This is a genomic window from Actinotalea soli (genome assembly GCF_017565425.1).
Lineage (GTDB): Bacteria > Actinomycetota > Actinomycetes > Actinomycetales > Cellulomonadaceae > Actinotalea > Actinotalea soli.
In genome coordinates, this window is the sequence record NZ_JAGEMK010000003.1 from 225557 (window position 1) to 336551 (window position 110995).

Annotated in this window: 113 protein-coding genes and 1 other RNA gene (2 of these 114 cut by a window edge); 61 read left to right on the forward strand and 53 right to left on the reverse strand. The window is 73.4% G+C overall.

Annotated elements, in window-relative coordinates; genetic code table 11:
• The 6 genes from J4G33_RS08015 to ssrA form a co-directional block, all read left to right on the forward strand.
• A protein-coding gene (locus J4G33_RS08015) for a beta-glucoside-specific PTS transporter subunit IIABC (RefSeq protein WP_208055414.1) crosses the window boundary here: on the forward strand, positions 1-86 show its 3' end. It extends 1834 nt beyond the left edge of the window; only the last 86 of its 1920 coding nucleotides appear in the window; its start codon lies off the left edge, out of view; the stop codon is at positions 84-86.
• A 141-nt stretch (positions 87-227) separates the two neighbouring features.
• Positions 228-1121 carry a PRD domain-containing protein gene (locus tag J4G33_RS08020; protein ID WP_208055415.1) on the forward strand — a complete coding sequence of 298 codons (894 nt, stop codon included), beginning with the start codon at positions 228-230 and terminating at the stop codon, positions 1119-1121.
• Positions 1118-1357 carry a PTS transporter subunit EIIB gene (locus tag J4G33_RS17435; RefSeq protein WP_208055416.1) on the forward strand — a complete coding sequence of 80 codons (240 nt, stop codon included), beginning with the start codon at positions 1118-1120 and terminating at the stop codon, positions 1355-1357. The genes J4G33_RS08020 and J4G33_RS17435 overlap by 4 nt, the downstream gene beginning before the upstream one ends.
• A gap of 131 nt (positions 1358-1488) precedes the next feature.
• Positions 1489-2568, forward strand: coding sequence for an extracellular catalytic domain type 1 short-chain-length polyhydroxyalkanoate depolymerase (locus tag J4G33_RS08030; RefSeq protein ID WP_208055417.1), 1080 nt, complete (start codon positions 1489-1491; stop codon positions 2566-2568).
• Positions 2569-2645: 77 nt separating this feature from the next.
• Positions 2646-3071 carry a hypothetical protein gene (locus J4G33_RS08035; RefSeq protein ID WP_208055418.1) on the forward strand — a complete coding sequence of 142 codons (426 nt, stop codon included), beginning with the start codon at positions 2646-2648 and terminating at the stop codon, positions 3069-3071.
• Positions 3072-3219: 148 nt separating this feature from the next.
• Positions 3220-3587: a transfer-messenger RNA gene (gene ssrA / locus J4G33_RS08040) on the forward strand.
• A gap of 123 nt (positions 3588-3710) precedes the next feature.
• Here ssrA and J4G33_RS08045 read toward each other — a convergent pair.
• Both J4G33_RS08045 and J4G33_RS08050 read right to left on the reverse strand, forming a co-directional pair.
• Entirely contained in the window at positions 3711-4361 is a 651-nt protein-coding gene (locus tag J4G33_RS08045; protein ID WP_243758776.1) for an LON peptidase substrate-binding domain-containing protein, read from the reverse strand.
• Between the two features lie 71 nt (positions 4362-4432).
• Positions 4433-6586, reverse strand: a complete 2154-nt coding sequence (locus J4G33_RS08050) for a DEAD/DEAH box helicase (RefSeq protein ID WP_208055419.1) — start codon at positions 6584-6586, stop codon at positions 4433-4435.
• Positions 6587-6850: 264 nt separating this feature from the next.
• Between J4G33_RS08050 and J4G33_RS08055 the strand changes: the two genes are divergently transcribed.
• The 3 genes from J4G33_RS08055 to J4G33_RS08065 are packed head-to-tail and all read left to right on the forward strand — an operon-like array spanning position 6851 to position 10088.
• Entirely contained in the window at positions 6851-7351 is a 501-nt protein-coding gene (locus J4G33_RS08055; RefSeq protein ID WP_208055420.1) for a response regulator, read from the forward strand.
• Positions 7345-8607 carry a HEAT repeat domain-containing protein gene (locus tag J4G33_RS08060; protein WP_208055421.1) on the forward strand — a complete coding sequence of 421 codons (1263 nt, stop codon included), beginning with the start codon at positions 7345-7347 and terminating at the stop codon, positions 8605-8607. The genes J4G33_RS08055 and J4G33_RS08060 overlap by 7 nt, the downstream gene beginning before the upstream one ends.
• A complete protein-coding gene (locus J4G33_RS08065; RefSeq protein ID WP_208055422.1) occupies positions 8607-10088 on the forward strand; it encodes a glycosyltransferase family 2 protein in 1482 nt (493 codons plus the stop codon). The genes J4G33_RS08060 and J4G33_RS08065 overlap by 1 nt, the downstream gene beginning before the upstream one ends.
• A 24-nt stretch (positions 10089-10112) precedes the next feature.
• Here J4G33_RS08065 and J4G33_RS08070 read toward each other — a convergent pair whose 3' ends face one another.
• On the reverse strand, positions 10113-11606 hold the full coding sequence (locus J4G33_RS08070; RefSeq protein ID WP_307793805.1) for a cryptochrome/photolyase family protein: 1494 nt from the start codon (positions 11604-11606) through the stop codon (positions 10113-10115).
• A 77-nt stretch (positions 11607-11683) separates the two neighbouring features.
• Between J4G33_RS08070 and J4G33_RS08075 the strand changes: the two genes are divergently transcribed.
• Positions 11684-12607, forward strand: coding sequence for a pseudouridine synthase (locus J4G33_RS08075; protein WP_208055423.1), 924 nt, complete (start codon positions 11684-11686; stop codon positions 12605-12607).
• 24 nt (positions 12608-12631) lie between these two features.
• On the opposite strand, the gene J4G33_RS08080 is transcribed toward J4G33_RS08075, so the two are convergent.
• Both J4G33_RS08080 and J4G33_RS08085 read right to left on the reverse strand, forming a co-directional pair.
• The gene (locus J4G33_RS08080; RefSeq protein ID WP_307793806.1) at positions 12632-14041 is read right to left on the reverse strand and encodes a DUF2252 domain-containing protein; all 1410 of its coding nucleotides are present in this window, start codon (positions 14039-14041) and stop codon (positions 12632-12634) included.
• 106 nt (positions 14042-14147) lie between these two features.
• Complete coding sequence (locus J4G33_RS08085) at positions 14148-14789, reverse strand: hypothetical protein (RefSeq protein WP_208055424.1); 642 nt, start codon at positions 14787-14789, stop codon at positions 14148-14150.
• Between the two features lie 223 nt (positions 14790-15012).
• Between J4G33_RS08085 and J4G33_RS08090 the strand changes: the two genes are divergently transcribed.
• The 3 genes from J4G33_RS08090 to J4G33_RS08100 are packed head-to-tail and all read left to right on the forward strand — an operon-like array spanning position 15013 to position 16999.
• Positions 15013-15378, forward strand: coding sequence for a GntR family transcriptional regulator (locus J4G33_RS08090; protein ID WP_208055425.1), 366 nt, complete (start codon positions 15013-15015; stop codon positions 15376-15378).
• Positions 15375-16292 carry an ATP-binding cassette domain-containing protein gene (locus tag J4G33_RS08095; protein ID WP_208055426.1) on the forward strand — a complete coding sequence of 306 codons (918 nt, stop codon included), beginning with the start codon at positions 15375-15377 and terminating at the stop codon, positions 16290-16292. The genes J4G33_RS08090 and J4G33_RS08095 overlap by 4 nt, the downstream gene beginning before the upstream one ends.
• On the forward strand, positions 16289-16999 hold the full coding sequence (locus J4G33_RS08100) for a hypothetical protein (protein WP_208055427.1): 711 nt from the start codon (positions 16289-16291) through the stop codon (positions 16997-16999). The genes J4G33_RS08095 and J4G33_RS08100 overlap by 4 nt, the downstream gene beginning before the upstream one ends.
• Positions 17000-17019: 20 nt before the next feature.
• Here J4G33_RS08100 and J4G33_RS08105 read toward each other — a convergent pair whose 3' ends face one another.
• The 3 genes from J4G33_RS08105 to J4G33_RS08115 form a co-directional block, all read right to left on the reverse strand.
• Positions 17020-17748, reverse strand: a complete 729-nt coding sequence (locus tag J4G33_RS08105; protein WP_208055428.1) for a class I SAM-dependent methyltransferase — start codon at positions 17746-17748, stop codon at positions 17020-17022.
• A gap of 67 nt (positions 17749-17815) precedes the next feature.
• A complete protein-coding gene (locus J4G33_RS08110) occupies positions 17816-18148 on the reverse strand; it encodes a YciI family protein (protein WP_208055429.1) in 333 nt (110 codons plus the stop codon).
• Between the two features lie 118 nt (positions 18149-18266).
• Positions 18267-18737, reverse strand: a complete 471-nt coding sequence (locus J4G33_RS08115; RefSeq protein WP_208055430.1) for a YdeI/OmpD-associated family protein — start codon at positions 18735-18737, stop codon at positions 18267-18269.
• Between the two features lie 411 nt (positions 18738-19148).
• Between J4G33_RS08115 and J4G33_RS08120 the strand changes: the two genes are divergently transcribed.
• Entirely contained in the window at positions 19149-19721 is a 573-nt protein-coding gene (locus tag J4G33_RS08120; protein ID WP_208055431.1) for a DUF4241 domain-containing protein, read from the forward strand.
• On the opposite strand, the gene J4G33_RS08125 is transcribed toward J4G33_RS08120, so the two are convergent.
• A complete protein-coding gene (locus tag J4G33_RS08125) occupies positions 19672-20193 on the reverse strand; it encodes a GNAT family N-acetyltransferase (protein WP_307793807.1) in 522 nt (173 codons plus the stop codon). The two genes, J4G33_RS08120 and J4G33_RS08125, sit on opposite strands and share 50 nt — an antisense overlap.
• Positions 20190-20567 (reverse strand): DUF2200 domain-containing protein, encoded by a 378-nt coding sequence (locus J4G33_RS08130; protein ID WP_208055432.1) that lies wholly within the window; start codon positions 20565-20567, stop codon positions 20190-20192. The genes J4G33_RS08125 and J4G33_RS08130 overlap by 4 nt, the downstream gene beginning before the upstream one ends.
• 186 nt (positions 20568-20753) lie before the next feature.
• On the opposite strand from J4G33_RS08130, the gene J4G33_RS17755 reads away from it, so the two are divergent.
• The 3 genes from J4G33_RS17755 to J4G33_RS08145 all read left to right on the forward strand — a co-directional run bounded on the left by J4G33_RS17755 (position 20754) and on the right by J4G33_RS08145 (position 24262).
• Complete coding sequence (locus J4G33_RS17755) at positions 20754-22745, forward strand: sensor histidine kinase (protein ID WP_208055433.1); 1992 nt, start codon at positions 20754-20756, stop codon at positions 22743-22745.
• On the forward strand, positions 22742-23425 hold the full coding sequence (locus tag J4G33_RS17760) for a response regulator transcription factor (RefSeq protein WP_208055434.1): 684 nt from the start codon (positions 22742-22744) through the stop codon (positions 23423-23425). The genes J4G33_RS17755 and J4G33_RS17760 overlap by 4 nt, the downstream gene beginning before the upstream one ends.
• Positions 23426-23548: 123 nt before the next feature.
• On the forward strand, positions 23549-24262 hold the full coding sequence (locus J4G33_RS08145) for a hypothetical protein (protein ID WP_208055435.1): 714 nt from the start codon (positions 23549-23551) through the stop codon (positions 24260-24262).
• A 68-nt stretch (positions 24263-24330) separates the two neighbouring features.
• Here J4G33_RS08145 and J4G33_RS08150 read toward each other — a convergent pair whose 3' ends face one another.
• The 3 genes from J4G33_RS08150 to J4G33_RS08160 form a co-directional block, all read right to left on the reverse strand.
• On the reverse strand, positions 24331-26862 hold the full coding sequence (locus J4G33_RS08150) for a family 43 glycosylhydrolase (protein WP_208055436.1): 2532 nt from the start codon (positions 26860-26862) through the stop codon (positions 24331-24333).
• A gap of 164 nt (positions 26863-27026) precedes the next feature.
• Complete coding sequence (locus J4G33_RS08155; protein ID WP_208055437.1) at positions 27027-27437, reverse strand: VOC family protein; 411 nt, start codon at positions 27435-27437, stop codon at positions 27027-27029.
• 5 nt (positions 27438-27442) lie between these two features.
• Positions 27443-27892, reverse strand: a complete 450-nt coding sequence (locus J4G33_RS08160; RefSeq protein WP_208055438.1) for a helix-turn-helix transcriptional regulator — start codon at positions 27890-27892, stop codon at positions 27443-27445.
• Positions 27893-28039: 147 nt separating this feature from the next.
• On the opposite strand from J4G33_RS08160, the gene J4G33_RS08165 reads away from it, so the two are divergent.
• The 3 genes from J4G33_RS08165 (at position 28040) to J4G33_RS08175 (ending at position 31953) form a co-directional block, all read left to right on the forward strand.
• On the forward strand, positions 28040-28495 hold the full coding sequence (locus tag J4G33_RS08165; RefSeq protein ID WP_208055439.1) for a DUF1801 domain-containing protein: 456 nt from the start codon (positions 28040-28042) through the stop codon (positions 28493-28495).
• A gap of 100 nt (positions 28496-28595) precedes the next feature.
• A complete protein-coding gene (locus J4G33_RS08170; RefSeq protein WP_208055440.1) occupies positions 28596-31433 on the forward strand; it encodes a cation-translocating P-type ATPase in 2838 nt (945 codons plus the stop codon).
• A 31-nt stretch (positions 31434-31464) separates the two neighbouring features.
• Positions 31465-31953 carry a serine hydrolase gene (locus tag J4G33_RS08175; protein WP_243758778.1) on the forward strand — a complete coding sequence of 163 codons (489 nt, stop codon included), beginning with the start codon at positions 31465-31467 and terminating at the stop codon, positions 31951-31953.
• Positions 31954-31973: 20 nt separating this feature from the next.
• Here the strand turns inward: J4G33_RS08175 and J4G33_RS08180 are convergent, their stop codons facing one another.
• On the reverse strand, positions 31974-32381 hold the full coding sequence (locus J4G33_RS08180) for a nitroreductase family deazaflavin-dependent oxidoreductase (RefSeq protein ID WP_208055441.1): 408 nt from the start codon (positions 32379-32381) through the stop codon (positions 31974-31976).
• A gap of 124 nt (positions 32382-32505) precedes the next feature.
• Here J4G33_RS08180 and J4G33_RS08185 point away from each other — a divergent pair, with 124 nt between their 5' ends.
• Together J4G33_RS08185 and J4G33_RS08190 are read left to right on the forward strand one after the other, a co-directional pair.
• Positions 32506-33126 carry a ClpP family protease gene (locus tag J4G33_RS08185; protein ID WP_208055442.1) on the forward strand — a complete coding sequence of 207 codons (621 nt, stop codon included), beginning with the start codon at positions 32506-32508 and terminating at the stop codon, positions 33124-33126.
• The gene (locus tag J4G33_RS08190) at positions 33123-33743 is read left to right on the forward strand and encodes a ClpP family protease (RefSeq protein WP_208055443.1); all 621 of its coding nucleotides are present in this window, start codon (positions 33123-33125) and stop codon (positions 33741-33743) included. Before J4G33_RS08185 ends, J4G33_RS08190 begins: the two co-directional genes overlap by 4 nt.
• Before the next feature lie 3 nt (positions 33744-33746).
• Here J4G33_RS08190 and J4G33_RS08195 read toward each other — a convergent pair whose 3' ends face one another.
• On the reverse strand, positions 33747-34055 hold the full coding sequence (locus J4G33_RS08195; protein WP_208055444.1) for a helix-turn-helix domain-containing protein: 309 nt from the start codon (positions 34053-34055) through the stop codon (positions 33747-33749).
• A gap of 164 nt (positions 34056-34219) precedes the next feature.
• On the opposite strand from J4G33_RS08195, the gene J4G33_RS08200 reads away from it, so the two are divergent.
• From J4G33_RS08200 to yicI, 5 genes are all read left to right on the forward strand, one after another.
• The gene (locus tag J4G33_RS08200; RefSeq protein WP_208055445.1) at positions 34220-35233 is read left to right on the forward strand and encodes a LacI family DNA-binding transcriptional regulator; all 1014 of its coding nucleotides are present in this window, start codon (positions 34220-34222) and stop codon (positions 35231-35233) included.
• A 132-nt stretch (positions 35234-35365) separates the two neighbouring features.
• Positions 35366-36673 carry an ABC transporter substrate-binding protein gene (locus J4G33_RS08205; RefSeq protein WP_208055446.1) on the forward strand — a complete coding sequence of 436 codons (1308 nt, stop codon included), beginning with the start codon at positions 35366-35368 and terminating at the stop codon, positions 36671-36673.
• 89 nt (positions 36674-36762) lie between these two features.
• Entirely contained in the window at positions 36763-37719 is a 957-nt protein-coding gene (locus J4G33_RS08210) for a carbohydrate ABC transporter permease (protein WP_208055447.1), read from the forward strand.
• Positions 37719-38639: a carbohydrate ABC transporter permease gene (locus tag J4G33_RS08215; RefSeq protein ID WP_208055448.1), complete on the forward strand. Its 921-nt coding sequence runs from the start codon at positions 37719-37721 to the stop codon at positions 38637-38639. The genes J4G33_RS08210 and J4G33_RS08215 overlap by 1 nt, the downstream gene beginning before the upstream one ends.
• The gene (yicI, locus tag J4G33_RS08220) at positions 38636-40987 is read left to right on the forward strand and encodes an alpha-xylosidase (RefSeq protein ID WP_208055449.1); all 2352 of its coding nucleotides are present in this window, start codon (positions 38636-38638) and stop codon (positions 40985-40987) included. Before J4G33_RS08215 ends, yicI begins: the two co-directional genes overlap by 4 nt.
• Before the next feature lie 12 nt (positions 40988-40999).
• On the opposite strand, the gene J4G33_RS08225 is transcribed toward yicI, so the two are convergent.
• Both J4G33_RS08225 and J4G33_RS08230 read right to left on the reverse strand, forming a co-directional pair.
• Positions 41000-42346 carry a DUF2254 domain-containing protein gene (locus tag J4G33_RS08225; protein ID WP_208055450.1) on the reverse strand — a complete coding sequence of 449 codons (1347 nt, stop codon included), beginning with the start codon at positions 42344-42346 and terminating at the stop codon, positions 41000-41002.
• A 69-nt stretch (positions 42347-42415) separates the two neighbouring features.
• Positions 42416-43843: a glycoside hydrolase family 1 protein gene (locus J4G33_RS08230; RefSeq protein WP_208055451.1), complete on the reverse strand. Its 1428-nt coding sequence runs from the start codon at positions 43841-43843 to the stop codon at positions 42416-42418.
• Between the two features lie 299 nt (positions 43844-44142).
• On the opposite strand from J4G33_RS08230, the gene J4G33_RS08235 reads away from it, so the two are divergent.
• Complete coding sequence (locus J4G33_RS08235) at positions 44143-44724, forward strand: CueP family metal-binding protein (protein ID WP_208055452.1); 582 nt, start codon at positions 44143-44145, stop codon at positions 44722-44724.
• A 27-nt stretch (positions 44725-44751) separates the two neighbouring features.
• On the opposite strand, the gene J4G33_RS08240 is transcribed toward J4G33_RS08235, so the two are convergent.
• Positions 44752-45486 carry an ABC transporter permease gene (locus J4G33_RS08240; protein WP_208055453.1) on the reverse strand — a complete coding sequence of 245 codons (735 nt, stop codon included), beginning with the start codon at positions 45484-45486 and terminating at the stop codon, positions 44752-44754.
• A complete protein-coding gene (locus J4G33_RS08245; protein WP_208055454.1) occupies positions 45483-46445 on the reverse strand; it encodes an ABC transporter ATP-binding protein in 963 nt (320 codons plus the stop codon). The genes J4G33_RS08240 and J4G33_RS08245 overlap by 4 nt, the downstream gene beginning before the upstream one ends.
• 123 nt (positions 46446-46568) lie before the next feature.
• Here J4G33_RS08245 and J4G33_RS08250 point away from each other — a divergent pair, with 123 nt between their 5' ends.
• Positions 46569-47399 (forward strand): TetR/AcrR family transcriptional regulator, encoded by an 831-nt coding sequence (locus J4G33_RS08250; RefSeq protein ID WP_208055455.1) that lies wholly within the window; start codon positions 46569-46571, stop codon positions 47397-47399.
• 30 nt (positions 47400-47429) lie between these two features.
• Here J4G33_RS08250 and J4G33_RS08255 read toward each other — a convergent pair whose 3' ends face one another.
• Positions 47430-48140 carry a maleylpyruvate isomerase family mycothiol-dependent enzyme gene (locus J4G33_RS08255; protein ID WP_208055456.1) on the reverse strand — a complete coding sequence of 237 codons (711 nt, stop codon included), beginning with the start codon at positions 48138-48140 and terminating at the stop codon, positions 47430-47432.
• A gap of 99 nt (positions 48141-48239) precedes the next feature.
• Between J4G33_RS08255 and J4G33_RS08260 the strand changes: the two genes are divergently transcribed.
• The 7 genes from J4G33_RS08260 to cofC all read left to right on the forward strand — a co-directional run bounded on the left by J4G33_RS08260 (position 48240) and on the right by cofC (position 55161).
• Positions 48240-49259: a siderophore-interacting protein gene (locus J4G33_RS08260; protein ID WP_208055457.1), complete on the forward strand. Its 1020-nt coding sequence runs from the start codon at positions 48240-48242 to the stop codon at positions 49257-49259.
• The gene (locus tag J4G33_RS08265; protein WP_307793808.1) at positions 49256-50326 is read left to right on the forward strand and encodes a FecCD family ABC transporter permease; all 1071 of its coding nucleotides are present in this window, start codon (positions 49256-49258) and stop codon (positions 50324-50326) included. The genes J4G33_RS08260 and J4G33_RS08265 overlap by 4 nt, the downstream gene beginning before the upstream one ends.
• Complete coding sequence (locus tag J4G33_RS08270) at positions 50323-51399, forward strand: FecCD family ABC transporter permease (RefSeq protein ID WP_208055458.1); 1077 nt, start codon at positions 50323-50325, stop codon at positions 51397-51399. The genes J4G33_RS08265 and J4G33_RS08270 overlap by 4 nt, the downstream gene beginning before the upstream one ends.
• Positions 51396-52241 carry an ABC transporter ATP-binding protein gene (locus tag J4G33_RS08275; protein ID WP_208055459.1) on the forward strand — a complete coding sequence of 282 codons (846 nt, stop codon included), beginning with the start codon at positions 51396-51398 and terminating at the stop codon, positions 52239-52241. The genes J4G33_RS08270 and J4G33_RS08275 overlap by 4 nt, the downstream gene beginning before the upstream one ends.
• A 119-nt stretch (positions 52242-52360) precedes the next feature.
• Positions 52361-53398, forward strand: a complete 1038-nt coding sequence (locus tag J4G33_RS08280; RefSeq protein ID WP_208055460.1) for an ABC transporter substrate-binding protein — start codon at positions 52361-52363, stop codon at positions 53396-53398.
• 66 nt (positions 53399-53464) lie between these two features.
• Positions 53465-54442: a 2-phospho-L-lactate transferase gene (gene cofD, locus J4G33_RS08285; protein ID WP_208055637.1), complete on the forward strand. Its 978-nt coding sequence runs from the start codon at positions 53465-53467 to the stop codon at positions 54440-54442.
• Entirely contained in the window at positions 54439-55161 is a 723-nt protein-coding gene (gene cofC / locus J4G33_RS08290; protein WP_208055461.1) for a 2-phospho-L-lactate guanylyltransferase, read from the forward strand. Before cofD ends, cofC begins: the two co-directional genes overlap by 4 nt.
• On the opposite strand, the gene J4G33_RS08295 is transcribed toward cofC, so the two are convergent.
• On the reverse strand, positions 55113-55760 hold the full coding sequence (locus J4G33_RS08295) for a nitroreductase family protein (RefSeq protein ID WP_208055462.1): 648 nt from the start codon (positions 55758-55760) through the stop codon (positions 55113-55115). The genes cofC and J4G33_RS08295 overlap by 49 nt on opposite strands.
• A 117-nt stretch (positions 55761-55877) precedes the next feature.
• Between J4G33_RS08295 and J4G33_RS08300 the strand changes: the two genes are divergently transcribed.
• Genes J4G33_RS08300 through J4G33_RS08315 form a run of 4 tightly spaced genes read left to right on the forward strand, consistent with a single transcriptional unit; the run spans position 55878 to position 59604 of the window.
• Positions 55878-56720 carry a hypothetical protein gene (locus tag J4G33_RS08300; protein WP_208055463.1) on the forward strand — a complete coding sequence of 281 codons (843 nt, stop codon included), beginning with the start codon at positions 55878-55880 and terminating at the stop codon, positions 56718-56720.
• Complete coding sequence (gene menC, locus J4G33_RS08305) at positions 56717-57865, forward strand: o-succinylbenzoate synthase (RefSeq protein WP_208055464.1); 1149 nt, start codon at positions 56717-56719, stop codon at positions 57863-57865. The genes J4G33_RS08300 and menC overlap by 4 nt, the downstream gene beginning before the upstream one ends.
• Positions 57862-59001 (forward strand): M20 family metallopeptidase, encoded by a 1140-nt coding sequence (locus J4G33_RS08310; RefSeq protein ID WP_208055465.1) that lies wholly within the window; start codon positions 57862-57864, stop codon positions 58999-59001. The genes menC and J4G33_RS08310 overlap by 4 nt, the downstream gene beginning before the upstream one ends.
• A 9-nt stretch (positions 59002-59010) precedes the next feature.
• Positions 59011-59604 carry a GNAT family N-acetyltransferase gene (locus J4G33_RS08315; protein ID WP_208055466.1) on the forward strand — a complete coding sequence of 198 codons (594 nt, stop codon included), beginning with the start codon at positions 59011-59013 and terminating at the stop codon, positions 59602-59604.
• A 38-nt stretch (positions 59605-59642) separates the two neighbouring features.
• On the opposite strand, the gene J4G33_RS08320 is transcribed toward J4G33_RS08315, so the two are convergent.
• From J4G33_RS08320 to rpmB, 7 genes are read right to left on the reverse strand one after another with little or no spacing between them, the layout of a single operon-like run.
• Entirely contained in the window at positions 59643-59924 is a 282-nt protein-coding gene (locus J4G33_RS08320) for an HU family DNA-binding protein (RefSeq protein ID WP_208055467.1), read from the reverse strand.
• A 14-nt stretch (positions 59925-59938) separates the two neighbouring features.
• Complete coding sequence (gene rpmF / locus J4G33_RS08325) at positions 59939-60109, reverse strand: 50S ribosomal protein L32 (RefSeq protein ID WP_208055468.1); 171 nt, start codon at positions 60107-60109, stop codon at positions 59939-59941.
• A complete protein-coding gene (gene ykgO / locus J4G33_RS08330) occupies positions 60109-60231 on the reverse strand; it encodes a type B 50S ribosomal protein L36 (RefSeq protein ID WP_208055469.1) in 123 nt (40 codons plus the stop codon). Before ykgO ends, rpmF begins: the two co-directional genes overlap by 1 nt.
• Entirely contained in the window at positions 60228-60518 is a 291-nt protein-coding gene (locus J4G33_RS08335; protein WP_208055470.1) for a type B 50S ribosomal protein L31, read from the reverse strand. The genes ykgO and J4G33_RS08335 overlap by 4 nt, the downstream gene beginning before the upstream one ends.
• Before the next feature lie 12 nt (positions 60519-60530).
• Complete coding sequence (rpsN, locus tag J4G33_RS08340; RefSeq protein ID WP_208055471.1) at positions 60531-60836, reverse strand: 30S ribosomal protein S14; 306 nt, start codon at positions 60834-60836, stop codon at positions 60531-60533.
• 1 nt (position 60837) lies between these two features.
• Positions 60838-61008 (reverse strand): 50S ribosomal protein L33, encoded by a 171-nt coding sequence (gene rpmG / locus J4G33_RS08345; RefSeq protein ID WP_208055472.1) that lies wholly within the window; start codon positions 61006-61008, stop codon positions 60838-60840.
• Positions 61008-61244 carry a 50S ribosomal protein L28 gene (rpmB, locus tag J4G33_RS08350; RefSeq protein ID WP_208055473.1) on the reverse strand — a complete coding sequence of 79 codons (237 nt, stop codon included), beginning with the start codon at positions 61242-61244 and terminating at the stop codon, positions 61008-61010. Before rpmB ends, rpmG begins: the two co-directional genes overlap by 1 nt.
• 150 nt (positions 61245-61394) lie before the next feature.
• Between rpmB and J4G33_RS08355 the strand changes: the two genes are divergently transcribed.
• From J4G33_RS08355 to J4G33_RS08365, 3 genes are all read left to right on the forward strand, one after another.
• Entirely contained in the window at positions 61395-62498 is a 1104-nt protein-coding gene (locus tag J4G33_RS08355) for a CobW family GTP-binding protein (RefSeq protein ID WP_208055474.1), read from the forward strand.
• A gap of 44 nt (positions 62499-62542) precedes the next feature.
• Positions 62543-62845, forward strand: a complete 303-nt coding sequence (locus J4G33_RS08360) for a DUF1905 domain-containing protein (protein ID WP_208055475.1) — start codon at positions 62543-62545, stop codon at positions 62843-62845.
• A 97-nt stretch (positions 62846-62942) separates the two neighbouring features.
• Positions 62943-64178, forward strand: a complete 1236-nt coding sequence (locus J4G33_RS08365) for a M20 metallopeptidase family protein (protein ID WP_307793809.1) — start codon at positions 62943-62945, stop codon at positions 64176-64178.
• Between the two features lie 67 nt (positions 64179-64245).
• Here the strand turns inward: J4G33_RS08365 and J4G33_RS08370 are convergent, their stop codons facing one another.
• From J4G33_RS08370 to J4G33_RS08390, 5 genes are read right to left on the reverse strand one after another with little or no spacing between them, the layout of a single operon-like run.
• Positions 64246-65412 carry an MFS transporter gene (locus J4G33_RS08370; protein WP_307793810.1) on the reverse strand — a complete coding sequence of 389 codons (1167 nt, stop codon included), beginning with the start codon at positions 65410-65412 and terminating at the stop codon, positions 64246-64248.
• 51 nt (positions 65413-65463) lie between these two features.
• Positions 65464-65820: a hypothetical protein gene (locus J4G33_RS08375; RefSeq protein ID WP_307793811.1), complete on the reverse strand. Its 357-nt coding sequence runs from the start codon at positions 65818-65820 to the stop codon at positions 65464-65466.
• Between the two features lie 34 nt (positions 65821-65854).
• Positions 65855-66844, reverse strand: coding sequence for a YihY/virulence factor BrkB family protein (locus J4G33_RS08380; RefSeq protein ID WP_208055476.1), 990 nt, complete (start codon positions 66842-66844; stop codon positions 65855-65857).
• Positions 66841-67380, reverse strand: coding sequence for a GNAT family N-acetyltransferase (locus J4G33_RS08385; protein WP_208055477.1), 540 nt, complete (start codon positions 67378-67380; stop codon positions 66841-66843). Before J4G33_RS08385 ends, J4G33_RS08380 begins: the two co-directional genes overlap by 4 nt.
• 38 nt (positions 67381-67418) lie before the next feature.
• Positions 67419-68702: an NYN domain-containing protein gene (locus J4G33_RS08390; RefSeq protein ID WP_208055478.1), complete on the reverse strand. Its 1284-nt coding sequence runs from the start codon at positions 68700-68702 to the stop codon at positions 67419-67421.
• A 145-nt stretch (positions 68703-68847) separates the two neighbouring features.
• On the opposite strand from J4G33_RS08390, the gene J4G33_RS08395 reads away from it, so the two are divergent.
• The 6 genes from J4G33_RS08395 to J4G33_RS17450 all read left to right on the forward strand — a co-directional run bounded on the left by J4G33_RS08395 (position 68848) and on the right by J4G33_RS17450 (position 74219).
• Positions 68848-69276, forward strand: coding sequence for a pyridoxamine 5'-phosphate oxidase family protein (locus tag J4G33_RS08395; protein WP_208055479.1), 429 nt, complete (start codon positions 68848-68850; stop codon positions 69274-69276).
• 15 nt (positions 69277-69291) lie between these two features.
• Positions 69292-70521: an NAD(P)/FAD-dependent oxidoreductase gene (locus J4G33_RS08400; RefSeq protein ID WP_208055480.1), complete on the forward strand. Its 1230-nt coding sequence runs from the start codon at positions 69292-69294 to the stop codon at positions 70519-70521.
• Positions 70522-70605: 84 nt separating this feature from the next.
• Entirely contained in the window at positions 70606-72222 is a 1617-nt protein-coding gene (locus J4G33_RS08405) for a tetratricopeptide repeat-containing diguanylate cyclase (protein WP_208055481.1), read from the forward strand.
• Positions 72223-72233: 11 nt separating this feature from the next.
• Complete coding sequence (locus J4G33_RS08410; protein WP_208055482.1) at positions 72234-72809, forward strand: RNA polymerase sigma factor; 576 nt, start codon at positions 72234-72236, stop codon at positions 72807-72809.
• A gap of 23 nt (positions 72810-72832) precedes the next feature.
• The gene (locus J4G33_RS08415) at positions 72833-73948 is read left to right on the forward strand and encodes a hypothetical protein (protein WP_208055483.1); all 1116 of its coding nucleotides are present in this window, start codon (positions 72833-72835) and stop codon (positions 73946-73948) included.
• A 142-nt stretch (positions 73949-74090) separates the two neighbouring features.
• A complete protein-coding gene (locus tag J4G33_RS17450) occupies positions 74091-74219 on the forward strand; it encodes a hypothetical protein (protein WP_256436086.1) in 129 nt (42 codons plus the stop codon).
• 97 nt (positions 74220-74316) lie between these two features.
• Here the strand turns inward: J4G33_RS17450 and hrpB are convergent, their stop codons facing one another.
• From hrpB to J4G33_RS08440, 5 genes are all read right to left on the reverse strand, one after another.
• Positions 74317-76866: an ATP-dependent helicase HrpB gene (gene hrpB, locus J4G33_RS08420; RefSeq protein ID WP_208055484.1), complete on the reverse strand. Its 2550-nt coding sequence runs from the start codon at positions 76864-76866 to the stop codon at positions 74317-74319.
• Positions 76867-77232: 366 nt separating this feature from the next.
• Positions 77233-77616 (reverse strand): hypothetical protein, encoded by a 384-nt coding sequence (locus J4G33_RS08425; RefSeq protein ID WP_208055485.1) that lies wholly within the window; start codon positions 77614-77616, stop codon positions 77233-77235.
• Positions 77617-77671: 55 nt separating this feature from the next.
• Positions 77672-78502, reverse strand: a complete 831-nt coding sequence (locus tag J4G33_RS08430; protein WP_208055486.1) for an ABC transporter permease — start codon at positions 78500-78502, stop codon at positions 77672-77674.
• Positions 78489-79430: an ABC transporter ATP-binding protein gene (locus J4G33_RS08435; protein ID WP_208055487.1), complete on the reverse strand. Its 942-nt coding sequence runs from the start codon at positions 79428-79430 to the stop codon at positions 78489-78491. The genes J4G33_RS08430 and J4G33_RS08435 overlap by 14 nt, the downstream gene beginning before the upstream one ends.
• The gene (locus J4G33_RS08440; RefSeq protein ID WP_208055488.1) at positions 79427-80734 is read right to left on the reverse strand and encodes a hypothetical protein; all 1308 of its coding nucleotides are present in this window, start codon (positions 80732-80734) and stop codon (positions 79427-79429) included. Before J4G33_RS08440 ends, J4G33_RS08435 begins: the two co-directional genes overlap by 4 nt.
• A gap of 104 nt (positions 80735-80838) precedes the next feature.
• Here J4G33_RS08440 and J4G33_RS08445 point away from each other — a divergent pair, with 104 nt between their 5' ends.
• Positions 80839-81492 carry a response regulator transcription factor gene (locus J4G33_RS08445; RefSeq protein WP_208055489.1) on the forward strand — a complete coding sequence of 218 codons (654 nt, stop codon included), beginning with the start codon at positions 80839-80841 and terminating at the stop codon, positions 81490-81492.
• 3 nt (positions 81493-81495) lie between these two features.
• Entirely contained in the window at positions 81496-82911 is a 1416-nt protein-coding gene (locus tag J4G33_RS08450; protein ID WP_208055490.1) for an ATP-binding protein, read from the forward strand.
• On the opposite strand, the gene J4G33_RS08455 is transcribed toward J4G33_RS08450, so the two are convergent.
• Positions 82863-83300 (reverse strand): VOC family protein, encoded by a 438-nt coding sequence (locus tag J4G33_RS08455; RefSeq protein ID WP_208055491.1) that lies wholly within the window; start codon positions 83298-83300, stop codon positions 82863-82865. The genes J4G33_RS08450 and J4G33_RS08455 overlap by 49 nt on opposite strands.
• A 47-nt stretch (positions 83301-83347) precedes the next feature.
• Positions 83348-84058: a head GIN domain-containing protein gene (locus tag J4G33_RS08460; RefSeq protein ID WP_208055492.1), complete on the reverse strand. Its 711-nt coding sequence runs from the start codon at positions 84056-84058 to the stop codon at positions 83348-83350.
• 267 nt (positions 84059-84325) lie between these two features.
• Between J4G33_RS08460 and J4G33_RS08465 the strand changes: the two genes are divergently transcribed.
• The 6 genes from J4G33_RS08465 (at position 84326) to J4G33_RS08490 (ending at position 90804) form a co-directional block, all read left to right on the forward strand.
• Complete coding sequence (locus J4G33_RS08465) at positions 84326-84955, forward strand: TetR/AcrR family transcriptional regulator (protein ID WP_208055493.1); 630 nt, start codon at positions 84326-84328, stop codon at positions 84953-84955.
• Entirely contained in the window at positions 84952-86559 is a 1608-nt protein-coding gene (locus tag J4G33_RS08470) for an MDR family MFS transporter (RefSeq protein ID WP_208055494.1), read from the forward strand. Before J4G33_RS08465 ends, J4G33_RS08470 begins: the two co-directional genes overlap by 4 nt.
• 39 nt (positions 86560-86598) lie before the next feature.
• Entirely contained in the window at positions 86599-87639 is a 1041-nt protein-coding gene (locus tag J4G33_RS17610; RefSeq protein WP_307793812.1) for a methyl-accepting chemotaxis protein, read from the forward strand.
• Between the two features lie 40 nt (positions 87640-87679).
• Positions 87680-88573, forward strand: coding sequence for a pentapeptide repeat-containing protein (locus tag J4G33_RS08480; RefSeq protein ID WP_307793813.1), 894 nt, complete (start codon positions 87680-87682; stop codon positions 88571-88573).
• A 91-nt stretch (positions 88574-88664) separates the two neighbouring features.
• Positions 88665-89867 (forward strand): acyltransferase family protein, encoded by a 1203-nt coding sequence (locus J4G33_RS08485; protein ID WP_208055495.1) that lies wholly within the window; start codon positions 88665-88667, stop codon positions 89865-89867.
• Between the two features lie 100 nt (positions 89868-89967).
• Entirely contained in the window at positions 89968-90804 is an 837-nt protein-coding gene (locus J4G33_RS08490) for a PP2C family protein-serine/threonine phosphatase (protein ID WP_208055496.1), read from the forward strand.
• Here the strand turns inward: J4G33_RS08490 and J4G33_RS08495 are convergent.
• Genes J4G33_RS08495 through J4G33_RS08505 form a run of 3 tightly spaced genes read right to left on the reverse strand, consistent with a single transcriptional unit; the run spans position 90795 to position 93792 of the window.
• Positions 90795-91802: an ArsA family ATPase gene (locus J4G33_RS08495; RefSeq protein ID WP_208055497.1), complete on the reverse strand. Its 1008-nt coding sequence runs from the start codon at positions 91800-91802 to the stop codon at positions 90795-90797. The two genes, J4G33_RS08490 and J4G33_RS08495, sit on opposite strands and share 10 nt — an antisense overlap.
• Entirely contained in the window at positions 91793-92029 is a 237-nt protein-coding gene (locus J4G33_RS08500) for a cory-CC-star protein (protein ID WP_307793814.1), read from the reverse strand. The genes J4G33_RS08495 and J4G33_RS08500 overlap by 10 nt, the downstream gene beginning before the upstream one ends.
• A 32-nt stretch (positions 92030-92061) precedes the next feature.
• Positions 92062-93792, reverse strand: coding sequence for a carbon starvation CstA family protein (locus J4G33_RS08505; RefSeq protein ID WP_208055499.1), 1731 nt, complete (start codon positions 93790-93792; stop codon positions 92062-92064).
• Between the two features lie 258 nt (positions 93793-94050).
• Between J4G33_RS08505 and J4G33_RS08510 the strand changes: the two genes are divergently transcribed.
• Positions 94051-94320 (forward strand): acylphosphatase, encoded by a 270-nt coding sequence (locus tag J4G33_RS08510; protein WP_307793815.1) that lies wholly within the window; start codon positions 94051-94053, stop codon positions 94318-94320.
• Positions 94321-94518: 198 nt separating this feature from the next.
• Here the strand turns inward: J4G33_RS08510 and J4G33_RS08515 are convergent, their stop codons facing one another.
• The 5 genes from J4G33_RS08515 to J4G33_RS08535 form a co-directional block, all read right to left on the reverse strand.
• A complete protein-coding gene (locus J4G33_RS08515; protein ID WP_208055500.1) occupies positions 94519-94941 on the reverse strand; it encodes a QcrA and Rieske domain-containing protein in 423 nt (140 codons plus the stop codon).
• Positions 94938-95636: a 5'-methylthioadenosine/S-adenosylhomocysteine nucleosidase gene (mtnN, locus tag J4G33_RS08520; protein WP_208055501.1), complete on the reverse strand. Its 699-nt coding sequence runs from the start codon at positions 95634-95636 to the stop codon at positions 94938-94940. Before mtnN ends, J4G33_RS08515 begins: the two co-directional genes overlap by 4 nt.
• On the reverse strand, positions 95633-96085 hold the full coding sequence (locus J4G33_RS08525; protein ID WP_208055643.1) for an S-ribosylhomocysteine lyase: 453 nt from the start codon (positions 96083-96085) through the stop codon (positions 95633-95635). Before J4G33_RS08525 ends, mtnN begins: the two co-directional genes overlap by 4 nt.
• Before the next feature lie 118 nt (positions 96086-96203).
• Positions 96204-97844 carry an LLM class flavin-dependent oxidoreductase gene (locus J4G33_RS17765; protein ID WP_208055502.1) on the reverse strand — a complete coding sequence of 547 codons (1641 nt, stop codon included), beginning with the start codon at positions 97842-97844 and terminating at the stop codon, positions 96204-96206.
• 83 nt (positions 97845-97927) lie between these two features.
• Entirely contained in the window at positions 97928-100396 is a 2469-nt protein-coding gene (locus tag J4G33_RS08535) for a SpoIIE family protein phosphatase (protein WP_208055503.1), read from the reverse strand.
• 88 nt (positions 100397-100484) lie between these two features.
• Here J4G33_RS08535 and J4G33_RS08540 point away from each other — a divergent pair, with 88 nt between their 5' ends.
• Complete coding sequence (locus tag J4G33_RS08540; RefSeq protein ID WP_208055504.1) at positions 100485-102395, forward strand: penicillin-binding transpeptidase domain-containing protein; 1911 nt, start codon at positions 100485-100487, stop codon at positions 102393-102395.
• A 52-nt stretch (positions 102396-102447) separates the two neighbouring features.
• Here J4G33_RS08540 and malQ read toward each other — a convergent pair whose 3' ends face one another.
• Together malQ and J4G33_RS08550 are read right to left on the reverse strand one after the other, a co-directional pair.
• The gene (gene malQ / locus J4G33_RS08545; protein ID WP_208055505.1) at positions 102448-104274 is read right to left on the reverse strand and encodes a 4-alpha-glucanotransferase; all 1827 of its coding nucleotides are present in this window, start codon (positions 104272-104274) and stop codon (positions 102448-102450) included.
• A 214-nt stretch (positions 104275-104488) separates the two neighbouring features.
• On the reverse strand, positions 104489-104872 hold the full coding sequence (locus J4G33_RS08550; RefSeq protein WP_307793816.1) for an RNA-binding S4 domain-containing protein: 384 nt from the start codon (positions 104870-104872) through the stop codon (positions 104489-104491).
• Between the two features lie 30 nt (positions 104873-104902).
• Between J4G33_RS08550 and J4G33_RS08555 the strand changes: the two genes are divergently transcribed.
• Positions 104903-106138 (forward strand): amidohydrolase, encoded by a 1236-nt coding sequence (locus J4G33_RS08555; RefSeq protein ID WP_208055506.1) that lies wholly within the window; start codon positions 104903-104905, stop codon positions 106136-106138.
• A gap of 73 nt (positions 106139-106211) precedes the next feature.
• On the opposite strand, the gene pgi is transcribed toward J4G33_RS08555, so the two are convergent.
• A complete protein-coding gene (gene pgi, locus J4G33_RS08560) occupies positions 106212-107903 on the reverse strand; it encodes a glucose-6-phosphate isomerase (protein ID WP_307793817.1) in 1692 nt (563 codons plus the stop codon).
• A 116-nt stretch (positions 107904-108019) separates the two neighbouring features.
• Between pgi and J4G33_RS08565 the strand changes: the two genes are divergently transcribed.
• Positions 108020-108856: a DUF72 domain-containing protein gene (locus J4G33_RS08565; protein ID WP_208055507.1), complete on the forward strand. Its 837-nt coding sequence runs from the start codon at positions 108020-108022 to the stop codon at positions 108854-108856.
• A 92-nt stretch (positions 108857-108948) separates the two neighbouring features.
• Here the strand turns inward: J4G33_RS08565 and J4G33_RS08570 are convergent, their stop codons facing one another.
• A complete protein-coding gene (locus tag J4G33_RS08570; RefSeq protein WP_208055508.1) occupies positions 108949-110199 on the reverse strand; it encodes a pyridoxal phosphate-dependent aminotransferase in 1251 nt (416 codons plus the stop codon).
• A 29-nt stretch (positions 110200-110228) separates the two neighbouring features.
• Positions 110229-110995, reverse strand: partial view of a multidrug effflux MFS transporter gene (locus J4G33_RS08575; protein ID WP_208055509.1) — the 3' portion only. It continues 511 nt past the right edge of the window; 767 of the gene's 1278 nt are visible here — the last part of the coding sequence; its start codon lies beyond the right edge, outside the window; it ends in the stop codon at positions 110229-110231.

The following is a 110995-nucleotide window of genomic DNA, read 5'->3' on the forward strand; positions in this document are numbered from 1 at the left end:
CCAACACCAGCGAGGTGCCGAGCGTCGTCGTCACGGATCCCGGTGCGGTGCAGCTCGGGTCCACGGTGCTGACCGTGGTGCAGTGATCCCGCTGCCCTGACCCTGGGCTGGGGGCGCGCGTCGTCTCCGGCTCCTGATCCCCTCCTGGGCCTGTCGGCTCCCCCGGCCGGTGGGCCCAGGAGGATCATGGTCCCTGTCGTTCACGCGAGCTGCGAAGGAGGAGGCGCGTGCAGGTCAGCAAGGTCTTCAACAACAACGTCGTGCTCGGTGTGGACGAGCGAGGTGCGGAGCACGTGCTCATGGGCCGCGGGCTGGGTTTCCAGGCCCACGCCGGTGACGCGGTCGACACCGAGCGGGTCGAGCGCACCTTCGTGGCCACCGGCACGCAGACCGCCGAGCGCATCGCCGCCTTCGTCGAGGAGATCCCCCTCCCAGACATCGAGGTGACCGAGGAGATCGTCCGGGCGGGCCGCGAGGCGCTGGGCGACCACGTGACCGAGCACGTGCTGGTGCCGCTGGCCGATCACATCAGCTTCGCCCTGCGACGGGCCGAGGACGGCTCGCAGATCGAGTACCCCCTGCAGTGGGAGGTCCCCTACCTGTACCCGGCCGAGGTCGCGTTCAGCCGGGTGGCCCTGGGGATCATCGAGGAGCGACGGGGCGTGCGCCTGCCCGACCTCGAGGCCATCCCCCTGGCCCTGCACTTCGTCAACGCGCAGTTCGGGGCACCGGACATGAGCACGACCGTCCGCATGACCGAGGTGCTGACCGAGACCCTGGCGATCATCCGCGCCGAGTACGGCATCGAGATCGACGAGCAGTCCCTCGACGTCGCGCGGTTCGTCACGCACCTGCGCCACCTCTTCCTCCGCGAGCAGCAGGGCGGCCCGCCGAGCCCCGTCACCGGGGACGACCTGCACGACGCGGTCCGCGCCGCCCGCCCTCGCGCCTACGCCTGCGCGACCCGCATCGGCGCCCTGCTCACCGAGCGCTTCGGCTGGGACGTGACCGAGGACGAGCGCCTGTACCTCGCTCTGCACGTGTCCCGCCTCACCGCGGGCGGGGCCGCGGCGGGCTCAGGCTCGCCGAGCGACTACTCCACCGCGGGAGGCACCGCGTGAGCTCACTCGCCGAGCAGATCCTCCGGCTGGCGGGCGGGCCCGCCAACGTCCGCGACCTGACCCACTGCTACTCCCGCCTGCGCCTGACCCTGCACGAGGACGCCGCGGCCGACGAGACGGGCCTGCGCGAGCTGGCCGAGGTCGTCGTCGTCGTGCGGCAGGGCGGGCAGCTCCAGCTCGCCCTGCGGCGAGACCTGGTCGCGACCCACGACGAGATGGCGGCCCTGCTCACCTGAGCGCCCGTCCCGCCTGAGCCCACCCTCTCTGCCCCCTCTCCAGCCCGACCCACCCACAGCAGGACGCAGCACAGCGTCGGCCGCCCGGCCGTGCCGCTGCGATGCCCCCTGCCCAGATGAAGGAGCACCGCATGTCGATGTCGCCATGGCAGACCACCACCCCCACCGCAGGGACGACGGCGTCCGGCCCTGCCCCGTCACCGCGACGGGCGACCGGAGCGGCCCTCGGCGTCCTTGCGCTGACGGCCCTGGGCGCCTGCAGCGCGAGCGAGGAGCCCACCACCTCCCCCGAGGGGGACGCGACCGAGACCGTGGCCTGCGAGGCCCCGGCTCCGGGCCGCAGCACCCTGGACCTGGTGGTCGACGGCGTCGAGCGCACCGCTGAGGTCTACGTCCCCGAGGCGCACGACGGCGAGACGCTCGCCCCCGCGGTCCTGGCGCTGCACGGCTCCAACAACACCCCCGAGATGCTGCTGCAGATCAGCCTGCTCGAGGAGACCGCCGAGGCCGAGGGCTTCGTGCTCGTCGTACCGCAGGGCTCGGTGCCCGGTGGGGACGAGGGCACGTGGGCGTGGAACGTGCCCGGCGTGACCGACGCCCCGGCCGGCACCCCGGACGACGGTGCCTTCGTCGCCGAGCTGGTCGACACCGTGGCTGCTGACCTGTGCGTCGACACCCAGCAGGTCTACGCCACGGGGTACTCCGGGGGCGGGCGCATGATCTCGGCCGTCGCGTGCGAGGACCCCGGGCTGCTCGCCGCGATCGCCCCCGTGGTCGGGCTGCGGGCCGGGGTGCCGGTCGAGGCCGCCGACAGCGAGACCGGCCTCGAGCCGGACGCCGCCACGTGCGACCCGGCCAGCGGCACCCCGGTGATCGCCTTCACGGGCACCGAGGACCCGATCAACCCGGCCGAGGGCGGCGGCGCGCCCTACTGGGGGTACAGCGCGCAGCAGGCCACCGACCGGTGGGCCGAGATCAACGGCTGCGAGGCCGAGCCCACCACGGAGACCAGCGGAGCGATCACGACCGCGACGTACACGAGCTGCAGCGAGGGCAACGAGCTCGTCGAGCACGTGATGGAGGGGGTGGGTCACGTCTGGCCAGGCGGCGACCAAGGCCTGCACGCCGAGTACGTCTCCGTGCTCGGCACCCCCACGGACGAGATCTCCGCGAACGCGCTGATGTGGGAGTTCTTCACCGCTGACCGCTGACGCCGGGGACGACGCGCGCCCGGTGCGGCTCCGACGTAGGTTCGTCGGAGCCGCACCGTCACGACCCGAGGAGAACCATGAGCCTTCGCCTTGCCCACCTGCCCGGCCGCCTCGCCGCCGGGGCGCTGATCCTGGACTCCGGCCTGAACAAGCGCAACGCCGACGCGGAGACCGCCGCGGGGCTGCACGGCATGGCCGCGGGGACGTACCCCGAGGTCGCGGACATGGACCCGCAGGAGTTCGTCAAGAACCTGTCCCGCGCCGAGATCGCCCTCGGCACCGCGCTGCTGCTGCCCTTCGTCCCGACGAGCGTGGTGGCCGTGGCCCTGGGGGCGTTCTCCGGCGGGCTGCTGCGGATGTACCTCAAGACCCCGGGCCTGACCAAGGAGGGCTCGGTGCGCCCGACCTCCGACGGCCTGGCCATCGCCAAGGACGTGTGGCTCGCGGGCATCGCCGGCAGCCTGCTGCTCGACGTGCTGACACCGCGGCGGCGCAAGCACTGAGGGTGGTCGCGCAGGCCACAGCGTCGTCGGGGACCTCTGGCGGGCTCCCTCGCCGGAATACCGGCGACGCCGCGGCCGTTGTCGCGTAGAGTTGGACTGCTCGACCCCGCGGCTCCGGCTGCTGGAGCGAGTGCTTGACAACTGCACAGGGGGTGATCGGTTTCGACGATGGTTGTCGATCCAGGAGAAGCGAGTCGAGGATGCAAGGTTATCTCGTAAACGCTCCTTGCAAACCAATAGGTGCCGATTCCAAGCGCACCGACTTCGCACTCGCCGCCTGAGCGAGTCCTGAAGTCCGTCAGCCTGAGGTAGCTCTCGACTCAGTGTCTGGCGTCATCTAGAGAGCCACTGCTCGCAGCCTGCGTCACAGGGGCTGCGGGGACTTGCACTGTGACTGAGCCCGTCAGCACCTCGTCTGCGTGAGTGCTGGGGCCGAGAAAAGCACAGCAGACTGCACTCGGAGAAGCCCTGGTTCACTGCCGTCGGACGCGGGTTCGATTCCCGCCACCTCCACCCCTGTGATCTGCGCCCCGGCGCAGATCGTGTTCGCGAGAAGGTAGTCATCCGCTGACGCGGAGGGCTACCTTCTCGCGGTGCTCGACGACGTCGGCGTCCCGCCCGCTGCGCCCCTCGACCGGCCTACGGAGCGTCGTCGTCCTGCTCGTCATCCGCCCAGCTGGCGGTGAAGCGGGCATCCGCTGCCTGCGTCTCCTCGACCAGCGTGGCCAGCAGCTCCGCGGCGGTCGTCGACCGGAGCATGGCGAACTGGTCCAGCGAGCCGAGGGGGGCGATGCCGGCGACCTGCCAGATGCGATGGGAGGGGTCGGGCGACAGCTCGACGTCGGGCGCCCACGGCAGCTCGACGAACTCGCTCGCTCTGGTCAGGGTCGCGCGCACCAGACCCTCAGCCGAGGCGAGGGCGGGCACGGTCGCTGCGTCCACCGCGAGGGGCTCGAGCTCGCGCACCTCGGCCCGCGGGAACGGCTCGTCCTCCAGCCAGCGGACCACCTCGAAACGTGCGGCTCCGGTCGCGAGCAGCTCGAGCGTCCCCTCGCTGATCTCGACCCGCGCGATCCGGGCGACGGTGCCGACACCGAACCGGACGTCTCCCCCGCCGACCTCGGAGCCGCGCTCGATGAGCACCACGCCGAACTCGCGCTCGGGATCGCCGAGCACCGCGGAGAGCATCGCGACGTAGCGCGGCTCGAAGACCCGCAGCGGCAGCGGCATGCCGGGGAACAGCACGGAGCCCAGCGGGAACATCGGCAGCTCACGCGTCTCACCGGGCATGACAGCCATCGTGCCGTGACCAGATCAGCCCTGCGCGACGAAACGCTGGGCCGTGCGTGCCCAGCGGTCCCTCAGACCACACCCTCAGCGGCGAGCGCGTCGGTGAGCATGCCGACGAGGGCGTCGAGCTGCACGTCGGTCGATGAGGTCTCGTCCTCGCCGGCTCCGTCCAGCGCCCGGGCCGCCAGCCCCGACTTGCTGTCGATCAGCGTGGCGATCTTGGCGTCGATGGTCTGCGCGGCGATCACCCGCCAGGCGGTGACGGGCTCGGCCTGGCCGATCCGGTGGATGCGGTCGATGGCCTGGGTCTGCTCGGCGTAAGTCCAGGACAGCTCGGCGAGCACCAGGTTGGAGGCCACCTGCAGGTTGAGGCCCACGCCCGCGGCCGTCAGCGAGCACACGGCGATCGAGACCTCGGGGTCCTCCGTGAACGCGGCGATGTTCTTCTCGCGGACCTTGGGCGTCTGGTCGCCGCGGATCGAGGCGTAGCGGATGCCGCGGTCGGCGAAGGTCTGCTCGGCCTGGTCCATCACGTCGACGTGCTTGGCGAAGAACACCACCTTGCCGACGTTGCGGGCCAGCTGCGCGGCGTAGTCGGCGGCCAGCCCGGCCTTGGCCTGGCCGATGCGTCGGACCATCGTGAAGACGTTCTCGCCCTTGGCCTTCGAGCTCGAGTCCTTGAGCTCTGCAGCTGCCACCCGGCGGGCGAGCGCGTGGTCGATCCCGTCGACGACGACGTCGCTCGTGCGCGCCTCGAGGGCAGCCCGGTAGCGCTGCACCAGCCTCCGGGCGAGCACCTCCTCGGCTGCGCGGATCGAACGACCGACCGCACCGTCGAGCTCGACCGGCAGGTCCGCCACCCGGCGGGCCGGGATGTCGGCGACGACGTCGGCCTTGCGGCGCCGCACGATGCCCATGTCGATCACGCTGGACCGCGCGGCGGCGTAGAAGCCAGGGTCGGCCGGGGTGAGCCCGCTGTCCTCGAGGGCAGCCATCAGCGGGCCGAGGGGGGTCTTGTCGTCGATCCAGCCGAGGAGCTGCCAGATCGCCCGGAAGTCCTCGATGTCGTTGATCAGCGGGGTGCCGGTGAGCGCCATGAGGAGCGGCCGACCGGCACGGGCCCGGATCCGCTCGGCGAGCGCCAGCACGTGCTGGGAGCGCTGGGAGCGCTTGTTCTTGATGAAGTGGGCCTCGTCGACGACCATGCCGCGGAAGCCGAGGTCGGCGAGCCAGCCGACGTGCCGGTCGAGGAGCTCGTAGTTGACGATCACGACGTCCGCGAACCCGTCGATGTCGTCGCCGTCGCCGTGGACGACCGTGGCGCGGCGCTGCGGGGTCCACAGCCCGACCTCGTGCGCCCAGTTCGTCTTGACCACGTTCGGCACCACGACGAGCAGCGGGAAGGCGTCGGCCGCCTGGGCGGCGAGCAGGGCCTGGGCGGTCTTGCCGAGGCCGGGCTCGTCGGCGAGCAGGAAGGTGCGATGACCGCGGGCAGCGGCCGCGACGACCCGGGCCTGGTGCGGCATCAGCTCCCGGCCCAGGGCGGCGGGCACCGAGCTGGCCTCGGGCAGCGGCATGCAGGCAGGGGCGCCGGTGGCGGCGTGCTCGAAGGACCGGAACAGCGGCTCGAGGAGCTCCCACCCCGCCAGTCGGCGGGGCCGCGTCGCGGTGCGCTCGGCCGCGGCCTCGTGGTCCGGGGCGAGGAAAGGGTTCGCGAGCTGGCGGGAGATGACCGAGCGGGGGACCACCTGCTTCTCGGCGCCGGGCACCGGGGCGGCCTGCGGGGCCGGCTCGGTGGGCGCAGGCTCCTCGGGCGGCTCGAGACCCCCGGCACGCATCACGGTGGCCTTGTAGGCGCGAGCCGTGTCGGAGACCCGGGCGTCCTCGGCGAGGAGCTCGAGCAACGAGGTGTCCCGGGCGGCGGTCTTGGCCAGCATCGTCGCCACGCCGTCGAGCCGCTTGAGCTGCTTGGTGCGCTGGGCCTCGGTCTGACCCGCGTCGGCCTTGACGCGGGTGCGCTCCTCGCGCACCAGCAGGGCCACGACCTGGAACTTGGTCCGCACCGCCGGGCGCGTGGGAGGCCGCTGCACCGCGCTGTCGACCTCACCGGCCAGCTCGGCGAGCACCGGGAGGATCCCCTTCTCGGTGGGACGCGCAGAGCGGCGCCGCGAGCCGCCGGGCTGGGTGCGCGCGCGACCGGACCCACGCTGACCTGGTCGTGCCACATGTCCTCCTCGTCGATGTCCACGCCGCGACGGCGGTCGGACATGGCAGCGCGGCCACGGGGCCGGCCGGGCGGCGGAACCGCGCCTGCGCGGCAAGCGATCCGGACGGCGGCAGGTCCTGCCCCGTCGGCGTTCTCCTCAGAAGCGTCGGCCGCGGTCGATGGGAACATCATGACGCATCCACAGCCGGCTGACGTCACCGACGCCCAGCGTGCCGCCCCGGAACCGGTCCGCCACGCACCTCGCCGATAGGACGACCCGCTGATGCCCCCGCCCAGCACGACCCGTCCCGGGCACGAGCCAGGCGGTCCGTGGGCTCCCGCGCCGGGCATCCGCGACGTCGACCTCGGCCTGACCCACGGCGCGGACGTGGTGGTCTGCGACCGCGACGACGTCTCCGGTCTGCTCACGGCAGAGGTGCTGCGCGGCGCCGGGCACCGCGTGCACGTGCGTGACCTGGCCGACGTGCTGGCCGACCCCGCCGCGGCCCCGATCCTGCTGCTGGGCGACCCGACCGCCGCCGGGCCGGCCGAGGAGACCCTGGCCGGCGTGCGCCGCCACGCCCAGGGCACGCACCCCACGATCATGGTCATCACCCCGACGGCGGACCCCGCGGTGGGCGCCGAGCTCCTGGACGCCGGCGCCGACCACGTCCTGCCGCGGCCGTGGAGCCCGCGCCTGCTCCGCGCCGTCGTCGCTGCACAGCTCCGCCGCCACCACCTCACGTGCGGCGCGACCGCAGGGCTGGGGGCTGTCACGTGCTGACCGTGACCCTGGTCGTGCTGGGCTGCCTGGCCGCCGTCCTCGTCGCCCTGGTCGTGCTCACCACCGCGGGCCGGGCCCTGCGCGAGCGTGCGTCACGCCGGGTCGCCGACCGGCGGACCCATCTGCGTTCCCAGACCGTGGTCGCCCTGGGCCTGCGCCGAGGAGACGCCGGTGCTGCCACGGACGCCCTGCGTGCCACGGCTCGCGGACGCCACCGCCAGGAGGTGCTCGACATCGTCACCTCCGTCGCCACCACCTTGGGGGCGGAGCACCGCGAGAGAGTCACGGTCCTGTCGACAGCCCTGGACCTGATCGACCACCTCCTGACCGGTCTGCACCACGCCGAGCCGGCCCGACGGGTCGCAGCCGTCGAGATCATCGGCCTGCTGGGTGGGGCGGACCACACCCCGTCGCTGCACCAGGCGATGCGTGACACGGACCACCGGGTGCGGATCGCGGCCGCCCGCGCCTACCTGGCGACGGCCCCGGACACCGCGCCCAGCGCGATCGTCCGGATGCTGACCCACGAGGAGCCGCACGTGGCCGGTGAGCTCGCCGAGCTGCTCCGCACGCACCCCAGCCCCCAGGTCGGTCAGGCGGTGACCCAGGCGTGGGCCCGGGGCGCGCGGTCACCGCTGCTGGTCTCGCTGGTCACCCACACCGTCAACCCCTCCACCGCCCTGGGCCTGCTCGTGGATGCGACCCGCTCCCCCGACGCCGCCCTGCGTCGTGCCGGGGTGAGCGCCCTCGCCGGGATCCCCACCGAGCTGACCCTGACCGCTCTGGCAGACCGGACGGGCGACCCCGACCAGGGTGTGCGGGCCCTGGCCGCGACGGCCCTGGGCGTCATGGCTGGGCCCACCACCATCCCTCTGCTGATCGCTGCCCTGGACGACCCGGCCTGGGCCGTGCGTCACCGGGCCGCGGCCGCCCTGGCCTCCGTCCCCGACGGAGCCGTCGTCCTCACCAGCCTGCTGGGTCAGGCGACGCCGTTCGTGACCACGGCCATCACCACCGCCCTTCAGGAGCACGTGGTCACCGGTGGGCTGCTCAGCGCCCTGGTCGACCCGGTCCACGCCGAGCGGGCCCGCCGAGCGGTCCGTGTGCTGGCCGCCCGCCCGGAGATGATCACGGTCCTGCACGCGGCAGCAGCCCGGCATCCGGACGCCGCGGTGCGCGCCGCCCTGGGCGGCCTGGTGGCCACCGTCCCCACGCCCAGGGGTCCGCAGGTCGCCGACATGGTCGGTGCGCGGTGATGCCGTGGGCCGGGTGGGTCCAGCCCCCGACGTGGGTCTACGAGGCGATCAGCACCTGGTTCGTCATCGGCGCGGTCTACACCATCGCGTTGCAGCTGACGATGGCGGCCCTCGCGGTGGGGGCGAACCTGCACCTGCGCGACCATCGCGGCACGCTGCGTCCCGGTCAGCTGCACCACCTCACCGCGACGAACCGCCCCCCAGGGGTCTCGATCGTGGTGCCGGCCCACAACGAGGGTCCGGTCATCGTGCCGACCGTCCGTGCGCTGCTGGCCTCGGACTACCGCGACCTGGAGATCGTCGTGGTGGACGACGGGTCCACCGACGACACCCTGGCCCACCTCGTCGAGGCGTTTCACCTGGCGCCCGTCGCTCCCCCACCGCCGGGACTCGCCGGGCTGACCACCGCCACGGTCCGTGGGCACTACCTGCCGCTGGGTGACGTGCGTCTGCGGGTCATCAGCAAGGACGCCGGGGGCTGCAAGGCCGATGCCGTCAACGCCGGCATCAACGCCGCGACCCGCCCGCTGCTGCTGGTGGTGGACGGCGACGGACTCCTCGACCGCCGGGCGATCAGCCTGGCCGTCGCCGCGTTCACCGAGGGCGGCCGGGACGTGGTGGCTGCCGGCGGCACGATCCTTCCCATCAACGACTGCGCGGTCGAAGGCACCACCGTCACCGACGCCAGGGTTCCGCGCAGCTTCCTCGCCGCGTGCCAGCTGCTCGAGTACCTGCGCGCCTTCGTCATCGGCCGCACGGGACTGGCCCGCGCCGGGGCCGTCACGCTGGTCTCCGGGGCCTTCGGGCTGTTCCGCACCGGGACCGTCCGGGCCGTGGGCGGCTACACCGTCGGCCACCTGGGTGAGGACCTCGACATCACCCTGCGCCTGCTGCGCCACCACCGGCTCGCCCACCCGGGCTCGAGCCCACGGGTGGTGCAGGTCCCCGAAGCGATCCTGTGGACCGAGGTGCCCGCGACGTGGGCGGTGCTGGCACGGCAGCGGGTGCGCTGGCACCGGGGCCTCGTCCAGGCGCTGCAGGAGCACGCCGACCTGGTCGGGCGGCCCCGGTGGGGTGCCATCGGCATGGTCGGGATGCCCCAGCTGGTGCTCTTCGAGCTCTTCGCCCCGCTGATCCAGGGAGCTGGGATGCTCACGATGATCCTGGTGGTCGCCCTGGGGGTGTTCGACCCGGTCCTGGGCGCTGCGCTGGTCGCCGCCGTCATGACCGCGGGCCTGGTCGCGACCGTCACGGCGATCTGGTCCGAGGAACGCAACCTGCGCCAGTACCTCTCGACCCGGGACCTGCTGCGTCTGCTGGTCGTCGCGGTCGCCGAGCAGGTGGTCTACCTGCCGGTCACCGTCCTGTGGCGCCTGAAGGCCACGTTCATGCGGGGACCGTCGGTGTGGGGCGAGATGACCCGCTCCGGGTTCGGGCCGGCCGCGGCACCGGTCACGGCACCCGCCCCAGCGGCACCGTGACCCTGCTCCGCCGCTCGCACCTGCCTAGGGCGGCGACGCGCCCCTCAGCTCCTCCTGCTCGACGAGGGCCTCGCGGTCGCGCAGTCGCCCCAGACCGGCGAGGGGTTGGGCCATCCGCCGGTTCGGGGCCAGCCGCTCCCGGTTGCGGTCCAGGAACCACCAGTAGCCCGCGCTGAAGGGGCAGGCGTCCTCCCCGACGCGGACGTCAGGCCGGTAGCGGCACCCGCCGCAGTAGTCCGACATGCGCTTGATGTACGCCCCGCCCGAGGCGTAGGGCTTGGTGGCCATGAAGCCGCCGTCGGCGTGCTGGCTCATGCCGACGACGTTGGGCTGCATGACCCACTCGTAGCCGTCGACGAAGCACTCGTGGAACCAGTCGGTGAGCTCGGCGGGGTCGTAGCCCCGCTGCAGCGCCCAGTTTCCGAGCACCATCAGACGCGGGATGTGATGCACCCACGCGGTGTCCCGCACCTGCCCGAGCACCTCGCGGAGGCAACGGGCCTCGACGGCGTCGGCGTCGAGCTCGCGGAACCACGTGGGCAGCGGGGCGCGGGCCGCGAGGGCGTTGGACTGCTTGTAGGTCGGGCCGGTGTGCCAGTAGACGTGCCACACGTAGTCCCGCCAGCCCATGACCTGGCGCACGTACCCCTCCACGCTGGCGAGGGGCGCGTGGCCGGACCGGTAGGCGTCCTCCGCGCGCTCGACGACCTCACGCGGGTCGAGCAGGCCGAGGTTCATCGCTGCCGAGAGCATCGAGTGGGACATCCACGGGTCCGCAGCGAGCATGGCGTCCTCGTGGCGACCGAAGGTCGGCAGCCGGTGGTCGACGAACCGGTCGAGGGCCGCCACGGCCTCGTCGCGGGTGACGGCGAAGCGGCGAGGCCCGTCCCTCCCGACGAAGGTGACGTCGCCGTCGGCCTCCCAGCGATCGAGGTCTTGGCGGACCTCGGCGTCGATCTCGTCCTCCTGCGGCAGCCACGGCTCGGGGACGTCGAGGGTGGGGGTGCGCGGCGGGGGCTCGCGGTTCTCGTGGTCGAAGTTCCACCGCCCACCCGCAGGGTCGTCGCCGTCCATCAGCACGCCGTGGACGCGTCGCGCGGTCCGGTAGAAGTTCTCCATGAGCAGCCCGCCTCGCTGCGCCGTCGCCCAGCGCTCGAAGTCCGGCCGCGCGGTGACGAAGCCGCGGTGCGGCAGCACCTCGAGCCCGGGCCGGCGCTCGACGAGGCCGAGGGCAGCGCGTGAGGTCGGGGCGCAGACGTCAAGAGGCTCACCGACCTGGGCGAGCGCCTCGCCGTAGGTGTCCGCACGCAGGAGGACGGCCTGGTCTCCCAGCTCGGCCGCGCGGTGACGCAGGGCGGAGAGCACCAGGTGCGCCTTCTGCCGGTGGAACCGCCGTCGACGGAAGACCGCACGGGACTCCACGAGCAGCACGGGCTGGTCCGGGTGGTCGAGGAAGTGCGGCCCGAGCTGGTCGGCGAAGAGCCACCGGCGGCGCAGGTCGGTCGGCGAGGACGTCACGCGACCATCCTCGGTGGTCGGCGACGGCGGCGCGCGACCTGGGCCGCCGCCGCCGGGCGGGTTTGTAGCATCGACCCGTGCCTCCCCGCTCACCGCTCCCGGCACGCCACGGCCTCGCCGCTGCGCGGCTGTGCACCCCGCCCCGCGATCGCGAGCGCCCGGACCCGTGGCCGACGATGGGCGCGTGGCTGGCGCACCGGCTCCCGCAGCACGTCGACGTTCCTGGGATGCTCGCCCAGGGGCGCTTCGTCGACGAGGACGGGCGCGCGGTCCTCGAGGAGGATCCGTACGCGCCGCAACGGTTCGTGTGGTTCCACCGTGACCTGCGCGAGGAGCCGGAGGTGCCGGGTCGCATCCACGTGGTGCACCGGGACGAGCGCCTCGTCGTCGTGGACAAGCCCCCGTTCCTCGCGACGATCCCGCGGGGCGAGCACGTGCGGCAGAGCGTCGTCGTCCGGCTGCGCGCGGAGCTGGACCTGCCCGAGCTCTCGCCGCTGCACCGCCTGGACCGGATCACCTCCGGTCTGCTGATGCTCGCGACCGAGGCGCGGTGGCGGGGTCCGTACCAGACGGCCTTCGAGCGACGCGCCGTCGACAAGACCTACCGGGCGCTCGCTCCGCTGCGGGCCGATCTGGAGCTGCCGATGGTCGTGCGGAACCACATCCGCAAGGAGCGCGGGAGCTGGTGCGCCGAGGTGGTGCCGGACGAGCCCGTCAACGCCGAGACCCTCGTCGAGCTCGAGAGCGAGGTGGACGGCCTCGGGGTCTACCGCCTGACCCCCCGCACGGGCCGCACCCACCAGCTGCGCCTGCACCTGCACGGGCTCGGCATCCCGATCGTCGACGACCCGCTGTACCCGGCGGTGCGGGACGTCCCGGTCGACGACTTCCGCCACCCCCTGCAGCTCCTCGCGGCTGAGGTCGCCTTCACCGACCCGGTCGACGGGCAGCCCAGGCGGTTCCGCAGCGGGCGGTCGTTGCCGCTGGTCGCCCAGGACTGACGTGGCCGCCCAGGACCGACCCGGTCATGCGACCGGCATCGCACCGCGCTTCACGGCACGGACCAGCTGGGCGTGGTCGGCCTCCGTCTGGTCGGCGTAGGCACGGGCGAACCTGACCATGGCGCGGTCGAGCTTGCGGGACCCACCCACGTACCCGGCGATCATCGACGCGCCGCTCGTGCGGGCGTGGCCCTTGCCCAGCAGGTGGCCGACGATCCCGGCGTAGTCCGCCAGGGCTGCGGCGTCGATCCCGTCGAGGGGGACGGTGCCCTTCATGTTGCGGAACTGCCGCACGTAGTACTGACGGCCGTCGGCGGTGGCCCACCCCAGGAGCGGGTCGCTCACGGTCTGCAGGGCCTGCTGGTACTCCACGACCCGCTGCCCCTGGTGGGCGTGCCAGGCGCTGTCGCCGTGGACGAACGGGGCGAGCACGGACCGGCGCGCCTGCTTGAGCTGGAGGAAGAGCACGTCGTCGGGGTCGCTGCCCTCGAGCAGCGCGACGTAGGCCCGCAGCCCGACGCTGCCGACACCCACCACCTTGTGGGCGATGTCGACGAGGGTGTAGCCGCCCACCAGCCGCCGCCAGTGCGGGGCGAGGGTCTCGAGGTAGCCGTCCAGGGCTGCCGCCAGGTGCTCGCGCTCCGGCTCGCGGACCTCGGTGATCAGGGGCGGCTCCTGCACGATCCGCCGCTGGCCCTGGTGCTCGTGGGTGAAGCGCGGGAGCGCGCGGTCGCTCGTCCGGCTCCGTGCCCTCCGGGCAGCCCGCTTGATCTCGGCGCGGAGGGTCTTGTCCGAGGCGGTCTCGTGCAGCCGCTTGACGTCGAGGCGGTTGTACGAGCGCATCAGCAGCGGCTGCTCAGCCAAGAAGTCGACCTCCGCCCGGTAGGCCGCGACGCAGGACATCACGGCGTCGGCGCAGTGGTCCTCGCTCGCGGAGTTCTGCCGACCGGCCACCCAGATGCTCGCGACGAGCCGCCGCAGGTCCCACTCCCAGGCGCCGGGATGGGCCTCGTCGAAGTCGTTCAGGTCGATGACCAGCTCACCCTCGGGCGAGGCGTAGAAGCCGAAGTTGCCCAGGTGCGCGTCCCCGCAGATCACCGGGGTGATCCCGGTGGCCGGCAGCCCCGCGACGTCCTCGGCCATCACGATCGCCGCGCCCCGCAGGAAGCCGTACGGCGAGGTGATCATCCGGGCCACCCGGATGGGGACGAGGTCCTCGCGCCGCCCCCGGTGCGACTGCTGGATGAGCGCGATCGGGTCCGTCCGACCGTCCGGGGCCTTCCACTCCCCCAGCGCTCGGCGGGTGACCTGCTGGCGCAGCCCCTTGCCGATGGCGAACCGCTCCTCGCGCGAGGTCGGTCGCTGGCGCAGCGAACCGAAGGGTTCGCTCTTCGCCTTGGTCAGCACGGTGTGCCGTCCCGGGCCCGTGGGCACACCTCTCACCTCCGCCGGTCGCAGGCTCTCGTTGTACCAGACGGCGGGTCGCGAGGGACTCGAGCACGGGCCCCGGGAGGGCGCTGGGCAGCTCGCGGAGGCCTCGTCAGCTGTGCGGCATCCACCCCACGAGCACGAACGCCCAGGCGAGGCACAGCCACGCGCCGTAGGCGGCCATCCCGAGGACGAAGCTCACGGTGCCGAGGGCGAGCCTCTGCGGGAACCCTGGTCGAGAACCAACCTTGAGCAAGGTGCGGGCACGAGCCGAGAAGATCTCTGGTCTCTCATCGGCAGCCCGCTCGACGATGCCGCGCAGGGGCGACGTGAGGCGAGGGCTGACCCCGAGAGCCACGACCACCCAGCGGAACCGCCCGTAGCGCAGGCAGACGACGTCAGGGGCGATCGGGCCACCCCCGACGAGCGTGAGCGCTCCGACGCGCATGAGCCGGTCGAGCTCGAGACGGCGCCGGCCGAGCACCGTGGGGACCACGAGCACCCCGGACGGCTCGACCGTGCATCCCCCCGCTGGCCCGACCGGCAGCAGGAGACACGGCGTCACGGCACCGATCGAGAGAGACAGCACGAAGAACGTGATGGACAGCGGGTGCGCCGGGAGGCCGTCCTCGCTGGGCGCGTCGATCCAGAGCGGTCGCGTGAGGTACGCGGTCAGCCACAGGAGGGGAATCGCCGCGAGGAACGCACGGCCTAGGACGGCGAGCCCAGGGGTCGACTCCTGTTCAGCGCGCACGGCTGGGGGCCTGGCGCCGGTGGCCCTCGCGCAAGGAGCGGTGCAGGCCCCCGAGGGTTCGAGCGTCGCCGGTCGGTGCTCGTCGCTCTGTGGACCCCATGCACACTCATCGGCACGTCCTCGGGCTTGCCCAAGCCTGACGTGCCGCTGGTTCCAGGACGGCTCGTGCGCTGACCCGGAGGTCCATAGGTCCATTAGTCCACTAATGGGGTACGGTGGCTCCATGTTCACGGAGGACGCACCGATCTTCCAGCAGCTCGCTGCCCGGATCGCCGACGACATCCTTGCCGGGGTCCACCCCGAGGAGTCGCCCGTGCCGTCGGCGACCGACCTCGCGGTGTTCCACCAGATCAACCCCGCGACCGCGAGCAAGGGCGTCAACGTCCTGGTCGACCTCGGGGCGCTCTACAAGAAGCGCGGCATCGGGGTCTTCGTGGCCACCGGCGCCCGCGAGCTGCTCCGCACCAACCGGCGCGCCGAGTTCCGTCGGGAGTACGTCGCGCCCCTCGTGCGGGAGGCCCGCGCGCTGGACATCGACCGTGCCACCCTCCGCCAGATGATCGACGACGAGGAATCGAGCCAACAGTGACGAACGCCATCGACATGCAGGCGGTGACCCGGAGGTTCGGGGAGTCCACCGCCCTCGACGCCGTGGACGTGACCGTCCCCGAGGGCTCGATCTGCGGCCTGCTCGGACGCAACGGTGCCGGCAAGACGACGATGATGTCGATCATCGCCGGCCAGGACCGCCCCTCCTCCGGACGGGTCGAGGTGCTGGGCCAGGAACCCTTCGAGAACGAGTCGGTCCTGGCGATGCTCAGCTTCGTCCGCGACAACCAGCGGTACCCCGACGACTACCGGCTGCACCACGTGCTGCGGATCGCTCCCGACTTCGCGCCGCACTGGAGCGAGGAGGTCGCCGCCGAGCTCGTCGACGGCTTCCGCATCCCGGCCAGGACGCCCATCAAGAAGTTCTCGCGCGGGCAGCTCTCGTCGGTGGCGATCGTCCTGGGACTGGCGTCCCGCGCCCCGGTCACGCTGCTCGACGAGCCCTACCTCGGCCTCGACGTCACGGCGCGAGCGCTGTTCCACGACATGCTCCTGCGCGACTACGCCGCGCACCCCCGCACCATCGTGCTCTCCACCCACCTGGTGCAGGAGTCCGAGGCGCTGTTCGACCGGGTCGTGATCCTCGACGGCGGGACGGTCCGCGTCAGCAGCGAGGCCGAGGACGTCCGCGACCTCGCCTTCACCCTCAGCGGGGCCACCGACGTGGTCCAGGGCCTCACGGCCCGTTCGACGGTGCTGAGCACCCACACGGTTGCCGGGCTGATGTCCGCGACGGTCTGGGGAGCCCTCGACGACGAGTCCCGCACCACGGCCCGTGACCTCGGGGCCCGCGTCGCACCGGCCTCCCTGCACGAGCTCGTAGCGGCCATCGGAGAACACAGGCCCGAGCCGGCCGACCTGGCCCTCCACGAGAAGAAGGGTGTGCGCGCATGAGCGCCGTCATCTCCACCGTCAAGCTGCACATGAACAGGCGCGAGACGACGTTCCTCGTGCCCCTCTACATCACCGGGATGGTGGCCGTCTTCTCGGTCCTGATCTCGTTGGTGTTCTGGCGGTCAGGCAGCCAGCCGGGCTCCGCCGAGTGGATCCAGGGATCCCAGAGCAACCCGGGCATCGTGTACGCGCTGCTCAGCTTCCTCGTGTACCTGGGAGTGTCCTCGGTCGCGACGACCTTCCCCTTCGCACTGACCCTCGGTGCGACCCGGCGCTCGTTCACCGTCGGGACGCTCCTCTGGGCGGCGATCACCTCCGCGTACGTCGCTGCGATCCTCGCTGTGCTGAGCGTGGTCGAGCGCGCGACCGACCACTGGTTCGTCGGGTTCTACGTCTTCGACGTCTACGTGCTCGGCGCGGGCGACATCGGTCGGCTTCTCCCCATCGTCTTCCTCGGGGTGCTGACCGCCCTGACGGTGGGCGGCGTCTTCGCCTCGGCCTGGGTGCGCTTCGGTGCACGCGGTCCGCAGCTCATCGCTGCCGGCGTCGTGATCGTGATCGCGGCCGCCTTGATCGTCGTGGTCCCCGCCGCGGCAGAGATCGCCGAGGCCTTCCAGCTCTGGTGGCTGGCCGTCGCCGCGCTGGCGGCGATCGCCCTGTCCTCCACCGGGACCTGGCTGCTGCTGCGCCCTGCCGTGGTGCGGTGACCCGGGTGCTCCAAGGACCCCTAGGCCCGGCCCGCGAGGTAGAGCCACGCCCGGCCCGGCGCACGCGCGAGGTCGCGCACGTCCATGAGGTCGAACCCGCAGTGCTGCAGCGACTCCTCGATGGCCGCGCGCGAGCGGAACCGGAGCGTCGAGGTGGACTCGAACCGGGCGCCGTCGGCGTGGAAGATCGTCGGAGACTCGAAGGTGACGAGCTCGCCGTCGACCTGGGTGACCTCGACCCAGTCCTCGACAGGACCGTGCCCCGGGACGTCCACGACCTGGTGGGTGGCCTGCTTGGTCCACCCCTCCCACGCCCGCGCCTCGGGCCGTCGAGCCTCGAAGACGAGGGCGCCGCCGGGGCGTAGCGCCCGACGGGTCGCGTCGAGCGCGGCGTGCCACTCGTCATCGTCGAGGAAGACCTGGGCCACGTTCGCCGTCATCGTGGCCGTCTCGACCTGGAGGCCAGGAAGGTCGTCCACGGTGCCGACGAGCCACCGCACCGCGTCGGCGCCGGCCTTGGACCGGGCCACCTGCACCGAGGCCGCGGCCGGGTCGAGCGCGGTGACCTCGAGCCCCCGCGAGGCCAGTCGCAGGGCGAACGTCCCGGTGCCGCACCCCACGTCCAGGACGCTGCGCGCTCCCAGCTCCTCGACCACGATGGTCTCGTAGGCATCGAGGTCACTGCGGTCAGGGTCGAGCGGGTCGTAGACGGCGGCGAGCCGCGGTTCCGCGAAGATCGGGTCAGGCATCCCGGCAGGGTAGGTGGCTGGGCAGGCTGCGTCGCGCGCATTCTCCTGCGCCGCTCGGCACCCGATGTCAGTCGCCCAGGAACGCCCGCAGCTCGACCTTGCGGTTGCAGTGCTTCGACCCCTCGGCAGCGAGCTCGAGCGCCATGTTCGGGTCCGGGGCGTCGATGATCCAGAAGCCGCTCACGTACTCCTTCGACTCGTGGGCGGGACCGTCGGTGAGCAGGGCCTCGCCCACACCCCGGTGGTCGATCGTGACGGCCGCGCCGGGCGCGGAGAGACCGCCGGCGAAGACCCAGTGCCCCTCGGCCTTGAGGCGGTCGTTGAAGGCGTCGATCGACGCCATCTCGTCCGCTGTCGCGGAGCCCGTCCGGTCGTCGATCACCGAGATCAGGAACTTCATGACGAGTCCTTCCGCGCAGCTGCCGACCGACGTCGCCGGATGCCCCGCACGAACGCACGCCGGCACTCGACCCTGAAGGCCAGTGTGCCCGGCCGCGTGGCCGGGCGCCCGCTCGCCGTCACCCGGCGGCCAGGGCGGCCAGCACCTTCTCCACCCTGCGGTCGCGGGTGTCGTCCGTCTTGGCTCCGTCGACCGAGAGCGCGTGCGCCCGCTGCTTGCTGTACGACAGCTGTGCCCACGCCTCCGCAGCGTCAGGATGCGACCGCAGCGCCTCCGCGAGCGCGGCCGGCACCTCCACCGTGCGAGGCGCATCGTCGACCGTGAGGGCCACCTCGATCTCGTCCCCTGCCCCGCGTCCCGTGGCCCTGCGGGTCTCGGCGTTGAAGGTCACCAGGTACCGCCCACCCATCGAGGCGATCGTCGTGCGGTAGGTGTAGCTGTCGTCGATCGTCACGACCACCGGGACGCGCCTGCCGCGACCGAAGCCCAGCACGACCTCGTCGGGGACGACGATGCCGACGTTGTTGCCACCGCTCGCCCACAAGGTGGTGCGGAACGTGGCCTTGCCGGTGTCGTCGACGCTGCTCATGTCGTCTCCTCGGTACGGGTCCGATGCAGTACTGACCGGCGGTCGCGTGGAGAGTCATCGGCCTGGCGCGCCCGTCTGCGGGAGGTGCGCTGCCATGCTGTGCGCATGGCTCGCAGCACCATCCGGGGCATCGCTCCCGTTGCCCTGCTGACCTGCCTCTCGCTGGTCGCGTGTGGGACCGCCACGCCTCCCCCGACTCCCTCGACCACCGACACGACCGAACCCGCACCGCGAGGCGCCGCCCCGGCGCCCACGCCACCGACTCCGACCGGAACCGCCCCCACCTTCAGCCCGTGCGGACGCGAGGAAGCCGACGCCTCCCGCACGAACCTCAGGCCCAGCGCTCTCGACGGCGCCGACCGCGATGTCGCCGGATCGTGGAGCGAGCACATCCCCGACGGCCATCTGGCGGTGGAGGCTGCCACCGCCCTTGACATCGAGGACGGCGTTCTCGGTGCCGGTGCGGGCTACTACGCAGCGATCGGCTCGCCGGAGGTCACCGCTCGTGTCGCCGAGGAGACGGTGCGGGACGCTCCGGTGAGCCTCTCGGTGCTCGACAGCCCCACCTCGGGCCGACGCGTGGCCTTCGTCGAGATCCGCCTCTCCCCGAAGAGCCCGGTCTCCTGGACGCGCGAACCCGACCTGGGCATCGCGACCGACGGGGGCGACGGAGGCTTCCTGACGCAGAGCGCCGTACCCGACGCCGCCCCGGACGACACCGAGGTCGTCGAGGCGTTCATCGCAGCCTTCTTCCCGGATCCCGACGACGTCTCGACGTGGCACGAGTGCCTCGAACGGTCGAGTGGCGACCGCGTCGACGGCGTGCTGTTCAGCACAGGCTGGGGCGACGGGTACTACCCGACCTACCTGGGCGAGGACGCCGCAGGGGACGTCGTCAGCGTGGTCAGCTTCGGCGGCGTCGTGCCGTGGAACCTCAGCGGCCTCCCCGGGGCTCCTCCGCCTGCGGACGAGGTCGGTCCGTGATCCGGCCCACCGGCCGCGACCGCCAGACGACCGCCAGCCCGGGCACCCCGGTCGGGCTCGGCTCGACGCGGTCGACCGCGAACCCCTCACGCTCGTAGAACCGGGCAGCTCCCTGGTTGGCCGCGAAGTGCTCGATGGACAACCGCCCGACACCGGGAGGCAGCTGCCGCTCGAGAGCCTCGATGAGCCTCGGTCCGAGCCCGGTCCCGCGGTGCCCGGGGTGGACGTAGAGCTTGTAGACGACGTGGTCCGGGCCGCGTTGCCCGACGCCCACGACCTGCCCGGCATCCTCGGCCACGACCACCCGACCGTCGGTCGTCGCGGCGCTGACGTGGTCGCTCCCCCACCACCGCTCCACCTGGGCCTGCGCGGCGGCACGGCCGATCAGGGGCTCGTAGTGCGGCGGGACGTGCTCTCGGCCGAAGGCGCAGATCGCCGCGACGTCCTCGCGCGAGGCATCCCGGACGATCACGATGCGACTGCCGCGTCGGCACCCCCGCCGCGCAGGATCGACGTCATCTTCTTGCCGCGAGCGACCTCGTCGACCAGCTTGTCCATGTACCGGATCTGCTGCATCAGCGGGTCCTCGATCTCCTCGACACGGATACCGCAGATCACCCCGGTGATGAGGGAGACGTCGGGGTTCATCGCCGGCGCCTCGGCGAAGAAGGTCTCGAGGTCGACCTCGGTCTCGATGACCCGCTCGAGGCCGGCGGCGTCGTACCCGGTGAGCCACGAGATGACCGTGTCGACGTCCTGCCTGGTGCGGCCCTTGCGCTCGACCTTGGCGAGGTAGAGCGGGTAGATGCTCGCAAAGCTCGTGCCGAAGATCCGGTGCCGCGCCATGACCTGCCTCCTGTCTCGTCGAGCCGCGGAGCTCGCAGGGCCCTTCCGACGAGGCTAGCGCGCACCTCCGCCGGGCCTGCCCGAAGACCAGGTGCCCCTGCCCCTGCCGTTCGGGCCGCCCCACGCGCCATGATGACGAGCGGAGACCCGGCCCGGCAGCACAGGCGGTGGGAGATGGTCACGGAGGTGCGCAGCACTGCGCGCTGGCAGCGCCTGCCCCTCGCAGCAGGGGGCCTGGTCGTGCTCGTGGGGCTCGCGTCCTTCGTCCTGGCCGCGGTCAACCTCGGGGATCCACCTCCCGCGTTCGAGGTCCACCCGGAGTTCTTCCTCCCGGACGCAGGCCTGGCTCTCGTCTACGGGCCGGCCGGCGCCCTCATCGCCTCGCGGAGCCGGCACGTGGCGGGATGGGCGCTCCTCGTCGTCGGCCTCGGGTTCGGGGTGACGGCCCTCGGGATCCAGTACGCCGTCCTCGGAGCCAACCGTCCCGGGGTGCCGTGGTGGGAGGTGGGGATCCAGCTCGTCGTGACCGGGTGGATCGTCGGTGCCCTGACCGCCCTGCTCGTCCTGCCGTGGCTGCTGGGGAGCGGCCCGATCGTTGGGCTGCGTCGCGTCGGGATCCTCGTCGGCGTCGCGCTGGTGGCCCTGGCGGGGGTGACGCGCTTCCTGAGCCAGGTCGAGGGTGGCCCACCCAACCCGGTGTCCGGCGGCACCCCGGTGGCAGAGGTGGCCGCAGCCGTGGACGGGGCGACCATCCCGGTCTACTCCCTGGTCGGCCTCGGCGCCGCCGTCCACCTGCTCCTCCGCGCCCGCGCCGAGCCGCGCGAGCGTCGGCGCCTCACCTGGGCGGTGGTCAGTGTCGCGCTGCTCGCCGTCTCCTACCTGGCCCTCGAGCTCGGGTTCTTCCTCGACGGCCCGCCGCTCGGCGTCGCCGCCCCCGTCGTCGTCGCCGCCCACGTGATGCTGCTCGCCGCGGTCTTCGCCCTCGTCGCGCAACCGTCCTGGGGTGCGGACCTCGCCGTCTCCCGCACGGTCGTCGGGGCACTCCTCACGACGGCGGTGCTCGCGAGCTACGTGCTGATCGTGTGGGCCCTCAGTCACCGGCTGCCGTGGAGCCAGGAGTCGGCCGGGGTGGTCGCGGTCGCGCTGCTCGCCCTCGCGGTCGTGCCGCTGCGCAGCTGGATCCAGCGGCACGTCGACCGGCTGGTCTTCGGCTCCGGGGCGGAGGTGACCGTGCTGCTGGACCGGCTCGGGGCGCAGATCGGTGCCGCGAGCGACGAACGGTCCGTCCTGGAGGGGCTCGCCGACGGTCTGCGGGCCGGTCTGCGGCTACGGGGCGTGGAGGTCGAGTCCTGCGTCGCCCACGGCCCGCGCGTCCTCTCCGGGCGGCTCGGGCCGTCCCCGGTCGCGATCACCCTGCGCAGCCGGGACCGGACCGTCGGTGCCCTACGGCTCAGCGCCCCCGCCGGCGAGCGCCTGGACCCGCGCACGGTCCGGCTCCTCGAGCAGATCTCGGGCCTGGTCGCGATGGCGGTCGACCTCGCCACGGTCAACCTCGACCTCGAGACCGCGCGCACCCGGATCCTCGACGTCCGCCAGGAGGAGCGCCGGCTGCTGCGCCGCGAGCTGCACGACGGGCTGGGCCCCTCCCTCTCCGGCGTGGCGCTGGCCCTCGCCGCGATCGACCGGACCTCGACCCTCGAGCCCGAGGACGCCGCCCTGCTCGAGCGGTTGCGGCAGGAGCTGTCCCGGCGGGCTGCCGACGTGCGCGAGATGGCGCGAGCCCTGCTTCCACCGGCCCTCGAGGACGGCCGGCTCGGCGAGGCGCTCCAGGTCCTGGCGCGACGGTTCTCCGACGGAGGGTTCACGGTGCTGGTCGACGCGGAGGCCGCCGACGAGATCGACAGCGGCCGGCAGGTCGCGATCTACCACATCGCCACCGAGGGCGTGCTGAACTCCTACCGCCATGCCGGTGCGCGGCAGTGCCGGATCGCCCTGCGCCACGAGGGAGACGGACGGGGGGTGCGGCTCACGGTGCAGGACGACGGCACCGGCCTGGGGAACGCCGCCGCCCCGGGGATCGGTCTGAGCTCGATGCGTGAGCGCGCCGCAGAGCTGGGCGGGACCTTCGTCATCGACAGCACCGGTGACGGCGCTCGGCTCACGGTGGTCCTCCCGTGAGCGCCGGGGCGCCGGTCCGGGTCGTGGTGGTCGACGACCACCCCGTCTTCCGCATCGGGATGACTGCCCTGCTGCGCTCGTTGCCTGGGGTCGACGTCGTCGGCGAGGCAGGCTCCGCCGCGGGCGCGCACGAGGTCCTCACCCGCACCAGGCCCGACGTCGTCGTCATGGACCTGGACCTGGGCGACGGGTCGGGGGTCGAGGTCACCCGCGAGATCCTGCGGGTCGCGCCCGAGATCGGGGTGCTGGTCATGACGATGCTGGGAGACGACGACTCGGTGTTCGCGGCGATCCGTGCCGGGGCCCGCGGCTACCTGCTCAAGGGAGCCTCCCCGTCCGAGGTCGAGCGGGCGGTGCGGGCCGTCGGCAACGGCGAGGCCCTCCTCGGGCAGCAGGTGGTGCAGCGCGCCCTGGGCTACCTCTCCGGCTCTCGGACCCGGGGGCGGGTGCCCTTCCCCGAGCTGACCGACCGCGAGCGCGAGGTCACCGAGATGGTCGCCCGCGGCTACGACAACGCGACGATCGCCCGGCGCCTGGTGCTCAGCACCAAGACGGTCCGCAACTACGTCTACGGGGTCCAGGCCAAGCTGGACGTGGGAGACCGCGCACGGCTGATCGTGCGGGCACGGCAGGAGGGCCTGGGGGTCGACGAGTCGCCCGCGGAGGCGGCGGACCGCTGAGCGGCCCGAGGACGGCGCCCAGGGTCTCGGTGCTCGTCACCCTGCCGTCCGGGCCGCTGGGCCGCGCAGGGTCGTGGGCGACCGGCCGCATCCCGTGGCCGCACGACCAGAGACGAGAGACCCATGCCCGCCAGGACCGACGAGCTCACCGACGACGCACCCGCAACCTCGCGACGAGGGCGCCGCTTCACGGCGTGGCCGCTGTGGGCCACGGTGGCCGGCGCTCTGGGGCTGTTCACCCTGTTCAGCGAGACGCGGGCGGATTCCCACGGCAGCGACTTCGCCTACCCGATCACCGCCGAGGACGTCGCCTCCCTCAGCCACTCGACCTTCCGCCTCGCCGGGATCACCGGATACCTGACCGTGCTCGCCCTCCTGGTCTTCGCGGCCCTGTGGCGTCAGCGGGTCGAGCGGCGCTACCCCGGGTCCCTGGGGGCCGCCCTCGTGACCGTGGGCGTCGTCGCGACCAGCGGCCTGGTCGCCCTCACCTCGGGGTGGCGCGGCGCGCTGGGCAACTACCTGCCGGGCGGGCTCGAGGAGGGCTCCTACGACCCCCACGGCCTGCTGGGCTACTACATGATGAACGACTTCAGCCCGTACATCGCGTGGGTCCCGCTGCTCGCCGCGGCCTTCGGCCTGGCGTGGATGGGACTGCGCGAGGGGCTGGTGTCCCGAGGGCTCGGCGTCCTGGCCGGGCTGCTGGCGGTCGCGCTGCTCACCGCGACCTTCCTCACCGGGGTGCCCGGTCTGCCTGGCATGAGCATCATCGGCCTGGTCGTCGGCGGCATCTGGCTCGCGGTCGGCCGCAACGCCGTCATCCGGGGGTCGGCGGGCTGACGCCTCCCCACGACCTGGCGGTGCTGGGCCGAGGACCGGGCGCGGGACAGCCGCGCCCGGTCCCTCCGTCAGCCGCAGGTGGCTGCCGCGTAGGGAGCGGTGAGCGTCTGCCCACCGGCTTCACCGGACGCGGGGGCCACCACGATCGACACGCTCCCCGCCGGGACCGACGGCGACCTGCTCGAGAACGCCTGGGAGACGCGTGACCCGGGTGCCAGGCTGTCCACCGTCCTGGACCCGTGGTCCGAGGTCACCGTGAGGCGGACCGCCACGTCGTCGGCGTTGGTCTCGGTCGCGGTCACCACCACCGTGCCCGCCACGCATCGGGTCGAGGCGACCGCTGTCACGGCGAGCGCGCCGTCCGGTGCCTCGACGTGCCGCGCGAGCCACTGCTGCGGCGGGGCGAGGTTGGCGATCGGACGGATGGCGCGCACGGCTCCGACGACGTCGGTGCCGATCACTCCGCTCTGGTTCTCGATCTCGAGCGCGAGGTTGGCAGCCGGCGAGGAGAAGCGCACGAAGCCGTGGCCGGTGTCCTCGACGAACCATCGCTGCAGCTCGTCGGAAGGGTCGCACGCAACGAGGACGGTCGGCGTGCCCGGGGCGCCCGAGCCGTCGGCGAGAGTGACGCATCGCTCGGGCGACGTGCCGGCCGCGACCAGGCGGAACGCTGCCTCGGGGGCGGCGTCCAGGCGCCACACCTGTGCGACGACGTCGTCCGCGCAGGCCTCCTGGACCACGTCGACCTCGCCACCGGTGAGGCACTGCGTCCCCGGGACCGGGTTCTGGAGCTGGTCCTCGTTGGAGACGGGCACCACGGCCGTCGCCTCGTTCCCCGACGGGGAGGAGTCCACGACCGCCTGCCCGCCGTCCTCGTCGAAGCGGTACCAGGCGACGTCACCGCCACCGACCGCGCTCCCCCCGCCCGGTTCGGCCGTGAGTGCAGCCATCTCGGAGGCGGAGAGGGCCCGGCTGAAGATGTTCACGTCGTCGACCGAGGCGTTCAGGAGTGGATCGGCGCTGAACTGCGACCGGCCGATCCAGTTGTTGACGGTGGCGCCGAGGTCAGCCGGACGCAAGGTGTAGCTCGTGTTCTGCCGCACCGCTCGGCCGTCGACCCACAGGGTGCCGGTCGTGCCGGTCGCCGAGACCGCGACGTGGGTCCACGCCGTGCCCACCGAGACGCTGTTGCCTGAGCCTGGGACCGTGTGACCACGCCCGTCGGCGAGCCGGATCTCCGATCGCAGGCCCGTCGGCGTCGCTGCGGCAGCCGGTGTGAGGAACATGAAGTTCTCGGTGCTGTCGCCGAAGTCGAAGAGCCGAGCCCAGTCGTTGCCCTGGGTGCTGCCGCGCTTGACCCACATCGAGATCGTGAAGTCACCGTCCAGGTCGCTGACGATCCCGTCGGGCATGTCGACGTACCCGACCGGGCTCCCGCCGTTGAGCTGGAGCGCGGTGCCGAACCCGGGGGGCCCGGCGACGCGCGGGACCTCGGGCATGGTGAAGCTCGTCGCCTCGGTGACGAGCTGGACGTGGTCGCCGTCGGCCAGGTCGTAGGCACCACCGTCTCCGTCCGAGAAGAACGGCCACCCGTCGCGCCACTCCATGGGACGGATCCCGAGGGTGTTGTTCGGCAGGTACGCGTGGTAGACGAGGTAGGTGACGTCGTCCTCGGTGAACACGTCGGCCCCACCGGGCGCGCGGTAGAGCCCGGCTGGCGTGACCCCCGGTGCCGACTGCCTCGTGTCGAGGATCACGCTTCCGCCGCCCTCGTCCAGCCGGACCCCGGCCTGGTCCACGTAGGGTCCGGTGATCTCCGTGGACCGCCCGACGGCGACCTTGTACGTCGAGCTCGCCCCCGAGCAGCACTTGTCCCAGCTCAGCACCAGGTAGTAGTAGCCGTCGCGGTAGAAGATCGCAGGACCCTCGACGGGGTTGTCGTCCGCCTGACGCGACGCGATCAGCGTCGGCTCGCCGACGACGCTGGTGAGGTCCTCCCCGAGCTGCTGGATGGCGATGCCGTCCCAGAAGGAGCCCCACACGATCCACCACGTCCCGTCGGTGTGCTCGATGACGACCGGGTCGATCGCGTTGACGTCGAGGGGCTGAGGTCCGGTGGCGAGGCTGCCGGAGGTGATGACCGGCCGACCGAGGTCGACATAGCTGCTCGGCACCGCGGGAGTCTTGGTCGTCTTGAGACCGATCGCCGAGTCCGAGGAGCCGAAGCTCGACTGGGAGTAGTAGTAGTAGAACGTGTCGCCGATCTTCTGCAGGTGCGGGGCCCACAGCGTCGTCGAGTTCGGGACGCTGGTCGTCCACGGGGCGCGCGTCACGCTGCCCACGGTCGTCCACGGACCGTTCATGGTGGGCGCCGTGCGGATCGAGTTGTGCGAGGCGGCGACGACGTAGAGTCCCGCGGCCTCGTCGTAGGTCATCGTCGGGTCGTGCACGGAGACGTTCCCCGTGAGCGGCAGCTGCCCCACCGGCGCGGGCTCCGGCGGGTCGTCCCCGGCCTGAGCCGGCATGGCGCTCAGGGAGAGCCCGAGACCCAGCGCCATCAGGGCGGCCAGCCCCGAGGCGCGCAGACGAGAGGTGCGCATCGCAGTTCTCCTGTGTTCGACGTCGTTGTCGTTCCGGGGTCGGAGCGCTGTTCTCCGCCTCGTCTACATCGTTGTACGAATGCCCAAGGCTCGTGTGCACGAGGACCAACGGTGTGAGGCGATGTTAGGGCTAACAACCCGGGTCGTCAACGGTCGACGAGCCCTCAGACCTGCTGGTTCACCCGGATCAGGTTGCCGGCCGGGTCGCGGACCGCGCAGTCGCGCACGCCGTAGTCCTGGTCGGCAGGCTCCTGGACCACGTCGGCCCCGCCGGCCACGAGCCTCTCGAAGAGTCCGTCGAGGTCGTCGCTCGCGAGGGTGATCGCGCCGTACACCCCCTTGGCGATCAGCTCGCCGATCGTGCGGCGCTCGTCTTCGGTGATCCCCGGGTCGACGGCAGGCGGGTGCAGCACGATCGAGGTCTCCGGGCGCCCAGGCGGACTGACGGTGATCCAGCGCATCTCCTCGTACCCGACGTCCTGGCGGACCTCGAACCCGAGGGTGTCACGGTAGAAGCCGAGGGCGGCCTCGGCGTCGGTGTGCGGGAGGAAGACGTAGTGAATGGTGATGTCCATGCTCGTCACGCTAGGGGCGCCACGACCGGCACGGCTTCTCGATTCCTGACCGGTCTCGTGACCTGCCGAGCCAGGCAGGGCGGGATCCCCGCAGCGGCCTGCGAATGGTCCCGACGGTAGGCGCTCGGAGGGACACCGACGAGCTCGGTGAACCTCGAGCTGAAGGTCCCCAGGGAGGAGAACCCCACCGCGAAGCAGACCTCGGTGACGCTCAGGTCCCCGCGACGCAGCAAGGTCATGGCCCGCTCGATGCGCCGGGTCATGAGGTAGGCGTACGGCGTCTCGCCGTAGACGCGTCGAAACTCCCGGCTCAGGTGCCCGGCCGACATGTGGACCCCACGGGCCAGGGCCTCGAGGTTGAGGGGCTGGGCGAACTCACGGTCCATCCGGTCCCGCACCCGCCGCATGACGACGATGTCACGCACGCGCCGGTCCTCGGCCCGGTCCACCTCCATGCCCTCATGCTTCCACCTCGATCGCCACCAGGGCCAGGGCCGGGAGCGAGGGCAGGATCGATCAGGATCGGAGAAGCACGGGACAGGCCCTCGCGGCTAGCGTCCCCAGCACAGCCCACCGACCCGACCACCAGGAGAGTGCCAAGGATGAGCGCCAAGCCCAGCGAGACGACGGCCCCGACCTTCTCCGAGGAGGAGCGCGCCGCCATGAAGGAGCGCGCCGCCGAGCTGAAGAAGGAGGCCAGCGGCGGGCGCCGCACCAAGGCCGCAGCCGACGAGCTCGACGTCCTGTCGAAGATCGAGACGATGGCCGCCCCGGACCGCGCGGTGGCCGAGCGCATCCACGCCATCGTCACGACCCATGCCCCCGACCTGGCCCCCAAGCTCTGGTACGGGCAGCCGGCCTATGCCAGGAAGGGCAAGGTCGTCTGCTTCTTCCGCAGCGGGGACGCCGACAAGGAGCGCTACTCGACCTTCGGTTTCACCGCCGAGGCCGCCCTCGACGACGCGAGCGGGCTGTGGCCGACCTCCTACGCCGTGACCGAGCTGACCGCCGCGGCCGAGACCAGCATCATCGCGCTCGTGGACAGGGTCGCGGGCTGAGCACGCCGAGCCGCAGGATCGGTGCCAGTCTAGTGCTGCGCCACCCGTCGGTCGACGCTGGGCTGACGCCCACCCGGCACGGACGCAGCGGAGGACCTCGATGCCACCCAGCCCACCCACGACGGACGAGGGCACCCCGGCAGCCCCGTCCTCCGACGCACCGGTCTGGCACACTTTGGCCCCCGACGAGGTCGCGCACCGGCTCGACGTCGACCCACGCCACGGCCTGGACGAGGGGACGGTCGGCGAGCGCCTGGCCGAGCACGGCCGCAACGAGCTGACCCAGGCCGCCGGCGTGCCGACCTGGCGCAAGGTCCTCAAGCTCCTCACCGAGCCGATGACCGTCGTCCTCGTCCTCGCGGCCGTGGTGAGCGCCGTGGTGACCCGCGAGATCGAGACACCGATCGTCATCCTCGTGGTGGTGACGTTCAACGCGGTGCTCAACCTCGTCCAGGAGCGCCGGGCCGAGGACAGCCTCCAGGCGCTCGAGGACATGACCGTGACCCGGGCGCGGGTCCGGCGCGGCGGGCGGGTCACCGAGGTGGACGCCCCCGACCTCGTGCCCGGGGACGTGGTGCTGCTCGAGGCCGGTGACGTGGTCCCCGCCGACGGCCGCGTCGTCCAGGCAGCCGGGCTCGAGGTGCAGGAGGCCGCGCTCACCGGCGAGTCCGCGCCCGTCACCAAGGAGGCAGACGCCCACCCGCCGGCGGACGCGACCCTCGGAGACCGCGTCGACATGGCGTACATGAGCACCGCCGTCACCCGCGGTCGGGGCGTGCTGGTGGTCACCGCGACCGGCATGAAGACCGAGATCGGCCGCGTCGCAGGGCTGCTCGACGCGGCCGGTCAGGAGCAGACGCCCCTGCAGCGGCAGATCGCCCAGCTCGCCATGTTCCTCAGCGTCGTCGCGGGCGTGGTGGTCGCGATCGTCTTCGGGCTCGGCCTGATCGCCGGCACCCCGGTGGGCGACCTCTTCCTCACCGCCGTCGCCCTGGCCGTCGCGACCATCCCCGAGGGGCTCACCGCCGTCGTCGCCTTCACCCTCGCCATGGGCGCTGCCCGCCTCGCCCGCCAAGGCGCGATCATCAAGAGCCTCTCCTCGGTCGAGACCCTCGGCTCGACCGCGCACATCGCGACCGACAAGACCGGCACCCTCACCCTCAACCAGATGACCGCCCGCGAGCTCTTCGCCGAGCAGCGCCTGTTCCGGATCAGCGGCGAGGGCTACAGCACAGACGGAGACCTCGAGGCCACCGGCGACGGACCCGCCCCCGACGTGAGGGCGGCCCTGCTGAGCATGGCCTTGGCCAGCGAGGCCGTGGTGAGCGACGGCGAGCTCGTCGGCGACCCCACCGAGGGTGCGCTGGTGGTCCTGGCCGAGAAGGGCGGGCTCGACGTCGACGCGGTGCGCCGCCACTGGCCGCGGGCCGCAGAGATCCCCTTCGACTCCGACCGCAAGTACATGGCGACCTTCCACCACTGGGCCGCCTCCCCCCTCGACGACGGCGAGTCACCCGACGGGCAGGACGACGCCGCCCGTGCCTGGGTGCGGGGCCTCGCCCCGCAGGACACCGACGGCACCCGCGTGTTCGTCAAGGGCGGGCCGGACATCGTGCTGGCCCGGTGCACCCTGCTCGACACCCCCGAGGGCGTGATCGACCTCGACGACGCCCAGCGTGACCGCCTGCAGCGCCTCAACGAGGAGATCGGGTCGCGCGGGCTGCGCGTCCTGGCCGTCGCCCACCGGGACCTCTCCCCCACGGAGATCGACCTCGAGGCGGTCGGCGAGGCCGCACCCGACGAGCTCGGCGAGCACGTGCGCGGCCTGACCCTGCTCGCCTTCGTCGGGATCGTCGACCCGCCCCGCCCCGAGGTGAGGCAGGCCATCGAGACCGCCCACCAGGCCGGGATCGTCGTGCACATGGTCACCGGGGACCACGTCGGCACGGCCTCCGCGATCGCCGAGGACCTCGGTCTGCACGGCGAGTCCGTCTCGGGGTCCGAGCTCGACGGCATGGACGACGAGACCCTCGCCCGGCAGGCCGGCGGCTACGCGGTCCTGGCCCGGGTGAGCCCCGAGCACAAGATCCGCATGGTCGACGCGCTGCAGGCCGACGGGTCGGTCGTCGCGATGACCGGTGACGGGGTCAACGACGCCCCGGCCCTCAAGCAGGCGGACATCGGGATCGCCATGGGCATCACCGGGACCGAGGTGTCCAAGGGTGCGGCCTCGATGATCCTCACCGACGACAACTTCGCGACCATCGTCTCGGCCGTCCGCGAGGGCCGCGGCATCTACGACAACGTCGTGAAGTTCGTGCGGTTCCAGATCGCGACCTCGTGGGGGTTCGTGATCATCTTCCTCACGGCCGGGATCGCGGGGATCGCCGGCGGCGCCCCGTTCACGGCTCTGCAGGTGCTGTGGGTCAACATCATCATGGACGGCCCGCCGGCCATGGCCCTGGGCCTGGACCGGCCCGAGCCCGACGTCATGGACCGGCCCCCACGGCGTACCGGAGAGCCGATCCTGACCCGGCCCCGCGTCGCGCGGATCATCCTCTCGGCCGTGGTCATGGGGGTCGGCACCCTGGCCGTCCTCGTCCTGGCCCCCGGGCCCGCCCCCAGCCACGGTGTGGCCACCACCGCGGGAACCATGGCCTTCACCACCTTCGTGCTGTTCCAGCTGCTCAACCTGCTCAACGTCCGCAGCCGCGAGCGCACCGTGTTCCACCGCCGCACCCTGACCAACCGCACCCTGTGGATCGCGCTGCTCACCGTTCTCGTGCTGCAGGTCGCCGTGGTGCAGCTGCCCCTCCTGCAGGGCTTCTTCAGCACCACGGCCCTCACCGCGACGCAGTGGGCCGTCGCGGCGGGAGTGGCCTCCTCGGTGCTGGGGGTCGAGGAGGCACGCAAGGCCGTCAGCCGCCGACGGCGATGAGTTCGCCCCCGCGGCCGGGTCTGCCGAAGGCATGGACACTACCGTCGACCCGACCGCCTTCATCGACCTCGTAGACGAGCAGGTGCGCAGCGGGTGGCTGCCCGGGGCAGTCCTCGGGCTGCGGCACGCCGGACGTACGCACCTCCACGCCGTCGGGTCACGGGACCTGGGTGGGCCGGAGGCCATGGCCGTGGACACCACGTTCCGGATCTCCTCGCTCACCAAACCGTTGGCCGCCACCCTCACGCTGGCCCTCGTCGCTGACGGGACCCTGGGTGCCGCCCCCTTCCTCGAGCCGGGGTGCTCCTGGGGACTGGGCGTGGGGGTCGACCTCGAGGCCGGAACGGGCGGCCGGGCACCGGGGCGGTGGGGCTGGATCGGGGGGACGGGCAGCGCGGCGTACGTCGACCCGACCCGTGATCTCGTCGTGGTGCTCCTCACGGGGCGGGGTCTCGCCGGACCCCACGACCGCTCCGCCGCCGTCCTCGAGGCCGCGGCTGCCGCGGTGCGCCCGCGATGACCGCCAGCGAGCGGTAGCCGTCAGCGAGCGGTAGCCGCGGCCCGCGCTGACCTGACCGGCAGCTCGACGAAGTCCCGGCACCGGACCGGCCATCGCAGCGCGACCCGCACCGGTCGCGGGACGCGCGCCAGGCCCGCGCTCGTGCCGAGGTCCGACGGGGGGCCGAGGGTCAGGATCTCCCCACGCATGAGCATCCGCCCACCTCCTGCGGCCCGCAGGTTGGCCAACCACTCGACGTCGGGTCCGTAGGTCAGGGCGATCGTCACCGTGCCGCCCGCGCGGAAGGCGAGGAGAGGGGTGTGGCGGACCGTCCCCGAGCGACGCCCGACGTGCTCGAGGTCGACCAACGGGCCGTGGCCGGTGATCCGCAGCATCAGGGGGTTGAGCGCACGGCGGTTGATCCGGGTGATGCGCTGGGCGATCGGCACGAGGGCCTCCGGCGACTCGGGTAGGACCAGTGTGCCGCGGCCCGAGGACCTGCGCTGCCCTGGGCTGATCCGCTGGCGGCAGCGCCACCGGTCCCCCGCGACGACGGCGGCTCAGGATCGAGGCATGACCCAGCCACCGACCCCCCGCCCCCTGGACGACGAGCTCGCCGCCCGTCTCCTGCACCAACGCACCATCGTGCTGGGCACAGCCCTGGACGAGGCCTCGGGCAACCGGTTGTGCGCGCAGCTCCTGCTGCTCTCGGCCGAGGACCCGCGCCGCGACATCAACCTGTGGATCAACTCCCCTGGCGGCTCCGTGCCGGCGATGCTCGCGATCCACGACGTCATGCGCCTGATCCCGAACGACGTCGCGACCCTCGCGATGGGGTGGGCCGCGAGCGCCGGCCAGTTCCTGCTCTCGGCCGGCACCCCGGGCAAGCGCTACGCCCTGACCCACTCCAGGGTGCTGCTGCACCAGGGCTCCTCAGGCATCGGGGGCACCGCGGCGGACATCGAGCTGCAGGCCGAGGACCTGCGCCACACCCGCGACACCGTGATCGGGCTCGTCGCGCAGCACACCGGGCAGCCGGTCGCGACGGTGCTCGCGGACTCGGCCCGGGACCGGTGGTTCACGGCCGAGGAGGCCCGGGAGTACGGGTTCGTCGACCACGTCCTCACCGAGCTCGGATCGGTCGCCCCGACGGGCACGGCCGGGCGCGCCCAGGCAGGAGGGTTCGCAGCATGAGCCAGTACACGATCCCCTCCGTGGTGGAGCGCCGCGCAGGTGGGGGCGAGCGGGTGGTCGACGTGTTCAGCCGCCTGCTCTCCGAGCGCATCGTCTACCTGGGCACAGAGATCGACGACGGCGTCGCGAACGTGCTCGTCGCGCAGCTGCTGCACCTGGAGTCGGAGAACCCCGACGCCCCCATCTCGCTCTACATCAACTCCCCCGGCGGCTCGGCCTCGGCGGCCCTGGCCGTCTACGACGCGATGCAGTACGTGCGACCGCCCGTCGCGACCACCTGCGTGGGGCAGGCCGCCTCCCCCGCGGCCCTGCTGCTTGCGGGCGGCGAACCCGGCCAGCGGGCGATCCTCTCCCACGGGCGCGTCGTGCTGCACCAGCCCTCGGCCGAGGGGCGCGGGACCCTCCCCGACCTCATCGTGGCGGCCGACGAGGTCGCCCGCCTGCGCGCCGAGCTCGAGGAGGTGCTGTCCCGGCACACGGGCAAGGGGGCGCTCACCATTCGCCAGGACACCGACCGCGACCTGGTGCTGACCGCCGAGCAGGCCGTCTCCTACGGGGTGGCCGACCTGGTGGTGCGGGGCCGCGCCCCCCGCCCGGGCACCGCCCTCGGGGGCTGAGCCTCAGGCGGCCAGCAGCACGGGCCCGCGATCGCCGGCCGAGCGGCCCAGCTCCCGAGCGATCCCCCCGGCCAGGTCCACCAAGGTCATGCCCAGGGCCCGCGTGACGGCCCCGAGCACCTCCGAGGAGGCCTCTTTGCGCCCGCGCTCGACCTCCGAGAGGTACTGGGCCGAGACCTGGGCCGCCGCGGCGACGTCGACCAGGCGCAGGCCGGCGTCCAGTCGTGCCTCGCGGAGCCGCCCTCCGATCGCGCGGCGCCAGGCGTCGTGCTCGCGGCGTCGAGGGGCCAAGGAGGTGACGGTGGCGCTCATGGGGCGACGCTAGCCCGCGGCCCCCCGGCTCGTCCGGTCGATCTGCTGTCGGCAGAACGGCCGCCCTCCGACGGGCCGGGTTCGTGCCCTTGCGCGTCGGCGTGGGCCGGGCGTAGTGTCCACGCCGAACCGCATCGAAGCGCTTCTACGACATCGGAGTCCGCATGGCCGCCACGATCAACGACGTCGCCCGCGTCGCCGGGGTGTCCATCAGCACGGTCTCCTACGCCCTGAGCGGCAAGCGGCCCATCGGCGAGAAGACCCGTCAGCGCATCGAGTCCGCGATCCTCGAGCTGCAGTACCAGCCCAACGCGGGGGCACGCGCCCTGGCCGGCCGGCGCACCTACATCCTCGCGGTCACCGAGCCGCTCAGGCCTGACACCTACACGCCTGCGCACATGGCCTTCGTCCTCGCGGCGGCCACGGCAGCACGGGCCTACGACTACGACGTGCTGCTCCTCACCCAGGACGAGGCCACGGGCGGCCTGCACCGGGTCACGTCCAGCCGCCTGGTCGACGGCGTGATCGTCCTGGACGTCCTCGCCGAGGACGAGCGGGCCGAGCTCGTGCGCTCCCTGGACGTGCCAGCAGCCCTGGTCGGGATCCCCGCCGACACCGACGGGCTCGTGTGCGTCGACCTCGACTTCGAGGCCGCGGCCCGGCTCGCCGTGGACCGCCTGGCCGACGGTGGGCACCGCGTCGTCGGCCTGCTGGGCCACCCGCCGTCGGTCTACGCGCGCGGGTCGAACTTCCCGCTGCGCTTCCGCGAGGCCTTCGTCACCCATGCCGCCGAGCGTGACCTCGAGGTCCGGCTGGGTGCGCCTGAGCGCACCATCGCGGGCGTCCGCGAGGCCGTCGCGGAGATCCTCGGACCGGACCGCGACCTCACCGGCCTGGTGATGCACTGCGAGGACACGATCCAGATGCGCACCCTGGACGTGCTCTGCGCAGCAGGCCTGCGCGTCCCGCAGGACGTCTCGGTGATCTCGGCGGCGTCGACCTTCGACACCTCGACCTTCGCCCCGCCGCTCGACGTGATCCCGCTGATCCCCGCGGAGAGCTGCTCGCGGGCCGTCGAGCTCACCATCGCTCAGATCACCGGGACGGTCGAACCCCGCGTCGAGCTGATCCCCCCGACCTACGTCGACCGCGGCTCGACCGCGCCGCGGCGTCCGTAGCCAGCACCCGCACCGAACCAGGACGAGAGGACCGACGCGCGACCGTCGTCGAAGCGCTTCGACGACACTGCCCAGCCAGACCAGCAGGTAGCCCGACCGCGATCCCGCGGCCTACGAGGAGGTAGGAGAACCATGAAGTCCAGGAAGGTCACGATCGGCGCCGCAGCCACTGCTGCGGCAGCACTCGTCCTCGTCGGCTGCGGCGGCTCGGACGGCGAGAGCAGCGCCACCGGCTCGGGCGGCGACGTCCTGCGCGTGTGGCACTACGAGAACCCCACCAGCGCGATGGGCGTGGCCTGGGAGGAGGCCATGGCCGTCTTCGAGGAGGAGACCGGCGCCACCGTCGAGTTCGAGGAGCGCAGCTTCGAGCAGATCCGCACCACCGCGAGCCAGGTGCTGAACTCCGACCAGGCCCCTGACGTCCTCGAGTACAACAAGGGCAACGCCACGGCAGGCCTGCTCGCGAGCCAGGGCCTGCTGATGCCCCTGGACGACGCCGTCGCCGAGTACGGCTGGGACGAGCAGCTCGCCCCGGCCCTGCAGACGACGGCCCGGTACGACGAGCGCGGCATCATGGGCTCGGGCAGCTGGTACGGGGTGCCCACCTACGGCGAGTTCGTGCAGGTCTACTACAACGTCGACATGTTCGAGGAGGCCGGCGTCGAGGTCCCCACCACCCTCGAGGAGTTCGAGGCGGTGCTCGCCACCTTCACCGAGCAGGGCGTCACCCCCATGGCCCAGGCCGCCGGGGAGTACCCGACGGGCCAGCTCTGGTACCAGCTCGCCCTGACGAAGGCCGACCGTGACTGGGTCGACGCCTACCAGCTCTACACCGACGAGGTGGACTGGCAGGGCGAGGAGATCACCTACGCGACCGAGACGGTCAAGGAGTGGGTCGACGCCGGCTACATCTCGACCGACGCGACCGGCCTCACCGCTGAGGACGCCGGCACGGGGTTCATCAACGGCACCTACCCGATCTTCTTCTCGGGCAGCTGGTGGCAGGGCCGCTTCACCGACGAGATCACCGACTACGAGTGGAGCGCGTTCCTGTTCCCCGGGGCCGAGATGTCCCCCGGGTCGGCCGGGAACATGTGGGTGATCCCCGAGCGCTCGCAGAACGCCGAGCTCGCCCAGGAGTTCATCGACATCACGATGCGCCCCGAGATCCAGGCCCTCATGGGGAACAGCGGCGGCGTCCCCGTCGACGCCGACCCGGCGGACATCACCGACGAGCGCAGCGCCGAGCTCATCGAGAACTTCAACACCCTCAACGACCGCGACGGCATCGCCTTCTACCCGGACTGGCCCACGCCGACCTTCTACGACGAGCTCAACGCCGCCCTGCAGGAGCTCATCAACAGCTCCCTCGAGCCCGGTGCGGTGCAGGACCAGCTCCAGCAGCAGTACGAGGCCGGCGTCGCCGACATCACCGGCTGAGCACGGCCTGCTGAACCGAGCACGGTCGGGTGCCGCTCCGCGCGGGCGGCACCCGACCCCGGTCCTTCCCCTACCCAAGGAGTGGCGTCATGGCGAGCACCCTCGCCCCCACCGCGCCCCGACGGCGTGCGCCGTCGGCCCTCATCCCCAAGACGAGCCGGCGCAGCTACTGGATCTACCTGGTGCCCGGGCTGGCCCTGCTCACGATGGTGATCATCGTGCCGCTGGTCTGGAACGTGTACCTGACCTTCACCTCCTACCGAGGGATCCGGCCGCCCGAGTGGATCGGCCTGGAGAACTGGGCACGGCTCTTCGCCGACGAGACGTTCTGGACCTCGTTCCGGAACTCGATCGCGATGATCGGCGCCATGGTGGTGCTGCCCACCCTGGTGGGTCTGGTGCTCGCCGCCCTGCTCTTCGACCTGGTCGGCAAGAAGTTCGGCGGCAAGATGGCCAGCTTCCTCCGCGCGACGTACTACCTGCCGCAGATCCTGCCCTCGGTCATCGCGGCCATCGTGATCGGCTGGATCCTGCGCCCGCAGAACGGGGCGCTCAACTCGATCCTCGACGGGGTCGGGCTCGGCGCCCTCCAGAACAACTGGCTGGGCGACCCGGACACGGCGCTGCTCAGCATCATGGCGGTGCTGGTGTGGATCCAGATCGGCTACCCCGTGGTCATCTTCATGGCGGCCCTGCAACGCGTGGACCCCGCGCTCTACGAGGCGGCCGAGCTCGACGGCGCCAACTGGTACCAGCGCTTCCAGGCCATCACGGTCGGGATGATCCGCCCGGAGATCTTCGTGGTGGTCCTCACCTGCACCATCGCAGCGCTCAAGGTCTTCGGCCCGGTGTACGCGCTGACGGGCGGCGGGCCCGGGACCTCGACCATCGTCCCGGCCTACTACGCCTACAGCCAGTTCTTCCAGGCCCAGCAGGTGGGCTACGGCGCCACCATCGCCACCGCCCTGACCGCGGTGATCGCCGTCGTCGCCGTCATCTTCATCCTGGTGCAGACGCGCCTCGAGCGACGAGAGGAGGTCGGCTGATGGCCACCGAGCCGATCGTCACCGGCCACGGGGCGAGCACCCCCGACCAGGACCAGGGAACACCCGCGCGCCGCCCGCCGAGCGCCAACCGCACGCACCGGTCCGCAGGCGACTGGGCGGTCCTGGGCGTCGCGGTCCTCATCGGGCTGTTCATTGCCTTCCCGTTCTTCCTCATCGTCATCAACTCGTTCAAGTCGCCCGCGGAGTACAGCACCGGCGGTCCGCTGGCCCTGCCGACGGGCCTCTACACCGACGGCCTGGTCGCCTTCTGGGAACGCGTGAACTTCCCCGAGAAGGTGTGGAACAGCGTGTTCATCTCAGGCATGGTGGCCGTCCTGGCGGTGCTCATCTCGATGTTCAACGCCTTCGCGCTGGGCATCGGTCGCGTCAAGGGGCGGCTGTGGATCGTGGTGCTGATCCTGCTCGCGAACATGCTCCCGCAGGAGGTGCTCCTGTACCCGCTCTACTTCATGTTCCGCGAGGTGGGCCTGTACGACAACGTCTGGGCCGTCATCATCATCTTCACGGTCATCCAGAGCGCCTTCGGCACCTACCTGCTCGCCTCGGTGTACAGCACCTTCCCCAAGGAGCTGCTCGAGGCCGCCTCGATCGACGGTGCCGGGCGGTGGCGGATCCTGTGGCGGGTCGTCTACCCGATCTCGCGGCCCACCCTCTCGGTGCTGCTCATCTTCTTCTTCATCTGGACGTGGAACGAGTTCCTCATCCCGCTGACCTTCCTGGTCTCCAACGCCAACCAGACGGTGCCCGTGGCCATCACGGCGCTGCAGGGCGACCGGATCATGGACGTCACCACGACCAGCGGCTCGGCCCTGCTCGGGCTCATCCCCACCCTCATCTTCTTCCTCATCTTCCAGCGCACCCTCACCCGGGGCATCACGGCAGGAGCGGTCAAGTCATGAAGTTCACCGACGGGTTCTGGCACACGCGTCCCGGCGTCGACGCCCAGTACGCGACGCAGGCCTACGACATCGACGCCCGCCACGACCGAGACGGCGACCAGCTCGTGGTCCACGCCCCCACCCGCGTGATCCAGCGCCGGGGCGACACCCTCAACCGGGCCTTGCTCACCGTGACCCTCTCGAGCCCGCTCGACGGCGTGGTCCGGGTGCGGATCGAGCACCACCGCGGCACCAGGCACGACGACGGGTTCGACCTGGTGGGCGCCGAGGCCGGGCACGGCACGGCCCAGGCCGACGCCCAGGGCGGGGTGCTGCGCACGGGCCCCCTCACGGCGCGGATCAGCGCGGGTGCACCGTGGAACCTCACCTTCGAGGACGCCGAGCGCGTGCTGACCCGCTCGGGGCACAAGTCCGTGGGCTACATGACCCTGGACCCGGACGCCCCGGTGCCGAGCGAGCCCGCGGGCATCGCGGGCGTCACCAGCACCGGCCTGGCGGCAGCACGCACCTACGTGCACAACCAGCTGTCCCTGGGTGTCGGCGAGCTGGTCTACGGGCTGGGCGAGCGGTTCGGTCCCTTCGTCAAGAACGGGCAGACGGTCGACGTCTGGAACGCCGACGGGGGCACCTCCTCCGAGCTCGCCTACAAGAACGTGCCGTTCTACCTGACCAACCGCGGGTACGGGGTCCTGGTCAACCACCCGGAGCACGTCTCCTTCGAGGTCGGCAGCGAGGTGGTCGAGCAGGTCCAGTTCTCGGTGCCCGGCGAGGCCCTCGAGTACCTGGTGATCTACGGCCCCACCCCCGAGCAGGTCCTCGAGCGCTACACGCGCCTGGTGGGCCGGCCGGCACGGGTGCCCGCGTGGTCCTACGGGCTCTGGCTCTCGACGAGCTTCACCACCGACTACGACGAGGCCACGGTCAACCAGTTCATCGACGGCATGGTCGAGCGGGACCTGCCGTTCAGCGTCTTCCACTTCGACTGCTTCTGGATGCGTGAGTTCGACTGGACGAGCTTCGTGTGGGACCCCCGCACCTTCCCCGACCCCGAGGGGATGCTCGACCGGCTGCACGCGCGGGGCCTGCGGACGAGCGCGTGGATCAACCCGTACATCGCGCAGCGCTCCGCCGTCTTCGACGAGGCGGCGGAGGCCGGTTACCTGGTCCGGCGGGCCGACGGCAGCATCTGGCAGTGGGACCTGTGGCAGGCCGGGATGGGGCTGGTCGACTTCACCAACCCGGAGGCGCGCACGTGGTTCCAGGGCAAGATCCGCAACCTGCTCGACCAGGGCGTCGACGCGATCAAGACCGACTTCGGCGAGCGGGTGCCGGTGGACGTCCTCTGGCACGACGGCTCCGACCCGTACCGGATGCACAACTGGTACGCCCAGCTGTACAACCAGGCGGTCTTCGAGGTGCTCGAGGAGGTGCGTGGCGAGGGTGAGGCCGTGCTGTTCGCCCGGTCGGCCACCACCGGGGGCCAGCGCATGCCCGTGCACTGGGGCGGAGACAGCTCCTCGACCTTCGAGTCGATGGCCGAGTCCTTGCGCGGCGGGCTCTCGATGTCGATGAGCGGCTTCGGGTTCTGGAGCCACGACATCGGCGGCTTCGAGGGCGACCCGGACCCGACCGTCTTCACGCGCTGGGTGGCCTTCGGGCTGCTCTCCTCCCACTCGCGGCTGCACGGCTCGCAGAGCTACCGGGTGCCGTGGCTCTTCGACCGCGGGGACGAGGCCCCCGGCACCAGCGCCGTGGAGGTCACCCGTCGGTTCGCCCACCTCAAGATGGAGCTCATGCCGTACCTCTACCAGGCCGGGCTCACGGCCCATGAGGTGGGTCTGCCGGTGATGCGACCCATGCAGCTGGCCTTCCCGGACGACCCCGCCGTCGCCCACCTGGACCGCCAGTACATGCTCGGCCCAGACCTTCTGGTCGCCCCGGTCCTCTCGATGACCGGTGAGGTCGAGTACTACCTGCCCGCCGGCCGCTGGACCAACCTCCTGACCGGGGAGGCGACGGACGGCGGTACCTGGCGGCGTGAGAACCACGAGCTCGACTCGCTCCCGCTGTGGGTCCGCGAGGGTGCCGTGCTGGTCACCTCCCCCGGGGCCGACCGCCCCGACCGGGACCACGCCGACGGCGCGCTGGTCACCGTCTACCCCGGGACCACCGACGCTGAGGCGGCCGTCACCGACCCCCTGACCGGGGCCGTCACGCGGTTCACCGTGCTCCGCACGCAGGAGGGGGTGACGGTGACGGCCGAGCCGACGGCCGCACGCTTCACCGCCCGCGTCGCGGGTCGACCGCCGGTCGAGGCCGAGGGGGGTACCGCCGTCCTGCGCAGCTGACTCCCGAGGCGGTCACCCGGGGGCGACGGCGGCCCGCACGTTCCGTGCGTGCTCGCCGAACCCCCGGGTGTCCTGCTCGTGGTGGCCCGCAGCGGCGAACGCGTCCTCGAGCAGCCCGAGCTGGCGTACGAGGTCGACCCGCAGCTCCGGGTCGCGCGACCGGACGCCCACCCTCTCGACGAGCTCGAGGGTGTGGTGCATGACCGACGGCGCACCGGCGGCGTACCAGCGCATGCTGTCGAGCACCCCGCGCACCAGGCCCGTCGTGCCGGGAGCAGGGGCGTGCACACGGAGGGTGCCGTCCTGGTCGAACCGCTGGGCGGAGGGCTGCTGACGAGCAGCGAGCATCGCCAGCCCTGCCGAGAGGTCGTCCAGGGCGTTGATCGCCGTGTACGGGTCGTTGGTGCCCGGGGAGAGGGCCCGCACCGCCATCTCGGTGAGCTGCTGGACGGCGAACTCGACGTCCTGGTGAGGGGTGCGCTCGTCGGTCACCACGATCGTGGCCTGCGCGGCGCGGACGAGCCGCTCGTCCACTGCGCCGACGGGGTGGAGCCTGGCGATCGTCGTGTCGGGCAGCACGTACCGCCCCGGCCGCACCTCGAGCCGCACGACGAGGTCATGACGTACCGCGAGGCGGAGCAGCTTCTCCTCGGCGACGGACTGCACGTAGCCCGGTCGGCCGGCTGGCACGGGTGTCCCCCCGGTCGGGACCGGAAGGGCCTGCGCCGTCGCGTCCCGCGCCGGCGTCAGGGTGGCGTCGTCGCGGTCGTGGCCCACCTCGGAGGGGTAGAGCCGCTCGACCGTGTCGCACAGCTCCTCACGGACCCCGCGCGCCAGGGTCGCGACCTGCACCGAGTCGCTGATGTGGTGGATGAAGTAGACGAGGACCGCGACGTTGGCGACCGCGAGCAGCACCGCGGCGTTGACGGCGAGGTGCGGGACGAAGACGTCGGCCTCCTGCTCACCGGTGTCGCCCAGCACCCGGATCGACCGCAGCACGAGGAGGCTGTAGAGGAAGGTCGCGACGAACACGCCGAGCACCGTCTGGTTCCCGCGATCGGCCATGAAGTTGCGGACCAGACGCGGCCCGTAGCTCGAGGAGGTCAGGGCCAGGACCGCCATCGTGATCGAGAAGGTCGTGCCTGCCACGGCGAGGCTCGACGTCGCGATCGCGCCGAGCAGATCGCGGCTGCCACTCTCCCCCACGCTGTACAGCAGGTCGCCGAGCGGCCCCCGGACGCGCGCGTCCCCACGGCGCTCGTCGAGGGTGGTCAACCCCTCGGCCAGTCCTGCGGCGAGGACGCACAGCAGCGCGGGGATGAACCAGAACCGCTCGCTGACACGCCGGAGGCCGCTCACAGGCCTGACCATGCCAGGGCGGGGGGGGGGGGGGGGGGGGGGGGGGGCCCCCCCCCCCCGCCGCAGCACTCAGGCGCGCCGCAGGCTCGCACCGTCGGTCGCGATGACCTCGGCGTACCAGTCGAAGGACTTCTTCTTGTACCGCTCGAGGGTGCCCGCACCCTCGTCGTCGCGGTCGACGTAGATGAAGCCGTACCGCTTGCTCAGCTGCGCGGTGCTCGCGCTGACCAGGTCGATGCAGCCCCACGTCGTGTAGCCCATGACGTCGACGCCGTCGGCGATGGCCTCCCCCACCTGGACCAGGTGGTCGTTGAGGTAGGCGATCCGGTAGTCGTCGACCACGGTCCTGACGCCGTCGACCTCGACCAGCTCGTCCTTGGCGCCCAGGCCGTTCTCGACGATGAACAGCGGCTTCTGCCACCGGTCCCAGAACTGGTTGAGCACCACGCGCAGGCCCACGGGGTCGATCTGCCACCCCCACTCCGAGGCCTGCAGGTGCGGGTTGGGCACACCGCCGAAGATGTTGCCCTGGCCGACCACGCGCTTGGCGGGGTCCGCGGTCTCGCAGATGCTGACGTAGTAGCTGAAGGAGACGAAGTCCACCGTGTGCTCCTTGAGGAGCGCACGGTCCTCGTCGGTGATCTGCAGCTCGACCCCGGCCTCGCGCAGGCGGCGCAGGTAGTACCCGGGGTACTCGCCGCGCACGTGGATGTCGCCGAAGGCCAGGTTCGTGCGGTCCGTGGTGAGCGCAGCCATGACGTCGTCGGGGTCCGGGCTCAGGGGGTAGGCGGGCATCGCGAGGATCATGCAGCCGACCTGAGCCTGCGGGGCCACCTCGCGGGCGACCTTGGTCGCCAGGGCGCTGGCCACCAGCTCGTGGTGCACCGCCTGGTAGAGGTCCGAGGCGGAGAGCTGGTCCTTCGGGGTGCTGATCCCGCCGGACATGAACGGGGCGTGCAGCACCGAGTTGATCTCGTTGAAGGTGAGCCAGTACGTCACGCGGTGCCCGTAGCGGGAGAACAGCACCCGGGCGTAGCGCTCGTAGAAGCCGATGAGGTCCCGGTTGACCCAGCCGTCGTACTGCTCGGCCAGGTGCAGCGGGGTCTCGTAGTGGGAGATCGTCACGAGGGGCTCGATGCCGTGCTTCTCGCACTCGTCGAGCACACGGTCGTAGAAGGCGAGGCCCTCCTCGTTGGGCTCGGCCTCGTCACCCCGGGGGAAGATGCGGCTCCACGCGATCGAGAACCGGAAGGTGCGGAACCCCATCTCGGCGAACAGCGCGATGTCCTGCGCGTAGCGGTGGTAGAAGTCGATCGCCACCTGCTTGAGGTTGTCGGCGGTGGGCCCCTCGGCACGGGGGGTCATGATGCCCTGGGGCATCACGTCCTGGATCGACAGCCCCTTGCCGCCCTCGGCGTAGGCGCCCTCGATCTGGTTGGCGGCGGTGGCCCCGCCCCACAGGAAGCCCTCGGGGAACGGGGCGACGGTGCTGCTCATGGCTGCTCTCTCCTCTGGACGGCCGTGCCGCGCCAGACAAGCAAAAAGACCCAGGCCGCCCGACCGCCGCGAGGCACGCGACGAGGTCGCAGCCCGCTGGGTCTGGGAGCCTGGGTCTCGCCCGCGGCGACGCGGTCACGATCCCGGTGCTCGGAACCAGGACGCCCGGACGACGTCCCTGATCGCACGATAGCAGCGCGACCAGACCCCACCCTCTCGGTGGCGCGTCGAGGGCGTGGGGGCGCCCGCGGGACGATCGGCCCACGCACCCGGGCGCCCCGTCGGGTGAGGATGGCCTGATGATGCGCCGCCCCGTCCTCGCCGCCGCAGCCCTGGCCCTCGTCCTGGCCGGCTGCTCCTCGGCCGCCCCCGAGACCACGCCGGCCCCGGAGACGGACGCCGCGGGCCAGGCCCTCCTCGAACGGCACGGCCTGGAGGGCATGGACACCCGCGAGGTGATCGACCACCTGGACCGCCTCGGCGGCGAGGACCGCCCGAGCACGCTGATGGCCTCGGTCCGTGCCGACGAGCTCCTCCTCACCGAGGGCGAGGAGGAGCTCAGCCTCGAGATGCCCGCCGAGGAGCTGTACGTGGCGGTGGCCCCCTACGTCGACCAGACCCACGACTGCGCCTTCCACAGCCTGACCACGTGCCAGGGCGAGCTGGCCGAGCGGGAGGTCGAGGTGACCATCCTCGACGACTCCGGCGCGGTGCTGGTCGAGGAGACCACCACCACCTACGCGAACGGGTTCGTCGGGTACTGGCTGCCGCGCGACGTCGAGGGGACGATCGAGATGACCGTCGACGGGCAGCGCGGCGAGGTCCCCTTCACCACCGCCGACGACGGGCTGACCTGCCTCACCACGCTCCAGATGACCTGAGGCTCCCGGCCCACCGCGCCCCGGGGCTCAGGCGCGTCGCCGCAGCGCCATGGCGGCGGCCCCTGTCGCGACCAGGCACCACACCACGAGCACCAGCAGGGACCGCCCCGAGATCGTGAAGGCGTCCTGGGCGAGCCCGGCCCGGACCAGCTGGGCCATCGGCTCGATCGGTGCCCACTCGTGCACCTGCTGCAGCCAGGTGGGCATCCGCTCGGCCGGGTAGCTGACCGGGGAGAAGAGCAGGACGACGAACACGAGCATCTGCGTGACGAGGCTGGCCAGCGGCGGGGGCAGCACCGAGGCCAGGGCGTACCCGACCGCGGCCGCGGTCATCGACACCAGCAGGGTCGCCGGCACCAGCCACGGCGCGATCGAGAGCTCGATGTCGAAGCGGGCGGCCCCGACCAGCACACCGAGCACCATCCCCGGCAGCGCCAGCACGGTCCACACCAGGAGGTCCGAGGCGAGGAACAGGCCGCGCGGGACGGGCAGGGTGCGCATCCAGTCCAGGCTGCCCTCGGTCTTGGACTGGGCCAGGAGCTGGGGGGTCATGACCAGACCCACGGTGATGAGCGTGATCGTCGGGGCGCCGGTCGCGAGGTAGAGCGCCACCTCGGGCGGCGGGTCACCGACCAGGAGGCCGTAGCCCACCACCGTGGCGACGGCGATGAACACCTGCACGACGACGAGCAGGGGCAGGAAGGTGGACTGGCGCCGGAACTGCCACTGGGCCAGGAGCAGGGTCTGCCGGACGGCGGTCATGCGGCCACCTCCTCGGCCGGTGCGTCGCGTCGCTCGTCCTCGACGAGCTCGACGTACACGTCCTCGAGCGAGGCCGGGACCAACGAGTAGCGCTCGATCGCGCCCTGGTGGACCTGCCGCTGGGCCCAGCGCACGACCTCGGCGGCGTCCTCCGCCGGGACGCTCCCCGACTCGCGCAACCTGCTGCTGCCCCGGGCGACGACGCCGTCGGGCCAGGTCACCGTCGCCCCAGGCAGCAGGTCGAGCTCGACCGTGAGGGTCCCCTGCCGGGAGGCCGTCAGCCCCGCGGGGGTGCCCGCGGCCAGGACCACGCCGTGGTCGAGGACGGCGAGACGGTCGACCACGCGCTCGGCCTCCCGCACGTTGTGGGTGACCAGCAGCACCCCGGCGCCCTCGTCGGCCAGTCGTCGGATCTGCTGCCACAGCAGACGACGGCGGACGGGGTCGACGTCGTTGGTGGGCTCGTCGAGGACGACGAGGCGGCCGGGCTGGACCACCGTCATCGCGAAGGCCGTCAGGCGCGCGATCCCGCCCGAGACCTTCTCCGCCCGCGTGTCCGCCCAGGGACCGAGGTCGAGGGCCTCGATGAGCTCGCCCGCCCTGGTCCGCACGGCCGAGCGCTCACCGCCGCGGAGACGTCCGACCAGCTCGATGGCCAGGCGCGGGGTGAGCCCGGTGATCGGCACGTTGGCCTGGGCCTGGATCGAGGCCCTGGCCCGGGCCTGCCCCGGACGGGCCACGGCGTCGATCCCGTCCAGGACGATCGTGCCCTCGTCAGGCAGGACCAGCCCGACGACCTGGTTGACGAGGGTCGTCTTGCCGGCCCCGTTGTGCCCCAGGAGGCCGACCACCTGACCGGCCCGCACGTCGAGGTCGATCCCGTCGTTCGCCTGCACGCCCCGGCGGCCGCGGTAGCGCTTGCGCAACCCCCGGACCGTGAGCACCTCGTCCTGACCCATCGTCCCCTCCTCCACTGTCATACCGTTCGGTATGTTCACGAAGGTAGCAGAGACCGTCCGGCAGATACCAGGCCGTTCAGAGGTGAGATACCAACCGGTACAGCACCGGGTTAGGGTGGGGGCATGGCACGCGAGCGCGAGGACGAGGACACCCCCCACGAGGACTCGATCGGGGCCGCGACCCGCGCCCTGGCGGAGGCGACCGCAGCTCTCACCCGCCTGATCGGCAAGCAGGTCTCGAGCGCCGTCCCCGAGGTCAGCGAGACCGTCGCCGCCAGCCTGCGCGAGGCCTCGCGCGGCCTGGCCGACGCCTCCGAGAAGGTCGAGCGCAGCGCCGGCGGCCGTCGGACGCAGGGGCGACGTCAGGACAAGGTCGACCGCACCCGCGCCGAGCTGCTCGCCGCCGCCGCGAGGGTCTTCGCCGCCCACGGGTACGAGGGGGCCTCCGTCGGAGACATCGCCGCCGAGGCCGGGTTCACCAAGGGCGCCCTGTACGCACACTTTGGGTCCAAGAGCGAGGTGTTCCTGGCCCTCGCCCGCGAGTCGCTCCTGGTCGGGCACGAGGCGAAGGACGAGGACCACGAGATCCCCGGCGTCACGGCCGAGGGGATCGACCAGGACGCGGTCGCAGGGTGGCTGCGGGACGCCCAGCAGAACCCCCACCTGCTGCTCATGCTCGAGTTCGTCGGCTACGGCATCCGCCACCCCGAGGCCCGGGCCGAGCTCGGCGCCGTGCAGGAGCAGGGCCTGCAGCACTTCGCCGAGCAGGTCGCCGCGCTGCGAGCCGCTCGACGCGGGGTCACCGCCGACGAGCCGACCGTGGAGGACCGTGACACCGCCCTCGCCGTCGTCTCGGTCGCCAACATGGCCGCGCTGCTGGGACTGCTGACCGACTCGCCGCACACCTCCCCCGAGGCCGGCGCCCGGGCGATCGCGCGGATCCTCGAGAGCTGACGACCACCCCGCTCGTGCGCCCGCGCCCTCTCAGGGCGTGATCCGGGAGCCCACCACCTCGGCCAGCACACCGGCATCACCCTCGACGACCACCCGCGGGTCGTCGACGGGGAGCCGCTTCCACAGGAGCAGGGCGAGGGCCTCGGCCGGACCACGTACCCGCACCTCCGGACCGGCGGGCCCGGGATCACCGAGCACCCACCGACCTGCGGCGCCGTCGGCCTCGAGCCGCACCGCGACCCGCAGCGGCAGCATGCGCCCGAGGCGCACCTGCCGGGGCTGCAGGACCGTGACCACCTCGTCCACGGCGTCGGCCCACACGGCGGTCGGGGCATCGGTCGCGAGACCTCCCGCGGTCCGCACGTCCCACAGGTGCACCAGTGTCTCGAGGGCCTGGCGCCGGAACCAGAAGCTCGCGGGCCCCGGACCGTCCAGCGTCGACCCCACGGCCTCAGGCCCGAGCCTGGTCAGGGTCTCGTGCAGCTCCCGGGCGTGCAGCGCGTAGAACGGAGCCAGCTCGAAGGGCCCCCTGCCCAGCGGGACCTCACGGGTCCGCGCCGCCTGGGCCGCCGCCCAGTGATGCACCCGGGCGAGATGCACCACGACGTGCCGGACCCGCCACCGGCCGCACCACGGCACGCGCGCCTCGGGGTCGACCTCCTCGATCGACCCGAGGAACGCGCTCTGCAGCCGGGCGAGCAGCGCGAGGTGGTCGAGCTGTGCCCTGGGGAGCGCGGTCATGGGGCCCATCGTGGACCGCCTGCCCGCCCCGGACCAGCCCCTGTTCTCTGGAATCGATCCACAGTGTTCACGGCGCGAGGACCCGGCTAAGGTAAGGCAATGCTTACCCGGACAGAGGCCGCGCGCACCGAGGCTGCGGCCGCCACCCCCGAGTACCCGAGCTACCGGCCCTACGCGGCCACCGTGCGGCGGGTGCTGAGGCTGAGCCCGCACTTCCTCCGGGTGACCTTCGCGAGCGAGGACTTCGCCGTGTTCGGCACCGCGGGCCTCGACCAGCGCGTCAAGCTCGTGCTGCCCTTCCCCGACGGCTCGCTGTGCGACGTGGGAGCCCTGGACGAGCAGGCGATCCTCGAAGGCACCTGGTACACGCAGTGGCGCGCCCTCCCCGAGGAGCAGCGCAACCCGTTCCGCACCTACACCGTCCGCTCGATCCGCCCCTCCCGCGGCGAGCTCGACGTCGACATGGTCCTCCACGAGCCCTCGGCAGGACACCCGGAGGGCCCGGCCTCGGCCTGGCTCCGCCGCGCCCAGGTCGGGGACGAGGTCGTCGTCGTCGGACCGGACTCGCGGGCCGCCGACCCGACGGTGGGGCTCGACTGGCGCCCTGGCCAGGCCCGGCACCTGCTCCTCGCCGGGGACGAGACCGCGGCCCCCGCGATCTGCTCGATCGTGGAGTCCCTCCCCGAGGGCGTGACCGCGCAGGCCTTCATCGAGGTGCCCACCGGCTCGGACATCCTCAACGTCTACCCGCGCGGTCGGTCGCAGGTCTCCTGGCTCGCGAGGGACGCCGGCTGCGAGACGGCCGAGGGCTTCGAGGCCACGGCCCCGCACGGGCTGCTGCTCCACCAGGCCGTCGCGACGTGGCTGCCACGGCACACCGCCGAGTACGCGAGCGTCGTCCGCTCGACCCCGGACGAGCTCGACGACGTCGACGTCGACACCCAGCTGCTGTGGGACTCGCCCGTCGACCCGACCACCGGTGACTTCTACGCGTGGATCGCGGGTGAGGCCCAGACGGTCAAGACCCTGCGCCGGCACCTCGTCCGCGAGGTGGGTGTGGCACGGACCAACGTCGCCTTCATGGGGTACTGGCGCGCCGGACGTCCCGAAGGCCAGTGAACGCCGCACCCACCCTCGACCTCGAGCCCCGCCCACCCCGGACCAGGAGCCGACGGCCCCCGCGTCGGCGGGCCCTGCTCGGGGCTCTGCTCCTGCTGCTGCTCCTGCTCGCCGCCGTGGCCGTGAGCCTTGCCGTGGGGGCCCGCACCATCAGCCCCGGGGCCGTGCTCGCGGCGCTCCTCGACCCCGCGGGGGGCTCGAGCCCGGACACCGCGACCGTCGTCGTCCACGAGCTGCGCATCCCGCGCACCGTCATCGGTCTCCTTGCCGGCCTGGCCCTCGGCATGGCCGGGGTCGTGATGCAGGGCGTCACGCGCAACCCGGTGGCCGACCCGGGGCTGCTGGGCGTCAACGCCGGGGCCGCCTTCGCGGTCGTGCTCGGGATCAGCCTGGTCGGGATCACCGCTCCCCTGGGCCTCGCCGCCTTCGCCCTGCTGGGCTCCCTCGCCGCCGCGGTCCTCATCGGGACGATCGCGAGCTCGGCCCGGGCCGGGTCCTCCCCCGCCGTCCTCGTCGTCGCCGGGGCGGCCGTCACCGCCGGGCTCACCTCGCTGACCACCCTGGTCCTGCTGGGCGACCCCGCGGCCCTGGACCGGTACCGGTTCTGGACCGTCGGCTCCCTCACCGGCCGCGACGTGGAGATGGCCACGACCCTCGCCCCGCTGCTCGTCCTCGGGGTGCTCACCGCCCTGGGCCTCTCCCGCGCCCTCGACGCCCTGGCCCTCGGGGACGACGTGGCGCGCGGCCTGGGCTTCAGGCTCCTGCCGACCCGTGGTGCGGCCATGGCCGCCATCGTGCTGCTCTGCGCGACGGCGACCGCCCTGGCCGGGCCGCTCGTCTTCGTCGGGCTCCTCGGCGCCCACGGGGCCCGGGCCGTGGTCGGCGGGGCGCACCTGCGCCTCCTGCCCGTGGCCGGGGTGCTCGGCGCGACCCTCGTGCTGCTGGCCGACACCCTCGGTCGCGTCGTCGCGCCGCCCGGCGAGCTCGAGGCCGGCATCGTGATCGCCGCCGTGGGCGCCCCGCTGCTCATCGCGCTGATCCGCTCCCGTCGGGCGGCCGGGCTGTGACCGCCACCGCGCCGACCCTGCCGACCCCCGCCCCCCAGGACCCGACCCCCCGGGTGCGCGAGGAGCTCGTCGCGCTGCGGCGTCGCATCGCCAGGCGCGCGACCCTCGTTGCCCTCGTCCTGGTCCTGGTGCTGCTGGGCCTCAGCCTGACGGCCCTCACGGTGGGCTCGGCCACGGTCGGCCCTCTCGAGGTGATCGGGGCCCTCACGGGGGCCGAGGGGACGACGAGCTTCGTCGTGCTCGGTCTGCGGCTGCCCCGCCTCGCGCTGGGCCTGGTGGTGGGGGCGGCCCTCGGCCTGGCCGGGGCCCTGCTGCAGGCCGTCGTGCGCAACCCCCTGGCGAGCCCCGACATCGTCGGCCTGACGGGCGGGGCCAGCGCGGCCGCGGTGCTCGCCATCGCCGCCGGGGCGACCGGGGCCGCGGTCGACTCCGCCGCCCTGCTCGGCGCGCTCGTCGCCGCGACGCTGGTCTTCGTGCTCAGCGGCCGCGGTGTGACGGGCACCCGGTTCGTCGTGATCGGGGTGGCCGTCGCCTTCCTCGCCAACGGGTTCCTGGGCTATGCCCTGACGCGCGCGAGCCTGACCGGGGCACGCAGCGCCTTCTTCTGGCTGGTGGGCAGCGTCGGGTCCGCCCCCTGGGGCGACGTCCTGCGCGTCGGCGCCACGCTGACCGTCGTGGCCCTCGTGCTGCTCCTCGCACGACGGCGGCTCTCCGCCCTGGCCCTCGACGACGACACCGCGCGAGCCCTCGGTGCGCACCCTGTCGCGACCCGGGTCGTGGCCATCCTGCTCTCGAGCGTCCTCGCCGCGGTCGCGGTCGCGGTCGCCGGTCCCATCGCCTTCGTGGCCTTCGTCTCCGGCCCGATCGCGCGCCGGCTGCGCGGCAGCGGACCCGCCCTGGCGACGGCCACCCTGGTGGGTGCGACCGTCGTGGTGGCCGCGGACCTCGTCGGTCAGCACCTCGTGCCCGGGACCCTCCAGCCCCCCGTGGGACTGATCACCGGTGCCCTGGGTGCCCCCTTCCTCATCTGGCTGCTCGTCCGTGGCGAGCGACGCAAGGAGTCCCCCGCATGAGCCCCGAGCCCTCCGCCCCGACGCCAGGCCCCGTGCTCGAGGCCCACGGGCTGAGCCTGGGCTACGGCCGCGCGCCCATCGTCCACGAGGTCGACCTCCGCGTGCGGCCCGGGGCGCTCACCGTCCTGGTGGGGGCCAACGCGAGCGGGAAGTCGACCCTGGTCCGCGGCCTCGCGCGACTGCTGAACCCGCAGGCCGGCTCGGTCACCCTCGACGGCGAGAACCTCAGCCGGCTGCCGAGCCGTGAGGTCGCCCGCACCATCGGCGTGCTGCCGCAGACCCCCGTCGCCCCCGACGGGATCCGCGTCGGCGACCTCGTCGCGCACGGGCGCTACCCGCACCAGTCCTTCTTCCGCGGCCACCGCAGCGACGACGACGAGGTCGTCGCTGCTGCCCTCGAGGCCACGGATGCCGGATCCCTGGTCGACCGTCGCGTCGACGAGCTCAGCGGAGGGCAGCGGCAACGGGTGTGGATCGCGATGGCCCTGGCCCAGCAGCCCGAGATCCTGCTCCTCGACGAGCCCACCAGCGCCCTCGACGTCGCGCACCAGGTCGAGGTGCTCGAGGTGCTGCGCGGCGAGGTCTCCCGTGGCCGGACGGTCGTCCTGGTGATCCATGACCTGACCCTGGCCGCCCGGTACGCCGACGACCTCGTCGTCATGGCCGGTGGACGCATCGTCGCGCGCGGGGAGCCTGTGACGACCCTGACCGAGGAGGTCGTCGAGCATGCCTTCGGTGTGCGCGCCCGCCTGCTCGAGGACCCGGACACCGGCCGTCCCGTGGTCCTCCCCCGGTCGTCCCGTCAGCCGACCGACGCCCGTGGCGCGCAGAGTAGAACTTAGGCTAGCCTCACCTTGGCACGCCGCACCGTCGCGGTCTCGACCGCGCACCAGCGCCTCGCGGCCCTCCGCCGGCGCCACCACCCGGGCGTGCCCGAACACCTCATCCCCAGGAGCATCACGTGACCTCTGCCCGTCGCCGCACGACCGTCGGCGTCTTCGCCCTCGCCTCAGTCCTCGCCCTCGCGGCGTGCTCGGGCTCCGCCGACGAGGTCGAGGAGACCCCCTCGGACGACGGCGCCGCCGAGACCGACGGGGCCTTCCCCGTCACCATCGACCACGCCTTCGGCGAGACGGTCATCCCCGAGCAGCCCGAGCGCGTCGTCGCGTGGGGCTGGGGTGCGGCCGACGCCGCGATCGCGCTGGGCGTGACGCCCGTGGCGATCCCGTTCCAGGCCTACGGCGGCGACGACGAGGGCGTCCTGCCCTGGATCCGCGAGGCGGTCGAGGCCGAGGGTGAGGAGATCCCCGTGGTCCTGCCGGACACCGGTGAGGACATCCCGTTCGAGGAGATCGTCGAGGCCGCGCCGGACGTGATCCTGGCGCACTACTCCGGGATCACCGAGGAGCAGTACGCGACCCTGAGCGACATCGCCCCCGTCGTGGCCTACCCGGGCGACCCGTGGTCCACCCCCTGGCGCGAGGTCGTGACCATCGCCGGGACGGCCCTCGGCCTGGACGCCGAGGCCCAGGAGGTCCTCGACGGCATCGACGCCGAGATCGCCACGGCCCGCGAGGAGCACCCCGAGTTCGAGGGCCTGTCCCTCGCCGCCGTGTGGGACACCGCAGGCACCTTCTACGTCTACGCCGACGAGGACCCGCGCGTGGAGTTCATGCTCGACATGGGCTTCGTCAACGCCGAGGCCGTGGACACCCTCGACACCGACGAGTCCCCGTTCTACTTCACGCTGAGCTACGAGCGCCTCGACGAGCTCGAGAGCGACGTGCTCGTGGTCTACGCCACGACCGAGGAGGAGCTCGCGAGCTTCGTCGACGCCCCGCACGCGCAGGTGATGCCGCAGGTCGAGCAGGACGCCGTCGCACCCCTCGTCGGTGCGGAGTTCATCGCCTCGGTCTCCCCGCCCACCGCCCTCTCGCTGCCCTGGGGCCTGGACGAGGTCGTCGAGGAGCTCGCCGTGGCCGCAGCGAACGCGGGCTGAGCAGGGCCACGGCCGCCCGGCGGTCCTGACCGGTCCCGGCCCTCGGTAAGGTCTCCCTTCGTGACCATGCGCCCCGTGACCACGGGCCCCGAGGGCCCCGACCGGTCCGCCGCCAGCCCGGTGGTGACCCTCCTCGCCGGTGGTGTCGGCGGGGCGAAGCTCGCCCACGGCTTCGCCCCGCTGACCCCCGACCTCACGGTGGTGGTCAACACCGCCGACGACGTCGAGCTGCACGGGCTGGCGATCAGCCCCGACCTCGACACCGTGATGTACACCCTCGCGGGGATCGCGAACACGCAGGCCGGCTGGGGGCTGGCCGACGAGACCTACGCGACCCTCGAGGCCCTCGGGCGTCTCGGCGAGGACACCTGGTTCACCCTCGGCGACCGGGACCTCGCGACCCACATCGCACGCACCGCCCGGCTGCGCGCGGGGGCCCGGCTCAGCGACATCACCCGCGCTCTGAGCAGCTCCCTAGGCGTCGGGCCGGCCCTGCTGCCGATGACCGACGAGCGGGTGGCCACCCTCGTCGACACCGCCGCCGGACGGCTCGCCTTCCAGGACTACTTCGTCGCCCGCGGCCACCGTGACGAGGTGCTCGGCATCGTGCTCGAGGGCATCGAGCACGCGCGCCCCGCCCCGGGCGTGATCCCCGCGCTGAGCGACGCCGACCTCGTCGTCCTCGCCCCCTCGAACCCCTTCGTCAGCATCGGGCCGATCCTCGCGGTGCCCGGCATCCGCACGGCCCTGGCCCAGACCCGGGCTCGGCGGATCGGCGTCAGCCCTGTGGTGGGCGGCCGGGCCATCAAGGGACCGGCCGCGGCCATGCTCGCGAGCCTGGGTCACGAGGTCTCCCCGCTCGGCGTGGCCCGGCTCTACACCGACGTGCTCGACGTGCTGTGCATCGACCACGCGGACCGTGCCCTGGCCCCGGCGATCGAGGACCTCGGCCTCGAGGTCCTCGTGACCGACGCCGTCATGCACGACGAGGCCGACCGGCCCCGGTTCGCCCAGGAGCTGCTCGTCGCCGCCGACCTCGCATGACCGTCCGAGCCACCGAGAGCGCGGCCACCGAGGCCCTCGAGGCCACCGGCACGGCCGACCAGGTCGTCACGGCCCTCGTGCCCCTCCGGGGCGGGCCGGCGGGCAAGTCCCGGCTCGGTGTCGCCCTCGGTCCGGACCACCGCGGACGGCTCGTCGCTCATCTGGCGCGCCACGTGGTCGACACCCTCGGAGCCACCCCCGGGGTCGGTCGGGTGGTGGTCGTCACGCCCGACCCGGAGGCGGCAGCCCGCGACCTCGAGGGGACCGCGACCACTGTCGAGGTGGTCAGGCAGCCGACCACGGTGCACGGGCTCAACCCCGCCCTCGACCACGCGAGGGGCACGCTCGCCGGGCCCTCGCGGCTCCTCGTCGTCCACGCCGACCTGCCGGGCCTGACCGTCGAGGACGTCCGAGCCCTGCTGGGCCTCAGCTCCCCCGTGGTCGTGGCCACCGACCGGGCCGGGCTGGGCACCAACGCCCTGCTCCTGGCCGGGGCCGGCCGCGCGCTCGAGCTGGGCTTCGGGGCCGGCAGCCGACGGCGCCACGAGGCGGCGGCCGCGCGGCGAGGTCTCGAGGCCACCGTGGTGCGGCGCCCCGGCACAGGGGCCGATCTCGACACCCCGGCCGACTGGGCAGCGCTGCCCCTCGCCGTCCGCGACCAGGTCGAGGCTCAGGTCCCCGGGACCCGGTCCGCTCTCGAGGGTCCCGCCCCCCACTGACCGCGGTGGACGACCTCGGCCACGGGTCGGCGCGGTCGACGTCGCGGCGACCCGCCGGCCTGCTCGTCACGGGCCGGGTGGCCCAGGGTCACCGCTCCTACGGGGACGTGCGTGCCGGGGACGGCGAACTCCCGACGGAAGGCATCGACCTGCTCCGCGGGGATCCCGAAGAAGCAGGCCCCCAGCCCCGCGTCGACGGCCGACTGGAGGATCAGGAGCGCCGCCATGCCGGTGTCGACGTGCCAGTAGGGCACCGGCCAGGCCCGACCGGACTTGTCCGGCTCGGCATAGCGCTGCCGGTAGGCCGACTCGTCGGACAACGGGACCACCACCACCGGAGCCGCACTCATGCCGCGCAGCCACCGGCTGGGCGACCTCGCCGGCGGGGCCGGGTCGGCCGGGCGGGGAGTGGTCGCCCGCCAGAAGCGTGCGACGTCCTCCGGGGTGTCCAGGACGAGGAACCCCCACCCCTGGCTGAACCCGGCGCTCGGGGCGCGCAGGGCGTTGGCCACCACGCGGTCGAGCACCACCGGGTCGACCGGCTCCGGCGCGTAGGACCGGACCATGCGCCGACGACGGACGACCTCCTGGAACTCCATGGGGTGATCCTGCCGTGCCCCGAGGTCCGGTGCCTCGATCCTCCCGAGCCGACCTGGGTACGGCCCCGGCACGGGTCCCGCGACGTCCTGGTGTGCGGACACCGGCATGATGGCCTCGTGCCCGAGCCCAGCCACCGCGTCGCCGAGGAGGCTCGTGCGCTGGCGGACCAGCGGTGCCGCGCCGCAGGGATCGCCGTCCGACCGCTCGACTCCGCGCGCGAGGTCGGGCTCGCGGTCGAGGTGCTCCGCGGCATCTGGGGGACCCCCGACGCCCTCGCGGCCCCCGCGATGCGAGCCCTCGAGCACGCCGGGAGCTACGTCATGGGCGTCTACTCGACCGCTGACGGCGAGCTGATCGGCGCGAGCGCCGCCTTCTTCGCCGAGCCGGACGCCCGGCGCCTGCACTCCCACGCGACCGGGGTGCGCGCGGGGCGCCGGGGGGCCGGCGTGGGCACGGCCCTCAAGCTGGACCAGCGCGCCTGGGCCCTCGAGCGGGGCCTGCGGTCGATCAGCTGGACCTTCGACCCCCTCGTCGCCCGCAACGCGCACCTCAACCTGGCCCGGCTCGGTGCACGGGTCACGGAGTACCTCGCGGACTTCTACGGGTCCATGGGGGACGAGATCAACCGGGGGGACGCGACCGACCGGCTGCACGTCGAGTGGGAGGTCGCACGACCCTGGCCGCCCGCCCCGCCCCCGGTCGAGGCGCGCGACGCCCCGGTCGCCCTCGCCTCCTCCACGGACGGGCGGCCGACGCCGACCGAGGTGGCCGAGGACGCCCCGTGGGTACGGATCGCGGTGCCTGGCGACGTCGAGTCGATGCGGGCGAGCGACCCGGACCTGGCAGGGTGGTGGCGCACCGCGGTGCGGGACGCACTGCAGGCACGGCTCGAGACCGGCCACGAGATCCTCGGCTTCGCGGCCGCCTCGGGCCACTACCTGCTGGGAGGCCCCCGATGACGTCCGTGACACCCCGTGGCTTCGAGACCCGCGTGCTGCGCATCCCGCTCGTGGCCCCCTTCGAGACGTCGTTCGGCCGGCAGGACGAGCGTGAGGTCATCCTCGTCCGGGCCGTGACGGCCGGGGCGGAGGGCTGGGGCGAGTGCGTGACCATGCCGATGCCGCTGTACTCCTCGGAGCACACCGAGGGGGCCTGGGACGTGCTGCACCGCTTCCTGTACCCCGCCCTCCTCGGCGTCGGGCCGGTCAACCCGCGGCACGTCGCGGCCCGGGTCGAGCACATCGTCGGGCACCGGATGACGAAGGCCGCGGTCGAGCTCGCCCTGCTCGACGCCTCGCTGCGCGAACGGGACGAGTCCTTGGCCGGCTACCTGGGCGCCGACCGCACCCACGTGCCCTCCGGGGTCTCCGTCGGGATCATGCCGAGCCTCGACGACCTGCTCGCGACGGTGCAGGACTACCTCGACCAGGGTTACGCGCGGATCAAGATCAAGATCCGCCCGGGCTGGGACGTCGAGCCCACCCGGCTGCTGCGCCGCACCTTCGGCGACGACCTGCTGCTCCAGGTCGACGCCAACGCCGCCTACACGCTCTCCGACGCGCGGCTGCTGCGCCAGCTCGACGACCTGGGCCTGCTGCTCATCGAGCAGCCCCTCGCCGAGGACGACCTGGTCCAGCACGCGACCCTCGCCACCCAGCTGCAGACGCCGATCTGCCTCGACGAGTCGATCGTCTCGGCCAAGGTCGCCGCGGACGCGATCACCCTCGGGGCGACCCAGGTGATCAACGTCAAGGCGGGCCGGGTCGGGGGGTACCTCGAGGCGGTCCGGATCCACGACGTCGCGCGCGCCCACGGGGTGCCCGTGTGGTGCGGCGGGATGCTCGAGACCGGCATCGGACGAGCAGCCAACGCGGCCCTCGCCGCGCTGCCGGGGTTCACGCTGCCGGGGGACATCTCGGCCTCCGACCGCTTCTACGCCCAGGACGTCACGGACCCGTTCGTGCTGGACGAGGGCAGGATCGCCGTGCCGACAGGGCCCGGCCTGGGGGTCGACGTGAACCCCGAGCGGCTCGAGGCCGTGACGGTCCGGCGCTCCTGGACCCCGGCAGCCGGTCACGAGGCCGACCCCGTGCCCACCGCGTGACCAGCCCCTACCTCGCCGCGGCCCAGCGCAGGTTCGACGAGCTCCTCGCCGAGGTCCTGCGCCTCGTCGACCACGAGTCCCCGTCCCACGAGCCAGCGGCGGTGGCCCGGTCGGCAGAGCTCGTGGCCGAGGTGGGCACACGGCTCCTCGGCCGCGCCCCGGCGACCCTGAACCGGGAGGGCGGCCACCATCTGCTGTGGCGCCTCGGCTCCGGGCCACGCCGGGTGCTGCTGCTCGGTCATCACGACACGGTCTGGCCGCTGGGCACCCTCGAGCGGCTCCCCACCTCGGTGACCGACGGCGTGCTGCGCGGACCGGGCTGCCTGGACATGAAGACGGGGGTGGTCCAGGCGCTGATGGCCTGCGGGCTCGTCGGCGTCGCGCTCGGGCCCCAGGCCCTGGACGGGGTGACCATCCTCGTCACGAGCGACGAGGAGACCGGTTCAGCCACCTCCCGCGCGGTGATCGAGGCCGAGGCCCAGGGCTGCGCCGCGGTCCTGGTGCTCGAGGCCGCGGGTCCCGGCGGCGCGCTCAAGACGGCCCGCAAGGGCGTCTCGCTCTACCGGGTGGAGGTCACCGGCCTCGCGGCCCACGCCGGGCTCGAGCCCGAGAAGGGGGTCAACGCCGGGGTCGAGCTCGCCCGGCAGATCCCCCGGATCGCGGCCCTCAGCGACCACGCCCTGGGCACCACCGTGACCCCGACCAGCGGGAGCATCGGCACGGCGACCAACACCGTCCCCGCGCACGCCCGCGTGGCGGTGGACGTGCGCGCGGTGACCGCGGTCGAGCAGCAGCGCGTCCACCGTGAGATCCGGGCCCTCGGGCCGCGGACCCCCGGGGCCCGGGTCACCGTGACAGGCGGGATCAACCGCCCGCCCATGGAGGAGGCGACCTCGCGGGAGCTGCTCGCGACGGCCCAGCGGGTGGCCCGCGAGCTGGGGGCCCGTCCGGTCGCGGGTGTCGCGGTCGGTGGCGCCTCGGACGGCAACATCACCGCCGGGCTGGGGATCCCGACCCTCGACGGGCTCGGCGCGGTCGGCGACGGCGCGCACGCCGACCACGAGCACGTCGACCTGTCCTACGTGGCCGAGCGCACTGCGCTCCTCGCGGGCCTGATCGAGAACCTGACCGGCTAGCGTCGGGGCATGGCCATCGTCGTGCGCTCGGCCGTGGGGCGCTTCGAGGACTTCAGCACGGTCGTCGGCACGCGCAGCCCCGGTGCCAAGGGCTGCTGGTGCATGAGCTACCGCGACTCCCGCGTCCCTGCCCTCGAGCGACCCGACCACATGCGCGAGGAGTGCAGCGCCGACCCGGGCCCCGGGGTCCTCGCCTACGTGGACGAGGAGGTCGCCGGCTGGTGCTCGGTGGCCCCTCGGTCGACGTACCGGCGCCTGACGAGGTCGCGCACCATCCCGTACCTCGACGAGCGTGACGCGTGGAGCGTGGTGTGCTTCGTGGTCCGTCCCCCGTTCCGGCGGCGGGGGCTCATGCACGACCTCCTCGCCGGCGCCGTCGACCACGCCGCCTCGCACGGGGCCGAGGTCGTCGAGGGCTACCCGGCCGAGACCGGGGGCACCCGGATCGACCAGATCTCGGGGTACGTGGGCACCGTCGAGCTGTTCGAGGCCGCCGGCTTCCACCGTGCCTCGCCGACCACCGCCCACTCCGGCCACCGGCCGCGCTGGCTCATGCGCCGGGAGCTGCAGGAGCCGCGCCCGCCTGCTCGTGCGCCCAGGTGAACGGACCTGCGGGCAGGCGGGCGGTCGGCGCGGCCTGATCAGCCCTTGGCGGCGTCCTTGAGGGCCTGGCCCGCCGTGACCCGGGCGACGTACCCGGCCGGGATCTCGAGGGGCTCGCCGGTGCGCGGGTTGCGTCCGGTCCGGGCGGCACGCTCGGCACGCTCGACGCCGAGCAGCCCGGTGATGCGCACGGCCTCCCCGGCCTTGAGGGCGTCGACGAGCACGGCCTGGAGGCTCGCGAGCGCGGCGTCGGCCTGCGCCTTGCTGAGTCCGCTGCGCTCGGCGATCTGGGCGACGACGTCGGTACGGGTGAGGCTCACGGGTGCTCCTGGGGTCATGGGTCGATCTGGACGAGCCCACGCCGGACGGCGCGGACGAGACGACGGGGCACGTTCACGGTGCGTCCGTCGACGGTCACGGGGACGAGCTCGACGGGTGTCGCCGTCCACTGAGCGCGCCGCGATCGAGTGCGGCTGCGCGACATCTTGCGCTTGGGGACGGCCATCAGCCCTGCCTGCCCTTCCACCGGGGGTTCTTCTTGTTGATCACGAAGGTGCGTCCACGACGTCGGACGACGATCGAGCCGTCCTTCTTCTTCAGCGAGGCCAGCGAGGCCCGGACCTTCACGACGCACCCTCGGTGTCGACGGTGGGCGCGGAGGCCGAGGACGCGTCGGTGCCGTACCGGCGACGGAACTTCTCGACGCGACCCGCGGTGTCGAGGACGCGGGTCCGACCGGTGTAGAACGGGTGGCTCGCGCTCGAGACGTCGACGTCGATCACCGGGTACGTCGCTCCGTCGGACCACTCGACCGTCTGGGTCGAGGTGCGGGTGGACCGCGTGAGGATCGAGAAGTCGGCCGTGACGTCGCGGAAGACGACGGGTCGGTACTCGGGGTGGATGTCCTTCTTCATGGCGTGACTCTCCTACCAGCTGGACTTGGTGACACCGGGCAGCTCGCCACGGTGGGCCATCTGACGCATCCGGATCCGGGAGAGCCCGAACACTCCGACGTAGCCACGGGGGCGACCGTCGGCGACGTCCCGGTTGCGGACACGGGTGGGGCTCGCGTCCCTGGGCAGGGCGTGCAGGGCCCGCATGGCCTCGGCGCGCTCGGTGGCTGTGCGGTGCGGGTCGACCGAGGCGGCCTTGAGCTCGCGTCGTCTCTCGGCGTAGCGGGCCACGACCTCCTTGCGGTGCTCGTTGCGGGCGATCTTGCTCTTCTTGGCCATCTCAGCGCTCCTCGCGGAAGTCGACGTGACGCCGGACCACCCAGTCGAACTTGCGCAGCACGAGGCGCTCGGGGGTGGTGCGGCGGTTCTTGGTGGTCACGTAGGAGGCCCCGGTCCCGGCGGTCGACCGGATCGTGATGATGGGGCGGAGGTCCTGTCGCCTGGCCGCCATCAGACCTTCTCCCCGCGCGCCAGGATCTCGGCCACGACGGCGTCGATGCCTCGTCGGTCGATGGTGCGGATGCCTCGCACGCTGACGTTCAGCCGCACGTGCCGCCCGAGGGATGGCACCCAGTAGCGCTTGCGCTGGATGTTGGGGTCGAACCGGCGCTTGGTCCGCACGTGGGAGTGCGAGATCGAGTGGCCGAAGCCGGGCGAGGTGCCGAGCACCTGGCAGACGGCTGCCATGGAGACCTCCTGGGCCGCGGGGGTGGGCCGCGGGCGGTCGTGGTTGACGGGACGACTCGCAATCTAGAGACTGAGAATCATTCTCGTCAAACGGGTACAGTGCCGTTCTCTGCTGTCCTGCCCCGCCCCCGACCCCTCCGAGGGAGAACCATGGCCCCGCGTCTGCCGCTCACCGTCCTGGCGACCATCGACCCCGTGCTCCGTGACTCCGCCGTCATGGGCCTGGTCACCGACACCCCCGCGACCGTGGTCCTGCGCCACGACATCCTCGAGGACGCGATGGGCGACGGCGTGATCCGCCGGGTGGTGATCGACGGGAGCGGGGTGGTCGAGGACGAGCGCGTCCCCCTCGAGCACGCCTGCCTGAGCTGCGCGGTGCGCGAGGACGCCGTGCCGACCCTGCGTCGTCTCGCGTCGGACGGCCGCTGGGACGCCCTGGCCCTGGCCCTGCCGGTCTCGGCCGAGTCCCTGCCGGTCACCCGCGCGCTGAGCGGGGCCACCAGCCGCGGCGGTGAGCTCCCGGGGGTCCGCCTGGCGTCGGTGCTCGCCGTGGTCGACGTCGAGACCGTCGTGGAGGACCTGCTCGGCGACGACCTCCTCGAGGAGCGTGACCTCGCCCTGACCGGTGACGACCGTCGCTCGGTCGGCGAGGCCCTGGCCGCCCAGCTCGCCCACGCCGACCTCGTCCTGACCACCGGGGACGTGGACCTGCACCCCCAGGGATCAGACCTCGTCGACCACACGCGGGCCCGAGACGGCCTGCGGCAGGACGGGCTGCACGACCTCGACGTCCGTGGCCTGCTGAGCACCCGGCACAGCAGCCGACGCGGCGAGGCACGTCTCGACCCCGTCCAGGCTGCTCCCAGCCGCAGCACCTCGGCCAGCGGGGTCTGGACCATCGAGCTGGAGGACGACCGCCCCGTCCACCCCGAACGGTTCGTCGACCACGTCGCCGCCCTCGGGTCGGGACGGCTGCGCTCGCGTGGGGTCTTCTGGGTGGCGGACCGCCCCGAGGCGGCCTGCGCCTGGGACGGTGCCGGCGGCCAGCTCAGCATCGGCACCCTGGGGCCGTGGGGACGCGGCCGCCCGGTGACCCGCCTGGTCGTGACCGGGACGGGGGACGAGGCACCTCGCCTGCGAGCGGCCTTCGAACGGGTGCTGCTCACCCCCGAGGAGATGCGGCGCGGACCCGAGGCCTGGGCTGCGCGCCACGACGCCCTCGAGCCCTGGCTCGGGGCTCGCGAGTCGCTCTGAGCCCGAGGCGCCGCGATGTCGGCGGCGTGGTGCACAGTGGCCGCATGGAGCACAGCTTCGAGGCACCGCTGTGGTTGTGGCAGGCGGGCCGGGGCGAAGGGTGGGCCTTCGTCAGCCTGCCTCCCGAGGTCGCTGACGAGGTGCTCGACGTCGCCGCCCCCGTCGCGCGCGGGTTCGGCTCGGTCCGGGTGCAGGTGCGCCTCGGGGCGACCGTGTGGCGGACCTCGCTGTTCCCGAGCAGCACCGAGGCCACGTACGTCCTGCCGGTCAAGAAGGCCGTCCGGTCGGCCGAGGGCCTGGCGGTCGGGGACTCGGTGCAGGTGAGCATCACGCTCGTCGACCTCTGAGGCCCGGGGCCGGCTCGGGGTGATCCCGACCCCTCGCAGCAGATAGCGTCCAGGGGACGATTCGCGCCCGGGTGCCGGGCAGTCCCGAGGAGCTCCTGTGACCGAGTCCACCAGTCAGCCGTCCAGCGCCGTGACCTCGACCGCCCTGCTCACCGAGGCCCAGGCCCTCGGGCCTGACCTCGCCGCCCTGCGCCACGACCTGCACCGCATCCCGGAGATCGGGCTCGACCTGCCGCTCACCCAGGCCCGCGTCCTCGACGCCCTCGAGGGGCTCGACCTCGAGGTCACCACCGGCACCGCCCTCAGCTCGGTGACCGCCGTGCTGCGTGGTGCGCACCCGGGGCCCGCCGTGCTCCTGCGCGGGGACATGGACGCCCTCCCCGTGACCGAGGAGTCGGGCGAGCCCTTCACCAGCGAGCACCACGGCGTGATGCACGCCTGCGGCCACGACCTCCACGTGGCCGGCCTCGTCGGGGCGGCCCGGCTGCTCGCGGCGCGGCGCGACGAGATCGCCGGCTCGGTGGTCTTCATGTTCCAGCCGGGTGAGGAGGGGGTCCACGGAGCCCGGTCCATGATCGAGGAGGGGGTCCTCGACGCTGCCGGCGAGCGCGTGGTCGCCGCCTACGGGGTGCACGTGGTCTCGGCGATGGTGCCCCTCGGCCTCGTGACGGGGCGGCCCGGGACCGCGATGGCGGCCGCCGACCAGATGTACGTGACGATCCACGGCCGCGGCGGCCACGGGTCGATGCCCCACCTCGCCGCCGACCCGGTCACGGTCGCCGCCGAGATCGTCCTGGCCATGCAGACGGCCGTGACCCGGCAGCTCGACGCCCATGACCCCGTGGTCGTCTCGGTCGGACGGATCCAGGCGGGCACCACCGACAACGTGATCCCGGCGACGGCTGAGCTCGCCGCGACGATCCGGACGTTCTCCCACGAGCACCACACCGCGGTGCCCGGGGTCCTCACCCGGCTGGTCGAGCACGTGGCTGCGGCCCACGGGCTCACGGCCGAGGTCGAGTACGTGCGGGGCTACCCGGTCACCGTGAACGACGCCGACGAGGTCGACCGTGCGGCCCGGGTCGCCGCCGCGATGCTCGGGCCCGAGCACTACGAGACCGCCCCCCGGCCCGTCTCCGGGGCCGAGGACTTCTCCTACGTGCTGCAGGAGGTGCCGGGGGCGTTCCTCTTCCTCGGGGCGACGCCGCCCGACGCGGACCCTGCGACCGCGCCGTACAACCACTCCGCGCGGGCCCGGTACGACGACAGCGCCCTGCCCGTCGCCGCAGCCCTGCTCGCCAGCCTCGCCCTCGACCGCCTCGAGCAGGGCTGACGGCAGGGCTGACGGCAGGGCTGACGGCAGGGCTCGGCCGCCCCGGGTGCTCGCGCCGAGAGGGCGGTCACCCCCGGACTCGCCGGCCGCCGTGGACCTGGCGGTACAGGAGGCCACCACCCACCACCACGACGGCGAGCACGCCGTACATGAGGCCGTAGCCCCCCGCGGTCACCAGCAGGCCCAGGAGCACCGGCCCCACGCCGGTGCCGAGGTCCAGCAGCAGGAAGTACGTCCCCACGGCCCGCCCCACCCGCACCGGCGGGCTGGCCGTGACCGCGATCGCCTGGCCGGCGGACATGAAGGTGCCGAACCCGGCCCCGGCCAGGGCGCCGGCCAGCAGGAGCATCGGGGCGTTCGCGGTGACGGTGAGCACCACCATCGCGGCCGCGAAGCAGGCGATCGCCGGGTACATCACGACGTCGTCCCCACGCGAGTCCTGGAGGCGGCCCGCGACGAGCCGTGCGGCGAGCACGACCACGGCGTAGACCAGGAAGAAGGCCGCCGCGGCCCCGCCCAGGTCGATGCTCTGCGCGAAGGAGGTGACGAAGGTCAGGATCCCCGAGAAGGCCGCCCCCAGGACGAGGGCCACCGAGGCGATCGGCAGGGCCGCCGGCTCGATCAGCCCGCCGAGCAGCGACCGCCGGGGCCCGGCTGCTCGGACCAACCGCTCCTGGGGGGCGCGCAGCGCGAGGGCGGCGAGCATCGCCAGCACCGAGGCGACGGCCGAGGCCGCGAAGAGGGCGGTGTAGCCCGGGCCGTCCACCAGGACGATCGCCAGCAGGGGCCCGAGGGCGGTCGCCAGCGTCGCGCTCATGCCGAAGTAGCCCGTCCCCTCGGCCCGCCGCGAGGGCGGGATGAGGGACTGCACCGTCGCCGACACCGCGGTGTGCGCCGCCCCGAAGGCCGCGCCGTGGACGAAGCGCACCACGAGCAGGAGGGTGAGGGTGCTCGCGGCGGGGTAGCTCAGCGAGGCGAGGACGAAGAGCACGAGCCCGGCGAGGAGCACCCGACGTCGGCCCAGCACGTCGGCGGCCGCGCCGGCCCAGGCCCGCGAGGCCAGCGCTCCGACGATGTACATCGACGAGGCCAGCCCCGCCTCGGCGTCCGCGGCGGCGAAGCGCTCGACGGCGTAGAGCGCCATCGTGGTCATCAGCAGGTAGAAGACCATCGAGAGGAAGAAGCCGACCGCCAGGGCCAGCACGAAGCTCCGCGACCACAGGCGCGCCGTCACGAGGCGGACCCGGCAGCTCCCCCGTCGGCGTGCTCAGGCCTGTCGGCGTGCTCAGGGGGCCACACCACGGCGAACCTCTCGAAGACCACCTCGAGGTCCTCGTGCCACTGCTCGCCCTGGGCCGCGCGGACCCGTCGCCAGAAGCGCCGGTGCTCGACGAGCCACGAGTCGCGGCAACGGCTCCCCCGCCTCGACGAACTCCACGACCAGCGAGGCGGTCGCGCGCCTGGGACCGTGCAGCACGAGCCCGAGCAGCTCGTCCGCCAGGCCCGCCGAGTCGCCGACGTGGTCGATGACCGGCTCCTCGGCCGGCAGCCCGGGCTGAGCGGCGCGGTACTCGTCCCACAGGCGGCGAGCCGCCGCCTCGTCGTGCCGGGCCACAGGCCTGCTGCGGAGGTCGGAGGTCACCGGAGGATCCTGCCAGAGGTCTGCCGGCAGCCCGTCAGGTGGCGGGCAGCGCCGGTTCGTCGCGCTGGGCCTGGAGCTCGGCGTTGACCACCCCGCCGACGAGGATCACGATCGCGCTGAGCCACAGCCACAGGATGCCGGCCAGGGCAGCACCGATGACCTGTGCGGCGACCCGGACGGCGGCGTCGGCCTGCCCGACGTCCGGGGCCCCGGGGCCCGCGACGTCGAGGTAGACCTGGAAGGCGACCGCCACACCCACGAGCCCGAGCATCCCGACGACGGCCCCCGGCAGGCAGCGTCGCCACGTGGTCACCACGTTCGGTCCCCAGCGGTACAGGAGGGTCAGGAAGGCGATGCAGACCAGACCGATCGCCGGCCAGCGCAGCACGGCCCACACGCCCGTGAAGACGTCCCCCCAGCCGAACCACTCTGCGAGCCGCTGGCCACCACCCAGCAGCGGTCCGACGACGAGCATGCCGAGGAGGGAGACGAGGGTCACCACCGCTCCGAGGGACATGCCCAGGCCCAGGCCCCACTGGCCGAGCAGCCCGCGGCGCTCCGGCACCCGGTAGGCGTCGTCCAGGGCACGGATCGCCGCGCGGAACATGCGGCTCGCGAGCCACAGGGCCACCACGATGCTGGTCACCGCCACACCGGTGCGCTCCTCGCGCAGCAGGCTGCGGACCAGCGGCGCGAGCACGTCGGTGGTGACCTGCTGGTCGAAGACTCGCGCGAGGCCGTCCACCAGCCCGTCCTCGATCTCGGTCACCTGCTCGTCACCGAGCACCCGCTCGAGGAAGCCGAGGGCCGCGCCGAGGGCCGTGAGCAGGGGCAGCAGCGAGATGATCGCGTAGTACGTCATCTCGGCCGCGAGTCCGGTCACCCTGACCTCGATCGAGCGACGCACCCCGCGGACGGCGACCAGGGCCAGGTTGTCCCGGCGGACCGTCACGGGGTGGCGCACGGCGAGGGCCTCGAGACGGTCGAGCACCCCCGAGCCCCGGGGCCCGGCCCGGAGCTTCACGCGGGCCCGTCCTCGGGCGCGACCGTGCTCAGCACCCGCTCGAACCACGCGACGTCGCGCCACCCGCCGTGCTTCCACCCGACCTCGTGGAAGGTGCCGACCTGCCGGAAGCCCAGGGCTCGGTGCAGGGCGACGCTCGCCGCGTTGGGCTGGGTCGCCCCCGCCACGGCGAGGTGGAAGCCCGACGCGGTCAGTCGTTCGAGCAGGGCCCCGTAGAGCGCGCGGCCCCGGCCCACCCCCCTCAGGTCACGGTCGAGGTAGACGCTGACCTCGCAGCTGAGCCGGTACGCGGGGCGCCCACGGAAGGCGGTGCCGTAGGCGTACCCCTGCACCGCGCCCTCCGCCTCGAGCACGAGCCAGGCATGCTCTGCCTGGGCCGCCGCGATCCGCGCCGTCATCTGCTCGACCGTGGGGGCCTCCGTCTCGAAGGTCACCGTGGTCCCCGTGACGTAGGGCGCGTAGATCCGGGCGCAGGCCTCGCCGTCGGCCGGTGACGCGTCCCGCACCGACCACGAAGCGCTCGCGTCTCCAGGCATGGGGCGACCCTACTGACCGGACCTGCTGACCGACCGGCTCAGCGCTTGAGCAGACCGCCGCCGACCCACGCCCGGATCGCGGCGACGTCCTCGGGCCGCAGCTCCATGCGCGCCCCGCGGCACAGCCCGACGACGTTGTCCGCCCAGGTCTCGGCGACCTTCGCCACGGCGGGTCGCGCCGCGAGGTCGAGCCCCGCGTACAGCACCCCCGAGATGACCGTGTTGACCGAGGCGCGGCCGATCGGCTCCCCCGCGGCCTGGCAGGCGTCCCGGACCCGGCGTGCCGTCTCGGGCCGGTCGAAGGGGGTCTGCTTGACGTCGTCGGCCAGGGCCGTGAGGAGCACGCGGTAGCGCTCGGGCGGCAGGTTGGGGATGTCGGTCACCTCGACGACCTGGCGCTGCAGCGGCGGCAGGTCCACGCCGGCAGCGGTGGGCAGGTCGGCCTCGCTGAACCGCTTGGGGTCCCACACGAACCCCGAGGACGCACCGAGCTCGGGCACCTCGCGGGCGAGCCACGGGAAGAACCCTCCGGCCCCGTCCCATCCCGAGGCGGCCAGGGCCGGGTCGGCCTTCTGCGCGGTCTGGGCGACGTGACCGCCGTTGAGCGGGCGGTCCGCCACGCGCACCGCCCGCAGGACGGCGCGCCGCGCGGGACCGTTGGTGGGGGTCGGGGCCGCAGCCGGGGCCTTGGCCCTGGTCTGGGCACCCGACCGCCCCGTTCCTGAGGAGCCCTTCGCCGGGGCGACCGGCTCCGGGGCGGGGGCCTCGATCTCGGTCGGGTCGGGCTGCTGGAGGAGCTCGGCGAGCTCGTCAGCCGTCACCACCTGGTCCGCCACGGCCCGGTAGGCGCTCGCCGCCGGACCCGCCGTGATGATGGTGACCCGGCGGTCCTCGGCCCGGCAGCGCAGGGCCAGGGGCGTGAAGTCGGCGTCGGCCGAGAGGATCACGAACTCGTCGTAGCGGGTCTGGGCGCTCAGGGCGTCCACCGCGTCCAGGACCAGGTTGATGTCGGCGCTGCTCTTGCCCTGCTGGGTCAGCGAGGGGCAGTCCACCACGCTGAAGCCCGCCCGCGTGAAGTTGGGTCGGAACTGCGAGAACGCCGAGGGGTTGAGGTAGCACGAGCGCACCAGGAAGCGTCGGGAGAACTCCCCGTCCGCGTCGCTGCCCGTCTCGAGGGCCGCGAGCCAGTGCGCGGGGGAGCTCGCGAAGGCCTCGGCCGCCTGCGGGTCGAGGCGCTGCAGCCCGATGTAGACGTTGTCGAAGTCGACGAACAGCGCGCAGCGCAGCCGTCGGCTGGTCTCGGTCGTGTCGATGGTGGTCACGGGCCCATCCTCCTCGCTGGGGCGGGGTCGTCCAGCCCGGGACGCGCCGCACGGGCCCGTCGTCCTGCGAGCGGCCGCGGACCGAGGTCCCACGCGCCCGGGCCGATCCTTGGTTACCTTCGGATGAACACCAGGAGGTGTCCTGATGAGCACTGACGAGGACGTCGTCGTCCCCCTCTCCGCCGAGGAGGCGTGGGACCTGCTGGGCCGGGCCGGGTTCGGGCGCCTGGCGTTCCACCTCGCGGGCGAGGTGCACATCGCCCCGGTCAACCACGTGCTGGACGGCAGTCGCATCGTGTTCAGCACCCGCGCGGGGAGCAAGCTCCTGGGCGTCGAGATGAATCATGACGTGGCCTTCGAGGTCGACGAGGTCGACCAGACCCACGCGCGCAGCGTGGTGGTGCGGGGGGTCGCCCACCACCTGCGGGACCGTGAGGCGGCCGCTGCCGAGGGGCTCGGCCTGCGGTCCTGGGTGCCGACCGAGAAGGACGAGTACGTCGCGATCGACGTGACCGAGATCTCCGGGCGGGCCTTCCGCCTCGAGCGTGGCCCCGGGGAGGGCGGCGTCCCCTGACCTAGGCTCGGGCCCATGGACTGCGAGGTGCTGGTCGTGGGGGCGGGCATGGCGGGCCTCGAGTGCGCCCGGACCCTGGCTCGGGCCGGGGTCGACGTCCGCGTGGTCGAGGCCGGGGACGCACCGGGCGGACGGGTCCGCAGCGACCGGGTCGACGGCTTCACGGTCGACCGGGGCTTCCAGCTCCTCAACCCTGCCTACCCGGCCGTCCGCGACCGGGTCGACCTCGCGGACCTCGACCTGAGGACCTTCCTGCCGGGGGTGCTGGTCCGCGACGACGCCGGCCTGCGGCTGCTCGCCGACCCGCGGCGGGCCCCCGGCCTGCTGCCCCGCACCCTGACGAGCGGCGTCCTGCGGCCGGCCGAGCTGGTTGCCCTGGCCCGCTGGGCCGCGCCAGCGATCGGTCCCGTCCGAGCCCTCCTCGCCCGGCCCGACGTCGCGCTCGCCGACTCCCTCGACGCCGCGAGGGCCCGTGGCCAGCTGCGTCACGGGGTCCTCGAGCCGTTCCTCGCCGGGGTGCTCGCCGAGGCGGACGGTACGACGTCGACGCGCCTGACCCGGCTGCTCGTCCGCGCCTTCCTGATGGGGACGCCGGGGGTGCCCGCGGCGGGCATGGGTGCCCTGCCGGCCCAGCTCGCCCGTGACCTCCCTGACCTCCGCCTCGGGACCGCCGTCGAGAGCCTCGGGCGGGTGCCGCACGGACGTCGCGCCCAGACCACGGCCGGCCCCGTGACGGCTCGGGCCGTCGTCGTCGCGACCGACCCGCCGACCGCCGAGCGTCTGACGGGCCTGCCTGCACCACCCATGAAGGGCCTGGTCACCCACTGGTATGCGACCGAGGAGGCGCCCGCGGTCGAGGCCGCGGTCGTCGTGGACTCCCGCCGACGTGGGCCCGTCGTCAACGCCGCGGTGATGAGCCTGGTCGCGCCGGAGTATGCCCCGCCGGGGCAGCACCTGGTCGAGGCCACCTGCCTGCTGGCCCCCGCAGCCCCGGACGAGCGCGCGGTGCGCGAGCACGCGGCCGAGATGCTCGGGGTCGACGGCTCGCGGTGGCGCGAGGTGGCACGGCACGTCATCCCGGGGGCGCTCCCCGCCCAGCCCCCGCCGCTCGTGGTGCGCCGCGAGGTGGCCCTGGGCGACGGCCTCTACGTGTGCGGGGACCACCGCGACACCGCCTCGCTCCAGGGAGCCATGGTCTCGGGGCGTCGCACCGCCCTCGAGGTGCGACGCTCGCTCGGCCGGTAGGGACGTCGTGCCTGGCCCCCGCCCGCGGCTGTGGGCTGCGTCACGACTGCTCAGCCCGGTGCTGAGGCGGCCGATGGGAAGGCGATGACCACCTCTCCCGCCCCGGGATGCCCCGCGACCACGACGTCGACCGACGACGTCCGGAGCGCGGCCGAGCTCGACCGTGTCCTCGCGCAGATCGAGGAGACCCGCGGCGTGCTGGTCGAGGGGTCCCTCGACGAGGTGGCCCAGATCGAGCGGCGGGCCGAGGATCTCGGCGACGTCGAGCTGCAGTGGCGGGCCCGGCTCGTCCGGGCCGACATCCTCGAGCGTCAGGGACAGCTCGACGAGGCAGCCAAGCTCCTGTGGCAGGCCAACGAGTTCGCCCTCAGCCACGGCCGCCGGCGCCTCCTGGCTCGCAGCCACTTCCTCCTCGCGCGCACCCACCGCGACCTGGGTGACATGCCCTCGTACCTCGAGCACACGGTCGACGCCGTCGAGAACCTCGCCGACGAGGACCCTGCGGCCCTGCGCGCTCTCTACGTCACCCGGCTCGCCGACGCCCTCGCGGAGTCCGGCTCCCTCGACGCCGCTCGGGTGCGCTACCGGCAAGCCGAGGACATCGCGGTGGACGCCGGGGACTCGACCCGCCGGGTGCTGACCCTCAACAACCTGGCCTACGTCGAGTACCTCAACGGCGAGCCCGAACGAGCCCAGGTCGCGATGGACCGGCTGCGCCGGATCTGCACCGAGGAGGGCATACCGCTCGACGCGCACACCCTGGACACGATCGCCTGCATCGAGCTGGCGCTGGGCCGCCATGCCGACGCCAAGCACTCGGCCCGCGCCTCGATCGAGGTGCACCGCTCGGTCGACGTCCCCGAGGTCAGCGGCCTGCCGGAGCTCCTGCTGACCTTGGCGGTCGCCCAGCGTCATCTCGGCGAGCACGCCGCCGCCCAGGAGAGCCTCGACGAGGCCCGGAGCCTGTGCGAGCAGCACGGACTCGCCTCGGCCCGCGTGCAGGTGGACGAGCAGCAGGCCGAGCTGTTCGCCGCGACCGGACGGTTCGAGGAGGCCTTCGAGGCGCACAAGGCCTTCCACCGGGCCGAGCGTGCCCTCATGTCGCAGCAGCGGGAGGCTCAGGCACGGGTGCGTCAGGCCATGTTCGAGACGAGCGAGGCCAGGCAGCAGGCGGACCAGTTCCGCGACCAGGCCCGGCGTGACCCGCTCACCGGCCTGTACAACCGCCGCTACGTCAACGAGTCCCTCCCGAGCCTGCTCGCTGGCGGTACCGGCGAGGACGTCCCGATCGTCGCGGCCCTGCTCGACCTGGACCACTTCAAGCGCGTCAACGACACCCGCTCGCACCAGACCGGGGACGAGGTCCTCGAGGTCGTGGCCCGGATCTTCTCGGCGACCGTCACCGAGCTGGTCTCGAGCAGCGCCTCGACCAACGCCTTCGCAGCGCGGATGGGCGGCGAGGAGTTCCTGGTGGTGCTGACCGGCCTGCCTCCCCGTGACGCGCAGGTCCACCTCGAGCGCCTGCGGCGCCGGGTCGCGGAGCACGACTGGGAGCCCTTGACCGGGGACCTGCCCGTCACGGTCAGCATCGGTGTCGCCGTCGCCGGGCGTGACACGCAGTCGACCTTGCTGCGCCGCGCCGACGACGCCCTCTACGAGGCCAAGCGCGCCGGTCGCAACACCGTGCGCCGGGCCGACTGAGACCGCCCGTCATGATCGGCACCGGCGACGCCGGAAGGCCACCCACGTCGGGCGACGACGTCATCTCCCGCGCGCAGGCCGGCTCGCCCGAGGCGTTCACGCAGATCTACCAGGAGCTCGCCGGTCCCGTCGCCGCCTACGTGCGCAGCAAGGGGGTGCCGGACCCGGCCGACGTGACGAGCGAGGTCTTCCTGGCGGTGTTCACCGGCATCCAGCGCTTCTCGGGGACCGAGGTGCAGCTGCGCTCCTGGGTGTTCACGATCGCCCACCGGCGCGTGATCGACACCTGGCGACGGCAGGGGCGCGGCGCGGGACTCTCCCCCTACGAGCCCGAGGAGGACACCCGGACCACGCCGAGCGCGGAGGACGGGGCCCTGGGGAACCTGGGCGAGGAGCGCGTGCACGCCCTCCTCGCGACCCTGACCGACGAGCAGCGCGAGGTCATGACGCTGCGCATCGTCGCCGACCTCACGGTCGAGCAGGTCGCCGAGGTCGTCGGGAGACGCACCGGCGCCGTCAAGGCCCTGCAGCGTCGGGCCCTGGCCAGCCTGCGCCGGGCCCTCGAGGCGGAGGGCGTACCCCTGTGAGCCCCCGCAACGATGACCGTGGTGTGAGCAGAGCAGACCTGGACCGCCTCCTGCGCGGCGAACCCGTGCCGGAGGAGCCTGCGCTCACCGCGTTCGTCCTGGCCCTCAAGGCCACGGCGAGCACCCCACCGCCGCCGCCGAGCGCGGCCCTCGAGCAGGTGCTGCGCGCAGGACTGCCGGTGCGCCTGGGCGAGCACGTCCCCATGGGCGAGCACGTCCCCATGGGCGAGCACGTCCCCATGGGCGAGCACGTCCCCATGGGCGAGCACGTCCCCATGGGCGAGCACGTCCCCCTGAGCGAGCGGCTCACGGTGGCGACGCGTACCCGGGCGCGCCGGGCGGTCCAGGCTGCCGCCGGGATCGGTCTGGCCGCGAAGATCACGCTCGGTGCCGGGGTGGCCATGGCCTCCGTGACCGGTGCCGCGACGATCGACGCAGTGCCCGACGCGATCCAGGCACCGGCCCGCAGCGCGGTCTCGGGTGTCGTGGAGCTGGTGACCGGCACGCCGCTCGATCCGCTGCCCGGGGACGCGGAGGACGCCTCGACCCCGGGCACCGGGGGCACCGGAGGCACCGACCAGTCGACGCCGGCGCCGACCTCCGGCAGTGACAACGGCCGCGCGACGCGTTCGCAGGAGACCACGGCCCCGGAACACGACGAGCCCACGCAGGACCAGACCACCGAGCGAGGCACCCAGGGCGGCAACGCCCCCGCCGCGCCTCCCGGGGCGACCACGTCCGAGGAGGCGAAGGCCGGCGAGGGCCAGCCCGCGACCCGCGGTCGGTCCGAGGAGGCCAAGCCGCCTCAGGCCAAGGACCCGGGGAAGCCCGCAGCACCTGGCGGCCCGGCCCCCGGCACACCCGCGACGCCCGGCAAGCCCGCCCCTGGCACCCCCGCGACGCCCGGCAAGCCCGCCCCTGGCACCCCCGCCACGCCCGGCAAGCCCGCCCCCGGCACCCCCGCCACGCCCGGCAAGCCCGCCCCCGGCACCCCCGCCACACCCGACAAGCCCGCCCCCGGCACCCCCGCCACGCCGAGCAAGCCTGCGTCCCCGGGCACCGCCGGCCCCTCGAACGGCACGGACGGGCCGGCCGAGCAGGGAGCCTCCCAGGGCAAGGGTCCCGGCAACCGACCCTGAGGGCTCCGCGACCGCGCGAGAAACTCGTCGATCGCAGCCCGTACCCCTGGGCCGGCCCACCGCGATGACCTCAGTGAGAGCGGCACCCACGCCGTGGACGACCGGACCGCGCCGCTGGCGCGGCGCAGACCGAGGAGGACAGATGAGCGTCAGCATCCTCACGGCGGTCCTGGCCGGGATCGCCGGTCTCGACTCCCCCAGCTCGTCCACCGAGGGCCGGACCGTGACCCACGGGTCCGGCAGCGTGACCGATCCGCAGCGGAGCCGCTGAGCCCCCGAGGCCCAGCCCCGCCACACACTCCCCGGCCGGCGTCGACCCCCTGCACGCCGGCCGGGGGCCACGGTCCCCCGGCCGGCCGGGGAACTTCTCATCGGCGCACACCTCGGCGGGGCGGCTCGGTGGCCGGGTCCTCGGGCCAGGCGTGCTTGGGGTACCGGCCCCGCAGCTCGGCCCGGACCTGCGGGTAGCCCGTCCGCCAGAAGGACTCCAGGTCGGCCGTCACGGCTGCGGGCCGCCCGGCGGGTGAGAGCAGGTGGAGCAGCAACGGCACCCGCCCGCCCGCGAGGGCCGGTGCGCGGCCCCACCCGAAGACCTCCTGGACGCGCACGGCCAGGACCGGCTGCTCGGCGTCGTAGTCGACACGGACCATGGACCCGCTGGGCACCTCGACCCGCTCGGGGGCGAGCTCGTCGAGGCGGGCGGCCTCGGGCCAGGGCAGCAGCCGTCGCAGGGCGGCCAGGACGTCGATCCGCCCCAGGTCCCGAACCCCGCGCACCCTGGCCAGCTCGGGGCCCAGCCACCGGTCGAGCCCCTCGAGCAGGGCCTCGTCGCTCACCTCGGGCCACGGGGCACCCAGGACGCGGTGGCAGAAGGCCACCCGGGAGCGCAGGGCCCGGGACCCCGCGCTCCAGGGCAGCAGGGAGAGCCCCTCGCGCGCGAGCCCGTCCCGCACCGCACCGCTCACCAGGGCAGGGTCGGGGTCCTGCCACCGCTCGGAGCTGAGCTCGATGGCGCCGAGCCAGTGCGATCGTCGCGCGACGACCTGACCGTCGACCCACGCGACCCCGTGCTCCTCACGCAGCAGGCTCGGTGCGGCCCCGACGGCCAGGTCGAGGTCGAGCGGGGCCGCGGCGCGCACCGTCGCGTCCGAGCGGCCGGGCGGCCGGTCGGCCTCGGCGACCGCGAGCCACGGGACGCCGCTCAGGGCACCGTGCTCGCCGCGCAGCACGGCCCCCGTGCCCGAGGTCATGAGGTAGGTGGTCCCGCCCGGACGCCGTCGCGCGATCCGGTCGGGGTGGGCCAGGGCGACGACCAGCCCGACGGCGAGGTCGTCCGGGAGGTCCGTCCCCGCCCCGCGCCTCGCAGCCGACCCGTCCTGGGCGGGTCCGTCCTGGGCTGCCCTGTCCCGGGCGGCCTGCTCCAGCCGACGGACCTGCGCAGCCCAGGAGGCGCTCTCGGCCGAGCCTCGTCGCAGGGCACGCAGCGCCGCGACCAGGTCGCCCCCGGGGGCGCGCAGGTCCTCGGCCAGCAGGCCGACGATCTCGGCCGCCCGCCGCACCCCGAGGTGCGGGACGGCGTCGAGGAGGGCGCGGGCCAGGCGCGGATCCACCCCGACCCGCGCGATCGCCCTGCCCCGCGCGGTGACCCCGCCGTCGTCGGCCACCGCGCCGAGCTCGCCCAGGGTGCGCTGCGCGACGGCGAGCGCAGCCGGCGGCGGTGGGTCGAGCAGTGCGAGGTCGGACCCGTCCGGGCTCCCCCAGCAGGCGAGCTCGAGGGCGAAGGCGGTGAGGTCTGCCGTCGCGATCTCGGGGTCGGGGTGCGCGGCCAGTCGCGCGTGGTCCACCTCGGACCAGCAGCGGTAGACCGCTCCGGGCCCCTCGCGTCCTGCCCGGCCCGCCCGCTGGGTCGCCCCGGCCCGGCTCACGCTCACCGTGGCGAGGCCGGCCAGGCCACGGCGGTGGTCGGTGCGGGGCACGCGAGCCAGTCCGGCATCGACCACCACCCGCACCCCGGGCACGGTGAGAGAGGACTCCGCGACCGCCGTCGAGACCACCACACGCCGTCGTGGGCCGAGGACCAGGGCGAGGTCCTGCTCGCGGTGGCTGAGCCTCCCGTGCAGGGGGCGCACGTCGGCCTCGACCCCGCCCAGCCGTCGGCCGACCCCGGTCACCTCCCCCGCGCCGGGGAGGAAGACCAGGACATCCCCCTCCTGCTCGGCGAGGGCCCGACGCACCGTGGACGCCACGTGGTCGAGGAAGCCCGGGGTGACGCCCCGGTCGTCGAGCCGGCCGATCTGGCGGGGCGGCGGGGCCCAGACCTCCGCGACCGGGTGCAGGGCGCCGGGGACCCCGACCACCGGGACGGTGACGCCCGGGACGGCGCCGGCGAGAAGGGCAGCGGTGCGCTCGGCCTCGATGGTCGCCGACATCGCGACCAGGACGAGGTCCTCGCGCAGGTGGGCCCGCACGTCGACCGCCAGGGCGAGGGTGAGGTCGGCATCCAGGTGACGTTCGTGCACCTCGTCGAGCACCACCGCTCCCACTCCGGGGAGCTCCGCGTCGCGCTGGAGCCGGCGCAGGAGCACGCCCGTGGTGACCATCTCGACACGGGTGCTCGCGCTGGTCCTGCTCTCGCCCCGCACCGTGCAGCCCACCGTGCGCCCCACGGGCTCGCCCAGCAGGTGGGCCAGGCGCGCCGCCGCGGCGCGGGCAGCCAGACGGCGTGGCTGGGTCACCACGACCCGCCCCTGGACCACGGCCGCGACGGTGGGCGGCACCAGGGTCGTCTTGCCCGTGCCGGGCGGGGCGTGCACCACGACCGTCCCCGAGGCACCGAGGGCGTCGCGCAGCGCGGCCAACCCGCCGACCACGGGGAGGTCGGGCGGGTCCGCGAGCAGCCGGGAGATCGGGTCGGGCACCCCCGCAGTCTGCCGGGTGCGGGCGCGGCAGCCCGCGCCGCCGCCCGGGAGGCGCCCCGACGACAACCCGGGGACGGCCCCGGCCCATCACCCCTAACCTCGCAGGGTGACCTCGTCGACGACGCTGCCCGGCCCGCAGACAGCCGTCCTGGAGGACCGGGACCCACGCTGCCGCGAGCTCGAGGAGCGCGGGTGGGTCCAGGTCGCCGAGTCCTGGGGAGCCCGCCTGGACCTGGACGAGCCCCCCGACCTCACGCGGCAGCAGGCCGCCGTCGAGGCGGCACGGGCCGCAGGTCTGACCCTGCGTGAGCTCGACCCGGCCGACACCGCGGCCCTGTGCGCCCTCGAGGCCTCGACCAGCGCGGACTACCCGGCCGGCCCCGCGACGCCCCGTCCCGACTGGAGCCCTGAGGCGGTCGAGGCGCTCTGGGCCGCGGGAGGCCGGGCCTTCGGCGTCTTCGACGGGACCGAGCTCGTGGGCGCGACGGTGATCGAGCCACCCGAGCCGGCCCGGCTGACCGACGACGCCGACCCGAGCACCCGCCCGGCCGTGGCCACCCCCCGCACGACCGTCGAGACCAGCACGACCTCGGTCCGGGCGAGCCATCGCCGGCGCGGCCTCGGGGCTGCGGTCAAGGCCCTCTCGGTCGTGGCCCTCGCGGCGGAGGGCGTGCGCACCTTCCGCACCGGCGGGGCCGGGAACAACGCCGCGAGCCTGGGGACCAACCGCGCGGTGGGGTACCTGGTCACGGAGCGCTGGCTCACCTACCGCGAGCCCACCGACCCCCAGCGGCCGGCGTCCCGCTCAGGAGGTGACGTCCGCGGTGGTGAACCGGCTCCAGGCCAAGGAGGCGAAGATCGCGACCCATGCCCCCTGCACCGCGAGCCCCTCCCCGAGCACGCCCCAGTCGACCTCGAGTCGCAGGAACTCGGCGAAGTCGAGCCAGTGGTGGGTGAGCAGACCCGGGTGGATCGCCGCGAGCTGGGGCAGGGTGTCGAGCACGGCCGAGACGATCGCGACCACGACCGTCGCGGCCATGGCCCCCACCGGCACCTCGGTCAGGGTCGAGAAGAACAGGCCGACGGCGACCAGGCCGGTCAAGGACAGCCCCACGTAGACGGCGACCCCGGCGATCCGCAGCACCCCCTCGCCGAGCGGCACGGTGCTGCCCGACAGCAGCGTCACGTCGTCGAGCCCGAACAGGACTGCCCCGGAGAGCAGGGCCATCAGGGCGATGGCCGCCACCGCCGCCCCCGCGAAGGCCAGGGCCGCGACGGCCTTGACGACGAGCACCCGCGTGCGTGAGACGGGCACCGCCAGGAGGTAGCGCAGCGTCCCGGCCTGGGCCTCCCCCGCGATCGCGTCCCCCGAGGCGATGCCGATGGTCAGCGGGAGCAGGAACGGCAGGCACATCACGAGGGAGGAGACCACCAGGAACAGCCCGTTGCCCGTGACCCGGCCGACGAACCCCGGCCCCTGCCCCGCGAGCGCGGAGTCCTGGGTGACGAACAGGACGATCCCCAGGAGCAGCGGCACGGTCGCGAGCCCGACGAGCAACGTGATGTTGCGCCGTCGACCGAAGACCAGGCTCAGCTCGCTGCGCAGCAGCCGCGACCCACCCTCAGCGCGCGACATCGAAGCCCTCCCCGGTGAGTGTGACGAAGAGCTGCTCTAGGCTGGGCCGGCGGGCCTCGAGGCCCACGACGGGCACCCCGGCTCCGACCAGCGCGGCGGTGGCGGTCTCGGGGGCCACAGACCCCAGGGATGCGGTCACCTCAGGGCCGTCGACGACCGGAGCCCCCAGGCCGAGGGCCGTGAGGACCTCGGTCGCCGTCCCGACGTGGTCGACGGCGGTCCGCACCACCAGGGTGGGTTCCCCCCGCTCGGTCAGGGCGAGCCGCTCGTCCTGCACGAGGAGCTTGCCCTGGCTCATGATCCCGATGTGCGAGCACACCTGGTCGATCTCGGCCAGGAGGTGCGAGGAGACCAGCACCGTGGTGCCGGCGTCGGCCAGCTCACGGATCAGGTGCCGCACCTCGCGGGTGCCCTGCGGGTCGAGGCCGTTGGTGGGCTCGTCGAGCACGAGGAGGTCGCGGGGGCGCAGCAGGGCCGCAGCCAGCCCCAGTCGCTGCTTCATCCCCAGGGAGTACTGCCGGAACGGCTTGGCCGCCGCTGCTGCGAGCCCGACGCGCTCGAGAGCCGCGTCGCTGCGTCGCCGCGTGGTGCGAGGGTCGGCCGTCGCGTCGGCCGCGTCGAGCCGGGCCAGGTTGGCCCGACCGGTCAGGTACGGGTGGAAGGCGGGGCCCTCGACGAGCACCCCGACCCGGGGCAGCACCGACCCGCCGCCCTCGGGCATCGGCTCCTCGAGGAGCCAGGCCCGCCCGGCCGTCGGGCGCACCAGCCCGAGAAGCATGCGGATCGTCGTCGTCTTGCCCGAGCCGTTGGGCCCCAGGAACCCGTACACCGAGCCGCGGGGCACCTCGAGCTCGATCCCGTCGACCGCCACCTGCCCCGAGCGGAAGCGCTTGGTCAGCCCAGCGCTCCGCACCGCGGGTGGGGTCACGCCATGCCGCGCAGCGTCTCAGCGGGTACCGCGCCGACCAGGACCCGGCCGTCCTCGGTGACGAGCAGGCTCAGCAGGCTCGAGCTCAGCAGGCGGCCCTCGGGGACCTCGGTGGTCAGCTGCTCGTAGAGGGCCGCACCGTCGAGGCTGAGACCGGGGTGGCCACCCTCGCCGTCCTCGGGGAGGAACTCGCCGATGAGCTCCTGGGCGCTCTCCGAGCCCAGGGTGCGCTCGCTGCCCGGCACGCTCGCCAGGGCTGCCGGGTCACCGGCGACCAGGGCGGCGACGTCGAGCCCGGTCAGGGTCGTGACGCTCTCCCAGCCCTCGCCCGCAACGGTGACGCCCTCGGGCAGCTCACCCTTCGCGGCGCCCTCGGTCCTCTCCATCTCGGTGACCTCGGGCAGCGGGACCACGACCTCCTCGACCGTGGCGCTCGCCGGGGCCGTGAACTCGAGCACGGCGTCCTCCGGGGCGGCAAAGGTCACGTCGGTGAAGCCGACGTCCAGCGCGGGGGTGGCCTCGTCCTGCGTGCTCCAGACCTGGACCCGCAGGGGGGTCGAGGTCTCGGCGTCGACCGCCACGACGACCCGGGCCACCAGGGTCTCGGTCGAGCGCGGGGTCACGACGAGCTGGTAGGCGTCGCGGCCGGCCACGGTCGTCTGGGCGTCGAGGGACACGGTCGAGTGCTCCTCGGCCCGGTCGAGCACCAGGCGTGCGGCCTCCTCGGGGGTCGGCAGCTCGCCGGCGACCTCGGGGCTGGGCCCTGCGCGCAGCTGGTCGGCGAGGGCCTCGTAGCGTGCCTCGTCCTCGGCGCTCAGGGCGTAGTGGACGACGGCGTCCTCCTCGCTCGAGTACGTCCAGGCCTCAGGACCGTCGCGCACCACCGAGTACTCCGAGGCCGGGCCGAGCAGGGCGGCCCGCGAGCGCTCCTCGCCGTCGGTCCACACCCGGATGGTCGAGCTGCCGGCCAGCAGGGCGATCGGGTCCGCGCCGGCGATCTCGGCGAAGGGGATCTCGGGGAGCCCGAGACGCGCGGTGTAGACCGCGGTGCCGGTGAGGGCCATGGGCTCGGCCTCGGCGACCTCGGCGAGCAGCTCGAGGGGGGTCACCTCGGGGAGGCTCGCGTCCCCGGCCGCAGCGAGCAGGGGCGGGGCGACGAAGGCGCCGGCCACGGCGGTCGCGACGACCGCGGGCACGGCCCAGCGCCGCCGGGCCGACGGGGTCGCCAGGGCCGTGGCGGACGCCGGGGCGACCGGCGACGAGGGCGGCGGGGTCGCAGGGCTGCTGGGCTGGGTCTCGGTCATGGGACCACTGTGCCCCGTCCTGCCTGAGAGGGCGCTGAGAGGGTGCGCTCGGCCCTGCTCGCCACCACGCCCGGTCCGCAGCCCATGGGTGGCATGCTGCCAGGGTGCGCGTGCTGGTGGTCGACGACGAGCGGACGCTGGTGCGCGCGATCGAGCGTGGCCTGGCCGCCGAGGGTTTCGCGGTGGACGTCGCCCTCGACGGCGAGACGGGGCTCGAGCTGGCCACCGACCGGGACTACGACGCGATCGTGCTCGACGTGATGCTGCCCCGGCGCAACGGGTACGACGTCGTCACGGCCCTGCGCGAGCGCGGGGTGTGGACCCCGGTGCTGATGCTGAGCGCCAAGGACGGCGAGCACGACGTCGCCGACGGGCTCGACGTCGGGGCCGACGACTACCTGACCAAGCCGTTCGCCTTCGTGGTGCTGGTGGCGCGGCTCCGTGCCCTGGTCCGCCGGCCCGCCGAGCCCCGGCCCGCGGTGCTCGAGGTGGGTGACCTGCTCCTGGACCCCGCGGCGCGCACCGTGACCCTCGCGGGCGCCCCGGTCGACCTCACGGTGCGCGAGCTCGCCCTGCTGGAGTACCTGATGCGCCACGCCGGGCGGGTGGTGGGCAAGGTCGAGCTGCGGGACCACGTGTGGGACGGCACGGGTGAGGACCTCAACGTGGTCGAGGTCTACGTGGGCTACCTGCGCCGCAAGCTCGGCCGCTCGGCCGTCACGACGGTCCGTGGTGCGGGCTACCGCGTGGGGGGCTGAGCCGTGGACCGCTGGTCCCTGCGGGTGCGACTCACGGTGCTCACGGCGGCCTCGCTGTGCGTGACCCTGGTGATCGGTGCCGTGGCCCTGACCACGGTGCTCTCGAGCAGCCGGGTCGCGGCCCTCGACGAGATCGCTCGCGAGCGGGTCGCGGTCGTCGAGGACCTCGTGCTGACCGACCAGCTCCCCGCGACCCTCCCGGTCAGCGAGCCCGGAGAGCTGGTCCAGCTCGTCGACGCCGCGGGGCAGGTGGTGGCCTCCTCACCCAACGCGAGCCGGACCCTGCCCGTGCTGCCGGCCGAGGACCTCGCCGAGCTCTCCGGCCCGCAGGTCACGGTGCTGACCACCACGGCCAGCGCCTACGACGGCGAGACCCGTGCCGCCGTGCTCGGCACGACGTACCGCGGGGAGCCCGTGACGATCGTGGCCACCGTGCCGCTGGCCGAGGTGCAAGGTCTGGTCGACGCCCTCCGCCTGGCCCTGGTCGGCGTGGTGCCGGTGCTGACGGCCCTGCTCGCGCTGGCGATCTGGCTCGTGCTGGGGCGCGCCCTGCACCCGGTGGACCAGCTCCGGCGCGCAGCCGCGCAGGTGGCCCGCTCGGGAGGCCCCGGAGCGCTGCCGGTGCCACGGACCGACGACGAGCTCGCGGCGCTGGCCCGGACCCTCAACGAGATGCTGGACCGTCTCGAGGTCGCCGCGGCGCGGCAGCGGGCCTTCGTGGCCGACGCCGCCCACGAGCTCCGCTCGCCGCTCGCCGCCCTGCGAGCCAGCATCGAGGTGGCGCGGGCCCACCCCGAGACCTACCCCGCCGGTGCCCTCGCGCAGGATCTCGAGGAGGAGGTGCTCCGGATGCAGGCCCTGGTCGACGACCTCCTGCTGCTCGCCCGCATGGGCTCGCACCCCCGCCCCAGGACGACCCTGGACCTGCGGGCCGCGGTCGAGGAGGTCGTGGGCGGGCTGGTGGCCGGCGGGGGGCTCGTGGTGGTGCGGGCCGAGGGGCAGGGTGAGGCGCAGGGCGAGCACGCCGCCGTCGTGCGGGTGGTGCGCAACCTGGTGGAGAACGCGGCCCGGCACGCCCGCACCACGGTCCAGGTGGCGGTGGCCGAGGGGGAGGTCACGGTCGAGGACGACGGGAACGGCATCCCTGCCGAGGACCGTGAGCGGGTGTTCGCGCGGTTCGTCCGGCTCGACGAGGCGCGCGAGCGCGAGGCCGGGGGCAGCGGGCTCGGCCTGGCCATCGCCCGGGAGATCGCGCGCGAGCACGGCGGTGACGTGACGCTCGACGAGGGCCGGCTCGGGGGACTCCTCGCCCGGGTGAGGCTACCGCGGTCCTCCGAGGCAGCCCCCGGGGAGGTCGCGGGCGCCGTGGGTCAGGACTCCCCCGCCACAGGAGCGGAGACGAAGACGCAGAAGGGGTGACCGGCGGGGTCGGCGTAGACGTAGAGCTGCTCCTCGGGGTCCGCCGAGCGGTCGAGCAGGAGCCGGGCGCCGAGGCCGAGCAGGCGGCGGTGCTGGGCGGCGAGCTCCTCGGCCGAGCCGACCGTGGTGTCCAGGTGCAGCATCTGCGGATAGGGGCCGTCGGGCCACGTCGCCTCGGGCAGGTCCGCGACCTGCTGGAAGGCGATCGAGACGCCGGGGTTGCGCAGCACGAGCCAGTCCTCCCCGGCGGGGTCGGGCTCGCCGGGTGGCGGGGGCTCGTCACCCGGTCGGTACGTCAGGCCGAGCACCTCGCGGTAGAACTCGGCGAGCTCCCGCGCGGAGCGGCCGTCGAGCACGACTTGGCGCAGGGTCGGGTAGGACGGGCTCATCGCACACCTCCAGGTCGACGGACCTCCAGGATGCTGCTGGGCCCGGGTCAGCGCACCCGGACGCTGCCCGACCCCTGGATGTCGCTCCTCACCTGGGCCTCTCCACCGTGGGTGACGGACCCGCTCCCCTCGATGCTCACGTCGAGGGTCCTGGTCACCTCGACATCGACGCCCCCGGAGCCGGCGACCGACACGGCGGCGTCGCGGCTGGTGAGCCCGGCTCCCTCGTAGGCCCCCGAGCCCTCGATGCTGACCTGCAGCTCGGCGGTCCGCCCGTCGAGGACCACGTCCCCCGAGCCGGCGATCGACACCGCGGTGCCCTGCACGTCGACCTCGCCGACGCGGACCGCCCCGGAGCCCGCGAGGCTCACCGCGAGGCTCTCGCCGTCGGCCCGGTCGACCGTGACGTCCCCCGATCCCGTGAGCTCGACGGCCTCGAGCTCGGTCACCACCAGGTGGTAGGAGACGGGGCCGGGGCCGCGCCACCCGAGAGACCTCTCGGTCCCCAGCCGGAGCACGCCGTCCTCCACCTCGCTCGTCAGCCGTGGCAGGTCCCGCTCCCCGGCGGTGACGGTGAGGGAGGGGCGGGCGCCGTGCTCGACCGTCAGGTCCCCCGAGGTCGCGAGCTCGACCGCCGTGACGTGCTCGATCTCGCGGGTCTCGGTCATCCGTGGTCCCCCTGCCGTGCTTCCGCAGCCCGCCAGCACGGTGAGGCCGATCACGACGGCGGTCGCGGCAGGCAGGGGGCGGAGCGTCATGGTGGTCCTCGTCCTCGGTGGGCCCCCGGCGGTGGCGTCGGCTCGCGCCACCGCCGGGACGACGCAGTCCCTCCGCGCCGGACACCAGCCTGCTCGGCCTGGCCGGCCCGGCACATCGGGTACCACCCCGAGCCAGCCCTGACTCCGAGGCGACCGTCCCTGAGCCGGCATCGGGGTGGGCACCCCCTGCCGATGGCATGTGATGCACATCACGCACTTGACGCAGCATCTGCAAAGTTGCATCCTGTGCAAGGAAGCGAGGGACCCATGACGACAACCACCCCGTTGCGCGAGCGGCAGCGCGAGCAGACCCGCGCGCTCATCGCTCGCACCGCGGTCGACCTCGCGATCGAGCGCGGCTACGCGAACGTCACCGTCGAGGAGATCGCGGCCGCGGCCGGGGTCGCTCCGCGCACCTTCTTCAACCACTTCGCGACCAAGCGCGACGCCCTGCTGAGCTGGACGACCCGGCTCGAGCCCGCCGCGGTCGAGACATTCCTCTCCCCCGAGGCCCCCGACCTCGCCGCGAGCCTGCAGGAGCTGCTCCTGGCCTACGTGGCGAGCGCCGAGCGGGACGAGCTCGGCCGCATGCACGAGCTGCTCGACACCAACCCCGAGCTGCGCCCCCAGGTCCGTGACCTCTTCCGCGAGTTCGAGGCCTCGCTGGCCGAGGCCATCGGCCGCCGGCCCGAGGTGGACGCCCGCTCCCCCGAGCCCCGGGTCCTGGCAGCCCTGAGCACCGCCGTCTTCCGGGCCTCCTTCTCGGAGTGGACGGGGTCGCAGGGCAGCACGACCCTGGCCGAGTCCGTGGCGAGCTCCTTCGCGATCGTCCGCCGCGCGCTCGGCCGTGCCGACACCTCGCAGCGGGGCACCGACGGGGACGGCACCGTCGCATGACCGCCCTGGCCACCGACGCGACGTCGGTCCCGACCCCCGCGCGCCACGGACGACGTGAGATCACCCTGCTGTTCGCCGGGCTGATGGTGACGATGCTGCTCGCCTCGCTCAACCAGACCGTCCTGAGCACCGCACTGCCGACCATCGTGGGCGAGCTCCACGGTGTCGAGCACATGCTCTGGGTGATCACGGCGTTCATCCTGGCCTCGACCGTGACCATGCCGATCTACGGCAAGCTCGGCGACCTCCTCGGGCGCAAGCCGCTGCTGGTCGGCGCGATCGGGCTGTTCATGGCCGGCTCGGTGATCGGCGGCCTCGCGCAGGACATGACCTGGCTCGTCGTCGGCCGGGCGGTGCAGGGCCTCGGAGGCGGCGGGCTGATGATCCTGTCGCAGGCGACCATCGCCGACGTCGTCCCGGCCCGCGAGCGCGGTCGGTACATGGGGATCATGGGCGGGGTCTTCGCGGTCTCCTCGGTGGCCGGACCCCTGCTCGGCGGCTGGTTCACCGAGGGGCCGGGCTGGCGCTGGGCCTTCTGGATCAACCTGCCGCTCGGCGTCCTGGCGATCGTCGCGGCGCTGCTCTTCCTGCACCCCCGGCGCGACCCCGTGGCCCGGCCCCGGCTCGACTGGGCCGGGATGGCATCGATGACCGTGGCCACCACCGGACTGGTGCTCGTCGCGACCTGGGGTGGCGCGCAGCACGCCTGGACCTCGCCGATCATCCTCGCCCTGGCGGGGACGACCCTGGTCGCCGCCGCGCTCTTCGTCCTCGCCGAGAGCCGGGCCGCCGAGCCGATCGTGCCGCTGCACCTCTTCGCCGACCGCAACTTCAACCTCACGACCGCAGCCGGGCTGCTGACCGGCGTCGCGATGTTCGGTGCGATCTCCTACCTGCCCACCTACCTGCAGATGACCGCCGGGGTCGACGCGACCCACGCAGGCCTGCTCATGGTGCCGATGATGGCCGCGCTGCTGCTGACCTCGGTCCTCACCGGCCGGGCCGTGAGCCGCACCGGCCGCTACAAGTGGCTCCCCGTGGGCGGCTCGGTGCTCGTCGCGATCTCCCTCGTGCTGCTCTCGACGATGTCCCCGCAGACCTCGCTCGTGCTCATCGGCGTGTACATCGCGGTGCTCGGCACGGGGCTCGGGTCGACCATGCAGCTGCTCGTGCTGATCGTGCAGAACTCCTTCTCCGTGCGGCAGGTGGGGACGGCGACCGCGAGCAACAACTTCTTCCGGCAGATCGGCGCGACCCTGGGCTCGGCCGTCGTGGGCAGCGTCTTCGCGACCCGGCTCACGGCCCTGGTGGCCGAACGCCTCCCTGCGGGTGCCGGGCCGACGGACGGCACGAGCTCGCTGACCCCGGCCCTCGTCAACGCGTTGCCCGACGCCCTGCGCCTCCCGATCGTCGAGTCCTACAACGACGCGCTGACCCCGGTCTTCCTGGTCATGGCCCCGCTCGGGCTGCTCGCGGCGCTGCTGCTCTGCTTCGTGGTCGAGAGACCCCTCGCGACCACCGTCGAGGACGGGCCGGTCAGCGCTGAGACAGGAACGTCTCCAGACTCCTCACAGACGGGCGGTACCGGCCGATCTCGGACATGAGGCCCAGGCGGGCCCACATCCCCCGAGGAGGGACGCCCCGTGCCCGAGCGCGTCGTGAGTCTCGCCCAGGAGGTCGGCGCGGTCACCGCCGAGAAGCTCCGCGGCATCGAGAAGGTCGCGAGCAGCACCAAGATGCTGGCCCTGAACGCGCTCATCGAGGCGTCCCGGGCGGGTGAGCACGGCGCAGGCTTCGCCGTCGTCGCCCGCGAGGTCGGGCTGGTGGCCGACCAGGCGCGCGAGCTCTCGGAGGCCCTGACCAACGAGCTCGGCCCGCGGATCACCGAGCTGACCGAGCTCGGTCACGAGCTCGTCGCGCGGGTGCGCGGCCAACGGCTCGCCGACCTGGCCCTCAACGTCATCGACGTCCTGGACCGCAACCTCTACGAACGCAGCTGCGACGTGCGGTGGTGGGCCACCGACTCCGCCCTCGTCGACGCCCTCACCCCGTCCGAGCCGACCGACCCCGAGGGCGCGGCACGGGTGGCCCGCGCCCGGACCGTCGCCGGGGAGCGCCTGGCCGTGATCCTGCGCAGCTACACCGTCTACCTGGACCTCTGGCTCGCCGACGCCTCGGGGACGGTGGTCGCCCACGCCGCCGGTGGTCGCTCGGGGGTGATCGGCACCGACGTCAGCCGCGAGTCGTGGTTCCAGGCCGCGATGCAGACCTCCGACGGCGACCAGTACACGGCCCAGGACGTCGAGCGACACCGGGTCCTCGGGTCGACCGTCGCCACCTACGCCACCGCGGTCCGCACCGACGGCGAGACCCACGGCACCCCGCTGGGGGCCCTCGGCATCTTCTTCGACTGGGACAGCCAGGCCCAGACCGTCGTCGACAGCGTGCGCCTCTCCTCGTCCGAGCGGGAACGCACCCGCGTGCTCGTGGTCGACCGCCAGGGCCGGGTGCTCGCCGCCTCGGACCGCTCCGGGGTGCTGTCCGAGGCCCTCACCCTGCAGACCCACGGGCGACCGAGCGGCCACTACGCCGAAGGCAGCCGCACGGTCGCCTTCGCCCTCACCCCGGGCTACGAGACCTACGCCGGACTCGGCTGGTCCGGGGTGATCCTCCAGGAGGCGTGAGCGGGCGTATCGTGCGAAGCCGCCTGCCCAGGAGGTCACCGTGCCCGTCGACACCCCCTCTCATCAGGGCGCGGCCGCGAGCGACCCCCTGCCGGAGGGCGCCGCGACCCGCACCCGGCTCGACCTGGTCGCGGACTGCTCGAGATGCCTGGCCCTGTGCTGCGTGGCGCTGCCCTTCGAACGGTCGGCCGAGTTCGGCCTCACCAAGGCCGGCGGGACGCCCTGCCCGAACCTCGACGACGGCCTCGGCTGCTCGATCCACGCGCGGCTGCGGCCCGCCGGGTTCGCGGGGTGCGCGACCTACGACTGCCTGGGCGCGGGCCAGCACCTGACCCAGGTCACGTTCACCGGCCGCGACTGGCGCACCGACCCGACGACCGCCGGCCCGATGTTCGCCGCCCTGCCCGTCATGACGCAGCTCCACGAGATGCTCTGGTACCTCACCGAGGTGCTGGACCTGGCCGCCGCCCGTCCCGTGCACGCGGAGGTCCGCTCGGCCGTGGCCCACGTGGAGCACCTCACCGACCTGGGTGCCGAGGAGCTGCTCACGGTCGACCTCCCCGAGCAGCGCTCCCTGGTGGGCGAGCTCCTCTCCCGAGCCAGCTCCCTCGCCCGGGCTCACCCCCGCGACGGCACAGACCCCTCGCCGGTCCGATCGTGCCCGGACCTTCGGGGCGCCGACCTCGTCGGAGCCACGTTCCCGGAAGCCGACCTGCGACGGGCGGACCTGCGGGGGGCGCTCCTCGTCGGCGCCGATCTCCGCGGGGCGGACCTGCGTGGCGCCGACCTCCTGGGGACCGACCTGCGCGGGGCCGAGCTCGCCGGGGCCGACCTGCGCGAGACCCTGTTCCTCACCGGCACCCAGCTCGACGCCGCGCACGGGGACAGCACGACCCTCCTGCCTCAGGACCGGACCCGCCCACGCCACTGGTGACCCAGCCCAGACCTCAGCAGTGTCGGGAAACCCACCCTCTCGTGAGGGTTGATATGAGACATTTGTCCGGTTCGACGACCCAGGGGGGCAGATGAGCACGACGGAACGACCGACTCGGGTCGCACCGACCAGACGCCGCCTCGCCAGCCTCGACGGGCTGCGCGGAGCCGCTGCCGTCGTCGTCCTGGTGCACCACGCCCTCCTGGCGATCCCGGTCCTGGCCAGGATCCAGGCGGACGGCACGGCCACCGGCACCGGGCCCCTGCTGTGGCTCTTCACCCACACTCCGCTGCACCTGGTGTGGGCCGGGGAGGAGGCCGTCATCGTCTTCTTCGTGCTCAGCGGCCTCGTGCTGACCTTGCCTGCCCTGGCACGGCCGGTGGTGTGGCGCGAGTACTACCCCCGACGCCTGGTGCGCCTCTATCTCCCCGTCTGGGGTTCGCTCGCGGTCGCCGTGGTGCTCGCGGTGGTCCTCTCGGGGCGCTCCGGCGCGGGCCGGTCCACCTTCGTCCAGCTCTGGCAGACGGCCTCGGCCCAGGACGCCTGGCACGACGCGCTCCTGCTCGGCGGCGTCGGCCCGCTCAACGTCGCGCTGTGGTCCCTGCAGTGGGAGCTCGCCTTCTCCCTCCTGCTGCCCGCCTTCCTCCTGCTCGTGCGCCGCGGGCGCTCGCTGTGGCCGATCACCGTGCCCGCCTCCCTCGTCCTCATCGCCGCCGGGACCCTGCTGCAGTCCGCCGCGCTGCGCTACCTGCCGATCTTCGCCCTCGGCGTGATCCTGGCGGCGCACCTCGACGACGTCGAGCGCGCGGCACGGCGGATCGACGAGCACCGGTACCACCGGCTGATGTGGACCACCCTCGCCCTGACAGCCACGGCCCTGGTCACGGCCCGGTGGACGGTCGGCGGGCTCCCCGTCGGCTCCCCGGCGCTCAGGGCCGTCGCCAGCGGGGCGTCGATCCTGGGCGCCTGCCTCGTCGTCGTCCTCGCCCTGCACTGGGACCCCGTGCGCCGGGCTCTCGAGGGGCCGGTGTGGCAGTGGGTCGGAGTGCGCTCCTTCAGCCTCTACCTCATCCACATCCCCGTGATCGCCGCCGTCGCCCTCCTGCTGCCGAGCGCCCATGCCGGCCTCGCGGCGACCCTCGCCATCCCGGTGGCGGTGGTCCTCGCGGCCCTCTTCTACCGCCTGGTCGAGCGACCAGCCCATCACCTCTCGCAGCGGGTCGGCGCCCGTGCCGCGTCGAGCCCGGCACAGGACGACCCGATCCGCTCCCCGGTGCAGCGCTCGGCAGGCTGACCCTCGCACCACCGGGGCCCGCTGCACCCAGCGCCTGCGCGGGACCGCCCTGTGGTCCACCATGGAGGCGGACCACGATGCGCAGCCGGGGGGGGACCAGATGGGACTGACGCTCGTCACGGCGATGCGATCGGTGACCGGACCGCACCGCAGCAGCAACCAGGACTCGGTCGGCGCGTCGGAGGAGTACGTCTTCGTGACCGACGGGGTCGGTGGTCACGCCGGGGGTGACGTCGCCTCCTGGACGGTCACGCACCGGCTCATGTCGCTGCTCGCCCCGACCGGCAGCCGCGACCTGTCGACCGAGGAGCTGCAGGGGGTGCTCGCCCAGGCCAACGCCGAGATCGGGCAGCGCGCCCGCCGCGAACCTGCCCTGACCGGCATGTCGACCACCTTCACCGGGCTCTTCTGCACCCACGACGCCGCGCGGGTGGCGCACATCGGCGACTCGCGCGCCTACCTCGTCCGGGACGGCGAGGGGCGACGCGTCACCCGGGACGACTCCCTGGTGCAGATGCTGGTCGACCAGGGAGCCATCGGGGCCGACGAGGCCTACGGCCACCCGCGGCGCAACGTCATCCTCCGCTCCCTGGCCGGGTCGCTCGAGGACGGCGACAACATCACGATGCTCGAGGTCGCGACCACCCCCGGGGACCGCTGGCTGCTCGCGAGCGACGGGCTCACCGACTACGTCCCCGAGGCCGAGGTCCTGGCCCTGCTGGCCGAGGCCGCAGGGCCTGAGGAGGCGGCGGACGCCCTGGTGGCCGCCGCCGAGGCTGCCGACGCCGGCGACAACATCACGGTGGCCGTGAGCGACGTGGTCGACGGCCCCACGCCCGACGTGGGCACCGAGCGCTCGTACCGGTACCTCGGCGCCGCGGCCGACCCGGGCCAGCCTGGGGTGGGCGACCTCGGAGGCGGCGCCGCTCAGGCCTGAAGGACGTCTGCGAGACGCTCGACCCCGTCGACACCCACGACCTCGCCAGCGAGCAAGGGCACCTCGACGAGCGGAACCCCGGGCAGCGCGCTCCGGATCGCCGCGAGCTGACCGTCCTCGACCGCGCGCCGCGCCGTCAGGAGATCGCCCTGGGCGGGCGAGCGGCGGTTCACGACGAGGCCTGCGACCGGCACCCCCGTGCCCCCCAGCTGCTCCACCAGCTCGACCGACTCGAGCACGGGCAGGTGTTCGGCGACGAGAACCACCACGAAGGCCGTCGTCGAGGGGTCGGTCAACGTTCCCCGGAGCCGCGTGAGCAGTGCACGTCGTCGCTCCAGGACCTCACGGATCTCGAGGCCGCGAGACTCGCGCCCTCGAGCCCTCGCACCGCGCGCGAACCGGCCCGCACGCGCAGGACCGAGGACCGCCGCAGCCTCCTCGTCTCCCAGGTTCGCTCGAGCGACGTCCAGCCGTCGGGTCCTCTCGTGCCGACGGAGCAGCCCGTCGGTCCACCGCCCCATCTGTTCGGGAAGGCCCAGCAGGTGCGCCGTGTGCCCGGAGGGTGCGGTGTCCACGACGACGAGATCTGCCTCGGCAGCGCCCCGGTCGATCACCTCCCCCAGTCGCTCAAGCACAGCGGCCTCGTGCATGCCCGGCGCATCCCGCGCGAGCTCGAGGTGCCTGTCGACCTCTCGCGTGAGGTGCTCGGGGACCGCGCGGCGCAGCGTCTCGCGCACTGCGGCGAGGTGACTCGCCGTCGCTCGCGCCGGGTCGATCTCGACCGCCTCGAGCCGGGGCGCCACCCGTGCACCCTGGTCCCCCACCGGTACCCCCCACAGGTGCGCCAGGTTGTGCGCAGGGTCGGTCGAGACCAGCAGGACCCGGCGACCCGTCCGAGCCTGGTCCAGCGCCACGGCCGAGGCCACGGAGGTCTTGCCGACACCTCCCTTGCCACCGACGACCAGGACGCGGCGCCGTGCCGCCAGGCTCAGCAGCACGCGACCGTGTCGAACGGCGAACGCTCGAGCCCGGCCCGGCGGTGCCAGGCATGCATCTCGCCGTAGACCGCCGGAAGCAGCTCGAGGGTGTAGAAGGCGGCAGGGTTCGGCACGCCCAGCTCCTCGGCGAGAACCACCATCATGAGGAGGTCCTGCTCGTCGCGTGCGCTGCGTGCGAGACGTCGCCGGTAGGGCCCCGCGTAGTAGTCCCGGAACCCCCGCGACACGCGCGCACGCAGGTCACCTCGGCCCCTCGGGGTCACCCTGTGCCCTCGTCCTCGGACGCAGCCGTCCGCCCCGTGGCGACCCCGAGCTCGCCGGGACCCTCCTGCTGCCCGTCGGAGCCTCTGGAGCCGGAGGCCATCGCGATGGCCGCCTCGAGGGCCACCCAGACGGCCGCGACCAGGATGACCACGTCCATGCCGAGGAGCAGCCAGTTCTGGTCCTCGTAGAACTGCACCGCCTGGACCACCAGCGCGTACACCGACATCACGACGAGGAAGGCCAGGGGGACGAGGGCCGGCCAGGCGCTGCGCCCCAGACGGACCAGGATCACGGCGACGATCGCGAGGGTCAGGGCGGCGAGCAGCTGGTTGGTCGTCCCGAAGAGCGGCCAGATCACCATGCCGCCGCTTCCGTCCGCCCCCGCACCGAAGGCCAGCGCGAGGCACACCACCAGAGCGATGACCGTCCCGAGGAGCTTGCCGATCCGGACGCCTGCCAGCCCTGCGGCTTCCTGGACGACGAAGCGCTGGAGACGGAGACCGGTGTCCATGGTGGTCGCCGCGAAGAGGATCGCCATCGTCGCGAGGACCGTGGCGGCCAGCCCCGAGGACACCGGGAGCCCGGCGCTGAGGATCGTCGCCCCGCCGGTCACGAAGGCGTCGACCCCGCCCGCCCCGAACTCGGCGTAGACCTCCTGCCAGTCGGCGAGGGTCGCGAAGCCCGCGGTGCAGGCGATGATCGCGCCGAGGGCGAGCAGGCCCTCGCCGACCGCTCCGAAGTAGCCGACGAACCGTGCGTCGCTCTCCTTGTCGAGCTGCTTGGACGTGGTGCCCGAGGCCACCATGCCGTGGAATCCGGAGATCGCACCGCAGGCGATCGTCACGAACAGCAGAGGCACCAGGCTGGGCGTACCGGCGGGGATCGCGGTGTTGACGCTCGGTGCCACGATCGTCGGACCTGCGACGAGGACCGCCCCGTAGAGGATCCCGAGCCCGACGAAGAGCTGCAGGCCGTTGATGTAGTCCCGAGGCTGCAGCAGCACCCACACGGGGAGCACCGAGGCGACCCCCGCGTAGAGGAACAGGACGATGATCCAGACGGACTGCGCGCCCAGGCCGAGAACCGTCTCAGGGAGCTCGACGGGCACCTGGTTCCCCACGAGGATCAGCGCGTAGAGGGCCACGATGCCGCCGACGGAGGGCCAGAGGAGCCCGACCCGGTACCGGTAGATGAGCTGGCCGATGACCAAGGCCACCGCGATGGCACCCCAGGTGGGGATGACGGCCGAGGGGCGCGAGACCAGCAGTCCGCTGATGACGACGGCGAAGGCCGCGTTCACCATGAGCAGGAGGAGGAAGATGACGACCAGGAAGAGGTTGCGGCCGCGGGCACCGATGTAGCGCCCGGACAGGGCCCCCATGGACTGGCCCCGGTTGCGCACGCTCGCCCAGAGCGCGCCGAGGTCGTGCATGCCGGCGAAGAAGACCGTGCCGAGGGTCACCCAGAGGAAGGCAGGCACCCAGCCCCAGATCACCGCGACGGCCGGACCCACGATGGGCGCGGCGCCCGCGACCGAGGTGAAGTGGTGGCCCCAGAGGACGAGCCTGTGGGTGGGGACGAAGTCCACGCCGTCCTCGAGCTCGTGGGCCGGGGTGCGGAAGGCGGGGTCCAGCCGGTAGATGCGGTTCGCGAGGAAGCGCGAGTAGAGCAGGTAGCCGAGGGTCATCATCACGATCCCGACGACCAGGAGTACGAGCGCGTCCATGTGTCTCCGATCAGCGATCCGGAGGACGTCGGACTGCACCACCCACCCCGGACCGACCGCGGCCGGGCGCCCCGACCTCCTCGTCCGGGCCCAACCCGGCGGAGACTAGCAGCGCTCGCGCCGCCCCGCCTGCCGTGCTTCTCGTGCCAGGACGTGGGATCCGCGGGCGCGGGCGTCAGCGCAGCGAGTGGTGGCCTTGTTCGCGACGTACCCCTGTGCGGTGTTGTCCACCGCGGCGGTGCTGGGCATGCTTGCCTGGTGATCCGACGTCGAGTGCTCGTCCGGGGTCGCGTGCAAGGGGTCGGGTACCGCTGGGCCTGCGAGGCCGAGGCCACGCGACGCGGGGTCGCGGGCTGGGTGCGCAACCGGGCCGACGGCGCGGTCGAGGCGGTGCTCGAAGGGCCGGAGGCCGAGGTCGAGCAGGTGCTGGCCTGGACCCGGCACGGGCCGGGTCAGGCTCGGGTCGAGGAGGTCGTGGTCGAGGCCGCGGAGCCCGAGGGTCTCGTCGGCTTCCGCATCACGGGATGAGGTGGGGCGGTCTGCGTCAGTCCCAGAAGGGCGGCAGCTCGTCGTCCATCTCGTCGACGGGGATGTGGTCCAGGGTGGGTGCGCTCATGCCTAGTGTCTTCGGCAGGTCTACCCCCGGACTTCAGGGACCTTTGGCGCAGAGGATGTGAACAGTCTGTTACGACGCCTCCGGCACGGCGCCTCGTGGCGCCGCAGACCTCAGGCCTCGTAGACCTGGCCGTCCTCGAGCCTCAGTTCGATCGTGGCCAGCGGCTCGGTCGCCGGCCCCTCGAGGTTCTCCCCCGTCGCCGGGTCGAAGACCGACTGGTGGCACGGGCACACCAGCTCCTCACCCTCGGCTGCCACGGTGCAGCCCTGGTGGGTGCAGACCCCGCTGAGCCCTACGACGTCGTCCTGGCCGGTCCGGCTCACCACGACCGGGCCGCCGGCCGACCCGGTCACGACCACGGCCCCGCCGATCGGGACGGCGTCGAGGGCGACGAGGGCCCCTGACGCGGTCGGGGCGTCGGGGTCGGGGGCGGCGGGCCCGGGGCCACCCCTCGCACAGGCGGCCAGCGCCCCCACGCCCACGACCATCCCCGAGACCGCGAGGGCCTCGCGGCGGTTCAGGGCCGGGCTCATGACACCGCCGTCAGGACGCTCAGGACCACCGCCGCCGAACGGTCCGCGGCGTCGTCCACGTGGGTGAGGAAGTCCTCCCCCGCGACCGGGCCGCACAGGTCGGAGATGCCCCGCACCGCGAGGAACGGCACGTCGTACAGGTGGCAGGTCTGGGCGAGGGCCACCGACTCCATGTCGGTCGACAGGCCTGACGGGAAGGCGGTCCGCACGCCGTCGACCATCGCGGCGTCGATGAAGGAGTCCCCCGAGAGCATCGCCCCCGTCAGGACGCGCAGCCCCTCGGGTCCCGGGGTCGGCACGGCTCCGAGCAGGGCCTGACCGGGGGCGTAGGTCGGCGGCATGCCGGGCACCTGGCCGAGCGCGTACCCGAAGGCGCGGGCGTCCGCCCCCGAGTACACGTACTCGCTCCCGACGACGACGTCCCCGACGCGCACCTCGGCGCCGATCCCGCCGGCGCTGCCCGCGCTGATCAGCGCCCGCGGCCGGGTGCCGCCGATCGCCACGGCCGCCGCGGCGGCGGCACTGACCAGGCCGATCCCGCTGCGCACCAGCAGCACGCTGCGGCCCTCGACCGACACCACGCGGTGCTCGGCCCGGCCCACCTGCGTGGCGCTCCCCACCGCCTGGGCGCGCTCGAGGAACGGCGCCGCCTCGTCGGCCATCGCCACGACGACGATCGCGTCCACGGAGATCATGCGGAGACCGTGCTCCATCCCTCGCGCCCGGCCAGGAAGGCCCGCGCGGCGTCCTGCGCACCCTCGAGGGTGTGGTTCGCACCCCAGCCGCACTGGACCTCGTTGGCTGCGGGGACCTCGCCGGCCTCGATCACGTCCTGGAGGGTGCGCTCGACGAGGGTCATGACCTCGTCGAGCTCCCACTCCCCTTGGAGGATGAGGTAGAAGCCCGTCTGGCACCCCATCGGCGAGAAGTCGATCACCCGGTCGCTGTGGTTGCGCGAGTGCTCGGCGACCATGTGCTCGAGGGAGTGCACCACGGGCATCTCGAGGTGGCCGTGGTTGGGCTGGCTGAAGCGGAGGTCGTACTTGGTGATCACGTCCCCCGCGGGCAGGGTCTTGGTGTCCGCGAGCCGCACGTAGGGCGGCGTGACGGTGCGGTGGTCGAGGTTGAAGGACTCGACGTTCATGCGGGGCTGGTTCACGGTGCGGTCCTCACATCGGTGGTGCGCGGTAACCCTGAGTGTTCCTCAGGACGGCGGGGGGCGGCCACTCCGACGACCGTCCCCTGGGCTGCGGCCCCCGAGGTCACCGCCGCCCGAGCTGCCCGGGGTAGAAGCCGAGCCGGGCGAGGGGCTCGACGAGCTGGGCCTCCTCGTAGGCGAAGTGCGAGTGCAGCGTGTCGGTGAGCGCGTCGACGGCGTCCTGCAGCTCCTCGAGATCCTGGGCCTCCTGGCGGATCACCGCGACGAGCGACCGGTCGAGGTTCTCGAGCACCTCGTGGATCACGTGGTGCTCGGCCTCGAGCCGGGCGATCACCGGCTCGAGGGTGGGCTCTGCCGAGCGCAGGTGCGGGAAGATCTGCGCGTCCTCGAGGCTGTGGTGCTGGGTGACCACCCGGCAGTAGGAGGCGCAGTACGCGCCCAGGGTCCACTGGTTCTGCCGCATGGTCATCGCGTTGATCGCCGACCGCGCCCGCCCGGCGTCGAGGGACCCGGCCCGCACCTGGTCGACCACGTCCCGGACCTGGGTGAGCTCGGCACGGAGCATGTCGTGCACCTCGACCAGGTGCCGACCCGCGGCGCGCCCCTCCTCGGTGTAGGTGACGGCCTCGGGGGGTGCCGCCTGGGGTCGGGTCTCCTCGTCGAGCAGGCTCTCCTCGCGCAGCCGCGCGGGGGCCGCCGTGACCGTGACCCCGAGGGCGGACTCCCGGACGGCAGACCCCGCGCCCGCCGCGACCTGGACCGATCCCCCGTCCGCCGTCTCCTCACGCCGACCCGACCTCGCCTCCGAGGGCTCGAGGTCGGCATCCGTGGCGACGGGCCCGCCGGACTGCCGTCGCTCGCGCTCGGTCCCGACCTGCTCACGGACCGCGGGCGCGACCTCCTGGGCCAGCACCTCGAGGGCGCGGGGATCGTCCCCGCCGAGGATGAAGGTGCTCATGCCGTGCTCGAGCACGAGGTCCACGAGCTCGGCGACCCACTGCGCAGGAGGCCCCTGGAAGGGCCCGCCCCGCGAACCCTGGAACCGGCCCGAGATGTTGATCAGGCGGCGCACGGCCGCGGGGTCGCGCTCGGCGGCGGCCGCCGCCTCGTCGATCCGCGCGTTGGCCGCCGGCAGGTCGGCGAGCTCGAGGTACCCGAGGGAGGGCAGCCACCCGTCGGCGAGCCGACCGGTCAGGGCCAGCATCCGCGGCTTGTAGGCACCGAGCCAGATCGGGATGTCGTGGGCGGGGGCCGGGCCCCGCTTGGCGCCGTCCACCCGGTGGTGCTCGCCGTGCACCCGCAGCGGGCTGCGCTCCCCCTCGGCCCAGATCCCGCGGATGATCTCGATCGCCTCGGCCAGGGCGCGCACGCCCTGCCCCCCGGTGAGCCGCGACCCTCCCATGGCGACGATGGCGTCCCAGAAGGCACCGGCGCCCAGCCCGAGGTCGAGCCGTCCGCCGGTGAGCAGGTCCAAGCTCGCGGCGCTGCGTGCGAGCACCGCGGGCGGACGCAGCGGCAGGTTGATGACGTTGGGGGCGAGGTGGACGGTGCCGGTCCGCGCCCCGACGTAGGAGAGCAGGGTCCAGGTGTCGTGGAAGCCCGGCTGGTACGGGTGGTCCTGGAAGGTCACCAGGTCCAGGCCCACCTGCTCGGCGTGGACGGCGAGGTCGACCACGCGGGCGGGCTCGGCGTTGCTCGGGGTGAGGAAGGCGCCGAAGCGCAGGTCGTGCCCGTAGTCCGCCACGAGGCGTCACCTCCGTGATAGTTGATTGCTCAACCATACGCCTCGCGGAGGCCTGGGGTCTCCCGCGGGCGGGACCGGCCCCGTCAGGCCCTGTCGTCCCTGAGCCGGACCACCGCGAGCGCGACGTCGTCGGTCGGACGCTCGGGGACGAGCTCCTGGAGCAGGGCGTCGCACAGGTCCTCGACGCCGAGGTCGGCGAGCCCGCCGAGCACGGTCCGGAGCCGGTCGAGCCCCGTCCGGTACCCCTCGTCCCGTCGCTCGAAGAGGCCGTCGGTGAAGAGCACGAGGGTCGAGCCCTCCGCGATCTCAGACTCGTGGTCCACCCGCTGACGCGCGTGGTCGATCCCCAGGAGCAGGTCGGGGCGGCTGGTCGCACCGAGCTCGATCACGTCCCCCTCCGCGGTCAGGACCAGCGGGGGCGGGTGGCCCGCGCTCGACCAGCACAGCCGGGCGCGGTGCAGGGTCCTGTCCTCCGGGGTCCGGACCAGGTTCGCGACCAGGACCGTCGCGGAGAGGCCCGCCTTGAGCACGTCGAGGGCCTCGTCCAGGCGCCTCAGCACCGAGGCAGGGTCCTCGCCCGTGGTCGCGGCGATGCCCCGCAGCAGCGCCCGGGCCTGGCCCATGGCCGCGGCGGCCTCGAGGTCGTGCCCGACGACGTCCCCGATCACCAGCGTGGTGACGTCCTGCTGGGCGACGAAGGCGTCGTACCAGTCTCCGCCGATGCGGGCCGCCTCGGCCGCAGGCTGGTAGCGCACCGCGATCTCGAGCCCTTCGACCTGCGGCGGCTCGGTCAGCAGGGAGCGCTGGAGGGTCTCGGCGACCTGGCGCTGCTGGGTGTAGAGCCGGGCGTTGTCGAGGGCCAGGGCCGCGCGTGAGGCGACGTCGAGGGCCGTGCCGAGGTCAGGCTCGGCCTGCCCCACCTGGGCGAGGCCGGCACGCCCGGCCACGCCGTAGAGGCTGAGCAGTCCGAGGGTCCGCCCCTGGGCACGCAAGGGCAGCACGACGACGTCCTCGGGGGCGAGCTCGAGCAGGAGGTCGCGAGCCTCGCCCGGCTCGAGCATCGCGGCGATGCCCTCGGTAGCCCCTGCACGGTTCACCGTCGGCTCCCCCGAGGCCAGGGTCTGGGCGACGAAGGACGGGCCGCGGAGCGCGCCCAGGCGCAGCGCCGCGTAGCGCTCGACCGACGCCCGCCGGGCCGGGTCCTCGTGCCACGAGCCGAGGTCCTTGAGGCGCCGCCACTCGGGCCCCGGGCCGTCCTGCTCGACCAGGGACACGATGCACCACTCGGCGAGGGTCGGGACGACGAGCTGGGCCAGGCGACCGACGGCCTCGTGCGCGTCCAGGGTGCCGGCGAGCTCCGAGGCGACGGCCGCGATGAGCTCCGAGCGTGCGACCGCGAGCCTGATCCGCGCCTCGTCGGCCCGGCGCTCGGTGATGTCGTGGAAGTAGACCGCGAGGCCGTCGACGTCGGGCCACGCACGCACCTCGTACCACCGGTCGAGCGGTGCCGGGTAGTACGCCTCGAAGGCCGTGGGGCGGCCGCTGTCCATCGCCCCGCGGTACTCGCGCTCGAAGGTCGAGCCGAGCGCCAGGGGGAAGAGCTCCCACAGGTCGTTGCCGAGCATCTCCTCCCGCGGCAGGCCGAGCAGCGTCTCGGCCCCGCGGTTGATGTAGCTGAACCGCCACTGCCGGTCGACCGAGAAGAACGCTGTCGTCATCGACTCGAGGATGCGCGCGACCCGCGCCTCCCCCTCGCGCAGGTCGGTCGTGTCGTAGGCGGCACCGATCACCCGTACCGCGGCGCCGTCGAGCCCGGGCAGCGCGCGTCCGCGGGCCTCGACCCGGCGCACCGAGCCGTCGGGCCGGACCACGCGGTACTCGGCGTCGTAGTCCCCGCAGGCGGCGATCGCTCCGTCCAGCGCCTCGCGGGTGTGCGGCAGGTCCTCGGGGTGCAGGCGCGCCTCGAACTCCTCGATGGTGCCCACGAACTCCTCGGGGGTGTACCCGAAGAGGGCCGTCAGCCGCTCGTCCCACACCAGGTGGCCCGTGGTCAGGTCCCAGTCGAAGCTGCCGATCCCGGCAGCAGCGAGGGCGAGGTCCGACCGTGCCCGGGTGGCCCGCAGGTCCCGCCACAGCGCGGCCTGCTCGACCTGAGCGACGACCGGGGTGGCGAGGCGGAGGAGCAGGTCGACCTCGGCCGGGGTCCAGGAGCTCTCAGCGGCCGCGTGCACCCCCAGGGCCCCCAGCGTGGCGCCGTCGGCCGGGGCGATCAGCGGGACCGCGAGCAGCCCGGCCTCGCCGACGGCGCCACGCCCCTGCGTCGCGCGCTCGAGCAGCGCGGACAGCTCGTGGGACCGGGGGCCGTGGACGACCTCCGGCCGACCGACCAGACGACGAGCCGTGGGCGTCAGGTGGACGGCGGCGCCGTGAGCGTCGAGGAGCTCGGCGGCCAGCGCCACGTGCACGGCGATCGCGTCCGCGGTCGGCGCCAGGCCGGCGTCGTTGCCCACACCGAGGAAGGCGTCGTCGGAGCCGTGCACGCGCCACCTCACCCTGGCTCCTCGGTAGAGCCTCCGGATCATTGTCCACGACGGACCCGACCTCCAGCGCCAGGGGGGTGCGATGCGGCAGGGTGAACCCATGACGATCAGCAGGGGGAACCGTCCGACCTCGCGCGCCGCCGTCGTCGGCGCCGTCGCCGTCCTGGTGGGCGCCGGCCTGGTGGGCTGCACCGCCGAACCACCGGCACCCGACGACACCGCCGCGGCCCTCGCCACGGGCATCTCCCGGGGCGACCTGACCGGCGTCCCCCTCGGCGACACCGACCCGACCGTGGCCGAGGCCCAGATCGAGGCCGTGGCCGAAGGGCTCGGGGTGCTGCCCGTGGTCGCGGTCGGCGAGGTGACGGTCGACGCCGAGGACCCGTCCCTCGCGACCGCGACCCTGGACCTCACCTGGGACCTGGACGACTCCCCCGAGGACTGGACGACGAGCACCACGGCGGACCTGACCCTGGTCGAGGACGAGTGGCAGGCCACGTGGGAGCCTGCGTTGCTCGCCCCTGACCTGCGGGAGGACGAGGTCCTCACCCTGAGCCGGACCGCGGCCGAGCGGGCCGACGTGCTGGGCGCCGACGGTGCGGTGCTCGTCGAGGACCGCCCCGTCCTGCGCCTGGGCCTGGACAAGACCCGCGTCGACCCCTCAGGGGTCGCCGACGCGGCCCGCGAGATCGCGAGCTACCTCGAGCTCGACCCCGAGGCCTTCGCCGAGCGTGCGACGGCGGCCGGCGAGCGCGCCTTCGTCGAGGCCCTGGTGGTCCGCGAGGAGGACCCCGGGGTCGACGTCGGGGCCTTCCAGCTGCTCACCGGGTCCAACGCGGTCGGGGACTCGCTGCCCCTGGCCCCGTCCCGGACCTTCGCCCGCCCCCTGCTCGGCACCGCGGGCCCCGCCACCGCCGAGATCGTCGAGGAGTCCGGCGGCGAGATCTCCGCGGGGGACATGACCGGCCTGTCGGGCCTGCAGCGTCAGTACGACGCCCAGCTGCGGGGGGCGCCCGGGCTCACCGTGCGCGCGGTGGCCGAGGAGCGCGGCGTCGAGCGGCTTCTCTACGAGCGCGAGCCAGTTGCGGGCGAGCCGCTGCTCACCACCCTGGACCCAGCGGTCCAGAACGACGCCGAGGCGGTGCTCAGCGGCGTCCCCTCCGCGAGCGCGGCGGTCGTGGTGCAGCCCTCGACCGGGGCGGTGCTCGCCGCGGCGAGCGGCCCGGGCAGCGACGGCTACTCCACCGCGACCCTGGGCACCTACGCCCCGGGCTCGATCTTCAAGGTGGTCAGCGCGCTGGCCCTGCTGCGCGAGGGGGTCGAGCCGAGCACCACCGTGAGCTGCCCGACGACCATCGAGGTCGAGGGACGCACCTTCACCAACTTCCCGGGGTACCCGGCCGAGGCCACGGGTGAGGTCCCGTTGAGCACCGCCGTCGCCCACTCGTGCAACACGGCCTTCATCGGCGAGCGCGACCTCGTCCCGGACGCGGCCCTGGCCGAGGCCGCCGCGAGCCTCGGGCTCGGTGGCGAGCCCGAGGTCGGCTACCCGGCCTTCCTCGGGTCGGTCCCGCAGGACCTGGCCGGCACCGACCACGCCGCCTCCATGATCGGCCAGGGCCGGATCCAGGTCTCCCCCCTCGCCGCGGCCACCATGATGGCCTCGGTGGTGCGCGGCGAGACCGTCGCCCCGTGGCTCGTCGGCTCCGAGCCCCCTGCCGCCGTCGAGGCCGAGTCCGTGACGGCGCAGGAGGCCGAGCAGCTCGGCGGGATGCTCCGCGGGGTCGTCACCGAGGGGGGAGCGACCTTCCTGGGTGAGGTACCGGGCGAGCCCGTCATCGCCAAGACCGGCACCGCGCAGTTCGGCAGCGGCGAGGAGGCCGGCAACCACGCATGGATCGTGGCGGCCCAGGGCGACCTGGCCGTCGCGATCTTCGTCGAGGACGGCGACTACGGGTCGACCACCGCGGGCCCGCTGCTGGCCCAGCTCCTGGGCCTGCTCGGCGGCTGACCCGCGCCCTGGCGCGCAGCGGCGCCGGTGGGCGGGCGCGGCCCGCGGACCGTCAGTGCCGTCGCGCGTCCATCACCTCGGCGAGGTGCACCGCGAGGGGCTCGGTCAGGATGTCCTCGACCGGTCGCGGCAGGCTCAGGCACCAGTTGGGCCACTCGGTGACGGTGCCCGGCATGTTGGGGCGCTCGGCCACCGCGCCGGCGTCGTCCAGGGAGGCCAGCACCACGCGGGCCTTGCAGGCAGCGAGCCGCGTGTACTGGGCGATCACGGCCTTCTCGACCTCGGCGGGGCCGATCGGGGCGTCCGGGTCGACCCCCGCGGCGGCCGCGAGCTCGCGCCGCACGCCCTCGAGCTGCTCGAAGTTGGCCGACTTGCCGATCCGTCGCAGGTCCTCCATGTCCGAGCCGGTGAGCGTCCCCGCGACGGTCGCCTGGTCGTGGGTCGACGACGCACCCATGACGCCCTCGGGGAACTGGTCCACGGGGAGGCGCAGGGCCGCCCGGTAGCCGAGCATGCCGTCGGAGGCCATGGACTCCCGGACCCCGGCCGCGACCGTTCCCATGTCCTCGCCGACCACCCAGGCGCCGGTGCGCCCGGCCTCGAGCCGAAGGATCGCCAGCAGCGCGTCGGTCGGGTAGTGCACGTAGGCGCCACCGGCGGGGTGCCCGCCCAGCGGCACCCAGTACAGGCGCCACAGCTGCATCACGTGGTCGATGCGCAGGGCACCGGCGTGCCGCAGCGCGGAGCGGACCATCCCGATGAAGAGGTCGAAGTCCGCGGCGACGAGGGCCGCGGGGTTGATGGCCGGGAGCCCCCACTTCTGACCGTCGAGGTTGTGCCGGTCGGGCGGGCACCCCACCTCGTAGTCGAAGGAGACCATGCTCTGGTGCACCCAGGCGTCCGCCGAGGAGGAGTCGAAGCCCACGGCGATGTCCGCGACGATCGTCGCCCCCGCGGTGCAGGCGGCTGCGAGCTGGACGTCCGCGACCCACTGGGCCCAGCTGTAGAAGGCGACCCGGTCGGCGTGCTCGGCCGCGAAGGCCTCGGCCCCGGCGGGGGTGCGGTACTGCTCGGGCCAGCCCCGCCAGTGCGCGGTGCCGAACTTCTCGGCGAGCACGCACCAGACGGAGAACAGGTGCAGGTCCCTGCCGCCGGCACCGACGAAGACGTCGTGCTCGACGGGCAGGCGGTCCTTGGTCGCGTCCCAGATCCGCTGGAGGGCCGACCGCTTGAGCTCCCAGACCGAGTCGCGGTAGATCCGGCGCTCGGCGTTGAGGGCCCGCCCCCGCTTCGCGAGGTCCGCGAGGTCGACCTCGGCCGCACCAGGGACGTCGTCGATCGCGATGTGCAGCAGCTGCAGCCACTGCCGGGAGGCAGGCGAGTAGGGCGAGGACTGCTGGGCGGGCACGGGCGCAGCCGCGTGCACGGGCGAGATGAGGACCGACCCGGCTCCCGCGTGCGCGGCCGACCTGGCGATGGTCGCGAGGTCGCCGAAGTCGCCGATCCCCCACGAGTCGCGGGACCGCGCCGCGTACAGCTGGACCGCCCAGCCCCAGCCGCGCTCGGGCTGGGAGAAGCGCTCGGGGGCGCTGATGACGAACCGGGTCGAACCGTCAGGGCGCCGCAACCGGTAGTAGCCCGCCTCGGGGCCGACGCCGCCGATCTCACCGACCTCCTCACCCTCGAGGGTCAGAAGGCTTCCCTCGACCCCTTCGAGGGCCTCACCGGGGTGGCACACCAGAGGTGGCGTGGGGCGACCGCCGTCGGCGATCACGGCCATCACGGCCTCGCGGGTGCTCGGGTCGAGCTCCTGCACGACCTCGTGCGCGTCCACGTAGGACGCTGGGACGATCTCGGGGAGGGTCACGGTGGTGTCCATGCCTGCATCTTCGGTCGGGGGCCCGGGAGCCGCTGCGGTCAGGATGAGCGACGCTGCTGAGGTGCTGGAGGCTACTCCTGCAACTTACAGAAACATATCGGCGATTCTCGGTCCGACTGTAGGACGCCGAACCTCCCAGTTCCTCCGTGCCCGGGACGGGCCAGTCCACTCTGTGACCTCTGAGGGGTCCGGGGCAAGTGCACAGGCCGGTGGGTCACCGGCCACGGAGCCTGTCGATCTCGCGCCGCTCGCGCTTGGTCGGCCGCCCGGCCCCACGGTCCCGCTGAGCGGCCACCGCGACGTGCTCGCGCGGCGGTGGCGGTGGGGTCAGGTCCGTGCACGCCTCGGCCGCGACCGTCGCCGAGGCCCGCTTGGCCAGCAGCCGTCGCACCACCAGGATCCGCTCGACCCCCTCGCGCCGCACCCGCACCTCGTCCCCCACCACCACGGGGGTGGCCGGCTTCGCACGCTCACCGTTGACCTTGACGTGACCGGCCCGGCACGCGGTAGCCGCCGCCGACCGCGTCTTGAACACACGCACCCCCCAGGTCCACGCGTCCACGCGGACACGCCCACCGCCCTCGATGCCTGCTGCCACCCGCCCAGCCTAGGCGCGTACGGTGCTCCGATGACTCAGCCGACCCCCTCCACCGTCGTCGCCGTCACCGGCGGCTACGTCGTCCCGATCACCTCCGACCCTCTCGACGGCGGCACCGTCCTGCTCGTCGACGGACGCATCACCGCCGTCGGGCACGACGTCGAGATCCCCGAGGGCGCCCGGGTGGTCGACGCCACCGGCCGCTGGGTGCTGCCCGGGCTGGTCGAGGCCCACGGCCACGTCGGCGTCGCCGAGGAGGGCGAGGGCCGCGAGGGTGACGACGTCAACGAGATGACCGGCCCCGACATGGCCGGGGTGCGCGCCCTGGACGGCATCAACGTCGACGACGAGGGCTTCCGGGACGCCCTGTCGGGCGGGATCACCACGGTCGTGGTCAAGCCCGGCTCGGGCAACCCGATCGGCGGGCAGACCGTCGCGATCAAGACCTGGGGCGGGCGCACCGTCGACGAGCAGGTGATCAGCGAGGCCGTGAGCATCAAGTCCGCCCTCGGGGAGAATCCCAAGCGGGTCTACGGCGACAAGAAGCAGCTGCCCTCGACCCGGCTCGGCACGGCCAAGGTCATCCGCGACGCCTTCGTCGAGGCCCAGCACTACCGGGCCGCCCGCGACGCGGCCGAGGCCAAGGGCGAGCCGTTCGCGCGGGACCTGGGCCTCGAGGCCCTCGCCCGGGTCCTGGACGGCGAGCTCGCCTGGGACCAGCACTGCCACCGCCACGACGACATCGCGACCGCCCTGCGCCTGGCTGACGAGTTCGGGTACCGCCTGGTGCTCAACCACGGGACCGAGGGCCACAAGCTCGCCGACGTGCTCGCCGAGCGCGACGTCCCGGTGATCTACGGCCCGATGTTCACCTCACGGTCCAAGCCCGAGCTGCGCGACCGCGCGATGACCAACCTGGCCGCGATGGCGGCCGCGGGGGTCCGGGTCGCGATCACCACCGACCACCCCGTGGTGCCCATCAACTACCTCGTGCACCAGGCGACGATGGCGGTCAAGGACGGTCTGCCGCGCACCACGGCCCTCGAGGCGCTCACCACCAACCCGGCGGCCTTCATGGGCCTCGAGGCACGGGTCGGGGCCCTCGAGCCAGGCCGGGACGGCGACGTCGTGCTGTGGTCCGGGGACCCGCTCGACGTGCACTCACGGGTCGAGCACGTCCTGCTCGAGGGGGTCACGGTCTACACCTGGGACGCCGAGGCCGCCCGCGGGCGCGTCGTGGAGCGGGCCGCGCGCTTCACGGCCTGAGCACGCACGACGGCGGGCGGGGGAATCCCGAGGGGTCACCCGCCCGCCGTCGGTCAGGGCCGGGGGCGCGTCCTCAGCGCGTGCGGTGCGCCAGGTAGTACTCGATCAGGCCGCGGGTCGACGGGTCCTGCTCGGCCACCGCCCCCCGGTCCCCCGCGACCGCCGGGGCGATCTCCAGGGCGAGCTTCTTGCCGAGCTCGACCCCCCACTGGTCGAAGGAGTCGATGCCCCACACCACGCCCTGCACGAAGGTGATGTGCTCGTAGAGGGCGATCAGCTGCCCCAGCACGCCCGGGGTCAGGGCCGGCGCGAGGACGGAGGTGGTCGGGCGGTTCCCGCTGAAGACGCGGGCCGGCACGACGTCCTCGGCGGTGCCCTCGGCGCGGACCTCCTCGGCGGTCTTGCCGAAGGCCAGGGCCTTGGTCTGGGCGAAGAAGTTCGCGAGGAAGAGCTCGTGCACGTCGACGTCCCCCGCGGCGGCGTCGCGCAGCGGGTGGGCCGGGGTCGCCACGGCGATGAAGTCCGCCGGGATCAGCCGGGTGCCCTGGTGGATGAGCTGGTAGAAGGCGTGCTGGCCGTTGGTGCCGGGCTCGCCCCAGAAGATCTCCCCGGTGTCGGTGGTGACCGGGCTCCCGTCCCAGCGCACCGACTTGCCGTTGGACTCCATGGTCAGCTGCTGCAGGTAGGCCGGGAACCGGTGCAGGTGCTGGGCGTAGGGCAGCACCGCGTGGGTGTGGGCGCCGAGGAAGTTCACGTACCAGACGTTGAGCAGGCCCATGAGGACGGGCACGTTCTGGTCGAAGGGGGCCGTCCGGAGGTGCTCGTCGACCGTGTGGAAGCCCGCGAGCATCTCGCCGAAGGCCGCCGGGCCGACGGCGATCGCGAGCGAGGTGCCGATCGCCGAGTCGAGGGAGTAGCGTCCCCCGACCCAGTCCCAGAAGCCGAAGGCGTTGGCGGGATCGATGCCGAAGGCCGCGACCTTGTCCAGAGCGGTGGAGACCGCGACGAAGTGCCGGGCGACGGCCTGGGTGCGCGCCTCGTCGGTGTCACCGATCGCGCCGGCGGCGGCGAGCCGCTCCCAGAGCCACGCCCGGGCCAGCCGCGCGTTGGTGAGGGTCTCGAGGGTCCCGAAGGTCTTCGACGCGACGATGAACAGGGTGGTCTCGGGGTCCAGGCCGGCCACCGTCTCGGCGACGTCGGAGGGGTCGATGTTCGAGACGAACCGCACCTCGAGCCCGTCCTGCACGTACGGCGCCAGCGCCTCGTAGGCCATGACCGGCCCGAGGTCGGAACCGCCGATCCCGATGTTCACGACCGTCCGGACCGGCTTGCCGGTGATCCCGGTCCAGCGACCGCTGCGCACCTCGTCGGCGAAGGCGTACATCTTGGTCAGCTCGGCCTGCACGTCGGCGTCGACGTCCTGCCCGTCCACCACGAGGGGCGGCTCGGCGCCGGCCGGTCGCCGCAGGGCGGTGTGGAGCACGGCGCGGTCCTCGGTGACGTTGATCCGGTCCCCGCGGACCATCGCCTCGATCCGGTCCTCGAGGCCGACCTGGTCGGCCAGCGCCACCAGGAGCCGCAGGGTCTCGTCGGTGACGAGGTTCTTCGACAGGTCCACGTGCAGGTCGCCGACGGTCCGGGTGAGCCTCTCGGCCCTCGCCGGGTCGGTGGCGAACCAGCCACGCAGGTCAGGGACCAGCTCCTGCTGGTGGCCGGTCAGGCTCGTCCAGGCGTCGGTGGTCGTCGCGTCGATCGGGGTGTTCACGGGCAGCCTCCTGTGGTCGTCGGCACCACCGTAGTGACACCCGGAGCCCTGCACGGCGGACCTCGGGCCCGACGGGTGGTCGTGCGGTCCGGGCAGGGGCGACCTAGCCTCAGGAGATGGCTCAGATCAGGGTCGGCATCTCGGGGTGGCGCTACGCCCCGTGGCGGGGGACGTTCTACCCGCCGGGCCTGCCCCAGCGTCGCGAGCTCGAGCACGCCGCGAGCCTGCTCTCGAGCATCGAGGTCAACGGCACCTTCTACGCGCTGCAGCGGCCGACGAGCTTCGAGGCGTGGCGCGAGGCCGTGCCCCGGGACTTCCTCTTCTCGGTCAAGGGTGGCCGCTACCTGACCCACATGCTCCGGCTCCAGAACTCCGACCAGGCCCTGGCGAACTTCCTCGCCTCGGGGGTGCTCGCCCTCGGGCCCGCTCTGGGACCGCTGCTGTGGCAGCTGCCGCCCACCCTCACCTTCGACGCCGCCGTGCTGGACCGGTTCCTCGGCTCCCTGCCCCGCACGACCGCTGCGGCGGCCGAGCTCGCGCGAGGCCACGACGACCGCCTCGAGGGACGGTCGTGGACGGCCGTCGAGGAGGACCGTCCGTTGCGCCACGTGCTCGAGGTGCGCCATGCGAGCTTCGCCGACCCCGCAGCACTGGACCTGCTCCGCACGCACGGGACAGGCCTGGTCGTCTCCGACTCGGCAGGTCGGTTCCCGGCCCTCGAGGAGGTCACCAGCGACCTCGTCTACGTGCGCCTGCACGGCTCCGAGGAGCTCTACGTCAGCGGGTACGACGACGCGACCCTCGCACGCTGGGCCGAGAAGGTGCGGGGCTGGGCGGATCGCGGGCTCGACGTCCTCGTGTACTTCGACAACGACGTCAAGGTGCGCGCCCCCGTCGACGCGCAGCGCCTGGGGGCGATGCTCGGCCTGGGCCCCGCAGCAGCCTCGGCCTGATCACAGGCTCCCTCCCGCGCGAGGCGAAACGGACATCTGTGGCGAAATCCACATCCGTGGACAAACCTGGGGATCAAGATCACACCCCGCGCTCAGCGCGCCCCGCTCGTCCCCTGCCGCCGCAGACCCTCGAGACGCTGGACGGCCTCGCGGAGCACGGCCTCCCGCTTCACGAAGGTGAACCGCACCCGCGAGGCCAGAGCGGCCGAGGTCGCCGTCCCGTCCTGGCAGAAGGCACTGACCGGGACGCCGGCGACGCCGACCCGCGCAGGGAGCTCCCGCGCGAGACGCGCGCCGTCCTCCGCCCCGAGCGGTGCCGCGTCGGCGACGACGAAGTAGGTGCCCCGGGGCACCACGACGTCGAAGCCGGCAGAGACCAGCCCCTCGCACAGCAGGTCCCGGCGCGCCGCGAGGGAGGCAGCGAGCCCGGCCACGTAGGCGTGCGTCGCACCGTCGGCGTCGAGCAGGGCCTCGGCGACCGCGGGCTGGAACGGGGCACCGCTGGTGTAGGTGAGGAACTGCTTGACCGTGCGCACGGCGGTGACGAGCTCGGCGGGGCCGGTCACCCAGCCGACCTTCCACCCGGTGAAGGACAACGTCTTGCCCGCCGAGGAGATCCGCAGGGTGCGCCCGGCCATGCCGGGCAGGGTCGAGATCGGCACGTGCTCGGCACCGTCGTAGGTGAGGTGCTCGTACACCTCGTCGGTGACCACGAGCAGGTCGTGGTCACGGGCCACCTCTGCCAGGGCCTCGAGCTCGGAGCGGCTCAGGACCGTCCCGGTCGGGTTGTGCGGGGAGTTGAGGAGCAGCATGCGGGTCCGCGGACCGACGGCCCGCCGCACGGCCTGGACGTCGAGCGCGAAGGCGCCCTCCTCCACCGCGAGACCGACCGGCACGTGCACGGCCCCGGCGAGGGCGATCACCGCGGCGTAGGAGTCGTAGAAGGGTTCGAGGGTGAGCACCTCGTCCCCCGGCACGAGCAGGCCGAGCAGGGCCGCGGCGACACCCTCGGTGGCCCCTGTCGTGACGAGCACCTCGGTGTCGGGGTCGAGGTCGAGGCCGTAGTGGCGTGCGGCGTGGGCGGCGACGGCCTCGCGCAGCGCGGGGATCCCCGCCCCCGGCGGGTACTGGTTGTGGCCTGCCTCGATGGCGGCGACCGCCGCCCGGGAGACGTGGGCCGGGCCGTCGACGTCGGGGAACCCCTGACCGAGGTTGATCGCGCCGGTGCGGGCGGCCAGGTCGGTCATCTCGGCGAAGACGGTCTGGCGCACCGCACCTGCGGCGTCGACCAGGCCTGTGCGCCGGGCGACCTCGGACCATCGACCTGCGGGGAGGGAGCTCATCAGCTCACCCTAGGCACTCGCGCGCTCGCTCAGCCGTGGACGGGGACCGGCTCGGCCTGGCCGGCCGTCTCGAGCTCGACCCAGCCACCGCGGCGGTACGCCGGGGTGCCCACCACGAGGATCACGAGGGCGAGGACGACGCTCGCGAGCATCACACCCGTCATCGCGAGCGCGTCTCCGCCCACGAGCCCGACCACGGGGCTCACGATCCCGGCGAGCCCCGCCTGGAGGAACCCGATGACGGCGGCGGCCGTCCCTGCCCGCTCCCCGTGCCGTGACAGGGCGAGGGCAGAGGCGTTGGCCATGACGAAGCCCAGCAGCGCCGTCGTGACCCACAGCACGGCCACGAAGCCGGTGACCCCACCCGCCTGCGTCGCGGCCACGGGGACCAGGACCGCGGCGGCGACCACGACCGCCGGCAGGCCGGCGCGCAGCAGCCGGAGGGGACCGATCCGCCGCACGAGCGCGGCGTTGACCTGCGAGCCCGCGACGAGGGAGGTCCCTCCGATGCCGAAGACGAGGGCGAACTGCTGCGGGTTGAGCCCGTACTCGTTCTGGAGCACGAACGGGGAGCCGGCGACGTAGCTCATGATCAGCGCCATGGACAGCCCGGGGATGACCGCGAGGGCCACGAAGCGTCGGTCGCGCAGCAGGCCCGCGTAGCCCCGCAGCGAGGCGCCCAGGCCGTGGGCGATGCGTCGCTCGACGGGCAGCGTCTCGGGCAGGAACCGCGCGACCACGACCACCAGCACCACCGCGAAGAGCGCGAGGGCCACGAAGACCGCGCGCCAGTCCC

What these genes read in the sequence shown, in the direction of transcription:
- J4G33_RS08515 (WP_208055500.1), bottom strand. Translation starts at nt 94,941, where the DNA reads ATGAGCCCGGCCCTGAACCGCCGCGAGGCCCTCGCGGTCTCGGGGATG.
- J4G33_RS08030 (WP_208055417.1), top strand. Translation starts at nt 1,489, where the DNA reads ATGTCGATGTCGCCATGGCAGACCACCACCCCCACCGCAGGGACGACG.
- J4G33_RS08315 (WP_208055466.1), top strand. Translation starts at nt 59,011, where the DNA reads ATGGCCATCGTCGTGCGCTCGGCCGTGGGGCGCTTCGAGGACTTCAGC.
- J4G33_RS08155 (WP_208055437.1), bottom strand. Translation starts at nt 27,437, where the DNA reads ATGGACATCACCATTCACTACGTCTTCCTCCCGCACACCGACGCCGAG.
- rpmB (WP_208055473.1), bottom strand. Translation starts at nt 61,244, where the DNA reads ATGGCAGCCGTCTGCCAGGTGCTCGGCACCTCGCCCGGCTTCGGCCAC.
- J4G33_RS08055 (WP_208055420.1), top strand. Translation starts at nt 6,851, where the DNA reads ATGCCCCCGCCCAGCACGACCCGTCCCGGGCACGAGCCAGGCGGTCCG.
- J4G33_RS08035 (WP_208055418.1), top strand. Translation starts at nt 2,646, where the DNA reads ATGAGCCTTCGCCTTGCCCACCTGCCCGGCCGCCTCGCCGCCGGGGCG.
- J4G33_RS08490 (WP_208055496.1), top strand. Translation starts at nt 89,968, where the DNA reads ATGGGACTGACGCTCGTCACGGCGATGCGATCGGTGACCGGACCGCAC.
- J4G33_RS08065 (WP_208055422.1), top strand. Translation starts at nt 8,607, where the DNA reads ATGCCGTGGGCCGGGTGGGTCCAGCCCCCGACGTGGGTCTACGAGGCG.
- J4G33_RS08540 (WP_208055504.1), top strand. Translation starts at nt 100,485, where the DNA reads ATGACGATCAGCAGGGGGAACCGTCCGACCTCGCGCGCCGCCGTCGTC.
- J4G33_RS08260 (WP_208055457.1), top strand. Translation starts at nt 48,240, where the DNA reads ATGCTTACCCGGACAGAGGCCGCGCGCACCGAGGCTGCGGCCGCCACC.
- J4G33_RS08565 (WP_208055507.1), top strand. Translation starts at nt 108,020, where the DNA reads ATGGCTCAGATCAGGGTCGGCATCTCGGGGTGGCGCTACGCCCCGTGG.
- J4G33_RS08170 (WP_208055440.1), top strand. Translation starts at nt 28,596, where the DNA reads ATGCCACCCAGCCCACCCACGACGGACGAGGGCACCCCGGCAGCCCCG.
- J4G33_RS08570 (WP_208055508.1), bottom strand. Translation starts at nt 110,199, where the DNA reads ATGAGCTCCCTCCCCGCAGGTCGATGGTCCGAGGTCGCCCGGCGCACA.
- J4G33_RS08205 (WP_208055446.1), top strand. Translation starts at nt 35,366, where the DNA reads ATGAAGTCCAGGAAGGTCACGATCGGCGCCGCAGCCACTGCTGCGGCA.
- J4G33_RS08235 (WP_208055452.1), top strand. Translation starts at nt 44,143, where the DNA reads ATGATGCGCCGCCCCGTCCTCGCCGCCGCAGCCCTGGCCCTCGTCCTG.
- J4G33_RS08555 (WP_208055506.1), top strand. Translation starts at nt 104,903, where the DNA reads ATGACTCAGCCGACCCCCTCCACCGTCGTCGCCGTCACCGGCGGCTAC.
- J4G33_RS08200 (WP_208055445.1), top strand. Translation starts at nt 34,220, where the DNA reads ATGGCCGCCACGATCAACGACGTCGCCCGCGTCGCCGGGGTGTCCATC.
- J4G33_RS08525 (WP_208055643.1), bottom strand. Translation starts at nt 96,085, where the DNA reads ATGAACGTCGAGTCCTTCAACCTCGACCACCGCACCGTCACGCCGCCC.
- rpmF (WP_208055468.1), bottom strand. Translation starts at nt 60,109, where the DNA reads ATGGCCGTCCCCAAGCGCAAGATGTCGCGCAGCCGCACTCGATCGCGG.
- J4G33_RS08465 (WP_208055493.1), top strand. Translation starts at nt 84,326, where the DNA reads ATGACGACAACCACCCCGTTGCGCGAGCGGCAGCGCGAGCAGACCCGC.
- J4G33_RS08245 (WP_208055454.1), bottom strand. Translation starts at nt 46,445, where the DNA reads ATGGGTCAGGACGAGGTGCTCACGGTCCGGGGGTTGCGCAAGCGCTAC.
- J4G33_RS08355 (WP_208055474.1), top strand. Translation starts at nt 61,395, where the DNA reads ATGGCCCCGCGTCTGCCGCTCACCGTCCTGGCGACCATCGACCCCGTG.
- J4G33_RS08215 (WP_208055448.1), top strand. Translation starts at nt 37,719, where the DNA reads ATGGCCACCGAGCCGATCGTCACCGGCCACGGGGCGAGCACCCCCGAC.
- J4G33_RS08090 (WP_208055425.1), top strand. Translation starts at nt 15,013, where the DNA reads ATGTTCACGGAGGACGCACCGATCTTCCAGCAGCTCGCTGCCCGGATC.
- J4G33_RS17450 (WP_256436086.1), top strand. Translation starts at nt 74,091, where the DNA reads ATGAGCGTCAGCATCCTCACGGCGGTCCTGGCCGGGATCGCCGGTCTC.
- rpmG (WP_208055472.1), bottom strand. Translation starts at nt 61,008, where the DNA reads ATGGCGGCCAGGCGACAGGACCTCCGCCCCATCATCACGATCCGGTCG.
- rpsN (WP_208055471.1), bottom strand. Translation starts at nt 60,836, where the DNA reads ATGGCCAAGAAGAGCAAGATCGCCCGCAACGAGCACCGCAAGGAGGTC.
- J4G33_RS08410 (WP_208055482.1), top strand. Translation starts at nt 72,234, where the DNA reads ATGATCGGCACCGGCGACGCCGGAAGGCCACCCACGTCGGGCGACGAC.
- J4G33_RS08395 (WP_208055479.1), top strand. Translation starts at nt 68,848, where the DNA reads ATGAGCACTGACGAGGACGTCGTCGTCCCCCTCTCCGCCGAGGAGGCG.
- cofC (WP_208055461.1), top strand. Translation starts at nt 54,439, where the DNA reads ATGACCGTCCGAGCCACCGAGAGCGCGGCCACCGAGGCCCTCGAGGCC.
- J4G33_RS08360 (WP_208055475.1), top strand. Translation starts at nt 62,543, where the DNA reads ATGGAGCACAGCTTCGAGGCACCGCTGTGGTTGTGGCAGGCGGGCCGG.
- J4G33_RS08470 (WP_208055494.1), top strand. Translation starts at nt 84,952, where the DNA reads ATGACCGCCCTGGCCACCGACGCGACGTCGGTCCCGACCCCCGCGCGC.
- J4G33_RS08275 (WP_208055459.1), top strand. Translation starts at nt 51,396, where the DNA reads ATGAGCCCCGAGCCCTCCGCCCCGACGCCAGGCCCCGTGCTCGAGGCC.
- J4G33_RS08485 (WP_208055495.1), top strand. Translation starts at nt 88,665, where the DNA reads ATGAGCACGACGGAACGACCGACTCGGGTCGCACCGACCAGACGCCGC.
- J4G33_RS08110 (WP_208055429.1), bottom strand. Translation starts at nt 18,148, where the DNA reads ATGAAGTTCCTGATCTCGGTGATCGACGACCGGACGGGCTCCGCGACA.
- mtnN (WP_208055501.1), bottom strand. Translation starts at nt 95,636, where the DNA reads ATGATCTCCGTGGACGCGATCGTCGTCGTGGCGATGGCCGACGAGGCG.
- J4G33_RS08505 (WP_208055499.1), bottom strand. Translation starts at nt 93,792, where the DNA reads ATGGACGCGCTCGTACTCCTGGTCGTCGGGATCGTGATGATGACCCTC.
- J4G33_RS08335 (WP_208055470.1), bottom strand. Translation starts at nt 60,518, where the DNA reads ATGAAGAAGGACATCCACCCCGAGTACCGACCCGTCGTCTTCCGCGAC.
- J4G33_RS08150 (WP_208055436.1), bottom strand. Translation starts at nt 26,862, where the DNA reads ATGCGCACCTCTCGTCTGCGCGCCTCGGGGCTGGCCGCCCTGATGGCG.
- J4G33_RS08430 (WP_208055486.1), bottom strand. Translation starts at nt 78,502, where the DNA reads ATGTCGCGCGCTGAGGGTGGGTCGCGGCTGCTGCGCAGCGAGCTGAGC.
- J4G33_RS08210 (WP_208055447.1), top strand. Translation starts at nt 36,763, where the DNA reads ATGGCGAGCACCCTCGCCCCCACCGCGCCCCGACGGCGTGCGCCGTCG.
- yicI (WP_208055449.1), top strand. Translation starts at nt 38,636, where the DNA reads ATGAAGTTCACCGACGGGTTCTGGCACACGCGTCCCGGCGTCGACGCC.
- J4G33_RS08455 (WP_208055491.1), bottom strand. Translation starts at nt 83,300, where the DNA reads ATGAGCCCGTCCTACCCGACCCTGCGCCAAGTCGTGCTCGACGGCCGC.
- J4G33_RS08100 (WP_208055427.1), top strand. Translation starts at nt 16,289, where the DNA reads ATGAGCGCCGTCATCTCCACCGTCAAGCTGCACATGAACAGGCGCGAG.
- J4G33_RS08165 (WP_208055439.1), top strand. Translation starts at nt 28,040, where the DNA reads ATGAGCGCCAAGCCCAGCGAGACGACGGCCCCGACCTTCTCCGAGGAG.
- malQ (WP_208055505.1), bottom strand. Translation starts at nt 104,274, where the DNA reads ATGGACACCACCGTGACCCTCCCCGAGATCGTCCCAGCGTCCTACGTG.
- J4G33_RS08190 (WP_208055443.1), top strand. Translation starts at nt 33,123, where the DNA reads ATGAGCCAGTACACGATCCCCTCCGTGGTGGAGCGCCGCGCAGGTGGG.
- J4G33_RS08440 (WP_208055488.1), bottom strand. Translation starts at nt 80,734, where the DNA reads ATGACCGAGACCCAGCCCAGCAGCCCTGCGACCCCGCCGCCCTCGTCG.
- J4G33_RS08230 (WP_208055451.1), bottom strand. Translation starts at nt 43,843, where the DNA reads ATGAGCAGCACCGTCGCCCCGTTCCCCGAGGGCTTCCTGTGGGGCGGG.
- J4G33_RS08045 (WP_243758776.1), bottom strand. Translation starts at nt 4,361, where the DNA reads ATGCCCGGTGAGACGCGTGAGCTGCCGATGTTCCCGCTGGGCTCCGTG.
- J4G33_RS08105 (WP_208055428.1), bottom strand. Translation starts at nt 17,748, where the DNA reads ATGCCTGACCCGATCTTCGCGGAACCGCGGCTCGCCGCCGTCTACGAC.
- menC (WP_208055464.1), top strand. Translation starts at nt 56,717, where the DNA reads ATGACGTCCGTGACACCCCGTGGCTTCGAGACCCGCGTGCTGCGCATC.
- J4G33_RS08405 (WP_208055481.1), top strand. Translation starts at nt 70,606, where the DNA reads ATGACCACCTCTCCCGCCCCGGGATGCCCCGCGACCACGACGTCGACC.
- J4G33_RS08160 (WP_208055438.1), bottom strand. Translation starts at nt 27,892, where the DNA reads ATGGAGGTGGACCGGGCCGAGGACCGGCGCGTGCGTGACATCGTCGTC.
- J4G33_RS08385 (WP_208055477.1), bottom strand. Translation starts at nt 67,380, where the DNA reads ATGCCTGGAGACGCGAGCGCTTCGTGGTCGGTGCGGGACGCGTCACCG.
- J4G33_RS08145 (WP_208055435.1), top strand. Translation starts at nt 23,549, where the DNA reads ATGCCCGCCAGGACCGACGAGCTCACCGACGACGCACCCGCAACCTCG.
- J4G33_RS08115 (WP_208055430.1), bottom strand. Translation starts at nt 18,737, where the DNA reads ATGAGCAGCGTCGACGACACCGGCAAGGCCACGTTCCGCACCACCTTG.
- J4G33_RS08240 (WP_208055453.1), bottom strand. Translation starts at nt 45,486, where the DNA reads ATGACCGCCGTCCGGCAGACCCTGCTCCTGGCCCAGTGGCAGTTCCGG.
- J4G33_RS08295 (WP_208055462.1), bottom strand. Translation starts at nt 55,760, where the DNA reads ATGGAGTTCCAGGAGGTCGTCCGTCGTCGGCGCATGGTCCGGTCCTAC.
- J4G33_RS08400 (WP_208055480.1), top strand. Translation starts at nt 69,292, where the DNA reads ATGGACTGCGAGGTGCTGGTCGTGGGGGCGGGCATGGCGGGCCTCGAG.
- J4G33_RS08255 (WP_208055456.1), bottom strand. Translation starts at nt 48,140, where the DNA reads ATGACCGCGCTCCCCAGGGCACAGCTCGACCACCTCGCGCTGCTCGCC.
- J4G33_RS08130 (WP_208055432.1), bottom strand. Translation starts at nt 20,567, where the DNA reads ATGGCGCGGCACCGGATCTTCGGCACGAGCTTTGCGAGCATCTACCCG.
- J4G33_RS08250 (WP_208055455.1), top strand. Translation starts at nt 46,569, where the DNA reads ATGGCACGCGAGCGCGAGGACGAGGACACCCCCCACGAGGACTCGATC.
- J4G33_RS08185 (WP_208055442.1), top strand. Translation starts at nt 32,506, where the DNA reads ATGACCCAGCCACCGACCCCCCGCCCCCTGGACGACGAGCTCGCCGCC.
- J4G33_RS08195 (WP_208055444.1), bottom strand. Translation starts at nt 34,055, where the DNA reads ATGAGCGCCACCGTCACCTCCTTGGCCCCTCGACGCCGCGAGCACGAC.
- J4G33_RS08460 (WP_208055492.1), bottom strand. Translation starts at nt 84,058, where the DNA reads ATGACGCTCCGCCCCCTGCCTGCCGCGACCGCCGTCGTGATCGGCCTC.
- cofD (WP_208055637.1), top strand. Translation starts at nt 53,465, where the DNA reads ATGCGCCCCGTGACCACGGGCCCCGAGGGCCCCGACCGGTCCGCCGCC.
- J4G33_RS08175 (WP_243758778.1), top strand. Translation starts at nt 31,465, where the DNA reads ATGGACACTACCGTCGACCCGACCGCCTTCATCGACCTCGTAGACGAG.